We start from the raw sequence: 115,343 nt of genomic DNA, 5'->3' as shown, positions 1-115,343 counted from the left end.
GGAGAACCTACGACTTAGGACCTGGTACACGAGCTCCTGTTTTAGAATACAACATAGGTAGTTTAAAATTTTTAACCAGTTTCGAATACCGTTTTGATGTTTTTGGCTCTTTAAAGTCTGCTTTATTTATAGATGCAGGAAATATTTGGGATATAACCAATACAGAGTTTGTTGATGACCCGGCTAAATTTAACGGTTTTAAATCATTAAAAGATATAGCTGTTGGAGCTGGTTTTGGACTTCGTTATGACTTTAAATTCTTAATTGCAAGACTGGATTTAGGCTTCAAAGCACACGAACCATACTTAACAAATAGTAGATGGTTTAAAAACTTCAATTTCTCTAACTCAGTACTAAACATAGGTATTAATTACCCTTTTTAACAAAGTACTTTCTGCTAAAAATTTATCGCAACTTGTATAAAAAAGTGTAGATTTGTTCCATAATTTATGTAACACACTACTAAACAAATAAAAAATGATTAAACCTGGAGTTGCCACCGGAAAAGAAGTTCAAGAGATTTTTGAATTAGCAAAACAAAAAGGCTTTGCTTTACCAGCTGTTAATGTTGTAGGATCAAACACTATTAACGGTGTTTTAGAAACATCTAAAGAACTTAACTCGCCTGTAATAATCCAATTTTCTAATGGCGGTGCTCAATTCAATGCAGGTAAAGGCTTATCAAACGACAACGAAAAAGCCGCTATTGCTGGTGCAGTAGCAGGTGCTAAACATATACATTTATTAGCAGAAGCTTATGGAGTTCCTGTTATTTTACATACCGATCACGCAGCTAAAAAATTATTACCTTGGATTGATGGTTTATTAGATGCTAGTGAGCAATTTTATAAAGAAACAGGAAAACCTTTATACAGTTCTCACATGATTGATTTAAGTGAAGAACCAATAGAAGAAAATATTGAAATTTGTAAAGAATACCTTGCTCGTATGAGTAAAATGGGAATGACTTTAGAAATTGAATTAGGAATTACTGGTGGTGAAGAAGATGGTGTTGATAATTCTGATGTAGATGTATCTAAGTTATATACACAACCAGAAGAAGTTGCTTACGCCTATGAAGAATTAATGAAAGTAAGTCCTCAATTTACTATTGCTGCTGCTTTTGGAAATGTTCATGGAGTATACAAACCTGGAAATGTAAAATTAACTCCAAAAATTTTAAAGAACTCTCAAGAGTATATTTCAAAAAAATACAACGTTCCTCACAATACAATTGACTTTGTATTCCACGGAGGATCAGGTTCAACTTTAGAAGAAATTCGCGAAGCAATTAGCTACGGAGTTATTAAAATGAATATCGATACCGATTTACAATATGCATTTACCGAAGGAGTTCGTGATTATATGAAAGAAAAATCTGCATATTTGCAATCTCAAATTGGTAACCCTGAAGGAGATGATGTTCCTAATAAGAAGTATTATGATCCTCGTAAATGGTTGCGCGAAGGAGAACAAACTTTCAAAGCTCGATTAAAAAAAGCTTTTGAAGACCTAAATAATGTAAATACATTATAATATTCTTTGAAAAAGGAAAACCAAACAACTAAAGAATAAAAAACTAAATTATGGCTTGGTTTAAACGTACAGACAAAGGGATTCAAACCCCAACAGAAGAAAAAAAAGACACACCTAAAGGCTTGTGGTATAAAACCCCAAGTGGAAAAATAATTGATACCGACGAATTAAAAAAGAACTTATACGTAAGTCCAGAAGATGGATACCATGTACGTATAGGTAGTAAAGAGTACTTTGAAATCTTTTTTGATGACAATAAATTCAAAGAATTGGATCCAAAGTTATCAGCTAAAGACCCGTTAAAATTTGAAGACACTAAAAAGTATCCTGAAAAATTAAAAGCAGCTCAGAAAAAAACAGGATTAAAAGATGCTGTACGTACTGCCGTAGGTAAATCAATGGGAAAAGATTTAGTAGTTGCTTCTATGGATTTTGCTTTTATAGGAGGTTCTATGGGTAGTGTAGTTGGAGAAAAAATAGCACGAGCTATTGATTACTCAATCAAAAACAACATTCCTTTTTTAATGATTTCTAAATCAGGAGGAGCTCGTATGCAAGAAGCATCACTTTCTTTAATGCAATTAGCAAAAACATCTGCTAAACTTGCACAATTAGCAGATGCTGAAATCCCATATGTATCTTTATGTACCGATCCTACTACAGGAGGAACCACAGCTTCTTTTGCTATGTTAGGAGACATTAACATTGCAGAACCAAATGCGTTAATAGGTTTTGCTGGTCCACGTATTGTAAAAGACACTACTGGTAAAGATTTACCAGAAGGATTTCAACGTTCAGAATTTTTACTAGAACATGGTTTCTTAGATGCTATTTTCGAACGAAAAGACTTAAAAAAACAGATTAACTTATATATTGACTTAATACAGAATCAACCTGTAAGAGCATAACAAAAAAGCTAGCGTTTGCTAGCTTTTTTGCTTTCTATTTTTTTCGTTTTCAATCCAAAAAATAATCGTACATTTGCAACTTCAATGTGAATGCATTGAGTACATAATAATCATTTAAATAATATTGGCATGTATTTAACAAAAGAAGTTAAAGAACAAATCTTCGCAAAACACGGTAAAGGAGCAAATGATACTGGTACTGCAGAAGGTCAAATCGCGTTATTTACGCACAGAATTAACCACTTAACTGAGCACTTAAAGAAAAATCGTAAAGATTTTAACACAGAGCGCTCGTTAGTACGTATGGTAGGTAAGCGTAGAAGCTTATTAGATTATCTAAAGAAAAAAGAGATTAACAGATATCGTGCGATTATTAAAGAATTAGGAATTAGAAAATAATTCTACAAAAAAAGAGGCTCTATAAACGTGCCTCTTTTTTATTTTTACATGAAATTTATTTCTGACTAACAAACAGAAATTTATATATAAAAAGCTCAAAATTACTAACAACAATTTTGATTTTCCATTGGAGCAACAACAACACAACAACAACAAACAAAAACAAAACATTAGAATTAAAATTTATGATTCCAAAAGTATTTAGAGAGGTCATAGACCTTGGAGATGGAAGAACCATCTCATTAGAAACCGGTAAATTAGCAAAACAAGCACACGGTTCAGTTGTTGTTCAGATGGGAAAAGCAATGTTATTATGTACTGTAGTATCTAACTACAAGCAATCTGATGTTGATTTTTTACCATTAACAGTAGATTACCGAGAAAAGTTTGCCGCAGCAGGACGTTACCCTGGAGGCTTCTTTAAAAGAGAAGCAAGACCAAGTGATGGAGAAGTATTAACAATGCGTTTAGTAGACCGTGTTTTACGTCCTTTATTTCCAAAAGATTATCACGCTGAAACACAAGTTATGATTCAGTTAATGTCTCATGATGAAGAAGTAATGCCAGATGCTTTAGCTGGTTTAGCTGCTTCAGCTGTAATTCAATTATCAGATATTCCTTTCGAAACTCCAATTTCTGAAGCACGTGTTGCTAGAGTAAATGGAGAATTTGTGATCAATCCAAACAGATCACAATTAGCCGAATCTGATATCGATATGATGATTGGAGCTTCAGCAGATTCTGTAATGATGGTTGAAGGTGAAATGGATGAGATTTCTGAAGAAGAAATGGCAGATGCTATTAAATTCGCACACGAAGCTATTAAAGTACAATGTGCGGCTCAAGTTCGTTTAGCAGAAGCTTTTGGTAAAAAAGAAACTCGTGAATACGAGGCAGAAAGAGAAGATGAAGAGTTAGCTAAAAAAATTAACGATTTGGCCTATGCTAAATGTTATGACATTGCTAAAAAAGGAACTTCAAAAGCAGAAAGAGGCTTAGCTTTTTCTGAAGTAAAAGAAGAAATCATTGCTACTTTTTCTGAAGAAGAAATTGAAGACTACGGTAATTTAATTGGAAAATATTTTAACAAAGCACAAAAAAATGCTGTTAGAGAATTAACATTAGCTGAAGGACTACGTTTAGACGGGCGTACAACTACAGATATTAGACCTATTTGGTGTGAGGTTGATTACTTACCATCTACACACGGTTCTTCTATCTTTACTCGTGGAGAAACGCAAGCATTAGCAACTGTAACCTTAGGAACCTCTAGAGAGGCTAACCAAATAGACATGCCGTCTTACGAAGGTGAAGAAACTTTTTATTTACATTACAACTTCCCTCCTTTTTGTACTGGGGAGGCACGTCCTTTAAGAGGAACTTCACGTAGAGAAGTTGGTCATGGTAACTTAGCTCAAAGAGCCTTAAAAGGAATGATTCCTGCTGATTGCCCATACACCGTGAGAGTTGTATCTGAAGTGTTAGAATCTAACGGTTCTTCTTCTATGGCAACCGTTTGTTCTGGTACCATGGCATTGATGGATGCTGGTGTACAATTAAAGAAACCTGTTTCTGGTATCGCAATGGGGTTAATTTCTGATGGTGATCGTTATGCAGTTTTATCTGATATTTTAGGTGATGAAGACCACTTAGGAGATATGGACTTTAAAGTAACGGGAACCGCTGACGGTATTACAGCTTGTCAAATGGATATTAAAGTAAAAGGATTAAGTTACGAAATTTTAGTAAATGCATTAAAACAAGCTCGTGATGGTCGTTTACATATATTAGAAAAACTAACAGACACCATTGCTACTCCTAATGCAGAAGTGAAAGCTCATGCACCTAAAATGGTTACTAGAGTGATTCCTAACGATATGATTGGAGCATTTATTGGACCGGGTGGAAAACACATTCAAGAGTTACAAAAAGAAACTGAAACTACTATTGTTATCAACGAAGACCCTGTTACTGAAGAAGGAATCGTTGAGATATTAGGAACAAGTCCTGAAGGAATTGAAAAAGTTCTTGCGCGTATAGAATCAATGATGTTTAAACCTGAAAAAGGTTCTGTTTACGAAGTAAAAGTAATAAAGTTATTAGATTTTGGTGCCGTTGTAGAATATACTGAAGCTCCAGGAAATGAAGTTTTATTACACGTTAGCGAGTTAGCTTGGGAACGTACTAACAATGTTACAGATGTTGTTAATTTAGGAGATATTTTAGATGTAAAATATTTCGGAACTGATCCTAAAACTCGTAAAGAGAAAGTTTCTCGTAAAGCTTTGTTACCTAAACCTGAAGGTTATGTAGCTAGACCACCTAGAGATAACAATAGAGACAATAAAGGTCGTGATAATCGTAACCGCGATAATCGTCGTGACGATAGAAAACCTAGACAAGATAAAAAAGAATCATAAGATTCTATTTTTAGAAAGCAAAAAAACAACCAAATTTGGTTGTTTTTTTTGTTTTCTACACTTTACAGTAAAGAAAAAAGGCTGCTAAAATTAGCAACCTTTAACTTAGAGTTATTTCAGATCATTCCCCAATAATCATATAAAAATCTTACTCTATAAAGAAATCCAATACTATAACAGTTGAAAAACAAAATACCCTACCTTATTTTCAAAAATATATTTAAATAAAAAATCTTTTTTTAGCTTTTCTTTTTTTAGTTTTAGTTTTCTTTGCATCCCATTCATGAAAATACAACGAATTACATATATTTCTATAGGAACCAATCAAGGAGATAAGCTTGTAAACATTCAACAAGCAATCAACTCAATTGCAGATAAGGTAGGCGCTGTATTAAAAGTAGCATCTGTATATGAAACGGCTTCATGGGGATTTGATAGCAATAACTTTTTTAACACTTGCATTAAAGTTTCAACATATTTACCTCCTGAACAATTAATACTGAGACTACTTTCTATAGAAAAAGAACTTGGAAGAACTCGAAAAAATACTGAAGGATATTCTGATAGATTAATTGATTTAGATATTTTACTATTTGATGATGAAATTATCTTCTCTAAAACCTTAATCGTACCACATCCACGAATGTTAAAACGTAAGTTTGCATTAGTACCTTTGGTTGAAATTGCACGTAATGTTATCCATCCTATAAAGAAAAAACATTTGTATATCTGTCTGGAGAATTGTACTGATACTTCAGAAATCACAAAGCTTAATAAAAAACTAGAGCGACCTATTCCTATTACTGAAAAGTATAATTATATCGCTATTGAAGGTAATATTGGTGCTGGAAAAACTTCGTTAGCCAATATGATGTCTGACGAGTTTAATGCGAAAGTAGTGTTAGAACGTTTTGCTGATAATCCGTTTTTACCAAAGTTTTACAATGATAATGATCGTTATGCTTTTCCTTTAGAAATGAGTTTTTTAGCTGATCGTTATCAACAACTTTCTGATGATTTAGCACAATTCGATTTATTTAAAAACTTTATTGTTTCTGATTACTACATTTTTAAATCGCTCATTTTTGCACAAATTACTTTGCACAGTGATGAATATAAGTTGTATAGAAAAATGTTTGATTTAATGTACAAAGAAATCACTAAGCCTGATTTGTATGTATATTTATACCAGAACACTGAGCGCTTGTTAGAAAACATTAAAAAACGAGGACGTGATTACGAGCAAAATATAGAAGCTGGTTATTTACAAAAGATTCACGATGGTTATAGTAACTTTATCAAAACACAACCTGATTTAAACATTCTAATTGTTGATGTTTCGGATTTAGATTTTGTAAACAACCCTGATGATTATGAAACTATCATTAATAAGATAAAAAACTACAATACATAAAAAAGCAGCTTTAAAAGCTGCTTTTTTTTATTTCTGAATTAACTCTAGCTTTTCAGCAAAGTAGTCACAAAAATCACGCATAGTTGCGCTCATTTTTTCGTCGTTTGTTGCTCTTTCAAAAGAATTTGCCATAGACACCAAGGTTTGATGAAAAAACTGCTTCATTTCATCCACAGGCATATCCTTGGTCCATAAATCCATTCGTAAGGTATCTTTTTGTTTATGATCCCAAACAGATAGCATAATTGCTTTTGATGCTTCATCTTTTATACCTCCGTCTTCTGCATTCCAAGTAATTGCTTCAGGAACTTTGTTTTCGTCTAGTCCTACTTTAAATGTTATTTTTGATGTATGCTCTACCGCCATTATCTTTTTGGTTTATATCTTGAGTTTTTGAAGATTTCCTCTTCACTTGTTTGTAATAATTGATGCAAAGATACATCATTCTTTTGCATGTACGAACGTACAATTTGCCAACCAATCCACTCCCCTATTCTACCTGGTGATTGACTATCTTGTTCCATATAAAACTTAGAAAATGGAGCTAAATCTAAAAAACGCTTATCAACATCTTTGCTTGTACTATACAACAAATCTTTTTCTATAAAATACATCCATATTTGTTCTTCATTACTTTTTGCCCAATCTATTTTTGCTTGTGAATATCCTATTTTAGTAGCATCAGGTGTATTGGGTAAATAAGCATCAAGCAAATACATTTTTTTTCCGCGATAAATCATTTTATCAATAAAGCTTCTCGCCATACTTGGTAACATTTGTTTACCAACAATAGCTTTAGCAACATCTACCGCAATATGTTCTTTCGTATTATTTTGTTTTACATAAGCTGGATAATCATTATAAAATTCATGCTTTCCACCTAAATAAGCATCTAAAGAAATCAACAATAAACTATCGGTATATACAATTCTATTGTTGTAATCAATATTCGTTAGCATTATAATTACCTTTGGACTTACAAATCTTGGATTATAGTATTTTACATGCTTAAATAATGATGTTAATTGCTCTTTTTCTTCTACAACATCAGGAAAAACTTTTTGAGTTTCAACAAACAACTCCTGCTCATCTTTGTTATGAATTTTATTTATCCAAACACTATCTGGTTGTGAAGGAAAAAACATTGGATATTTTTCTTTTGTCTTAGTAAGTTCCTCTGGTTTAGTATTATAAAAATCAACATCAAAACGTTCTAAATCAACATTTACATTAATACTTGACACATCAACATCTAACTTATTACTTTCATCATTTTTACATGAAAGACTTACAAGAACTAAGACAACTAGTGCTAAAATTTTTCTCATGAACTTTAGTATATTTACATTCTAAATTACAACGTCGAAATTACTAAATTAGTTTTTACAACTTAACTGTAAACTATTAAAATATCACAAAAATGAATACTCCTAAGGTTGCTCAACACATTATAAACTGGTTAAAAGATTATGCTACTAATGCAAAAGTAAATGGTTTTGTTGTAGGAATTTCTGGTGGTATTGATAGTGCAGTTACCTCAACATTATGTGCTAAAACTGGTTTACCTACTTTATGTGTTGAGTTACCAATTCATCAAGCTAAAAGCCAAGTAAGTAGAGCTAACGAACACATTAAACTATTAAAAGATCGTTTTAATAATGTGAGTGAAGCTGAAGTAGATTTAACTTCTACTTTTGAAGATTTTAAAACTATTGTTCCTCAAGTTGAACCTTCTGCTAAAGTTGATTTAGCTTTAGCCAACACTAGAGCCCGTTTGCGCATGACAACCTTATACTATTTTGCTGGATTACATGGTTTGCTAGTTGCTGGGACAGGAAATAAAGTAGAAGATTTTGGTGTAGGTTTTTATACTAAATATGGTGATGGCGGTGTGGATTTAAGCCCAATTGCAGACTTAGTAAAATCAGAAGTGTATGAGTTAGCAGCTCATTTAGGCGTTCCTACTTCTATCCAAAAAGCACAACCTACTGATGGTTTATTTGGTGATAGCAGAACAGATGAAGACCAGATTGGAGCTTCATACGATGAGTTAGAATGGGCTATGCATATGCAAGACGCAGGAAAAACTGTAGATGATTTTTCTGGTAGAGAGTTAGAGATATATAAAATATATACGCGCCTTAACCGAATTAATCAGCATAAAATGATTCCTATTCCTATTTGTGAAATACCTAAAGAATTAAAGTAAGTTAACCGACATCATTTGTCGTTTAATCCTTTGGTAAGCACTCTTTTTTTGCCCGTTAGATATATTAAAAGGTAATATAATTAGCAATCTGAGCAGCTCTAGAATTTGCAGCAACTTTCTCATTTTTCTTTGGTTTCTTGTTCTTTTCGCGAGTAAAGTTACAAAAAAAATGTTAAGACCCTTAAAATCCTAAACATTCAGCAATTTATCAGCCTTAAATTACTCGGTTCAGTTTTTCGAAAAGACGCTTTTTTAACCCTGTATAGTTCCCTATTTCTTCTAGATTAGGTATTGTTTTTTGTTCTTGACTTTCTTGCATAATTTCTTTGATTTTTTCTTCAATTAAAACTCTACGCAAGTTTAAAATAGCATCAGTTACCAACTTTGGAAGAATTTTAACTGTTTCTGTTACAAAAACTTCCTTACGCTCCCAATCACTCAAGTTATATTTTTCTTCATCCATCAAAATATTAGTTACTAAACTAGATATTTGAGGGTTTTCATGCATTACCAAATGATCTACTTTAATTTTTTCTTCTTGATTTAATTGATGAATTAATTCATAATAGGTCAATCGAAATATTTCATTAGTAAACTCTATTTCGTCTTCTTGTAAGTTTAAGTACAACTCGTTTGAAACCGTATTTTGGTATTCTTCTTTTTCTAAAAAAGGACGACCTCTTTCGTCAACTGCATCTACCCAGTTCACAAAATCAACAATTTCGTTACCATATAACAACAATATTCTAATAATTTCTTTCTCTAGAATATTTAATTGATTAATGCTTTGCTGTAACTTTCCTTTTCCTCCTTTTATAGCTTCCATAGAAGCTTGCCCTTGTTCTTGGGAATAATCTAGAGGTGGTTGATTAGGGTCTTGTCCTACACTACTTTTTCTTACTGATGCCGCTCCTTTTTTTAGTAATTGTGCAAGCTCGCTAAATAGTACTCTCTCTGAAATATCCATGATACGTGCACACTCTTGTACATACACTTCTCGTTGGATACCGTCAGGAATTTTAGAAATACTTGTAACAATATCTCTAATCAATCCTGCTTTTTTCACAGGATCATTCGCCGCTTCTTTCATTAATAAAGAAACTTTGAACTCAATAAAGTCTTGTGACTTCTCCTCTAAATACTGTTTTAATTCAGCATTAGAGTGTGCTTTGGCAAAACTATCAGGGTCTTCTCCTTCAGGAAAAGCCACTACCCTAACATTCATTCCTTGTTCAAGAATTAAATCAATCCCACGAAGTGAAGCTCTAACACCAGCTGCATCACCATCAAAAAGCACTGTAATATTTTGTGTTAATCTATTCACCAAACGAATTTGATCAGGTGTTAACGCAGTACCAGAAGATGCTACCACATTTTCAATACCAGATTGGTGAAACGAAATTACATCAGTATACCCTTCTACTAAAAAACAGTTATCTTCTTTAGCTATTTCTTTTTTTGCTTGATATAACCCGTAAAGAATTTTACTTTTATGATAGATATCACTCTCGGGTGAATTCAGGTATTTTGCGGCCTTTTTATCATTTGTAAGTATTCTACCTCCAAAACCTAAAATACGTCCCGACATACTATGAATAGGAAACATCACACGCCCTTTAAATCGGTCGAACTTTCTATCTTCTGCTCCACCTTCTTTTACAATTGTTAAACCGGTAGATCTTAAGTATTTTAAATCGTAGCCTTTAGCTAGCGCAGCTTTGGTAAAATTATCCCACTCGTCTTTACAGTATCCTAAATCGAATTTTTCAATAGTATCTTCTCTAAATCCTCTTTCTTTAAAATAAGATAATCCAATAGCTCTTCCATTTTGAGTGTTCATCAACACATCGTGAAAGTATTCTTTGGCAAACTTAGAAACCAAAAACATGCTTTCACGCTCATTTACCTGCTGCTTTTCCTCGTCAGATTGTTCGGTTTCTTCAATTTCAATATTGTATTTTTTAGCTAACCAACGTATCGCTTCAGGATAGGTGTAATGCTCGTGTTCCATTAAAAAAGAAATCGCATTCCCTCCTTTTCCGGTACTAAAATCTTTCCAAATTTGTTTTACTGGTGATACCATAAACGAAGGTGTACGTTCGTCAGTAAACGGACTTAACCCTTTAAAGTTACTTCCTGACTTTTTTAACTGCACGAATTCTCCTATCACTTCCTCTACTCGGGCGCTCTCAAAAACTCTATCTATGGTTTGTTGGGTTATCATATACTATACAAATATACTACTAGTTTTAAAAGTTATCTTATTATAACAAAACTCTAGGCAAAATTAATTTGCTAAAAACATATATTTACATAATTTTGGCAAAAATTCCCCTTATTATGAAAACAATTACCCCTTTTTGTTTTGCAACATTATTTGCATTTAACATTTATTCTCAAGAAACAATTCGAATTCCTGATATTGGTTTAGAGGAATGCTTGATTAATTTAAAAATTGACTCTAATGGTTTAAACGGAAGTATTACTATTAGTGATGCCGAATATGTTACCAACTTAAATGTTAACGATCCTGTTACAAACAAAGACTTGCCTAATGTATATTCAAAAATTAAAGATTTAACTGGTTTAGAGAGTTTTCCTAATTTAAAACGTTTGGATTGCTTTGGTAATAATATCAAAAAGATTGATTTATCACAGAGTTCTTCTATAAGCTTTTTGAATTGTAGTGAAAATAAAATTGAACGTTTAGATGTAAGTAAAAATCATAATTTAACTTACATAAGTTGTGATTACAACAAGTTAACCTCGTTAATTCTTGGTGAAAATTCTAATATTCAAAGTTTATATGCTAGTTACAACCAACTTACTGCATTAGACGTTTCAAACTGTCCTAATTTGGAAAGTATGGATGTTACAGGAAATAAAATTAAAACTATCATAGTTAGTGATGATCAATTAGCTAATATCCCTCAAGGGTGGTATAAAGACGAAAAGACTATCTATGCAACGAGTAGCGGTGCTGTGGCTGACAAGAAGGTTGTAGAAGAAAAAATAGTTGTAGAAGAGGAAGCAGTAATTGAGTCAACTGAAGATGTTAAGCCTGAAACAGTTAAAAAACCTATAAAAAAATATGCTGACAGCTTTATACAAATAGTTGTTTCTGAATATGAGAAAAGTGTATTAAACGAAACATACTTAAAGCAAATAAAAAAAGAGCTTACACATAAGTACGACATTAAAGATGAAGAACTTACTGAATGGATACAACAACACAGTAAGCTTCATAAAACAGAGTAATAGCTTTATTAAAATAACATAAAAAAAGCCATCAATTTTTTGATGGCTTTTTTATTTCTTTCAGCTAAGTATACTTATGAAGCTGCTCTTAGTTTCTTTAATGCTGACTTTGTTAACTTAGACTCTGCATATTCTTTCGTTACTTTAAAGTCTTTTTCATCAGAACTTGGCATGTCGAACATTGCATCGGTTAAAATAGCTTCACATAATGAGCGTAATCCACGAGCACCTAATTTATACTCTACCGCTTTGCTAACAATAAACTGTAATGCCTCCTCAGTTATTTCAAACGTTACGTCATCCATTGAAAACAACTTAGTATACTGTTTTATAATTGAGTTTTTAGGCTCCGTTAAAATAGCTCTAAGCGTTTTTTCGTCTAACGGATTCATATAACTTAATACTGGTAAACGACCAATAATTTCTGGTATTAAACCAAACGATTTTAAATCTAAAGGTGTAATATATTGTAATAAGTTTTCGTGATCGATTTTATCTTCTTCAACTGAAGCACTATAACCAACCGCTTGCATATTTAAACGCTTGCTAATAAATCTATCTATTCCAGAAAATGCTCCTCCAGCAATAAATAAAATATCTTTAGTATTTACTTCAATAAACTTTTGTTCTGGATGTTTTCTTCCGCCTTTAGGGGCCACATTTACAACGGCTCCTTCTAATAATTTCAACAATGCTTGCTGCACTCCTTCACCAGAAACATCACGTGTAATTGATGGGTTATCACCTTTACGAGCAATTTTATCTATCTCATCAATAAATACAATACCTCTTTCAGCTTTTTCAACATCGTAATCAGCTGCTTGTAGCAAACGACTTAAAATACTTTCAACATCTTCTCCTACATAACCTGCTTGTGTTAACACGGTAGCATCTACAATAGAAAATGGTACATTTAGCATTCTTGCAATTGTACGAGCTACTAAGGTTTTTCCTGTTCCTGTTTCTCCTACTAAAACGATGTTTGATTTTTCAATCTCTACCTCATCTTCGTCATCTCTGGTTTGTAACAATCTTTTATAGTGATTGTATACTGCTACAGACATTGCTCTTTTAGTTTGATCTTGCCCTATGATATATTCATCTAAAAAAGCTTTAATTTCTTTTGGCTTTTTTAAAGTAAGATCTTTTGATAAATCACTTGTTTTAGCTTCAGCTATTTCCTCTTCTACAATTCCATGAGCTTGCTCAATACATTTATCACATATATGTGCATCTAAACCTGCGATTAATAAATCGGTTTCTGGTTTTTTACGCCCACAAAAGGAACATTGTAAATTTTCTTCTTTCGACATCTTATCAGCTTATTGCCAACAGCTCACTGCTATTAGCTGTTTATTATTTTCTAGTTAAAATTTCATCTACCATTCCGTAAGCTTTCGCTTCGTCGGCTTTCATCCAATAATCTCTATCAGAATCTTGGTTTACTTTTTCTACTGTTTGACCTGAGTGTTTAGATATTATTTGGTACAACTCATCTTTTAATTTTAAAATTTCACGAGCTGTAATTTCAATGTCAGATGCTTGCCCTTGTGCTCCACCTAATGGTTGGTGAATCATAATACGAGAGTGTGGTAACGCTGAACGCTTCCCTTTTTCTCCTGCACACATTAATACAGCTCCCATAGATGCTGCCATACCTGTACAAATTGTTGCAACGTCTGGTTTTATAAACTGCATGGTATCATAAATACCTAAACCAGCATATACTCCACCTCCTGGTGAATTGATATAAATTGAAATATCTTTATTAGCGTCTACACTCTCTAAGAATAATAATTGTGCTTGAATTACATTAGCTACTTGGTCATTAATTCCTGTACCTAAAAAGATAATTCTATCCATCATTAAACGAGAAAAAACGTCCATTTGAGTAATGTTCATTTGGCGTTCTTCCATGATGTATGGAGTTAAACTACTTGTTATTTTCCCTAAGTAACTACTATTTATTCCGTGGTGCTTTGTTGCGTATTTTTCGAACTCTTTTCCGTAATCCATTTTTAAAATGTTTTTGGGTTATAAAGATGTAAATATAAGAACTATTTCGTTAGTATTTTGTTACAGTTAATGGCTAAAAAAACCTGAATGTACATTCAGGTTTTTATTTATAACATCAGTAATTAACTGTTATTTGTACACTTCTTTAATGAAATCTTCGTAAGAAACTTCTTTAGTATCAAAGCTCATGTTTTCTTTATAAAAAGCTAATAATTTTTGGCTTATTAATTGAGATTGTAATTTTTGAGCTTCATCTTGGTTTTGTAAGATTCTTCCAGCGATATCATCTAACTCTTTTTCCTCTGGATTCATGTTTCCAAACTGAGCCATTTGGGCTCTAATAAATCCTTTTGCATAGTCTACTAACTCTGCATAGTCTAATTTAATATCGTTATCCTTCATAATCTTTCCTTCGATTAATTGGTAACGTAATCCTTTTTCAGACTTGTTGTATTCTTCAACAGCTTCTTCAGAAGTTAATTCTTTTTCTCCAGCAGTTTGTAACCACTTTTGTAAGAATTCAGCAGGTAAATCAAACTTTGTATTATCTACTAAGTTCTCAGTAATTGCGTTTAACAATTGTTGATCTGCTTGTTGTTGGAATTGCTTTTCTGCGTCTTCTTTAATTTTATCTTTTAATTCAGTTACAGTTTTTACACTTCCGTCAGAAAATAATTTATCAAATAATTCTTGATCTAATTCTGCTGGTTCTATTTCAGTAATTTCTTCAATAGTAAATGTTACAGGAATGTCTAAGTCGTGAACCTCATCGTGAGATACTCCTATAGCTCCCTGTAACTTGTGCTCATCTTCGAATAAGTTTTTAGTTTTTAATTCTAAAACGTCTCCTACTTTAGCACCTACAAACTTTTTTAAGTTTGTTTTTCCTTTAATATCTTTTACAGAAATTGTAGATTTTTTGTTGATTTCTTTCTCTTCGTTTACGAAAGTACCTGTTACGTTAGTTTCTTCGGCAGCTTCGTCTTTAGTAGACATTTTACCGTAACGAGATTGAATATTTTCAATTTCTTTCTCGATTAACTCGTCAGTAGCAACAATGTTATATTGAGTTACTTTACTTTTTGGCTTTAAGTTTACATCGAACTCAGGAGCTAATCCTAATTCAAACTCAAAAGAGAATTTATCAGCATCCCAATTGAAATCTTCTTGTACTCTTGGTAACGGGTTACCTAAAATATCTAATTTCTCTTCAACTAAGAATTTGTTTAACGATTCTTGTAAAAGCTTATTTACCTCATCAATCATTATTGATTTTCCGTATTGTTTCTTTACCATTCCCATTGGTACATTACCTTTTCTAAATCCTGGAATGTTTGCTGTTTTACGGTAATCGTTTAATACTTTTGTTACTTTATCTTGATAATCTTCTGCAACAATATCAACTTTTACAACTGCATTTAATGCGTCTACGTTTTCTTTTGTTATATTCATCTTAAAAATCTGTTTCTTAAAAAATCGGGTGCAAAATTACTACTTTATTTATTGATAACCAAGACTTTTAGCTACAAGAATATTATCTTTTTTACCTCCCTTATTTTCTAGTTTTTAATATTTTAGGTTACTTATTCGTCTCCTTCTTTTAATAGTGAAAACATTATTGACCTGAAAATTGACAGCAATACACTGAACAAGAGCGCTGTAAAAAATCCGCTAACAGCAAATCCTGACACTAGTTTATCTGCCAATAATATAATAACCGCATTAATTACAAACAAGAACAACCCTAGTGTAACGATGGTTGCTGGCAGTGTAAAAAACACTAGCAACGGACGTACAAATAGGTTTAACAAAGCAATTACTACCGCTACAATTACTGCGGTTGTATAACTTGCTACCGCTACCCCTGGTAAAATATTTGCCAATACAATTACTGCTAATGCAGTTAACAATACTTTTAAAAATGTTTTCATTTTTCTTTTTTATTTAATTGGTTATGAATTATAAATTTACTCTTTTTTCACTGAAACTATTAATTCGTAACACTTCATATACTTTACCACAACCATACCAAAAACAGAAACCTGCTGTTTTGGCAGTCAGAAAAGTTAACATTAAATTAGCCCCTAATTTTAACCAAAAAAACAAGAAACAATAACTTTACTACAAGAAGAAATATTAAAAAAGTACTTCGAAGGCTTAGACAATCATAAAAGCAAGATAGGTTTTGCTAATTCATATTTAATACAAGTATAAAAACTTAATGATTTATGTAGATTACAACAACAGCGAGAATAACACACAAGTACAAGCTGAAAGGGGATGTGCTCATACAGGATGTACGGATTGCTGCATGTATCGAAAAGCTCAACGCTTATCAAATTCTAATTTCTTTGATAAAGCTATCTTCATTCTGACTGCCGCCTCATCTACAGCTGAATGGTTTGGCTCTTGTGGTTGGGGTTGTATATAATTTATTAAACTATTCCAACAATGAAAAACAATTTAGCTCATATAGAAACGAAGAGAGATTATTTATTTGCAAGTGCTGCACCTGCTTTATTATTTATAACTATTAAAGGTGTAATACCTACTTTTATTTACGTTTTCCTAATCTTAATAGTAGCTTTTTATTTTTTCCCTTTTAGACTAATAGGTAAAACCATCAAAAACATGAGCTACTTTGATAAAGCAATATTGATAATAACTGGGGTTCTTTTTTCGACAATTTTATCTTTTTCTATATTAAATTTATACGTTCCTGATAGCTCTTTTTTTTCAAACACTATATTGGCTCTCAGTTTTGTTAACTTTTTGATTATGGCTTACTATTATTTAAAACTTAATAAATTCTTATTAGTAAATTTTATATTTTGTTTTGTAACATCTATGCTAATTTTCTAAGATATTACAACTGGTAGACCTAATTAAATACCAGCAGGCAATAACATATGTTACCACTTACTGGTATCATTTAATAAAGTAATACCTAAAATGCTCAAAAAACACCTAGAATCATATAACATTCTCACCAAAGAAGAAATAGACAACTTTGTAAAGTTAGTCAGGTATAAAAAACTTAACAAAGGGGATTTTTTTATTCAAGAAGGTAACACTTGTAAAGAAGTTGCTTTTATAGCTTCGGGTATTTTCAGGTCGTTTTATCATTCATCTGATGAAAAAGAGGTCACCTATTGTTTGTTATCAGAAAATTCATTTGTTACCGCTTACTCGTCTTTTATTTCTCAAACAAAAACCAACGAAAACATTCAAGCGTTAACCGACACTGAGTTGTATAGCGTAACCAAAGAACAGTTTGTAGCCCTAGAAAATTCAAGCACTAATTGGTTACGTCTTTTTAAAATATTTGCTGAGCAAGAATATATAAATCTTGAAAACAGAGTTTTTGTGTTACAAAATGAAAGTGCTGAAAACCGTTATAAAAAACTACTAGAAACACACCCTAGTTATTTACAAACCATACCTCTGCAATACCTTGCTTCATATTTAGGAATTACACAACGACATTTAAGCCGAATTAGAAAATCGGTTTTTTATTAGACAATTGTCCTTTTTAAACTTCTAAAACCACCCTTACTTTGCTTCATAATCTCAAAATATATTATGAAGAATATTTTATTAATAAACGGACACCCAGATAAAGAAAGTTTTAACCATGCACTAGCCGCTTCTTACAAAAAAGGTGCTTTGGAAACTAACGCTACAATTGAAGAAATTACTATTACTGATTTAAACTTTAATCCAACCCTTAAATATGGTTACCGAAAAAGAACTGAACTTGAACCTGATTTGCAAGAAGCTTTAGCTAAAATTAAAAAAGCAGATCATATTGCTTGGGTCTTTCCTGTTTGGTGGGCAGGATACCCTGCAATGATGAAAGGTTTTATTGACAGAGCTTTTTTACCAGGAATTACTTTTCAGCCTATTGAAGGAAAACCTTTTCCTGAAAAGCTTTTAAAAGGTAAAACCTCGCGACTCATTATAACTTCGGACACCCCTGGTTGGTATGATTATCTTTTCATGAAAAGACCTGCTATTAGACAATTTAAAAAAGGAACATTGGAATTTTGTGGTATTAAACCTGTTAAAACTACTTTCTTTTCAGTAATAAAAGATTCAACCTCAGAGCAAAGAAATTTGTGGTTAAATAAAGTATACACATTGGGTAAAGACCTACAGTAACAAATTCTACTCTACAAGCTGAAGAATGTTTTAGCTTGTAGAGATTCAAAACCTTCTTCTTTTTTGAATAACTTTGCTAGAACTCCAATTAAAAACACAAAATGGATACTAGCAAAATTGTAACCTCAATAAAAGTTACCGACTTTAATCAAAATGAAGTTGATTTACTTGAAAAGTATGCTAACAAAATTCTATTATTGTTGTTTTACAACAATGCTTGTTTAGGTTGTACTGGTAGAGCTATTCCACTTGCCTATAAATTCAAGCAAACCTATGAAGATATTGAAGTTATTGGTATTCATAGTAATTTTAACACCAACACTGTTTCTAAAGAAGACATTCTAAGTATTTTTACCGTTAACGAGCTTCCATTCCCTATTTATATAGATAACAACCACAAAATGTATGATTTTTTTAATTCTGAAGGAACGCCACAGTGGATATTATTAACTCCTAAAGGCGAAGTGTTTCGTTCTATTTTTGGTTCTCAAGATAATGCTCAAAACAGACTACACTATGCTTTAGAAAGCCTAACCAAAAACGAAGATTAAGTTATAAGTAAAATATTCAGTAGTTATTTTTTCAAAACTTCTGACACTTGTGTAGCTATTGCTTCTTTTACTTCTTTATCTTCTAACAACAAATGTATTAGGTTATCTTTCACCTTACTTTTTATATCCTGCAAGTTGTATTTAGCTGCCGGTTCGTTAGCTTTTGTTACACTGTTATTCGTTAAAAGCATTTCTTCTTTACCTGTAAGTAACCAAGTAGGATTTATCTCTGGAAAAGAATGTAGAATTTTGTTTAACACATTACTTTTAAATGACGATTTTCTTCTTATTGCAGTACCAATAGAATTGTTAGACACATCTATAATCTCTTCAAAAGACCTAATATTAAGCCTTTTATAATTAATCACTTCTTCTACTCTCTTGTATGTTTCATCTACAAAATCACCCATTCAAAAATAACTTTTTTCTAAAATTTATTTAATTTTGTTTTCTTTATTTAGATTTTTGTTTGTATTTTTACTTCGTAATAAGTACAGGATACGTACAAATATAAATTAAAAAGTGCTATCAACTTCTAAAAAACAATTTGAGTTTTTATGATAACTGCTATACAACGAAAAGAATTAGAAAAAATAAAACCTCCTAAATATCGTGAGAAGGTAAGAAACTACCTAAGTCAAATTGGACATGATTTCTCTTTAGAAACTATCCAAAAAGTATATTCAGGAAAAAGAAAAAACTTAATTATTGAAAAAGCCATCGTAGCTGTTTTTAATAATTACTTAAAAGACCAACAAACAACTGACAGCAATATAAATATCCTAATAGATAAGATAAACAGTGATTTCCCTTAATAGTTTTTTGTTTTTCGCCGGGGGGCGAGTATTTCAAGCGAGGGACTAGGGATTAATAAATTCCTCCTCGCTTTTTATTTTAGAAAAGTTATAGCTTCTTTATAAAAATCCTTTGGATTTTCAGCATGTAGCCAGTGCCCAGCATTGGCTATAGTTTTTACCTCTGCTTTTGGAAAGTGTGCTTGGATTAATGGTTCATCTTCTTTTGAGATATAGCCTGAATTTGCTCCGCGTAAAAACAACGTTTTTCCTTCAAAAACAGTAAAAGATGGTAAAGCTACCCCTACTTCACTATTATTTTCAGTCAGTGACTTTAAGTTAAACCGAAACGCTAGTTCGTCTTTTGTTTTTCTGTATACGTTTTTTGCTAAAAATTGACGAATTCCTTTCTCAGGAATTAGCTCTGCAAGTTTTTCATCTACTAACTTACGTGAGGTTTGTACTGAAAAATCTACAGAATTTAATGCTGCTAAAATTTCGTGATGATGTGGCGGATACGTTCTTGGAGAAATATCTGCAACAATTAGTTTATTTACCAACTCAGAGTACTCAGTTGCAAATAACATTGCTGTTTTCCCTCCCATGGAATGCCCCAACAAGTCAACTTTTTCAAGATTATGGTATTGAATATAATTATACAAGTCTCCAACCAACAATTCGTAATCAAAAGCGTCTGCATGAAAACTTCGCCCATGATTTCGTTGATCTATCAAATGCACTTCAAACCCTTCTTCAGCAAATTTATTAGCATGCGATTTCCAATTATCACCCATACCAAAATATCCATGCAAAATAAGTAACGGTTTTCCTTCTCCAATTATTTTTGAATGTAATACCTCCATAACTACTGTAAACGGTGTAAATACATATTCACAACATTCTCTAAGCCTAAATACAAACTTTCTGATATCAACGCATGTCCTATTGACACTTCAGCCAAATGAGGAATGTTTTGTTTAAAAAATTGAATATTATCTAAACTTAAATCATGACCAGCATTAACTCCCATCCCTAATTCATTTGACAAAATAGCAGCTTCTGCATACGGTTTTATCGCTTCTTTGTTCCCTTTTTCGTACTGAGTAGCAAACTCTTCAGTATACAATTCAATTCTATCAGTTCCAGTTTTTGCAGCAGCTTCAATCAATTTTAAATCAGCATCAATAAAAATTGACGTTCTAATTCCTGCATTGTTAAATTCAGCAATTACTTCTTGTAAATACGATTGATGCGTTATAGTGTCCCAACCAGCATTTGACGTAAGTTGATGTACACTATCTGGAACCAATGTTACTTGCGTTGGCTTAATTTGTAAGACCATTTGCTTAAACTTATCAATTGGATTACCTTCAATATTATATTCAGTAGTTACAATTGATTTTAAATCATAAGCATCTTGGTAACGAATATGACGCTCATCTGGTCTTGGGTGAATAGTAATTCCTTCCGCTCCAAAATCTTGTATATCGGTTGCTACTTTTAGTAAATTAGGTACGTTTCCACCTCTAGAATTACGAAGTGTAGCTATTTTATTAATATTAACACTTAACTTTGTCATGTTGTAAAATTAGACTACAAAGGTAACGCATTCCAACATTTTAAACTATATTCGTAGTAATGAAAATCAACGATTTTATATTAAAAGAAATTAAAGCACTCACGCTAAACAGCACTGTAAAAAGTGCTCAAAAGCTGTGTAATGATTTGCCTATAACTCATATTCCTGTTGTTGAAAATAACAGGTTAGTAGGTTGTTTGCCTGAAAGTGATATTCAGACTATTGAAAATAAAAATCGTATACTTCGTGAGTATTCTTATTTATTAGATCATTTTTACACAAATGAAAATGCAACTCTACTCGATTTAATTGCCTTATTTGCTGATAACGACTCGAATTTAATTCCTGTTTTAAACAAAGACATGCAATATGTTGGCTATTATGAATTGAGTGATATTTTAGATGCTTTTGCTAATAGCCCTTTCTTACACAACGAAAGTGATACTTTAATTATTGATAAGAATAAAACAGATTATTCTATGAGTCAAGTAGCGCAAATAGTTGAAGCTAGTAATGGCAAACTTTTAGGCGCATATATTTCTTCTGAAAATATAAATAGCGTTGAAGTTACTTTAAAAATTGTTTCTGAAGAAATAAATGAAATCATTCAAACATTTCGTAGATACGGTTATAACGTTATTACACAACACGAAGATGATTTTTATTTAGAAGAACTTAAAGATAGAGCCGCCTATTTAAGGAAGTACTTAGATATGTAATTTTTTCAATAACCAAACAAACAAAGATTTCAAAAGTGAAAAAAGTCGCTATTTACGGACAAGCTTATACTACGCTAGCTGAAAAAGAAGTGAAAATTCTTTTAACTGCTTTAGAAAAACATAACATTGTTGTTTTTTTCGAACAACAATTCTATAATTTATTTATTGAAAATAATTCACTAAATAAAAAATACCCTACCTACGCACATTTTAATGACCTATCAGATACTTTTGATGTGATGTTTACCATAGGTGGTGACGGTACTATTTTAAGGGCAGTAACTTATATTCGAGATTTAGATATTCCTATTATGGGAATAAATACAGGGCGTTTAGGTTTTTTAGCTACGATTCAAAAAGACCAGATTGAAGAAGCTATTAATTTAATACTAAAAAAAGAATATACACTTCAAGAACGATCTTTATTGCAAATAGAAACATCTCCTGCTACAGAAGATTTTTCTGAACTTAACTTTGCACTTAATGAAGTTACTATTGCTAGAAGGAATACAACTTCTATGATTGGTATTAAAACTTCTTTAAACACTGAATACTTAACTAATTATTGGGCAGATGGACTAATTATAGCTACACCAACAGGTTCTACAGGTTATTCACTTAGCTGTGATGGTCCTGTTATTTTACCAAACTCGAAGAGTTTTGTTATAACTCCTATTGCTCCACACAATTTAAATGCGCGCCCAATGGTGATTCCAGATGATACAAACATTTTCTTGGAAGTTAGCGCTAGAGAAAAAGATTTTTTAATATCTCTAGACTCACGTATTACCACTGTTCCCTTAGGAACTGAAATAAAAATACAGAAAGCTCCATTTACCATAAAAAGTATTTTACCTAAAAATCAATCATATTTAAATACCTTGCGAGGAAAACTTTTATGGGGAGAAGATATACGAAATGAATCGTTATAACGATAGTCATTACAATAAAACCGTGAAAAAAAAGTTAATCAAAAAGACGGATTATTAACTTTATAAAGCAAATTCAATTCCCTATATTTGCACGCTATTTTACAATGAGAGGACTTATTTTATTAATATTATTGGCTTGTGTAGTAACACCTTTACAATCACAAACACACGAAATTGGTTTCTTTGCCGGTGGCTCTAACTATGTTGGTGATATAGGTAGCACCAACTATATACACCCTAACGAGTTTGCTGGTGGCCTTGTATACAAATACAACCTAAACCCTAGAATTGCTTTAAGAGGTACCTACACTTATATACCTGTATCTGGTAATGACAAAGATGCTGGTAACACTTTTCGCCAAAACAGAGGAATAAGCTTCTCTAACACAATACATGAATTTGCAGCTGGTGTAGAATTTAATTTCTTTGATTATAATATTAATGATTACAGAACTACATTTACACCTTATATTTTAGCTGAAGTTGCCGCTTTTAATTACAAAAGCCCAGAACCAACCTCTTCTAGTAATACAATACTTTTAAAAAATAAATTTTCTTACACTGTACCAGTAGGTATAGGTCTTAAAGGAAGGTTAGCGGATAATTTAGCTATTGCATTTGAAACAGGTGTACGATTTACATTTGTAGATGATATAGACTTTACAACAGATAAAATAAACTCATTAGACTTTGGAGGTAACGGAAACGACTGGTATGTATTCTCAGGTGTTTCTATCGTGTACACCTTTGGAAGACCACCTTGTTTTGGTGGAATAGCAGAATAATATATGGAAGAAAAGCTACAGCGCATTGATTTACAAAACGTACCAAACCACATTGCTATTATTATGGATGGTAATGGTAGATGGGCAAAAGGTAAAGGAATGCAGCGTGTTTTTGGGCATAGAAATGCTCTAACTGCCATCAGAGAAACAGCCGACACAGCCTCTGAACTAGGTATAAAATTTTTAACTTTATATGCTTTTTCTACCGAAAACTGGAACCGCCCAAAGTTAGAAGTAGATGCTCTAATGAGCTTACTAGTAACTACTCTAAAAAAAGAACTCCCCGAATTTCAACGTAAAAATGTAAAAGTCAATGCTATTGGTAACTTAGCAAATTTACCAAGCAATGCTCAAAAAGTATTGAACAAAGTTATTGATGCAACTAAAAACAATACTAAAATCACTTTAACCTTTGCTTTAAGCTATGGTTCGAGAGAAGAAATTGTTAATGCAATCAAAAACATTTCAAAAAAAGTTGTTAATAACGAGATAGAAATTGAAAAAATTAACGAGAAAATTATAAATAATCATTTATATACGTTTAATTTGCCCGACGTTGATTTAATGATACGTACAAGTGGGGAACAAAGAATAAGCAATTATTTACTTTGGCAAATGGCCTATGCTGAGTTGTATTTTACAGATGTATTGTGGCCTGACTATAGGAAACAACATCTTTACGACGCAATAATTGATTATCAAAACAGAGAAAGAAGATTTGGAAAAACCAGCGAACAGATTGAAACCAATGAATAAATATTCGTATTTACTAGTATTTTTTATCACCTTATTTACGGTGAGTACTCAAGCACAAAACACAATTCCTAAAGACAGCACTGTCACAAATATTATTTCCTATAAAAAAGGGAAAGAATACTTTCTTGGAGGTATAACTGTAACTGGCTTACAAAAATTTAGCGAACAAACGGTAAGAATATATACTGGTTTAGTTGAAGGACAACCAATCAAATTACCCGGAGACAAACTTACAAGTGCTATTAAAAAGTTATATGAAAGTAAACAGTTTAGTGAAGTAGATGTATATTTATCTAAACGTGACGGTGAAACTGTATATCTACAATTTGATGTAACTGAATTACCTCAACTAACTAGTGTTACTATTTCAGGAGTAAAAAAATCACAAATTAAAGAGATAAAAAAAGAAACTGAATTAAAAAAAGGCTCAATGGTTACAGACAACCTCATTGTAACCACACGTAACTTTATTAAGAAGAAGTATACTGATAAAGGTTTCTTAAAAACAAAAGTATCATTAGATACCAAAAAAGACACCTCTGATGTTAACACAGTTAGCATGGCAATTTTTATTGATAGAGGTGATCGTATAAAAATTAAAGAAATTAACTTCACAGGTAATAAAGCCATGTCTAATTCAACTTTACGAGGCGCCATGAAAAACACTAAGCGTAAGGTTTTTGGTCGTTTCTGGAAAGCTTCGAAGTATATTTTAGATGATTATAAAGAAGATTTAAAAAGTATTCTTGAAAAATATAGCGAAAACGGATACCGTGATGCTAGAATTTTATCGGATAATGTTGTTTGGAATGATGACAACACTATAAACCTTGAAATTGAAGTTGAAGAAGGTCGTCAATATCGTTTTGATGAAATAATTTTTATTGGAAACAAAGAGTACACTGATGAGCAATTGAGTAACCTCTTACGAATTGATAAAGGAGATATTTATAACGGAAAAGTTTTAAAAGAACGTATTTCTGGTGATGGTACTCCTACATCTCAAGACATTCAAACATTATATCATAATAATGGTTTCTTATTTTCTCAAATAAACGCTGTAGAAACGAAAGTAAAAAACGACTCTATTACTGTCGAAGTTCGCATTAGAGAAGATGAGCCTGCAACTATAAAGAAAGTTACAGTAACAGGAAATGATAAAACAAACGACCATGTAATCTATAGAGAATTACGCGTTAAACCTGGAGATTTATTTAGTCGTGAAAACATTATTCGATCTATTCGTGAAATTGGACAATTAGGTTTCTTTGACACCAACGTAACTCCAGATGTTAAGCCCAATTACCAAAATAAAACAGCAGATATTGATTTTTCTGTTGTTGAAAAAGGAGGAAGTCAAATTGAACTACAAGGTGGTTATGGTGGAGGTTCTTTCATTGGTACTTTAGGTTTATCTTTTAATAATTTCTCTGTTAGAAATATTTTCAACAAAGAAGCCTACAAACCACTTCCTATGGGAGACGGACAAAAGCTATCTCTCCGTTTACAAGCCAGTAGAACATATAACACTTATAGTTTCTCTTTTACAGAGCCTTGGTTAGGAGGAAAAACACCACAATCATTATCTTTCTCTGTATATTTATCAAATCAGTATCGTTTTGATTACACTACTTATGATGTAAACAAGGATGAAAGCTTAAGTATTATTGGTGCCTCTATTGGACTAGGAAAGCGTTTAAAGTGGCCTGATGACTACTTTACACTTTCTCAAAACATAAGTTATCAAAGAATTGAACTACAAGATTATGGATACCGAGTAGGTTCTTCAAACAATATTCTTAGTCAAGGAGATTTAAACAACTTAGCTTATACTTTTGCGTTAAGTCGTAACTCTGCTGGTCCTAGTTTAATTTTCCCTACTTATGGTTCTGAGTTTACATTAAAAGCAAAAGCTACTTTCCCTTACTCGCTAGTTAACGGGAAAGACTATACAGAGCCTACAAACCCAACACCTGATGAGCGTCAAGCTTACTTAGCTGATAAATATAAGTGGTTAGAGTATTACAAGATATCTGCAAAAGGTAAATGGTATACATCTTTAGCTAATAAATTAGTATTAATGTCTAACTTTGAGATGGGTTATTTAGGTTCTTATAATGATGAATTAGGATTAACCCCTGTTGAAAGGTATTTTGTTGGTGGAGATGGTATTGCTCAAGGGCAATTAGACGGTCGTGAAACAATAGGTTTGAGAGGTTATGAAAATAATCGTATTTCTTCTCTTGATGGTGGGGCTATTTACAACAAATTTCAATTAGAATTACGTTACTCTATTACAGATAAACCTTCTGCATCTATTTACACAGTAGGATTTTTAGAGGCGGGTAACTCTTATGACAATTTTAGCGAATTTAATCCGTTTAAATTAAAACGTTCAGCTGGAGTAGGTGTTCGTATATTTATGCCTGCATTTGGATTATTAGGTATCGATTTCGCACATGGTTTCGATCCGTTACCTGGTTTAACTGAAAAGTCAGGTTGGCAAACGCATTTTATAATTGGAAGACAGTTCTAAAATCATGCATTTATAATGCGTCTAGGTTTTGGCACGGTTTTTTCTAAACACATTATACAAGATGAAAAAAAATATTTTATCAATCGTTCTTTTACTTATAACAAGTATAATCGTTGCCCAAAAAAATCAACGTATCGCTTATATCGATATGGAGTATATTCTTCAAAGTATCCCTGCATATTTAGAAGCTCAAAACTCCTTAGATGCTAAAGTTGAAAAATGGAAAACTCGATTAGACAAAGAAGCTCGTGCTATTGAAGTTTTAAAAACTGATTTAACTAACGAAAAAGCTATTTTAACTAAAGATTTAATCGAGGAACGTGAAGAAGATATAAGTATAAAGCAAGAATCTTTACGAAGATTGGAGTCTTTATACTTTGGTCCAAGTGGTGACATGTACAACTTAAGAAAGCGATTAGTAAAACCTGTGCAAGATCAGGTATACAACGCAGTACAAACAATTGCATCTAGAAAAAAGTACGATTTTGTTTTTGATAAATCTAGCGATTTAGTTATGCTATATTCAAACAAAAAACACGATATTAGCGACCTTGTTGTCCAAATGATTAATATTGATCAAAGAAAACAAGCTAAGAAAGATAAAATTGAGGCTAAAAAGTCATTACTTAAAAATGATAATTTAAGTGATGAACAAAAAGAAAAAATAGCTAAAAGAGCTGAATTAAAAGAGAAAAAAGAAGCTGACAGACTTGCTAAGATTAAACAAATTGAAGAAAAAAGAAAGCAGCGTTTAAAAGAGAGAGCTGATAAAAGAAAGCTTTTACAAGAAAAGAGAAAAGCCTTAATAAAAGCTCAAGAAGAGGCAAGAAAGAAAAAAGAAGAAGAAACAAAAGAGAACAAATAAATCAAGAATAAAATAACATTAATTAAATTAAACAAAGATGAAACATTTAAAAACGTTATTATTAGTTGCAATTTTTACGATTGGATTAGGTGGTGTGGCAAATGCACAAAAAACTGCACATATTAATACTGATAAATTATTAGCTGAAATGCCTGCTACAAAAGCTATGAAAGCAGAGTTAGAAAAGCTAAACAAAACATACCGTGACGACATTGAGACAATGTATAAAAAACTAGAGGCTAAAATGAAAAAATATGAAGCTGAAGGTAAAAGTCAAACACAAGAAGTAAACCAAAAAAGAGCTCAAGAAGTTCAGTTAGACAGACAAAGAATAGCTCAAGCTGAACAAGCTGCAGGTAAAGATATGCAAAAGAAATATCAAGAAAAAACTATTCCTATTTTAAAGAAAGCTGAAGACGCTATCAAAGCTGTTGCTTCTCAAAAAGGAATTATTTATGTTTTTGATGCTGCTCCTGGTAAAGGTTTAATCGTTTATGACAAAGGAGAAGACATTTACGATGCTGTAAAAGCTAAATTAGGATTCTAAAAAAGAATACATATAATTTTATATAAAAATCCTGCTGTTTAAACAGCAGGATTTTTATTTTTGCTATAAAGTATGAAAACTATTACACAACAACCTATTGGTATTTTTGATTCTGGTATTGGTGGCACTTCTATTTGGAAAGAAATTCATCAACTTTTACCAGAAGAAAACACTATTTACTTATCTGATAGTAAAAACGCCCCTTATGGTCAAAAATCAACACAAGAAATAGTTGATTTATCTATTAAAAATACAGAGTTTTTAATCAATAACGGAGCTAAAATCATAGTTGTTGCTTGTAATACAGCCACGACTAATGCAATCCAATATTTAAGACGTAACTATAATATTCCTTTTATTGGAATAGAGCCCGCTATTAAACCAGCTTCATTAAATACAAAAACAGGTACAATTGGCATACTTGCAACAAAAGGCACCTTAAATAGTATTTTGTTTGAAGAAACCACTTCTAATTTAAACGAAGAAATCAACATCATTGAACAAGTTGGTGAAGGTTTAGTTGAACTGATAGAGAATGGTAAGATATATTCTGAAGAGATGACTTTTTTATTGAAAAGGTACATAAACCCTATGCTAGAACAAAAGTGTGACTATATTGTTTTAGGGTGTACTCATTACCCATACTTACTCCCTCAAATACAAAAAATAACTGGAGATAACGTAAAAATAATAGACTCTGGTGAAGCTGTTGCTAAACAAGTTAAAAGTATTTTATTACAACGAGACCTTCTTAATAATAGTTCTAATAAACAGACCAATAACATATTTTATATCAATAAAGATACAAGCGTTTTAGAAGCTATGCTTAAAGATTATAAAAATAGTGAGATTAGCTATTTAGACTTTTAATATGTAAAGCTACCATTTATATTAGGACAAGCAGCTGCTCTTCTTTTTTTACAAAATAAGTTTATTCCTAAAGATAATTGATGAAACCCTCCATTTGAAAAAACTACATCACCTGTTTGTTGTGTATAGGTGTATGCAAACATCCATTTTTTATAATTAACTCCAACTATAGGCGTTATATATTGAGAGTCTCCAAAAACATTCCCTCCAAAACTTCTTCTATAAGATAGTGCCGCCCATAACTGAGTTTCATTTAATGTCTTGTAAACTTTAAAGTTTATGTCTGCTATTTTCTCTTCAGTTTGCTCTTTATATTGAAACATGGCAGATGGTTCAAATTGAAGCTTTTCTTTATCACCAAAAAAATAACCTCCTCCTAAAATATAATTCCTAAGATTATACGATTCAAAATCAGGATTTAAATTGTTTTTTGCTGATAAAAAAATGTTTTTAACCGTAAAATAAGATGATAATCCATTTTTATGATATGCCATACCAAAATCAGCATTAAAATAAAAATCACTTTCTATAACTTGACTGACTGTCGGATCATTTACAAAGGTTCTTTGGTCTCTTTCATTCTGAACTACGGAAAAAGACAACCCAAAAGATAACTGATTAAAAAGATTCTCATTCCCCATATCTATGTGATATGCATAAGTACCTTGAACACCTTTTTGAGAATGGTAACCATTTTTATCGTTAAAAAGAATTACTCCCAACCCTGTATTAGAATATTCTCCTAATTTTGTATGAAAACTCGCTGTTTGTAAGGATGGAGCATCATCTACTCCTAGCCATTGTTGTCGTGCCGTTAATCTTATTTTACCACAATCCCCTATACCTGCAGCAGCTGGATGTAATAAGTATACATTGTCTGACAGATAATCTGCATAAATTGGTAACGTTTCTTGTGCCGACAGTTTAGTAATGGTAAACAATACTAAAAATAACAAATAAGTAATTCTTTCCCCCATTAATTTTAAGTAGATAAATAGCCACCAAATATAATCAACTGATATTTAAATTCTGATGATATTTTTGCTTTCTTACTATATTACAACAAGCTAACTACTTAAAACCCGAATTTTTTCTATATTTTGATGGACTAATTGCTTTAATTTCTTTAAATTTTCGATTAAAATTAGACAAATTGTTAAAACCACATTGGTAGGCTATTTCACTTATCGATAATATATTTCCTGAGTTTAATAACTTACATGCATTTTCGATACGTAATTCATTTAAAAAAGTAAAATATGTCTTATTTGTTCGTTGTTTAAAATACCTACAAAAAGCATTAGGTGTCATATTTGCTTTTTCGGCTATTTCATACAAATCAATATTCTTCTCAAAATTGTTCATTGTGAAGTCCATTACATCACGCATTCGCTTCCCTTCATTATCGGTATACCTCCTTGGATAAACAAAAGTCGCTAGCTCAACTGTTTTTGAGTTTACTACTATTTTTAAAACTTGAAGTAACCCAATAAAGCGATTTAGATTGTTAGATTTTTGTAAATTTAAAAAGATATTCATCACTTCTCTCCTATTTTCAATAAGTCTAAATCCTGATGTAGACTTATCAAAAAAAGGAATTAATTCTTTAAAATCATCCAATAAAAAAAAATCCTTTCCAAAAGAATCTCTAGTAAAAAATAATGAAATCATAAAAGATTCTTTAATAATAGAAACATCACTTTTAAAAACATGTGGTAAGTTACTTCCTATAACTAAAACATCTCCCGATGAGTATTTATTGATAGTATCACCCACAACTAATGTTCCCTCACCTTTGACTATTACACATAACTGTATTTCCTCATGCTGATGAAATTTATCATAAAAATATTGCTCTTTATCTTCCTGATAAATCAATCCAATATTTTGAGTTTTGGGTATTTTAAAGGGTAAAACTTTCATTGGCTAAACTACTATTCTAACTCAAAAATATGCAAATACTATTAATATATACATACAAAATAAGCATATAAGTTAATATAGTATCATTATATGATAATTTGAAGTTAAATCCCACACTCTCTTCCATATAACTTTGCAAAAAAAAAATAGTATTACAATGAGTATAAATTGGAAAGGTGTAATGCCAGCGGTTACTACAAAGTTTACAAATGATGATACTTTAGACTTAAATATGTTTGAAGTAAACATTAAAGCACAATTGGAAGCAGGCGTGCATGGAATTGTTTTAGGAGGCACTCTAGGGGAAGCCAGTACATTATCTGATGATGAAAAAAGAACGCTAACTAGAACAACCGTTAACTTAGTTAACAATCAAGTTCCTGTTTTAATGAATATTGCTAAACAAACTACCAAAGGAGCTATTGAAGCTGCTCAAAAAGCGGAAGAAGATGGTGCTAAAGGTTTGATGATGCTTCCTCCTATGCGCTATAAAGCAGGAGATAGAGAAACTGTTGAATATTTTAAAGCAGTAGCTAACAATTCATCACTACCAATTATGGTATACAATAATCCTGTAGATTATAAGATTGAAGTTACATTAGATATGTTTGATGAGCTTTTAAAATGCAATAATATAGAAGCTGTTAAAGAATCAACCAGAGACATCTCTAACGTTACAAGAATTAAAAACCGTTTTGGAGATCGTTTAAAAATAATGACGGGTGTTGATACTTTGGCTTTAGAAAGCTTATTGATGGGTGCTGATGGTTGGATTGCTGGTTTGGTTTGTGCTTTTCCTAAAGAAACAGTTGCTATTTACGAATTGCAAAAAGTAGGTCGTATACAAGAAGCTTTAGAGGTTTACCGCTGGTTTTTACCGTTGTTAGAGTTAGATATAAACCCTAAATTAGTACAAAACATTAAATTAGCAGAAGTAGCTACAGGTATTGGAACTGAAAATGTGCGAGCTCCACGATTGCCTTTAATAGGTGAGGAACGTAAACATGTTTTAAATGTAATAGAAACTGGATTAAAAAACAGACCAACTTTACCCAATTATAAAACTTTAGCCACTTACTAATTAACTCTTTGTCCATTAAAATATGATTACAGGAAAAAACTATACAGGAAATCAATTAATTGCATCAGGAAATAAAACGTATAAAACATTCAACCCTGAATTAAATCAGGAAAATAAACATGTTTTTACAGAAGCAACTCAAGAAGAAATAAATAAAGCTGTCGATTTAGCTTCAAAAGCATTTAAAGAGTATAGAACTATTTCTGGCAAGAAAAAATCTGAGTTTTTAAACGCTATTGCTGATGAAATTTTAGCTTTAGACGATGAATTAATACAAACTTATTGTTCAGAATCTGGTTTACCAGAAGGACGCGCAAAAGGAGAACGAGGAAGAACTGTATTTCAATTACGCTCTTTCGCTGATTTAGTTGAAGAAGGTTCATGGGTAGAAGCTACTATTGACACCGCTATTCCTAATAGGGAGCCAAATCCAAAATCTGACCTGCGCAAAATGAATATTCCATTAGGACCTGTGGTTGTTTTTGGTGCTAGTAATTTTCCTCTTGCCTATTCTACAGCAGGTGGAGATACTGCTGCTGCATTAGCTGCTGGTTGTCCTGTAATAGTAAAATCACATCCAATGCATGCTGGTACTAGTGAACTTATAGCTTCAGCAATTATTAAAGCCGCAGAAAAAACTGGAATGCCTAATGGTGTTTTTTCTAACTTAAACTCTAGTGGTATTGAAGTGGGGCAACAGTTAGTTGCTCACCCAAAGGTAAAAGCAGTTGGATTTACAGGAAGTATTCGAGGTGGTAGAGCTTTATTAGACTTAGCTGCAAAACGTGAAGAGCCAATTCCTGTTTTTGCTGAAATGGGAAGTATAAACCCAGTAATTATGTTCCCTAAAGCATTAAAAAACAGAACAGAAAGTTTAGCGACTACTTATGCTGGCTCTATTACATTAGGTACAGGACAATTTTGTACAAATCCTGGTTTAATTTTAGGATTAAGAGGAGAAAACTTAACAAGTTTCATCAATTCACTAGCACATAAAATTGTAGAAATCAATCCAACTTGTATGCTACACCCAAATATTGTTGGAGCTTATGAGAGTAATAAAACTAAAGCTATCAATCAAGAAGGGTTGACTGTAGTTGCAAATTATGAAGAAAAAACACAGACTAACTATGCTTCACAAGTTGTTACAACTGTTGAAGGGAAAACATTTTTAAATAATCCAACCTTACATCAAGAGGTATTTGGACCATACTCTATAGTTGTTCAATGTGAAAACGAAGAACAATTAGAAAAAATCATTTCAAGTTTAGAAGGACAACTTACTGGAACAGTAATTTCTGATGCTAATGAAGTAGCAAATTATCCAACTGTAATTGCTGCCTTACAAAACAGAATTGGAAGAATTATTTTTAATGGAGTACCTACCGGAGTAGAAGTTTGTCCATCTATGGTTCATGGAGGCCCTTATCCTGCTTCAACAGATAGTCGATTCACTGCTGTAGGAATTAACTCTATTAAACGTTGGGTACGTCCTTTCAGTTATCAAGATTGGCCTAACGAAATATTACCTAAAGAACTAAAAAACGAAAACCCTTTACATATTTTACGTTCTCTTAACGGTACACTAACAAAAGGTGGAATAATATAACAAAATTTAATAATTTCTTTAGAAAATCTCTGAGTACAAAACCTTACTTTTGGAGCATCTAAAGAAATTGAAATAAAGCCAGCTTCGTCTTTCCTAAACAGAAAAATTTGAAGGGTTTTTTCTACTACAGAATACAAGCTGGCAATTCAATTTAAGATGAAAAAAACTTTTTTTTGCGTTGATGCACATACTTGTGGAAACCCTGTTAGGGTAATTACTGGTGGAGGTCCAAACTTAATAGGAGCCAACATGAGTGAAAAACGTCAGCACTTCCTAAAAGAATATGATTGGATTCGAAAAGGTTTGATGTTTGAGCCTCGTGGTCATGATATGATGAGTGGTTCTATCTTATTTCCGCCTCACAATCCAGAAAATGATTTTGCTATTTTATTTATTGAAACCTCTGGGTGTTTACCTATGTGTGGTCATGGAACTATTGGAACTATTACTATTGCTATTGAAGAAGGTTTAGTAACTCCTAAAATTCCAGGAAAAATTAAGATGGAAGCACCAGCTGGATTGGTTGAAATTGAGTATCAACAAACAGGCAAAAAAGTCGATTGGGTTAGACTAACTAATGTAAAAAGCTATTTAGCTGCTGAAAGCTTAACAATAGATTGTCCTGAATTAGGAGAAATTACTTTTGATGTTGCCTACGGCGGAAATTATTATGCAATTGTAGATCCTCAAAAAAACTTTTCAGGAATTCACGATTTTACTGCTTCTAAAATTATTCAATACTCACAAGTAGTTAGAGAACGAATCAATGAAAAATATCCTAATATGTTTATCCATCCAGAAAATGATACTATTAGAGATGTAACACATATGTTATGGACTGGTAACCCTATTGACCCAAGTTCCTCAGGAAGAAATGCTGTTTTTTATGGTGATAAAGCAATTGATAGAAGTCCGTGTGGTACAGGAACCTCAGCACGTTTAGCACAGTTATACGCTAAAGGGAAGCTACAACTTAATGAAAAGTTTATTCATGAAAGTTTTATTGGGAGTAAGTTTATTGGTAGAGTAGAAAAAGAAACTATCTTAGATGGTAAGTTAGCCATCATTCCAAGTATACAGGGATGGGCAAAAGTATACGGATACAATACCATAATTATTGATGATGAAGATGATCCTTATGCTCATGGCTTTCAAGTTATTTAATATTATATAATCAACAACACGCCATCTCGAGCATAGTCGAGAGATTCTTTTATGAATAAAGAAATTATCATTATCGGTAGTGGAATTATAGGCTTAAGTTCCGCATATTACCTTCAAAAGGAAGGGCACAAAGTAACTGTAGTTGAAAAATCAGATTTTTCATCAGGAGCTTCATTTGCTAATGCAGGTATTATTACTCCTAGCCATATAGTTTCTTTGGCAGCTCCAGGAATGATTACAAAAGGATTGAAATGGATGCTTAGTTCTACTAGTCCATTATCTATTAAACCTCGTTTAGATTATGACTTCTTACAATGGACTTGGTTTTTTAAAAAATCTGCAACACATACTAAAGTCAATGCTTCTATTCCTGTTATTAAAGACATTAATTTATTCAGCAGAGAATTATACGAAGAAATAAAGGCTTCAAAAGATTTTGACTTTTATTATCAGCATAAAGGGTTAATGATGTATTATAAAACTGATAAAATGGGTGAAGAAGAATGGAATGTTGGAAAACTCGGTATAAAAGAAGGGTTAAAGGTTGAACATTTAACTCAAGAAGAAACTCAAAAACTTGAGCCTAATATTCAATTGGATATTAAAGGGGCTGTATATTACCATTCTGATGCTCATATGACTCCTAGTGAATATATGAAACAATTGAAGTTGTATTTAGAACAAAATAATGTTACCTTTTTGTCTAATGAAGAAGTTCTAGATTTTCATATTTCTGACAATAAAGTAAAATCAATTAGTACAAAAAACAACACTATTGTTGCTGATGAATTTATTTTAACTACAGGCTCTTGGACACAAAAACTAGCTAAAAAATTAGGTATCAATATTCCTGTTCAAGCAGGTAAAGGTTATCGTATTAATGTAAAAAGTGATACAGGTATTACTATTCCAGCTATTTTAACGGAGGCTAAAGTTGCGGTAACTCCAATGAATGGCTTTACACGTTTTGGAGGCATGATGGAAATTGCTGGTATCAATAACAAAATAAATAAGAAGAGAGTACATGCTATAGTTAATGCTAGTAAAAATTATTACAGCAATTTAAACATCAGTCAAAAAGAAATAGATAAGGTTGAGAGTGGCTTACGCCCATGCTCTCCTGATGGCTTGCCTTACATTGGTAGAATTTCAAAGATTAAAAATGTAACTGTAGCCGCAGGACATGCCATGATGGGTTGGAGCTTAGGACCTGCTACTGGAAAATTAGTTTCTGAAATTATTACCAATAAAAAAACAAGTTTAGATATTACTCCTTTTAATGTTGAACGCTTTAACTAAATTAAAAACTCAAGAAACTAAAATAATAGCTCTTGAGTTTTTTTTAAAACAAACAATAAAAAACAGACTTTTAAATATCCTTTACGTAAACTTTATCTATAAATTTAGAAATCAAGAGTCTAGCAACTCCCATATAACTAAGCTTAAACTTAACCTTATCACCTACCTTATACTTTATTTTTCCTGATTCATCTTTGTTCAGTCCTACATCAATTACTAACATATCAGAAGTTATCCCAACAAAAGAAATGTCTTTATCTTCTACTTCAATATCATCTTTATCTACATCTAATAAACCGAAATCTAAAATAGCCTTATAAGATGTTTCTTGTATATCACTTTCATCGTATTCTGAAGTATGACCAATACTTGCTTCACTAATAATACCATCAGGCACTATTTTCTTCTTTTCTAACTCTATTACATTGGCATAAAACTCAAATGTTTCCGTATGTAGGTCTTGAAATCGTTTATTTTCTAACGGGCTTACACCAAAAAAGGCTGCTTCTCCTATTCTAAAATGATTAATATCTTTAGGAGCTACTCCATTTTCTACTAACGGTAATGTAATTGATGTACCTCCAGAAACATATCTTAAATCCTTGTTGAATTTGGCTGATATAAGCTCTTTATATAATGATAATTGTAATAGCTTATCATATGTAGGTTCTACTCCATACATACACCCTAAATTTGAACCTATACCTATTACTTCAATATTAGATAAGTTAAATACTTTTTCATAAAACCCTAAAATATTAACTCTCTTTACCCCTTCTCTTAATTCACCCATTTCAATCATAATAATGATTTTGTGAATTTTATTTTTCTTCTTAGCTGCTTTATTTAGCGACTCTATAGTGGATAAAGAACTATTTAAAGAAATATCTGCATATTCAACAACATCATCTGCATAAATGTTTGCGGGAGGTTTTATGTATATAGTTCGTAAATTTGGGTTCACCTCTCTTAAGTTTCGTAAACTTGTTAACCTAGAATCCCCAATAGAGTTAATTTTTTCAGTTACATCAGGAGTTAAAATTTCTCTTAAGAATGTTTTATCACCTGAGAACACTTTTGTCACCAAGCTCCATTCAATATGATTTTCTTCAAAAAAACCACTTAACTTCTTTATGTTGTCTTTTATTCTTTCAGAATGTATAATTAATTCTGCCATAATTATTTTGTTATTATTCTTGGTAAATTTTCAGGAAGTCTTGTTAATAGTTCATAATTGATGATTTGTATCGAGTCGTTGAACGATGAAACTGTTAGCTCTACATCTCCTTGGCTTCCTATTAATACAACTTCATCTCCTTTTTCAATAGTATCGGCATGTGTTATATCTACCGCCATCATGTTCATATTAATGGTTCCTACTATTTTATGTCTTTGTCCTCTTATTAAAACTTTTCCCTTATTACTCAAAGAACGACTATACCCTGAAGAATACCCCACAGGAATAATTGCTATCTTAGTTTCCTGATTTGTGAAATATGACGTACCATAACCAATAAACTGACCTGCTTTTATGGTTTTAACGTCCATTACTTCTGTTTTCCAAGATATAATTCTTTTTAACGGATTCTCTACTATTTTTTCTTTGGTTAAATAATGCACTAATATTTCTTTTGTTGGAAAAAATCCAAATTGTAAAATACCAACCCTTACCAAATCCAACCTTGTCGTCGGATATCTAATTGTAGCTGCTGAACTTGCTAAATGGTATGTTGGATTAAAAAAATCAAGTTCTTTTACTCTCTTTCTTACATTTTTAAATTTCTTCTTTTGGTCAGTTATTCTTTTATAGTTTGAAATGCTTTCTGCTCCTGCTAAATGAGAACAAATTCCTTTTACTTCAATAAATTCTTTATGTTTTTCAACGTAATTAAGAACTCTTATAACTTCTTTAGGAACAAATCCTGTTCTATTCATTCCTGTTTCAATTTCTAAATGAATTTTAGCTCTTCTTTTTACTTTTTTTGCCGCTTCAATTGCTTTTTGTAACCTATTTTCTTCAAAAACAAAAAACTCTATTCCGTTTTCTATAGCCCATGGTAACTGACTGTTTTCAATCATTCCCATTATCATAATCGTTACATCTTCAAAAGGTAGTGTTTTTTTTACATCAAAAGCCTCATTTGCGTCAGAAACACTAAAGTGTCTTACACCATACTTATAAGCCAACATACAGTAGGTTTTTATTCCATGACCGTAAGCATTTCCTTTTACTACAGATGAAAAAACAGTATTATCTCCTATTATTCCACGTATAAAGTTAATATTATTTTTTATAGCTGATTCAGATAATTCTAAATACGATGTATGAGTCATTATTGTTGAACTTCTTTTAAAATATTATAAAATAGTTGTGCTCCTGTTACTGTTACTTCATCAGGAAAATCATAATCTGGGTTATGTAGCGCTGGCGTATTCTTTCCTACTCCTAGCCCAAATATAGCTCCTTTATATTGTTGCGTAAACAACCCAAAGTCTTCTCCCCATTTAAACGGAGTATTTATTTCATTAATTGACAATCCTTGGTTTGTTGCTGCTTTTTTTATGTACTCAACGGCTTCTTTGTCATTTTTATTTGCATAAAACTCTTCAAACCAAGAAGTATTAATGCTCAAAGTTTCTTTCTCTTCAAGCTCACGAAGTAGTTGTTTAAGTTTTTTTTGTTTCTCTTCCATTAAATTTGTACTCCAACTTCGTAAAGTAAGATGTACTTCTCCATACCCAGCAGATACTCCGTAGGCTTTTTCTCCCATAATTATGTGCACTGGAGTAACTAAGAAAAAATCAGTGTCTTCAGGTATGTTTTTAGTTTCTTGTTTTACAAAATGAAGAATTTCAGCAATAGCATTAGCTGGGTTAAACCCTTTTTCTGGCTCTGCTGCATGTGCTGTTTTTCCCCTTAAACTAATTATAACACTTTTTACATTACTTGTAAACTCATTTTCTTTTACAACTATTTCTTGTTTGGTAAAACCTGGTAAATTGTGTAGTGCAAAGGCATAATTTATATTGAGTTCTTTAAAATAAATATCTTTTAAGACAGACTGTGCTCCTCTTCCATTTTCTTCCGAAGGTTGAAAAAGCAATACTACTTTTCCTTTAGGTAAAGGTTTTTCTGTAAGTAGTTTCGCTACTCCTAGTAAAATTGTTGTATGCCCATCATGCCCACATTTATGTGAAACTCCTTCATTTACAGATTTATGTTCAAAAGTATTTACTTCTTGAATAGGTAACGCATCAATATCTGCTCTTAACATAACTGTTTTACCCTCTTTATTTGTATTGAAGATTGCTAACAATCCTGTATTAGCTACTGGTAGTATCTCACAAGAAGTATGTTCCTCTAAAAAAGTTTGTATTCTTTTTTTTGTTTCATATTCTTCTTCAGAAACTTCAGGAAACTTATGTAATTCTTTTCTAATCTTCTCTAAAGTATCCTTTAGGCTTTCCATGTTTTTTGGCTGTTAATTAACTGAATTATTGAAAACACAATGGCTGACAATGTAATTCCAAAGAAATTTGCATCCAAACCAAAAGGTAATTTTACCTCTAAGATAATTAATAGTAAAGTGGTAAGTCCTCCTGAAATCATAGCGTAAAAGGCGGCAATTGGCGATGGTTTTTTCAGTAATAATGTTCCTAAAACAGGGACTAACAAACCTGATACCATAAAAGCATACGAATACAACATTAACTCTAATACATTTTGCATTTTTGTTGCCAATACAATCGCTAAACCTCCTATTAAAAAGGTTATCAATTGTGAATTTTTTATACTGATACTCTTTTTGAAATACCCAAAAATATCTGTTGTTAAATTTCCTGAAGCTGCCATTAAACAACTATCTGCTGTAGACATAATTGCTGAAAAATAAGCCGACATCATTAACCCCATTAAACCTACTGGTAAAATACTTCTTAATAACAACGGAAGTCCTAACTCAGCATCTAATTCTACTCCTGGTGCATATCCTATACTAGCAAACATTCCTTGTTCATAGGCTACTCTTGAAAACAGTCCTAAAGCAACTCCCATAAATGCCATTATTGGATATTCAAACAATCCTGCTATTCTCCAAGCTTTTTTTGCTGTTTTTTCATCTTTACAGGCATAAATTCGTTGATATAAAGTCATTCCAACAAACCAAATTGGTACTATGGTAATTATCCAATTAAACATATCAATAAACGTAACATTTGTTAGTGATAAAAAACTGGCAGGTAACACTTCTTGAATTCCATTCCACCCTCCTACTTCCGTATAGCCAATAGGAATTCCTATACCTATCAATCCTACCATTAGAATTATCCATTGAATAGTATCTGTATAAATCACTGCTTTTATTCCTCCAATAACTGTATACACCACTGCAATTACTCCCATAATTAAAACCGCATTGGTTATAGATATTGATGGAAATGTAGCTGATGCTAATTTTGCTCCTGCTAAAATTTGTGAACTGGTAAAACCAATGTAACCTATTAGCGAAATAATCCCCGCCATTAGTGCTACTTTAGCATTGTAGTGAAAAGCTAAAGATTCTGGAAAGGTTAAGAAATTATGTTTTTTTGCTATGGGGTATACTTTTGGAATTAAAAAAACGGCGCTTATCCAAGCACCTAATAACCCTGTAAAAAGCATCCAACTACCGGAGAGTCCCATTAAAAAACCAAGACCTCCTAAACCTATAGAAAATCCTCCTCCTACATCGGTCGCAACAACAGATAGCCCTATATGACCTGCTGACATATTTCTTCCCCCTACATAGTAATCGTCTTTTGATTTGTTTTTATTCATGAAGTAAACTCCTACTCCTAACATAAAAACTAGATATATTATAAAAATTAATAAATCAACAAAGTGTATATCCATATTTTATTTTTCCTTCTCTAATAAAAATAGCTCCTTATATCGAGCCTTTTTTAATTGCTTCCTTCTGATTACAGGTGGTTTTGTATATTCTTTTCTTTATCTTATTTCTTGTAATACTATCGTATTTCTGTACTTTCTTCTGTAACGTTTAATTGCTCTGTCGATATTCTCATCTTCTTTTATTTGTACTATTAACATGATTGTATCTTTTTGACTTATATTTTAAGGCAAAAAAAAAAAAACCGAAACTAACCCAAGTAAGTTTGTAGCACTTTAGTTCTTGATCTTTGTTTCAATCTTCTAATTCCTTTTTCTTTAATTTGACGTACTCGCTCTCTTGTTAAATCAAAAGTTTCACCTATTTCAGTTAAACTCATAGGTCGGTAGTTTTCTAAACCGTAAAATAGTTTTATGATATCCGACTCTCTTGGAGAAAGCGTTTCCAAACTTCTGCTAATTTCTAATCGTAATGATTCTTGCATTAAGTCTTTATCTGGTTTAGGTGCTTCTGAAGCTCTCATAACATCATATAAATTTGATGTTTCCCCCTCTTTTAAAGGTGCATCCATAGAAATATGCCTTCCTGAGTTTTTCATAGACTGTTTTACATCAGAAACTGTCATATCTAAAACTTTAGCTATTTCTTCTGGTGTAGGCATACGCTCATTGCTTTGCTCTAACTTAGATACTGCCTTGTTAATTTTACTAATGCTTCCTATTTTATTCAATGGCAAACGAACTACACGAGACTGTTCTGCCAAAGCTTGTAAAATAGACTGACGTATCCACCAAACAGCATACGATATAAATTTAAATCCACGTGTTTCATCAAAACGTTTTGCTGCTTTTACCAACCCTATATTACCTTCATTAATTAAATCTGAAAGTCGTAATCCTTGATTTTGATATTGCTTTGCTACAGATACAACAAAACGTAAGTTAGCATTTACCAAGGTTTCTAGTGCTCGTTGGTCACCTGCTTTGATTTTTTGAGCTAATTCAACCTCTTCATCTGCAGTAATCAAATCAATCTTACCTATTTCCTGTAAGTACTTCTCAATAGATTTTGACTCTCTATTGGTAACTTGTTTTATTATTTTTAACTGTCTCATATTATCTCTTTAGTCTCATTTCTAAATACGGAGTGGTAAACCCTAGCTTTTCGTACAAAAACTTAGCTGGATTGTCTTTTTCTACATGTAAGGCAATATCTCCTTTACAGTTTTCAATAGCATGTGTCATTATTTTTCTTCCAATTCCTTTCCCTCTATACTCATTGTGAGTCGCTATATAGACTAAAATATTTTCTGGAATATATTCATCCATTCCTGTTTTATTTATTATCACCGCTCCTACAATATCACCTTTATCTTCTATTGTAAAAACATATCCTCCTAGTCCTGTTCGCTCTTTAGCTGCATAGTCTATTGCTTTACGAATCGCTGTTTTTTCGTCTCCATATTTTTCAAGGTGTTTGTATAAAAAATTGGTTACTCTTTCTATTTCTAAAGGGGTTATACGATTAAATGCATCGTAAGTTTTTATTGTCATAATTTTTATTTTATAAAAAAGAATAGGTATGTAATAATTATAAGCTTCTTTAGTTCTTTCTCTATTGAAACTTAAATAGCAGTAATACAAAACCTATTTTTATTTGGTGTTTGTCTATTAATGCGGAATACTTTTTCGAAAAGTGTACGATTATCTATAAACCGATACTCGTAAGGTCAAAAAAAACATTTTATAAATCTATTTTTTACTGGCAAATAGCTCTACAAAGTGTTTTTAAATATATTAGAGAATCTTCCCTCAAAAAGAGAAAATTATTATAAACTTAATTTAGAACCCTGGTGGGATAAATTTGTCCGATTGATTACGGAACACAAGGTAGTTGAATGTAAAAACTCGTTGATTTTTTTTCTCGTGTGTAGTATCTACCATATCATACAAAGGTACAAATTTTATAGATAATTTCAAAACAGCTACTGTAAAAGAACCTCTTACATTATTTTATATAACTTTGATAAAACTTACTTCAACAAAAAAGCACTTTAGATTAATCTAAAGTGCTTTTCATTTATACGGTAATTTTTTAATTATTTTTTAAAACTGGTAACACCACTTTCAAGCCAATTATAATACTCATCTACATCTGGCGTATAAGCTATCGGATCAATTATATTTGATTCATCATGGTTCATTAACACATAAAATGGTTGTGAGTTTGCTCTGTATTTAATGGTTTGCATTTCACTCCATTTTTGGCCAATGTATTTTAATTTCTTACCAGGATTTAACTTTGACTCAACAACCTCATCTTCTTCTAATGGTCTTTTGTCATCTACATACAAAGAAATTAACACTACTTTGTTTTTTAACACGTCTAAAACTTTTGGTTTCACCCAAACATTTTGCTCCATTTTTCTACAGTTTACACAAGCATGCCCCGTAAAATCTAACATTACTGGCTTTCCTACTTTTTTAGCATAAGCTAAACCTTTATCATAATCATGAAACGACATAATATCATGAGGAGGCATTAAATGTGCTCCTTCAGGTAAATTTTCATGTCCATTTTCTTGATTTCCTGAACTTACAACTACTTGTTTGGTAAATCCTACACCGTAAGGTGATTCACTATAATGTTGTGGTGGTGGGAATGCACTAATTAGGTTTAATGGTGCTCCCCATAATCCTGGAACCATATAAATAGTAAATGATAACACTATTAGTCCTAAACTTAATCTTCCAACAGATATATGAGTGATTGGGCTATCGTGGGGTAGTTGTATTTTTCCGAATAAATAAAATGCTAATGCTCCAAAAATTGCAATCCAAATAGCAACAAACACTTCTCTTTCTAAGAAATGCAACTGTAAAACTAAATCAGCATTTGATAAAAATTTAAATGCTAAAGCTAATTCTAAAAACCCTAGTACTACTTTTACTGTGTTCAACCATCCTCCTGATTTTGGTAATGAATTTAACCACCCTGGAAAAGCTGCAAATAACGCGAATGGCAAAGCAATTGCTGAGGAGAAACCTAACATACCTACAATAGGCGCTGTTCCTCCTTTTGAAGCTGCCTCCACTAACAAAGTTCCTACAATTGGTCCAGTACATGAAAAAGAAACAATTGCTAAGGCTAACGCCATGAAAAAGATTCCAATTAACCCTCCTTTATCTGCCTGCGAATCTACTTTAGTTGCCCATGAACTAGGTAAAGTTATTTCAAAAGCCCCCAAGAAAGACACTGCAAAAATCACCAAGATTAAAAAGAAAATTATGTTAAACCAAATGTTAGTTGACAGTGCATTTAAAGCACTTGCTCCAAAAATAAAGGTAACTCCAGACCCTAACAATACGTAGATTACAACAATACATAATCCATAGATAATTGCATTTCTTATTCCCTGTGATTTACTTTTACTTTGTTTCGTGAAAAAACTTACTGTCATCGGTATCATTGGGAATACACACGGAGTTAATAGCGCTGCAAATCCTGATAAAAAAGCTATAAAGAAAATTCCTAAAAGACCTTTCTTTTCTTCTTTTTCAGAACCTTTTGAAGCTGCTACATCTGTTGTTTTTGTTTCTTTTGTTTTATCAGCGGAAGCTTTAATAGCTATAGCTTTAGATAAATCAAATACTAAGTCTATCTCTTTTGGAGGTAAACACATCTCATCAGTACAAGCAATAAACTCTACAAAAGCGTTAATTTGTTTTACACTAGCATCTACTAACTCTATTTCTTGTTTAAAAACGGCTTTCTGTGCAAAGGATTTAATATTCATTCCTTCTTCACCAAAAAGTGTTGTAAACTTAACTTCTCCTTTAGGCTCTGTTGTATTTCCTACAATTTTAATTTTCCCTCCGTCATCATCATAGGTAAAAGTTGTTGGAATTGGTCCTCCACTAGGAACTTCTTGTGCATACAAATGCCAACTTCCTTGAATTATTGCTGTACTAACTAGGTTATAATTTGTTTCAGAAATTTTCTCTACACTCGTTTTCCATTCTATTGGATTATGAATTTGGCTCATTGCCGAAAACCCAACAATAAAACAAAGCAAAAATGCTAGTATTTTTTTCATCATATTAAGGGGAAAAAGGATTAATTTACATTAAAAGTCAACTCTACTTCTTTTGGTGGCAAACAGTTCATTCCTGTACACACCATATACTCTACTGCTCCTTTAACAGTAAATTTCTCTGTGGTTTTTAAACGAATTCTCTGAGAAAAAGTAGCTTTAGTATCGAAATACTTTATTTTCATTTCAAAAACTGGATCATTCACTACATGTCCTGCTTCTTCTTTGGTATTTCCTTTTTTCAAGTATTTGGTATCTCCTTCAAAAGTAAATAAGGTTGGAATTGGTCCTCCTTGTGGAATCTCTTGAGAATACAAGTGCCAATCTTTTTGAATCGTTGCGGTAGCTACTAACTCAGCTTCTTTATCTGATATCTTTTTTACAGAAGTATTCCATTTTACTGGGTCATGTACTTGAGCAAATGAAGTACTAACAGTAGCCAGTAATAGGATTAAAAATAATTTTCTCATTGTTTTTATTTAGTTGCGTTATCTTAAACCTGTAAATGTAATGCCTTTATTAGCTAAAACACAAAAGATTAAAAAAAGTTTAACATTAAACAACTAGACACAAAACAAAAAAGGCTTTCAATAAAATTGAAAGCCTTTGCTTAGTAGCGGGAACTGGACTCGAACCAGTGACCTTCGGGTTATGAGCCCGACGAGCTACCTACTGCTCTATCCCGCGATTTGCGATTGCAAAGATACGTCTTTTTCTTTGTTCCACCCAAATAAAAAGCCAATAATTCTTACTTTGATTCTAAAAAAGGAATTCCTCCCTAACAAATAAAATAAAAAGAACAACATTGCCCCTAAAAAACACAGGGCACCAATCTAAGTATAAAGGAACATAGCCCTGAAACATCAGGAACTATAACTCTGGAATAAAAACAGTTCTCTTTTAAATATGATAAAAGATATTTATGACTAGGTTATACTCAAGCCACAGAAGAAGTCAATGCTAGTATTAATACAATTCAGCAGAATGTAACCAAATGGAGACAAAACAAAAATAAGATATCTATTTAGGTTTTTTAAAACTTGAAATAAAATTCATAGGAAGTATGTTTAAGCACTAAAACATATCTACAGCGGATTTCTAATTACAAAATAAATAGAATTTGTAATCCAAAAAAATATCAAATCGAAAACGCTATGATTCTATATCTATCACAAATAAAAAGCTTTCGATTTCTCGAAAGCTTTTGCTTAGTAGCGGGAACAGGACTCGAACCTGTGACCTTCGGGTTATGAGCCCGACGAGCTACCTACTGCTCTATCCCGCGATTTGCGGTTGCAAATATACATCCTTTTTCTTGTTCTACCCAAATAAAAAAGCATTTATTTTTCATATAAATATATTCACCTAAATAACAAGCGTATAAAAAATAAATACTTCTTACATAAAACAACCTATCTTTGCATCATGACACATAAAGCAGGATTTGTAAATATTATTGGGAACCCAAACGTTGGAAAGTCTACCTTGATGAATGCCCTAGTTGGAGAAAAGCTATCTATTATTACTTCGAAAGCTCAAACTACTAGACATCGTATTTTAGGTATTGTGAATAATGAAGATTATCAAATAGTTTTTTCTGATACTCCAGGAATCATAAAACCTGCTTATGAGTTACAAGAATCTATGATGGATTTTGTTAAATCTGCTTTTGAAGATGCCGATGTACTTATTTACATGGTAGAGGTGGGTGAAAAGGAATTAAAAAACGAAGCCTTCTTTAATAAAATTATTCATAGTAAAATTCCTGTAATTTTACTACTGAATAAAGTTGACAAATCCAACCAAGAAGAAGTTGAGGCTAAAATCGAGTATTGGAAAAAGAAAGTACCTAACTCTTTTGTCTATGTTATTTCTGCCTTAGAGAAATTCAATGTTGATAGCGTTTTTTACAAAATAATTGAACTTTTACCTGAGGCTCCTCCCTTTTACCCAAAAGATCAATTAACAGATAAACCCGAACGTTTTTTTGTGAATGAAAAAATTCGTGAAAAGATTCTTCAACACTATAAAAAGGAAATCCCTTATTCAGTAGAAGTAGAAACTGAAAGTTTTATTGAAGAAGACAACATCATAAAAATACGTTCTGTTATCATGGTAGAGCGTGAAACTCAAAAAGGAATTATTATTGGTCATAAAGGAAGTGCTATTAAACGTGTTGGAACTGAAGCCCGTAAAGATCTTCAACAATTTTTCGACAAGAAAGTTTTTTTAGACTTATATGTAAAAATCAATAAAAATTGGCGTTCTAACGACCGTCAATTAAAACGATTCGGATACAAAGATTAGTCTCTTTTAATCGTTCGTAACAACTTTTTGGTGTATTCTTTCAATTCATCCATTTGTTTTTTTCCTGTTGATTTACCTAAACTACCAACCAAGTATAACGCAACCCATACGACAGGTAAAACAACTAACATCACAACTGGTAGCATTGTTGTTTTTTTTAATGACCAGTTGCTGTAAGCTACGATGGCAAAAATTACAAAAGCTGTACCTACCAAAAAGTGAAGAAACATAAAAAAAGTCCATACCTGAGGTTTTGGACCAAACAATCCTTTTATGATTGACGAAGTATCTGATACCTCTTCTATTTCAATATGTAATTGAGGTGACCATAAATGAGCTTCTTTTTCCGGTACATCAATCACTACATGATTATCTACAACCTTCATTTTATACTTAGAAACATCACTTAAATGCTTCTTTATCTCTTCTAATAAAACCTGAGAATTTATTTCATATTCTAATTGAAAACGAGGTTTTAAAAAAATCTGATTGTACAATTTATCATCCATTAAAATAAAATATTAAGAGCCAACAATATAGCGAAAACTATATACTATCTAAAATTCATTACAAATCACCTACTAAATTGTATCTTTGCACAAATTTTTTGCAAAATGAGTATTATTGCGATTGTAGGAAGACCAAATGTAGGTAAATCCACTTTATTTAACCGACTAGTAAAGCGTCGTGAAGCCATTGTTGATTCTGTTAGCGGAGTTACAAGAGACCGCCATTATGGAAAATCTGAATGGAACGGAAAAGAATTTTCTGTAATCGACACAGGTGGTTATGTCATTGGTTCTGATGATATTTTTGAAGGAGAAATACGTAAACAAGTTCAGTTAGCTATTGACGAAGCTGATATTATTGTTTTTGTAGTTGATGTTGAGCAAGGTATTACACCGATGGATGCAGAAGTTGCTAAAATTTTACGTCAAGTTGAAAAACCGCTATTTATGGCAGTTAATAAGGTTGATAACGCAATGCGTGATGCCGATGCTGTAGAGTTTTACAACCTTGGTTTAGGAGATTACTATACTATCTCTTCCATCAATGGAAGTGGAACAGGAGAATTACTAGATGCCATAGCACTAGAAATCCCTAAGCCTGATGAAGATGAAAATAAAGAAGATGAACTACCTCGTTTTGCTGTAGTTGGTCGACCTAATGCAGGAAAATCATCATTTATCAATGCTCTAATTGGTGAAGACAGAAATATTGTAACCAATATTGCAGGAACTACTCGAGATTCTATTGATACAAAATACAATCGTTTTGGATTTGAATTCAATTTAGTTGATACGGCTGGAATTAGAAAAAAATCAAAAGTAAAAGAAGATTTAGAGTTCTACTCAGTAATGAGAGCTGTTCGTGCAGTTGAACATTGTGATGTAGCTATATTAGTTATTGATGCTACTCGTGATTTTGAAGGGCAAGACGAAAAAATATTTTGGTTAGCAGAGAAAAACCGAAAAGGTGTTGTTATTTTAGTAAATAAATGGGATTTGGTTGAAAAAGAAACCAATACTATGCGTGATTTTGAAGCCAAAGTTCGTCAAGCTATTGCCCCTTTTACTGATGTTCCAATCGTATTTATTTCTGCATTAACTAAACAACGTATTTTTAAAGCTATTGAAACTGCTGTTGAAGTTTTTGAAAACAGAAAACGTCGTATTCAAACAAGTAAGCTAAACGAAACGATGTTAGAGATTATGGAACACAATCCGCCTCCAGCAACCAAGGGTAAATTCATAAAGATAAAGTACTGTATGCAATTACCAACACATACACCTCAGTTTGCTTTCTTTGCTAATTTACCTCAATATATTAGAGATCCTTATAAGCGTTATATTGAAAATCAATTACGCGAACATTATAACTTTAACGGAGTTCCAATTAGTATTTATTTCAGACAGAAATAAGTTTAACAATATTTAACTATTAAAAAGTAGTTTTTTCTCTTTATTTGTAGCTCATTGAAAATCATATTGCTATAATATAATGAAAAAACTACTTTTTATTTTTATCCTATTACTTATCAATTCAATTTTTGCTCAATCATATCAGTTTAAAATCACAGGTACGATTAACTCAGAAAAAGATAAAACTGCTATAGATGCAGCAACAGTTCATCTAGAAAAAGCAAAAGACAGTTCTATTGTTACCTACACTATTTCTAACAACAAAGGAAGATTCTCCTTAGAAGGAAAATCTTTCAGTAAAGATGTAAAACTTTTTATTTCTTATGTTGGAATGGACAGCTACTCAAAACCAATACAACTAGACAAAACCTCTAATCTTGATTTAGGCACAATTTTATTGAAAGAAGAAAGCAACTTACTTAGCGAAGTAGTTATTCAGTCACGAGCTCCAATCACTGTTAAAAAAGACACCTTAGAATTTAATGTAAAGTCTTTTAAAACTAAAAAAGATGCTAACGTTGAAGATCTTTTAAAAAAGTTACCTGGTGTTGAAGTTGATGAAGATGGAAAAATTACTGTAAACGGAAAAGAGGTTAATAAAATATTGGTTAACGGTAAACCTTTCTTTGGTAACGATCCAAGTATTACTACTAAAAACTTAACAAAAGACATTATTGAAAAGGTTCAAATTACTGATACTAAATCCAAATCTGAAGCTTTTACTGGTGAAAATGGAGATGCCAATAACAAGACCATCAACTTAACTATAAAAAAAGAAAATAATAAAGGTTGGTTTGGTAGAGTATCTGGTGGCGCTGGGACTGACAAACGATTTGAAGGTGCCGCAATGGTGAATCGTTTTGATAACAACCAACGTTTTAGTGTGTTAGCCAGCACAAACAATATTAACTCGCCTGGGTTCAGTTTTGGAGAAATTCAAAAAATGTTTGGTGGCGGTGGTAATATTTGGATAGGTGGAAACGGCGGATTTAGCATTAATGGAAGGCGTTTTGGCGGCGGTAGTGGTATTATAAAATCAAAAACCGCAGGAGCGACCTATGCCGATGAGTTTGGCAAAGGTTTAGATGTAAATGCTAATTATTTTTACTCTGGAAGCAACTCTAACAATGAATCAAAAAGTAATAGAGAATATACGCTTCCTGATAGAAAGTATTTTTCTAACTCCACTACTACTTCAGATGATGAAAATCACAATCATAGTTTTGACACTGAGTTTGACATCGAAATAGATTCTACTCTTTTAATTAATATTAGACCTACCTTTGTTCTTAATAAACGTGAAGGCAGTAGCCATAGACAAGAAGAATCTTTAGATGAAAACAATACACTTACCAATAACTATACAAGTACAGCTTATGCTACATCTGAAGCCAACAACTTTGAAAACAGATTAGACATTACAAAAAAAATTGGAAGTAATGGTTCTTTCATAAAAGGTTCTATTACAAACCGCATTGATAAATCAGATACGGAAGAAATCAATAAATCTACTATTGAAGTTTTTGGTAGCTCTCCTAGTACAGAAATTAGAGACCAAAAAAGCTCTATTGAGAATGATTTAACTGGAATTACTACACAATTCACCTACCGTTTTCCTTTAGTTGCTAAAAAATTCTTTTTAGATGCAAAATACCGTTATCAACGTAATGAACGAGAAAACAAAGAAAATACCTTTGATTTTAACGACACAACACAACAGTACAGCGATTTCAATACTGACTTAAGTTCTGATTTTACCTATAATGATATTACCAAAACTCCTTCATTAGAATTAGTATACAGAACTAAAAAATGGCGTTTTAATTTCGGAACTGGCTTTATAAACAGAACACTAGAAAACAATGACAAGTTACGCCCTGAGTTAAGCTTACAAAAAGAGTACAACAACTTAGACCTTAACTCTAGTTTCAGGTATCGATTTGACTCTAAAGCATCTGTTTATTTTGACTATCGTTTAAATAACAATGCTCCTAGTATTAACCAAATTCAACCTTTTTCTGATGTAACTAATCCTTCTAATATTGTTACAGGTAATCCAAATTTAAAACCAGCTCAAAATCACAGAGCATATATTAACTTTAACAAATTTAACTGGCAGGCTCGTACTGGATTTTGGTTTTATATAAGTGGTACTCTTTATGAAAATCAAGTAATAACAAATACCTCTATTGACGACGATTTAGTTAGAAAAACCTCTTACGAAAACAATGATGGTGGTTATGATTTATGGGGTGGTGGTAATTATACAAAAAAAGTAAGGCTAGACTCCATTGCTAGTATTAAATTTAGAGCAGGTGGAAACATTAGTTCCAATAAAAACTTTAATATTTTAAATAACGTAAAGGAAGGCGCTAAAACAACTTCCTTAACCCCAAATTTTGGAATCACTTTAGAATGGGATAAACTGGCTTCTATAGAAACACAGTATCGTATTTCTTTTTCAAACACGAAGTATGATGTTAACCAAAATCAAAACCAAGACTTCACTAGACACTCTGTTAATATAAGAACTAAAACAAATATTCCTAAAAAGTTAGAATGGAGAAATGACATTCGTTATACATATAATCCCAATGTGATTGGGTTTAACAAAGCTGCTTGGTTTTGGAATGCTACTCTCGCCTACTCTATCTTAAAAGATCAAGGTACTATTAGCTTAAAAGCGTATGATTTACTGAATCAAAACACCAACGCTCAACGTAGAGCTACTTCAAACTATATAGAAGACTCTGAAAGTACTGTATTACAACAATATTTTATGCTTGGGTTTAGTTGGAAGTTTAATAGCTTAGGTAAAAAAGGAAAAGTTCGAGAGTACGGTTTAGCTTTCTAATAACACCAGTAGTTATAAACATCTTTCTTATTTCTTTATCTTTAAAAATGCAAGGAACACCTATAATAGCCTCAATTATGGTATTAGGAAATCTTTATTTGCTTATTTGGCATTATAAAAACTATAAAACATTATTTATAAAGCCTATATAATTAGCTTTTAATATTCCAAGAACTACTATTTTTTGAAAGGGAGTAGTAATAAAAACGACTGATTACTTACAATTTTGTAAATTTGTATTGATTCATTTTTTTTACTCTATGAACATAAGACGAACGAAAGACATTCAAAATATAGAGCTTCCTTTTAAACTTAAAATAAGTTTTGAAAAAATTGTTGCTCTATTTCAAAAATATGCCGCTAAAGAGTATGAGAGACATCCATACCATCAGTCTTCTATTAATATAGTTCGAGAAGCAAAAAAAGCTCCTGAGTTAATTGATGGTTTTTCGGATGAATCTGTATTAGAAAAGCACAAGGACACTATTGAATTATTACTAGAACCCTTATTTCCTGAATTATTATTAGAGAATGAAATTAAAGCGGTAAGTATCCCCTTTACTTTTACATCTTTCAAGTTCACAAGTCGATTTGAAAAAATTTTACAAAATGCAGGAGAAGACTACGAACTAAAAGTACGTAACTTTGAAAATGATTTAATGTATAAGTATGCTTGTAGCATCATATTAACCGATGTCTATAACTACTCTATTGACATAAAACGCCCCTTTTATTTTGATATTCCTGACAAAACAACCAACACTATAAAAAAATATCGTGCAGCTTTTAATGCTGACTTTATGGAAATTTATCCAACCGAAAATGCTCCAAAAATAACCGAAGAAGATATTAAATTTTTACTTGACAATTTTGATGACATAGATGTTTGGAAAGAAAAATTCCCTCCTGAGTCATATATTTTTAAGGGGTTTGGAATAATGAATTTATTTGATGTAACAACCGATGAAATTATTTCAGAAATAAGAACTAGTCTTATAAAAAAAGACGATGACTTAGTTCACACACTACAAGCAATATTTCGTAGATTCTTTGGAATAAATGATTTATCCTTAGGGTTTTCTATTTTTGAAACCGATTCAAATAACTTTAATTCTTCACATATAAATAAGGAAGAAAGCCTTGTTTTAAATTATGAAAAAGATGTTTCTTGCGATTGTATTTTTTGTAATTATATTTTAGAAAAACTTTTTATTAACAACGAAACTCTTGCTATTTCTGATGTAGAAAAATACGGTAACCAAACAGACAACAAAAGTTTTTACCAACGTTTAAAAGATAAAAAAATTGGTAGCATTATTTTAGTTCCAATACAAGCTTCAACTAAAGGAAGCTTAGCCATTATAGAATTCGCTTCACCAAGACCTTTTGAACTAAACTCTATCAATCAAAACAAATTACAAGACTTAATTCCACTATTTAAAATTGCGGTTGACCGTTTTTCGGAAGAGCATCAAAACATATTAGAAGCTACAATTCAAGAAAACTATACTTCGATACACCCAACTGTAAAGTGGCGTTTTTATGAAGCTGCTGAAAGATTTCACAGAGAATCATTTGAAGTGAAAGAAAATGTTAAGATTGAAAATATTATTTTTCCAGATGTACACCCCTTGTATGGTCAATCAGACATAAAAGGTTCATCCGTTGCTAGAAACACAGCTATTAAAGAAGATTTAACCACTCAACTCTCTTTAGCTATTTCCGTATTATTGGAGGCCTGTAAAATTGAAAGCCTTCCTATTTATAAAGAATTACGATTTAGAGTTGAAGAATATTTATCAGAAGTAAAAAAAGGATTAAAAGCTGGTGATGAAATAGCTATTTTAGACTTCTTAAAACGTGAAATCTACCCTGTTTTTAATCATATAAAAATGGTTAACAAGGATTTAAACTCCTTGGTGGAATCATATATTAATCGTTTAGACCCTAACTTACAAGTAGTATACGAAAAACGTAAAGCTTATGAAGATAGTGTTACTTTACTAAATGATAAATTGGCGTCTTTTATTGATGCCAGACAAGAAGAAGCACAACAAATGTTTCCTCATTATTTTGAACGCTATAAAACCGATGGTGTTGAGTATAACATGTACATAGGTCAGTCATTAACAAAAGAGAAAAAATATGACGACTTATACTTATATAATCTTAGATTATGGCAGCTACAAGTAATGTGTGAAATGGAAAATGTAGCTTTAAAAGCTGCTGAAAAAATGGAGCATAAACTTAGAGTAGCCTCATTGGTTTTAGTACACAGTAATCCATTGGCTATAAAGTTCAGAATGGATGAAAAACAGTTTGACGTTGATGGCGCCTACAATATTCGTTACGAAATAATTAAAAAACGTATTGACAAAGCTCATATAAAAGGAACCGAAGAACGATTGACTGTTCCTGGTAAAATAGCAATTGTATATTCTCAAGACAAAGATGCTGAAGAATATTACAAGTACATTAAATACTTACAATCTAAAAAATTACTAGGTGACGTAGAAAAGTTAGATATTGAAGATTTACAAGGGGTTTCAGGCTTAAAAGCATTACGTGCAGAAGTCATTTACCACAAAGATTTTGATACTCAAAAAACAATGACTATTGATGAGCTTATCCAAGAATTCAAGTAAATTACTATAACAACATTGAAACTACATCTACTACTTTAGATGCTTTTTCTTGCATATAAAATGCAAATGCAAAAGCTATTACGCTTACTAAAATACCAATCATAAAAACGGTATAGGTAATTCGTAATAACTTATATTTTCTGTTTAAAACCAATCCTAAGAAATATAAATCTTTGGTAAGTGATCCGTATAAATAATCACGATCTTGCATCATTTCACTCATTGCCCATTCAAAATCTGGTAACTTCATTTGATGAAAATTCCCAAAGAACAATAGATTTACTTTTTTGTTAGCCACATCTTCCTTTCTAAACTTTCCTTCTGTAACATTTGGTCTAGTTGCTAAAATCGATAGCACTATTGATACCACAGTAAAAAACACAAAAATTATGGTAGGTGTTATCAAATAATGATTTGACGGATTATCTAACTTTGGAATTAACGTTGACAATGTCATCGATATAATAATTGCGTTTACCGACAACAAAATATTTGCCTTCGTGTCTGCAATATCACTTAACGTAATATGATTACGAAGCGCTACACGAAACATAGTTTCAATACCTCTCTCAGGTAGTTCTATCTTATTTTTTTTGTACGCTAACTCTTCCTTTTTTTGTTTCAATTTAGCAGCTTCTTGTGCCTGTTTTTGTTTTCTCTTTAAAAGTTGAGCTATATTTTTACTTTTTTGTTTTTCCCAAAGCTTAGACGCCTTACTTGTATAAAAACGATGTTTCGTTAAAAACTCAATATTGGAATCATCCCACTCAACATCTTTGATTTTTTTCCTACATACTAACTCTCTTTCCTTACGCAATAATTCATTAAAATCAGCATAATTTTTGCTTCCTACGTGAGAACAATCAGCATCTCTCAAAACCTTTTCTAACTCAGTTACAGGTTTAGCTCCCATTTTAGTTGAAGCTATTAATTTAGACACTTCATCAATAACACCTTCTTTAACTTCTTTATTTTTTAAGAAATCAACAGCTATTTTTATACTCTCCTCTTCATGACTTTCAGGATTAACTGTATACCCAACATCATGAAACCACGCCGATAGCGTTAAAACTTGTTGTTGTTCTTCTGAAAAGCTTTCCCCTTCTATTAACTCAAGTGATTTTTCAACCACTCGTTGCGTGTGAGCTATATTATGATATACAAAGTTTTTATCTAATTTCTCACTTAGTAAATCAATTACAAACTGCTCTGTTTCTTGTATCAAACTATTCATGAAAAAGGTTTTTGCTAAAATAATAAATTATTAACCAGTATTAATTTTTAATAAAGTGATAAAAAAGTGTATTTTTAAAAGAGTTTTTTTACACAAAATGACACACGAACTTAAAGAAATCATAAGACAAGCCACCATAAATCAACAACAAGGCTTACAGAATGTTTTAGCAACGGTTGTAGGTTTAGACGGCTCTTCTTATAGAAAACCAGGAGTTAGAATGTTACTTTCTTCTGACGGAAAAATAATTGGAGCTATTAGTGGGGGCTGTGTTGAAAAAGAAGTACAACGTAGAGCTCAATCGGTTTTTGAAAATAACAAACCTAAGGTAATAACCTATGATGGGCGTTATCGTTTAGGTTGCGAAGGAATATTATATATTCTTTTAGAACCTTTTAATCTTTCAACTTATTTTATTGAAGCTTTCTCAGAAAACAATATTCAAAGAGAGTCGTATAACATTACATCATTCTTTCTAAAAGAAGATGAAGCATACGGGAATTTCGGTTCTATAATTCAATTTAACAACCAACAAAGATTTTCTTTCAACAAAGATTTTTATTCTGAAAAAACAGACCAGTTAACTACTTTTAAACAAACCTTACAACCACTATTTCGCCTGCTTATTATTGGTGGAGAGCATGATGCTGTGAAACTTTGTGCACAAGCTACTCAATTAGGGTGGGAAGTTGATGTAGTTACCTCCATAAAAGATCCAAAAGAGTTAGCCGATTTTCCAAGTGCTAAATCGGTAGTTGCGCAAACTCCAGAAGTAATTCAGCTTTCTCATGTAAATAACAATACTGCAGTTGTTATTATGAATCATAATTTTACATACGATTTACGTTGGTTGATTAAATTACAAGAGCAAAACCCTGTTTACATTGGTATTTTAGGTGCTGCTAAACGACGAGAAAAACTATTTAACGAACTATTTGAATTTTCACCCGATATTACTGATGATTTTTTAGATAAAATTCATACTCCTGCTGGTTTAAATATTGGAGCTGAAACTCCTGAAGAAATTGCATTATCAATCTTAGCAGAAATATTATCAGTTATTCGAAACAAGGAAGTATTTTCTCTAAAAAAGATTACTGGGCGAATCCATAATTAAATATGATGCAAAAAACAGCAATTCTCATATTAGCTGCAGGGAATGCTTCCCGAATGGGAAAAATAAAACAATTACTTCCTTACAAAAACACTACGCTACTGAAATGGACAATTAAGCAAGCACAAAAATCAGTTGTAGAAAATGTGTTTTGCGTATTAGGAGCTAATAAAGAAACTATTGAAAAGGAGCTTAAAACGAGTGCTGTTGAAACAATTTACAATCCAAATTATCAAAACGGTTTAAGCTCTAGTATAGTAATTGGAATTGATTTCTTACAAAAACATAACTTTGACTATGCTTTAATAATGCTCGCAGATCAACCTCACATTACTTTTCAGTGTTTAAATAGGTTGGTTAAAACTTCAAAAAACAATCCTTCTAAAATAATTGCTTCCAATTACCAAGGTAGCGTTGGAGTTCCTGCTGTTTTTCCAAAGGACTATTTTAATAATTTACTGAACTTACAAGGTGATAAAGGAGCTAAGAATTTTCTATTACAACATAACGATGATGTTATTAAAGTAAACTCATCTCAAAACTTGATAGACATTGATACTCCTGAAGACTATCAGCGCTTACTAAGGCAGTAATTTTAGCTTAAAAAGCCTTATTTTTACATAACCAAAAAAACTGAACATGAACTTAACCAAGTTTTGCATGTACCTAACTATAGCTTTTATAGTTAGTGGTTGCGCATCCTATAAAGCTAAGTACGCAGATAAGACTTCTCCAAAAACAATTCAAACAAATAAAGAATTGGTACACTCCTTTTATTTAATTGGAGATGCTGGTAATGCCGAAATGGGACAGACTACCCCTACTCTAAAATATTTTCAAGAAAAGTTAGCTAAAGCAACTAAAAATGCTACCACCATATTTTTAGGAGACAATATATACCCATACGGAATACCAAGTAAAAAACATAAAGATAGAGCCTTAGCTGAACATCGCTTACAAACACAAATTGATGCTTTGCAAGACTTTAAAGGAAAAACAATTTTTATCCCTGGAAATCACGACTGGTATAATGGTGTTGATGGTTTAAAGCGTCAAGAAAAAATGATAGAAAAAGCTTTAGGTAAGGACTCTTTTTTACCTGAAGGTGGGTGCGGGTTAGATAAAATAAAAATTAACGATGACCTTACTCTAATTCTTATTGATAGTCGTTGGTTTATTATGGACTGGGATAAAGAACCTAAAATGAACGATAACTGCGATATTAAAACTCGTGAGCATTTTATACAAGAAGTATCTAGTTTATTTAAAAAGAATAGATATAAAAATGTTGTAGTAGCTGTACATCATCCACTATATAGTAATGGTCCACATGGAGGAAGTTTTTCTGTAAAAGACCACATGAGTCCACTACCTGTTTTAGGTACTTTAAAAAATGTGTTACGTTCACATGTAGGTATACAAACCGATATTTTTAATAAAAGTTATAGTGACTTTGTTTCTCAAATACAAACAGTATCTGATGATTTTACAGACAATGTTGTATTCGTTTCTGGTCACGATCACAACTTACAATACATAGAACAAGACGGATTTAAACAAGTAATTAGCGGTTCGGGTTCAAAGCAATCAGCTGCTTTAGTTGGTTATGGAGGTCAATTTACCTATGGTAATCATGGATATGCTAAATTAAATTACTACAAAGATGGTTCAGCAATTATTGAATACTATGCTGCCAATACCAAAGATGGTCACAAACTTTTATTCAGTAAAGAAATTGTAAAACCAAAACAAACAAAAACCTATTCAAGTTTTCCTGAGTACGAAGAACACAAGAAATTTGTAGAAACCTCAATTTACCCTCCTGAAGCTACTGATGTTAGTGGTTTTCATAAATTTATGTGGGGAGATTTAAACAGAGACAAGTACGGAAAAACAGTAAAAGTTCCTGTACTAGAATTAGAAAATGTTTTTGGAGGATTAACTCCTATTCGACGAGGAGGTGGTAATCAAACAAATTCGTTACGATTAGAAAATCCTGAAGGTAAACAGTATGTTTTACGTTCAATGGTAAAAGACGGAAGCCGTATTATGGGAGGTATTTTAAAAGGAACGTTTTTAGTTGATGTGGTTCAAGATATTTTTACCATGTCGCATCCATATGCTGCTTTTGTACTTCCTGATATGGCAGAAGCCGTAAATATTTATCATACCAATCCAAAGCTATATTACATGCCTAAACAACCTGCTTTAGGAAAACATAACGACATCTTTGGAGGACAGTTATACTTATTAGAAGAACGACCTGCTGGAGACCGTAGTGAACTAGACAACTTTGGAAATTCAGATGATATTGTTAGCACATTTGATGTGTTAGAAAAAATTAGAAAAAATAGCAAACACTCAATTGATCAAGAGTGGGTAGTTCGCTCGCGTTTGTTTGATATGGTAATTGGTGACTGGGATAGACACGAAGACCAATGGCGTTGGGCTTCTTTTAAAACCAAAGACGGTAAAAAGTATTATCGTCCTATTCCTAGAGATAGAGATCAACCTTTTTCTAAGTTTGATGGAGTTATGATTCCACTTTTTCAGCAATTTGCCCCCTTAGTAAGAAATATGCAAACTTTTGATAACGACATCAAAAACATGAAATGGTACAACAATTACGCTCGCTTTTTTGATGCTGCTTTTTTAAATCAATTAACTTTAGATGATTGGAATAAACAAGTTGAATATATTCAACAACATTTAACCGATGAAGTAATTGAAAAATCAATTCAACAATTACCAAAGGCTATTTACGATATTGATGGAAAAGAAACCATTGCTAAAATTAAGGCTAGAAGAGATAAATTAAAAGAAATTGCTAAACGTTACTACACCAAACTAAATAAAGTTGTACATGTAGTTGGTACTGATAAAGATGATAAATTTATCATCAAACGTTTAAATGGTGAGGAAACTAGTGTTGTTGTTTTTAGAAAAGAAAATGAAATCTATAACCGTGTTTTCAAAACAAAAGAAACTAAAGAAATACAGATTTATGGTTTAAATGGAGATGATGAATTTTTAATTTCTGGTGATGTACATGATGGAATTTTGTTAAGAATTATTGGAGGTCAAAATCACGATGTGTACATCGACAAATCATCAGTTGCTGGTTGGGGCAAGAAAACTAAAATTTACGACTTTAAATCAAAGAAAAACACCATAAACCCAAGTTCTGAAACTGCAGATTTACGTTCTGATAGTTATTTAAAAAATACCTACGATGCACATGACATTAACAACAATACAACCATTATTTTTCCTAGCTTAGGTAGCAACCCAGATGACGGTTTCTTTTTTGGTGCTTCTGTAATTCACACTCAGCAAGGATTCAAAAAACATCCATTTGCAAGTCAACATATTTTAGCAGCAAACTATTACTCTGCAACTGGTGGATATGATTTAGAGTACAATGGTGAATTTACCGAGCTAATTGGTAATTGGAGCTTACATTTGCGTGCTAAAGCTACTAGTGATAATTATTCTTTTAATTTCTTTGGATGGGGTAACGAAAGTATTTACGATCATAGTTTTGATTTAGATTATTACCGTGTTAAAAAAGAAGAAATTAGTTTTTCTCCTTCGTTATTAAAAAGATTACGAGGTGGAAGCATTTTTAAAATTTCAGGAATTATTGAGTCGATAGAAGTTGAAGACACTCCTAATCGATTTATCAATAATTTTGATAACCAGCCTACAGCTATTTTTGATACTAATTATTTTTGGGGTGGTGAGTTTAACTTTAATCACAACCGTGTAGACAATAGAAGTTTCCCTACCAAAGGGATGAATTTCGATTTAGCGGTTGGAGCTAAAGCTAACGCAGAAAACTTTGACAGACGTTTTGGTTATATTAAAAGTTCTTTAGCTATGTACCAAAACCTAGTATTTAATCGTTCGTTAGTTTTTGCTTCTGAAGTGGGAACTCAAATTAATGTAGGAAACCGCTTTGAAATTTACCAATCGGCTACTTTAGGTGGTGATCGCAGTTTACGTGGTTTTAACAGAGAACGTTTTTCTGGAACCGAAAGCTTTTACCATAGTAATGACTTACGTTTGCGTTTTGGTCGCATTCGCACAGGAATTATCCCTATAAAAGTTGGTGTTACTGGCGGGTTTGATTACGGTCGTGTGTGGTCTCCTTATTCACCTAATTCAAAGAAATGGCATACTAGTTATGGTGGTTCTTTTTGGTTAAGCGGAATTGACTTATTCACTGCAAATATTTCATACTTCAAAGGAAACTCACAAGAAGATAGAGTTGCTTTAAGTATTGGTTTTAATTTTTAAAATATGACACAACAAATTGTATTAATTACAGGAGCTTTATTTGGTATGCTTGCTGTAATATTTGGTGCTTTTGGAGCACATGCTTTACAAAAAGTTTTATCTAACGAACAGCTAAAATCGTTTGAAACGGGTGTAAAATATCAAATGTATCATGCACTCGTTTTATTATTTATTGGAAGTTATTTTAAAGTACCTAATTCGGCAATATATTACGCTTTTGTAATTGGAATTATACTGTTTTCCTTTAGCATATATGGTTTAGTATTATCGGATGCAAAAGGTAAAAAAATGAAGTTTTTAGGCCCGATTACTCCTTTAGGTGGTTTACTACTAATTGTTGGATGGGCACTTTTAATCTATAAAATAAGCCAAACCATACACGGTTAATACGTATAGTTTGGCTAGCATGGTAAACAAAAATCATATTGTTAATCAACGCCTTGGGCATCACTGATTATTCTATCGATAAACTCAGTTTTTATATATAATTGTTTTGCTAAGTTGTATAGTACCTCAATTTCTGAAGTGTCTATGCTTCCATCAGCATAAGAAATAATAGATAAATCTCTTAGAATATTTAATTTTTGCATTACAGAAATTACAATATCCAACTCTTTAGCTAACGCCATGATTTCATCAATAATGTCTTGTTCTGTTAATCCTTTAATGGTTAACATACATTGAGCAAAAACCGATGGTGACACAACACTACTTAACGCTTGAATTTCAGAATCATCCACAACACCATCTGCCTTTGAAATCATATAACCACCTAAGAACATAAAGCGCTGAATTTTTTCTGAATGCTCAGTTTCGTTTCCTAAGTCTTCTGGTTCCATTAACGACATAATTCGTTGTATTTCCAGTTCCATTGCTTCTTCTGTTATTTCTCCATTAATCTCAGGATTAAATAATTCGTACGTTTTACTCTTATTAAACAACTCTAGCGCTTTAATTCGTAGCGGACTAAATGGATGGCTACTATACCAGTCTGACGGATCATGAGTATCATCATTTAATACTTCTTCTAAATCTGAGAATTGATTGATGTACTCAGTTAATTTAAAATCTAAAGAATCAGAAGTTACACCTGAAGATAGCTTGAAAAATGTTCTTGCTGCTGCTTCAAAGCTATTACAACATAACAATCCTGCTCTATCAGCACTAATTTCAGCATTACGATTCCACGCATATAATTTCATTGCATGAATTGGAGCTAAATCGTTTGCTCCTTCATCTAAAATATGTTTTACTGGATAGTTAAAATGCTCGAATAAAACATGTCCTATTTCATGACCAATAACAAAAGCTAACTCATCTTTTGTAAAACGCTCTAAAATTCCTGAAGTTAAAATGATATATAATTTATCTTCGTCTGGCGGGTAACATGATGCATTGAATTTATCGTTTTGGTACACGAAAAACTCAATATCAGCTTTCAGTTTTAAAACCTCTTTACAATGCTCTCCAATTTCATGAAGTACTGGTGCTAACATTTTTGTTAAACGTAAACTTGATTTTAACAAGTGTCTTCTAGACTTGAAAACTGGGTTGTTCTCTTTTATTCTTTCTAGCGTTTTTTGGATTAGTTCTTCTTCTTGAAACTCTAAAACATAATCACGATCTCCATCATACACCAGCGCATTTAAATCAATATCTGCTCTGGAATTGTCATATACCTCCTGAATGTTTTCTGTTACATTTTTAAGATTTAACTCGTTAATCTCTTCAATACGTTTTGTGTATTGTTCTGCTAATTCTTTAGCTATATTTTGAAAATGAACACTTGCTTGATGGATTAAATCGTTGTCGCCATTCTGTTGGGCAAGATTCAAATCTTCCATCATTTTATTTTGCGCCTGTGTTAAGGCTTCTTGATGCTCTTTTTCTAATTCTGATAATGTGGTAGATTGATACATACTATTTCTTTTTTAAGCTCCTACTGGAACTGTTGAGTTAGACAATTTTAATAATCTTCCTTTCAAGTCAAAAATTCCTAAAATTTGATCATCTCCTTTTTTAGCAACTATATTATTTCCTGAAACTTCAACCTCATATCCTTTTTGAACTAAATAACAGAATAATGCATGTTTATGTTCAAAATCCATTCGAGTAGTTGTTTTAGAGAAGTGTGAACAGATTAAAGCTGGAATGTTTATTTCCTTTTCATCTACCACATCAGTATACAACAATACATACACTGTAAGTCCTTTAAAAGTTAATGGTGCATAACAACTTGCCTGATTTATCCCAGTTGCTACAAATGAGAAATAATGACCAGGATCGTGTTCTGTTTCTATTTTTGATGATAGTAAATCTTCTATTCCATGTCGTTCACCAAGAGCTTTCATTTCTAACGAAGCTTCTAAAAATTGTTCTGGAATACCACTTTGTTTATTTGCCCAAGCCCATAGCCAAGATTGTTCATTATGAGAATACGTCCCCAATACCTGCATTTTAAAGGTAAGATCACCGTAAGTTACCGTACCTTGAAGCATATCACAATTCCAAGGTAAACCTTCAACAATATCAGCTAGGTTGTCTTGCTTTTCAAAAGCTAAGGCTACATATTGATTGTGTAACTGAGGTAAGCTTAACTTTACAGTATTATCTACCTTTCCTCCTACTATATTATTTGGGTTTTCTGTACTTTCAACACTAGCTTCACTTTCTGAAAATTCTTCTAAATGAGTTTCTAAAAGATGTACAATTCTTTCCGTTTTTTCTTCCACTTTGTCAGCATTCATAATTGGGCTGTGATTAATGGTTAATACCCCATCTACAAAAGTGATTGCTCTTTCTAAATTATGCTCGTTGTTTTCATTAACAATCTTTACTTCTTTTAATCCATTTTTTAGCAACTCCCCTCCAATTTCATCAATGTTAACTGCTTTGATAGCTTCTATTAACGGTTGAAAATATATTTTTGGAAACGTATCATTGTATAGGTGAGAAAACTTATCTTCTACCAATGTATCCCACGCTATGTTTAATGATACGTTAAATCCTGCTTTATTATTTATTTCCGATTCTAATGATGGAAATGATTCGCTTTTAAATGTTTGAACTGCTCTTTTTTCTTTAAGACCCATTTTTTAATAATTTTATTATTCTACAATATTTTTTCTATCTTTTCAACAAAAAGACTCTCTAACTCTTTTGGCAGTGCTTTAGTAATTTCAATACCAATTTTTAATACACTTCCTTCTTTGCTTACTAACAATTTTTCTGTGTTAGAAATAGCGACAGTTTTTATTTCTTTCCATGCTACTAACCCCATTTCATCCTCTACTATTAGTTGTTTTGCTTTTAATAAACTTGTAATAGCATCTTTACAATTTAATCGAGCATTAGCTTCTTGTAATTCTAACTTTTCGAATGATAAGTTGATGGTTGTTTCTAACAACGATTCTTGCTCAAGAGTCCATCTTCTTAATTGTAAAGTACTGATAGGCTCTTCTCCTAACGGACGACTAATGCTTCCTTTTGATAAAGAAACTGCCATTTTTTTAGGCTGTTTGATTCGTAAAGTAGATACATCTTGGAGGTCGAAAAACAACACTTCTTGTTCTTCGGTTCTCATACATACAAATGTTTGGTATTCTTCTTTTGTAATATCAATTACAAACCCTTCTAAGTAGATTCCATTCTTTAATGATAAAGCAACTTTTAACTGTTTCTTTTCACTAAACATGTTTTGAATTATAGCAGCTGGCGACTGTGCTTTAAATTGATTGATATAATCTGTTTCCATAGCAATTTTTTTGTTATAGATTACTAGACTATAAGTTGTTTTCTAATAAATCAACAAGTACATCTGTTCTATCTTCAACTTGATCTGCGTTTAAAATCGGGCTATGGTTTACTTGTAAAACTCCTTCTTCAAAGGTGTAAGCACGTGAAGGATTATGATGATCGTCTTTATTGGTAATCACTACCTTCTTTAACGATTCTGCTAATGCCTCTTTTCCCATATCATCAGTTGCAATGGCTGCAAAAGCATTGATAAGTGGTTGGAAGTAAATTTTAGGATAACTGTCTTCGTATAAATGCAAAAATTTATCTTCAAACATGGTATCCCACTCAACATCTATTGTTACGTCAAAACCAGCTGCATTGTTTATTTGTTCTTTTAATGCAGGATATTTTTCTTCTTGAAAAGTTTTCGTAAATCTTTTTTCTTTAAGTCCCATTTGATTGTTTTTTTTAAGGTTACTTTCAATTATTTACCTCAAATCTACATGGAACTCATATACACTTTTAATGAGTTTTGTATGTGTTACTTTTTATTTTGTATTCGTATTAAAATTCTCTAGAAACTGTTTTAAGTATGTTTTCTTTCTTGATGATAGCGGAATGTTTTCTCCACTAGATAACTTAACTGTGTTGGCACTTACAGAGGCTAAATATTTTATATTAATTAAATGAGATTGGTGTACCCTAGCAAAAGCATGTGTGCTTAAAATGTTTTCATAATACTTTAGGTTTCTAGCGCTCATTATTTTTTTATCTGTAGTGTAAAAAAGCGTATAACTTCCATCTGATTGGCAGCGTACAATATCATCTACATGTAAAAAATGTTGCTCTTCGGTAGTTTTAATAAGTAATGTTTTTTGAGCTTCTTTCTTATCTAACTCACTAATTTTACTTAGTGCTTGGGTATATTTTTTTTCCTTTTCAAAGTCAGTTCTAAAACGTTCAATGCAAGCGTTTAATTCGTCAGTATCTATAGGTTTTAGCAAATAATCTACCGTATCAAACTTAATTGCTTTTATCGCAAACTCATCATAAGCTGTGGTAAATATCATTTTAAAGTTTATGGTTTCTAAAGCTTCTAATATTTGAAAAGCATTTCCTCCAATCAACTCAATATCTATAAACACCAAGTCTAAGTTATTGTTGCTTAAAAAATCTATAGCTTCATCTACATTATCAATTTTAGCCACAATTTCTATATCTTTTTGCGTGTATTGCAACAGCTTTGTTAATGTGTTTAATGCATTAAACTCATCTTCTATTATAGCAGCTTTTATCATTTTATAACTTTAATTTAAATACAACTTTTGTTCCCGAAGGATTACCTTCATCATCCTGCAAATCTTCTATGGTAAAAGATTTTTCCTCTCCTTTGTTTCTTATCTGTAATCTTTCTATAAAAATATCAGTAGCGTGTAAATCTTTTGCTATTTTTTCTTGACTATTTTTTCGCTTTCTCCCAACCCCGTTATCTTTAATTTCAAAAAAGAGTTCTTGTGCCGTTTTATGGATGTTTAAGTTCAATGTTCCTCCTGATTTCTTTTCTTTCAAACCATATTCAATAGCGTTTTCAACAAAAGGTTGCAACAACATTGGTGGCACATTTAATTCTTTTGTATTACAGTTTTCAGAAATATTTATATGATAGCTAAAACTGTTATTGAATCGAAGTTGTTGTGTATCTATATAATTAGATATCATGGTTAGTTCTTTTTCTAAACTAATTTCTTCTTTTCTAACATAATCAAAATTTTGTCTAATCAGTTTTGAAAACTTAGCTATATAGTTTGAAGATTTTACTGGGTTTCCTTCTAAAGTTATATTTTGAATTGCCGCTAAGGTATTGAATATAAAATGAGGATTCATTTGAGCTCTTAGTAAACGTTGTTCTAATTTTGAAGCTTTATTAGCCGCCCTTAGCTTATTATTATATCCAAAAAACAATGCTATAATTAAAATAAGTACCAACGATACAATTACACTAATTCCCAACCACCAATTTTGTTTGTTTATTTCTTTTTGATGGGTTAATGCTATTTCTTTTTCTTTAATTTTATAGTTCACATTAGCAAAATGAAGCAGTTTTTGATTTTGCTTTTTACTCTTTACCACTTCTATACTGTCTCGTATTATTTGATGATTCAATGCTTTTTGATACTGCTTTTTAAGAATTGCTATTGAGATTAACTTATCTCGTATTTCTAATTCTTCTGAAAGGTTATTTTTACTTTTATAGATTGACATTGCTTTGTTGTAATTCACCTCTGCCGAATCTAGTTTATTGGTTACCAAAAAAAGGGTTCCTAAACCTTTGTATGGAGCTCCGTTAATTGTTTTAATTTTTTGGTTAAGCTTTGCTGCTCCTCTTAAAAACTTCTCCGACTCTTCAAAGCGTTTTACTTCTAAGTATGTATACCCAATGTTATTAAAGACGCTTACTATAGTTTTTGGATCTTTAGCAGATTTACCTAAAGCCAATGCTTCTGAAAATTGTTCTAAGGCTTTGTTATATTCTTTTAACTTTAAATAAACCCCTGCAATATTACTTTTAATTGCTATGATTGAGTTAGGATCGTTTGGATCAGTGAACAATTTCTCAGACCTTTTTATATAAAACAATGCTTTTTTGTAGTCTTTTAATATAAAATGAAGATTAAATAACTGGTTATTTGCCTTTCCTTGTAGTCTGCTATTCTCTATTTTCTCGCCTATTTCTAAAGCCTCTAGCGCATACTTTTGAGCATCTTCTAATTCGTTTAGCTTTATACAAGCAGCACTTAGTGTTATTAAGCTTCTTCCTTTATTATAATCGTCTTTTAGTTTTGTAAATAGCCTGTAGGTCTCTAAGTGTATATTTTTTGCCTCTATTAACTTATCATTCAAGTAAAATAGTTCTCCTTTACTAAACAATAACAAAGCCCTGTTTTTAGAGTTTTGTTTCTTCTCTAGTAAACTATCTATTTTTCTTAGCCCTTCTTTTGGTTTTTGTTGAGAAATACTATCAATAGTAAATAAATATTCTTGTAAGTCTTTATCTACATTATCTCTCGTACAGGCGGTAAAAATAAAATAAGTGCATACAATATATATAAAATAACTCTTCTTAAACAATGGCATTTTTCGTAATTAATTAGCCAACTAAAATAATTATATATTTTCATTTCACCTCCATATCCAGCACTTTAACAAAACGTTTATAAAATGATAGTATACGATTATAAAACACCAAAAAGCAAACACCTAATTTCTAAGATATTTGACTAAAAAATTAAATTATACTAATGAGTACAATTGAAACTATAGAAACAGTTATTACATCAGGATCTTGTGATTTAACGAGTTTTGAAAAAGTTGAAAAAATATCTAAACCAAAAGTTAGTATTGATGGAGCCTATCTTTTAATTTATAATTGGCCAGATGATCCTGAAGGGGCTAACACTACTATTCATGTTGATCTTACCTATTTGTTTGTACATAACGACCAAGAATACAAAGCCGTTACAAAAACCACATTTTATGACTTTGATGTTGCTAAGTTTGAAAACTTACCTAAAAAATACTTTATAACTGAATACCATCAATTAGTAGAACACGCATTGATACTATCTAAACAAACAATAGAAGAGAAGCTTGAAGAGCCTTTAAGCTCTGTTATTCCGTTTAGTTTTAGCAGAGAAGATTCTATATTATTAGCTATAAATGCAGGTTATTCTAGGCAAATAGATTACGTGTAAGTATTTAAAAATATACAATTCCCCTCCCCTTTTTCAGTTATCATTGCACATAGCTTTGGTAACTGATTTCTTTAATCTTTTATTACAAATTCATATAGCTTACTGTTTCCTCCTTTAGCGGCTTCATCTGTTATAAATAAGGTTGAATTGTCTTTAAAAGTAACACCTTCTTTTTGAGAAATATGGTTGAATGTATATTCTTTTACGTCTCCGCTAAAAAAATCGTCTCCGTTAAAATTAGTAAATACTAATACCGATTTGTGTGTCAATAAAACCACTTTTTGTTTATCAGGAGATATCGCTGCTGCTGTAATTGCGCAATGTATAGCATCGCAATTTGTATACTCAGAAATGTATTTCGCAGTATAATCACCTTTTGTTGCTGGGATTTTATACAGCATTGTTTTTCCTTGCTTATTCTTAACCCTACTTTTCGTAAAAATGTAGAGAAACCCATCTTTATAAATTAAAGACTCTGCATCAAAAAAACGGTCTTTCTTTTTAGGCGGAAACTTGGTTTGATTAGGATACGAAAACTGTATTTTTTCCACCTCAACATTATCTCCATTTAACAAATTTTCTTGTTTAACTTTAAGAATTACCAAGTTCTTTCTTTTGTTATTATTATTTCCAAAGTCGGCGATGTATATATTTCCCTCATTATCAGAAGTTATATCCTCCCAATCGTGATTTTTCACCTCAAGTATTCGTTTTTGTAAGATTTTTCCTTGTGTACTAATCCCAAACACTTCCGCTGCATTACCACTATCGTTATGCATCCATAACATATTTGAGTCTTGACTTTTCTCTACACCAGAAACTTCCTTTAAATCTTCTGATAGATAGGACACTAATTTCAATTGCCCGTAATTGGTACAACTGGTAATCAGCAAAGCACTTAATAAAGAGAATAATATCTTTTTCATATTAGAAATTTATAACAGTAAAAATAGCGAATTAATAACTCTTTTATAGTTTATCATTAAAAAGCTCCTGAATAACTCAGGAGCCTTTGATATGTTATTATAATATATAATTATAAGGTTACTGTTTTCCCTATACTATTTGAATAGGTTTTATTGGTAACAGTATCAACAAAGTTCCAATCGGTTTGTATACCTGCCGCTGTTACTGTAAGTTTCATATATCCTCTTTGAGATAAATTACCGTATTGTAAATCGTCTATTAACAAGCCTAATGCAGCTTCTAAATCTGTTGCAGACGCTCCTAAGTAAGTTTCTAATCCTGGTGACGATACTGAGCTTGTAGCTACCTCTACCGCTACTTTTTCTCCAGAATTATCTTTTAAATCGCTATACCACGCATTGTGAGTATCTCCTGCTAGTACTACTACATTTTTACTTTTAAAGCTCGCTAAAATACGTTCTCTTTCCATAAAATAACCATCCCAAGCATCTAAGTTATATGGTAATACTGTTTCTATTCTTGCTTTCTCTTCTGCTGTTAAAGTAGGATCGTTTTGTAAAGCTCTTGTTTTAATCGTTACCAACTCTGTAATAGAAGTTTTAAATAGATTAAACGTTTCTTCACTTGCTGATCCAGTAGCAGATACTTCTGCCAATAGTTTTGCTAAGAGTGTTAATAGTTCAGCAGGAATTAACATTTTTCCCATTAAAACTTGCTGTCCTATAATTTGCCATGTACTGTTACTAGCTGCTAGTTCACTTTCTAACCATCCTAATTGGGTAATTCCTAAAAGTGTACGTTGCGGATTTAACCATGCTTGTTGAAAAGCTGCTGAATCAAATGCTCCATTTTCACCGTAAAATGCTGAATACTCTAGCTGCTTATCTCTTCCAATAATACGCGTATCTAACATAATTAAATCTACCAAACTTCCAATTTTCAAGTTTCTGTAAATAATTGAATTATCTACAAGATTCGTCATGTTAGGTAAGTATTCGCTGTATGCTTTTAACGCACTTTGTTTTCTTGAAGTAAAGCTTCCTTCATCTTCTTGATGGTTTTCAGCTCCGTCTTTATACGTATCGTTTGCTACTTCATGATCGTCCCAAACACAGACAAAAGGTTTTCTTCTATGTAACTCTTTTAATTGCTCGTCTGAACGATATTGACGGTAACGAGTACGATAATCATCTAACGAAATAATTTCTCCTTTAGGCTCAGGTGTTCTAAACGAACCGTAAGTGTTCTCGCCATACTCATAGATATAATCTCCTAAATGGATGACAACATCTGCATCAGATTTTTTTATCTCTTCATACACGTTAAAGTAACCGTAAGCAAAGTTTGCACAAGATGCTACTGCTAATTTTACTTCGTTTATTGATTCGCTAAACGTTAGGGTTTCTCCTACTGGTGATGTTGCTTTATCGTCAGCACTTACAAAACGGTAGTATAATTTTTGTCCTGCGTCTAAATCTTTAATTTCAACAGCTACAGTAAAGTCTCTTGAAGCATCAGTAGTTACTTCTGCTTGACGAACAACATCTTTAAAATTTTTGTCTTTTGCTATTTGCCAAATTAAGGTTGCCGAAGTTTGTTTGGTGTTATAACGAGTCCAAATAATAACTTGTGAGTTTGTAGGATCAAAACTAGCAACGCCTTGCTCAAAATTTTTCTCTGCTAAGTTATCTGGAATTGGTAATTCATCAATATCATCATCTTTACAACTAATAAAATTAGGGACTAAAAGTAGTCCTCCAGTTGCTAATAATGAGTTTCTTAAAAAGCTTCTTCTTTTAATGTTAGTCTTCATACGTAAGGGTCATTTAATTTCCCTGCATAAGTACTATTTCAACATTGCTTTAACGTTAACTAACCTTTACTAAATAAATGGAGTTACTACCAACCTCCAGTAGCACCACCACCGCCAAAGCCGCCGCCGCCGAAACCTCCTCCGAAGCCACCGCCGCCGCCAAAACCTCCTGACGATCCTCCACCGAAGCTTCCTCCGCCAAAACCGCCTCTTCCTGCGTTGCTTAAAATAATGGTTTCTAAAATACCTCTTGCAACATCTGATTTCCTGTAGCCTCTTCCACCACCACGGTTTCCTTTACTACCGCTTGAAATAATGATAAAAAATACTACCAGAATGATGATAAAGATAATAAACCCAAAGTTGGTTCCTTTAGATTCTTTTCTACTTCCCTTATACTCACCACTCATTACCTTAAAAACAGCATCTACTCCACTGTTTAACCCAGCGTAATAGTCACCTTGCTTAAAATAAGGAATAATATCATACTCTATAATTTGTCGAGAAACATAATCGGTCAATAGGTGTTCGGTTCCATAACCTGTTCGGATGGTTATTTTATGATCGTCTTTTGCCAACAACATAAATACTCCGTTGTCTTCCTTTTCTTGTCCTATCTTCCATTTATGAGCCCAATTCGTAGCTAAATACCCTATTTCTTCTCCTTGTGTAGAGCTTATAATTGCTACCACTACTTGTGTTGAAGTGGTATCAGCATATTTAATTAGCTTATTTTCTAAACTTGCTTTTTGACTTGGTGATAAAAGGTTTACATAATCGTAAACACTTGTTTGCTCTTTAGGTGTTTCTGGAATTTCAAATCCTTGTGAAAAAAGAGTCTGTCCACATAAAAGTGCAACAAAAAAAAGAACAACTTTTACGTTCTGTAACTTGTTTGTTCTTTTATGTAATGACATTATATTTTTTATCATATTTCTTCCTTCTCTGAAGGTTTTACCCTTTTGATATTTCGTTGCTTAACTCATTTTCATCATCTGTAGTCCATGGGAAGTGAGCTTGTAATTCTTTTCCTGCTTTTAGCACACCATCTATAATTCCTTGTTTAAAATCTCCTTGTTTAAATTGGTTTTGGATGGCTTCTTTGGTTGTTTCCCAAAAGTTATCGGGAACCACGTTGTTAATACCTTCATCGCCGAAAATCACAAATGTATGATCGTCAACAGCGATGTACAACAACACACCGTTTCGTTGCTGGGTATTAAACATTTTAAGCGTTTGAAATACTTCTAGTGCTCGGTCATAGTGAGAACCTTCAGTAGTTCTCTCTATATGTACACGAATTTCACCAGAAGTATTTCGTTCTGCTTGCCTAATAGCTTGAACGATTTCCTCTTCTTCTTTGGCAGTAAGAAAATCTTCTACGTTAGACATATATTGTTAGAATTTAAAATCTACATCAGGAGCATTCTCTGAACCTGCATCTGATTTGTAACGCGTCATTTCTGTTAAATTAAACATACCTGCAAGCATATTCCCAGGGAACATTTTAATGTGCTTGTTGTATAAATTTACAGCTTCGTTGTAACGGTCACGTGCTACGTTAATTCTGTTTTCTGTTCCTTCTAACTGACTTTGTAATTCTAAGAAGTTTTTGTTTGCTTTGATATCTGGATAACGCTCTACAGACACTAATAATTTAGATAAAGCTCCGCTTAACCCTGTTTGTGCTTGTTGAAATTGTGCCATTTTCTCTGGCGTTAAATCTCCTGCATTTATATTTACTGAGGTTGCTTTTGCTCTTGCATTAATTACGTCTGTTAACGTGCTTTTTTCAAAATCGGCTGCTCCTTGTACAGTTTTAACTAAGTTACCAATTAAGTCGTTTCTTCGTTGGTAAGAACTCTCTACATTAGACCATGTAGTTTTAGCATCTTCTTGGTATGTTACTGCTGTATTATAAAATCCTTTTGCCCATGAATAAATTCCAAATACTAGAACTCCTATAATAATTAAAGGCACTAACCATTTTTTCATAATTTTTGATTTTTTGTAATTATAATTGATTTTTGATTTTTATTAATTCTGCTTTTACAGTTTCTAATCTACTAATAATTTCCTGATTATTTAAGACTCCTTCTGGGTTTTTCTTTAGCTTTTGTTTTGCTCCATCTAAAGTAAATCCCCTTTCTTTTACTAGGTTGTAAATAATTTTAAAATTTTTTACATCTTCTTGTGTAAACAACCGATCTCCTTTGGCGTTTTTTTTAGGATTAATTATTTCAAATTCTTTATCCCAAAATCTGATGAGTGAACTATTTACCCCAAAAGCTTTAGCGACTTCACCTATTCTATAATATCGTTTATCGGGTAAGTCTACATACATTTTTCACAGCTTATTATGTGTTTAGTCATACGACTGACCTTTTTGTTGTGAAGCTTTTTGCATTGCAGCAAACTCTTCTGGAGTTAAATCTCCATAATAATAGTAAATAGGGTTTACAGGTCTACCATTTTTATGTACTTCATAATGTAAATGTGGTGCTGCAGAACGCCCTGTGTTTCCAACATAACCTATTAAATCACCACGTTTTATTTTCTGTCCTCTTTTAGCAAGGATTTTACTCATGTGAGCATAAATAGTTTCGTAACCATATCCATGATTTATATAAACCACTTTACCAAAAGTAGAACTTCTATGTGCTTTTTTAACAATACCGTTTCCTGACGCAAAAATAGGAGTCCCGGTTGGCGCTGTAAAGTCCATACCGTTATGCATACGCCATGACTTTAATATAGGATGTAAACGCATACCATAACCCGATGCCATTCTTTTTAAATCTTGATTTTTTACAGGCTGAACAGCTGGTATTGAAGCCAACATTTTCTCTTTTTCTTTTGCTAAATCAACAATCTCATCTAACGACTTTGATTGCACTACCATTTGTTTTGATAAAATATCTAACTCTTTGGTTACCTTTTTCACCATAGAACTGTTATCAAAACCATCTAAATGTTTATATCTATTTACACCACCAAAACCTGCTTTTCTTTGCTCCTCTGGTATTGGGCTTGCCTCAAAATAAGTTCGGTAAATATTATTATCTCTTTTTTGTAAATCGGTTAAGATTTCAGCACTTTCTTCCATCTTTTTTGAAAGTAACTCATAATGTAATTTTAAGTTTTCTAATTCTCTCTTTTGAGCTCGCTCTTTTGGAGACATTAAAAACTGACTAAAGCCTATAAAACCAAAAAAAGCAATCAATAAAAAACTAAGTAATCCAAAAAAAGTTTTTTTATACTTTTCACTTCTCCTAACCTCTATCTTTCTATATGATAAAGTGTCTGGGTCATAATAATATTTTACTTTTGCCATAATCCTAAATGTACTATTTTTGTGCTTTTTAAATTAAGCATCCTTTGAGGGGATGTACAATTTGAAAACTCACAAATTTACAAAATCTTTTAAAACTTCTTTTTAGAAGTAGTTTTTTAAATATTTTTTAACAAAATCCAGATACCCAGAGTTGTATGAAATCTCAAGATATTAGAGCTAAATTTTTAGATTATTTTAAATCAAAACAACACGAAATAGTTCCTTCAGCACCTATGGTGTTAAAGAATGACCCAACTTTAATGTTTACCAACGCTGGTATGGTTCCATTTAAAGAATTTTTCTTAGGAAACTCTACTCCTAAAAATAATAGGATTTCTGATAGTCAAAAATGTTTACGTGTTTCTGGTAAACACAACGATTTAGAAGAAGTTGGTTACGATACTTACCACCATACCATGTTTGAGATGCTAGGTAATTGGAGTTTTGGTGATTATTTTAAGAAAGAAGCTATTGCTTGGGCTTGGGAATTACTGACTGAAGTTTATAAAGTAGACAAAGACATTTTGTACGTAACTGTATTTGAAGGTGATGAAAGTGATGGTACAAAAATGGATCAAGAAGCATATGATATTTGGAAGCAGTACATTTCTGAAGACCGTATCTTAATGGGTAACAAAAAAGATAACTTTTGGGAAATGGGTGAACAAGGTCCATGTGGTCCGTGTTCCGAAATTCATGTTGATATTCGTTCTGCAGAAGAAAAAGCTAAGATTGATGGAAAATCATTAGTGAATGAAGACCATCCTCAGGTTGTAGAGATTTGGAACTTAGTTTTTATGCAGTACAACCGCAAAGCTAATGGTACTTTAGTAGATCTTCCTGCAAAACATATTGATACTGGTATGGGGTTTGAACGTTTATGTATGGTTTTACAAGGTGTTCAATCTAATTACGACACTGATGTTTTTACTCCTTTAATTCGTGAGATAGGAACAATTACTGGATCTAAATACGGTAAAGATGAAAAAATTGACATTGCTATTCGTGTAATTGCCGACCACGTTCGTGCTGTTGCTTTTGCTATTGCAGACGGTCAATTACCAAGTAATAATGGTGCAGGTTATGTAATACGTAGAATTTTACGTCGTGCTATTCGTTATGGTTTTACTTTCTTAAACCAGAAAGAGCCTTTTATTTATAAGTTAGTAGAGACTTTAGCATACCAAATGGGAAGTGCATTCCCTGAAATTAGAAAACAAAATACTTTAGTACATAATGTAATTAAAGAAGAAGAAACTTCTTTCTTACGCACATTAGATCAAGGGTTATTATTATTAGACCAAGTTATTGCGACTACTAATGGTAAAACTGTATCTGGTAAACGTGCTTTTGAATTATATGACACCTATGGATTCCCTTTAGATTTAACGCAGTTAATTGCTCGTGAAAAGGGGTATGAAATTAATGAAGAAGAATTTAATGCGGGCATGAAAGCTCAAAAAGAGCGTTCACGTGCAGCTTCTGCAAGTGAAACGGGTGATTGGGTTACTTTATTAGACGACGATGTTGAAGAGTTTATCGGATACGATATATTAACTACTAATGTAAGATTAACTCGCTACAGAAAAGTTAGTACTAAAAAAGGTGGCGACCAATATCAACTGGTATTCAACATGACTCCTTTTTATCCAGAAGGTGGTGGACAGATTGGTGACAAAGGATATATTGAATCTCCTAATGGTGATATTATTTATGTGCTTGACACCAAAAAAGAGAACAATGTTATCATTCATTTTGCTAAGAATTTACCTAAAAACTTAAACGAAACTTTTAAGGCTGTTGTAAATAAAGAACATAGAAGTTTAGCGGCTAGTAATCACTCGGCTACTCACTTATTACACCAAGCTTTACGTACTATTTTAGGAGATCATGTAGAACAAAAAGGTTCGTTGGTTAGTCCTGATTATTTACGTTTTGACTTTTCTCACTTCTCTAAAGTAGACAATGATCAATTAGAGGCTGTTGAGGAATTCGTAAATGCTCGTATTCGTGAAAATCTTCCATTACAAGAGCAAAGAAATATACCGATGCAACAAGCTATTGACGAAGGAGCCGTAGCTTTATTTGGTGAAAAGTATGGTGATAGTGTTCGTACTATCCGCTTTGGACAATCAATGGAGTTATGTGGTGGAACACATGTACAACAGACAGGTGATATTTGGTATTTCAAAATAAAATCAGAAGGTGCTGTTGCTGCTGGAATCAGAAGAATTGAAGCTATTACGAATGTAGCTGTTGGTGATTATTTTGAAGATGTTGAGCGTAACTACGATGCAGTAAAACAATTATTAAAAAACCCTAAAGATGTTGCTAAATCGGTAAGTAGTTTACAAGATGAAAATACAGCTTTAAAAAAGCAAGTTGAGCAACTATTAAAAGACAAAGCTAAAAACATGAAAGGCGAACTTAAAAACCAATTACAAGAGGTAAATGGAGTTCAGTTTTTAGCAACTAAAGTAGATTTAGATCCTAACAGCATTAAAAACTTATTATTTGAGTTAGGAGGAGAAGTTAACAATTTATTTGTGGTATTTGCTACGGCTCCTTCTGCTGAAAAGGCAATGTTAACGTGTTATATTTCTAAAGAATTAGCTAATGAAAAAGGCTACGATGCTGGTAAAGTAGTTAGAGAGTTAGGGAAACTAATCCACGGTGGTGGTGGTGGACAAAATTTCTTTGCAACCGCTGGTGGTAAAAATCCTGGTGGAATTCCAAAAGCATTAGAAAGAGCAAAAGACTATATCTCTTAATACATACTAAAAAGGTTCAGAAAATTCTGAACCTTTTTTTATTTCAGTCCATTTTTATATGTACTTATCGCTCTTTCTCTCGCAAACTTGTGTTCTATCATAGGTTGTGGGTAAGTTAGCTCATCAAAATCTTTCACCCATTTTCTAACATATTGTAAGTCTTTATCGAACTTTTTTAATTGAGACTCTGGGTTGAATACTCTAAAATACGGAGCTGCATCGCAACCCGTACCTGCTGCCCATTGCCAATTTCCGTTATTTGCTGACAGGTCATAATCCAGCAGCTTTTCTGCAAAATACGCTTCTCCCCAACGCCAATCTATTAATAAATGTTTGCATAAAAACCCAGCAGTAATCATTCGTACTCTGTTGTGCATGTATCCCGTTTTGTTTAGCTCTCGCATGCCTGCATCTACCATAGGATACCCTGTTTTACCTTCACACCATTTTTTAAACTCTTCTTTGTTGTTCCTCCAAGGAACTGCATCGTATTTTTGTTTGAAGTTCTGGGTAACTACTTTTGGAAAGTGATATAAAATCTGCATAAAAAACTCACGCCAAATCAGCTCACTTAAAAAAGTTTGGTTGGTTTTTAAAGCAAAACGAACCATTTTTCGAGTACTTACCAGTCCAAAACGTAAATAAGGTGACAAGTATGAAGTTTTATCTTCAGCAGGAAAATCCCTCACCTCATCATACGAATCTAAATTAGATAAGTTATATGGTTTTACTTTAATCGTACTTTCTTCAAAACCTATGAAAGCTAATGATGGAAATTCAGATGAAAACTGATAAAAGTTAGCAAAGTCTATCGTAAAGTCTTGCGTATCTTTCTTTTCAGAGAAGTTTTGCAACCATTTATTCTTATACGGAGTAAAAACTGTATACGGAGTTCCGTCGTTTTTTAAAACTTCGTTTTCTTCAAAGATTACTTGATCTTTAAAAGCATTAAATCTTATTCCTTTTGATGTTAAAAAACCGGCTACTTCCTTGTCTCTTTTAGTTGCGTAAGGTTCGTAATCTTTATTTGTATAAACTCCCTGAATCGTATATTCTTCTACAAGTTTTCTCCAAACTTCTAGAGGTTTCCCTTTTTTAATTATAATAGATGATTGATACTTTTTTAACTCCTCATCAAGCTTTTGCAACGTTTGGTAAATAAACGTTACGCGTGCATCATTTTTAGGAAGACTTTCTAAAATATTTTCATCAAAAATAAATAACGGAACTACTTTATTCCCTGATTGTAGCGCTTCATGCAATCCTTTGTTATCTTCTAAACGTAAATCTCGACGAAACCAAAAAACAGATACTTTATTTCCCATTAAATAGCTTTTCTAACGTACTATAACGATGTTTAAAAATTTCTTTTAACTGCTTCTTTATAAAGATTGACTGAGCTATGTGTCCTAAAAAACCAAAAGGTATTCTGTACGATATTTTATCTTTCATTACTGTTTTTCCGTTCGGTAACTCTTCGAACCTGTGTTCGTGATGCCACATTTTATAAGGGCCAAATCGTTGTTCATCAATAAAAAATTGCTGCTCTTTCACTTGGGTAATTTCAGTTACCCAGTTTGACTTTACCCCTGGAAGAACTCCCACTTTATAGGTGATAATTTGTCCTGCATAGGCTTTTTTATCAACCCCAGAAGTTATTTGAAACCCCATGTGAGACGGGGTAATTTTTTGTAAGTTTTCTGGAGAACTGAAAAAATCCCACGCCTGCTGCAACGGAACATTTAAAACTTGCTCTGTTGATAAAGTATAGATACCCGAGTGCTTTTTGAAATGAATCATTATAACAGTTTGGTGATTTTCTTACTCATTGGCTTGGTAATTGAATAAAAAACATCAATTAGCCTTCCTTCTTCATCTACCAAATATTTTTGAAAATTCCATTTTACTGAAGAACTCATTTTTCCATTTTTCTCTTTTTGTGTTAACCATTGGTACAATGGGTGTTGGTTTTCTCCTTTAACCTCAATTTTCTCTGTCATAGGAAAACCTACTCCATAATTGACACTACAAAATGACTGTATTTCTTTTATTGTTCCTGGTTCTTGCCCTCCAAATTGATTACATGGTAAACCTACAATTACTAACTTATCTTTGTGTTTTGAGTACAGTTCTTGTAAACCTTCATACTGATTTGTAAATCCACATTTTGATGCTACATTTACAAATAGTATTTTCTTTCCTTTAAATTGATTAAGGTCTAAATTTTCACCGTTGATTCCCTCAATTTTTATATCGTATAACGATTCTTTAGGGGTTACTGTTTGTGCTTTTCCTGAAAAACTAAATAATGCCATAATTAAGAATATTTTTATTGTGTTCATTTTGTTGAATTTCTATTTTTATTATTACGCTTTTATTAAATGATTAATCATTCCTTTAAATACAAATGTGTGAAAAGGTAAAACGGCATACCAGTACATTCTTCCCCAAACTCCTTTAGGTCTAAAAACTGCTCTTTGATATAATTTGTCTTTTACTATTTTAAACTCTAACCATGCTTCTCCAGGTAATTTCATTTCAGCAAATAAAATCAACCGTTTATTCTTTTTATCTGCCAATAATACTCTCCAAAAATCAAGTGAATCTCCTGGTTCTAATTCTGTGGGATGTCTTCTACCTCTTCGCAATCCAACACCTCCAAAAAGTTTATCCACGTACCCTCTTATCTTCCAAAGAGAATTAAACTTGTACCACCCTGTTTCCCCTCCGATGCTCCAAATTTTGTGTAATGTATTCCCCTCGTTTTGTATTTCTCTAACTCTTATGTCTTTAAAACAGCCGTATTGAGGTATTTGTATATGTTTTGCCAATTGATCGTGAAAAACTCCACTACTCATGGCATCTTTCCAGCTAGAAATTACTTCGTTTTGCTCTATTTTTTGAAATGCTAATGCAACGGCTTCTTTATAGGTTATGGGCTCCACATTAAGTAACGTATTAATCATACTTGGTTTTGCGATTACTTCAACCTTCATACTATCCACTAAGGCTTGTGCTAGGTTAAAGGATGTAGATGTTACAAAATATAACCAATAGGAAGATAGTTTTGGTGTTAATACTGGAAGTGTATAAATGTATCTTTTAAACCCTCTTACCTTAGCAAACTGTAACAACATTTCCTTATAGGTTAGTATCTCAGGACCGCAAATGTCAAAAGATTTATTGTAGACCTCTTTAACTTGTAAACTATTTTCTAAAAAGGCTAATACATCTCTAACTGCAATAGGCTGTGTTTTCGTTTTTAACCATTTTGGTGTTACCATTACAGGAAGCTTTTCTACGATATCTCTTATAATTTCAAAAGAAGCACTTCCACTTCCTACAATAATTCCTGCTCTAAAGGTCGTTAAGGCATAATTGTTTGATTGTAACTCTTTTTCTACTTCGTATCTTGATTTTAGGTGCTTGGACAGCGAATTGTCATTAACTATTCCGCTTAAATACACCACTTGCTTACAATTAGTAGATTCTAATAGTTTTTTAAAGTTCTGTGCACAGGTTAATTCTAAGTTTTCAAAATTTTCTGATGTCGTCGCCATCGAATGAATTAAATAGCACGCAGCATCAATATCTTTAGGAAAAACTGTATTTTCTGTATTTAAAAAATCTACTTTTATAAAAGTAACGTTCGGATTGTTTTCAAACTCATCTGGTATTCTATCTAAATCACGAACACAACAGACTAATTGATGGCTATTTTCCAGCAACCTAACAATTAATCGTTTTCCTATATAACCTGTTGTGCCTGTAACTAAGATTTTCATGCCTTTGGTTTTTGATATGATAATCTTATATAGTTTTCTGCAACCATATAGGTATCTAATCCATTAATTGCAGCTACTTTTTCTTTGGAAAGGTTTAAAAAACCATCTTCTGAAAGCATATTGTCATTAAAATATAAATCAGTAACTTCTCCCAGAACTAAAATAGTTCCGTTAGCTTTTATATGATGTTCTTCTAAAAACTTCATCCCTATTTGTAAGGGTGACTCTGCTACAAATGGAGCATGGAAGTTATTTTTAAATTCTTCCGAAAGTGCTGTTTTATCAAATTCTGAAATTTCTGACGGATATTTAGCCGAGGTGTGATGCGCCTCCTCTATTATTGCTTCATTAATAGCATTAATTGTGTAGTAACCCGTTTCTTTGATATTATTATATGTATTCCTCACAACGGTTGTGGGACGCAGTACAAACCCTAGTATTGCTGGACTTGAACCATAATGCACTACAGAGCTAAACACCGCTACGTTGGTAATATCGTCATTAGATTTTGTCGCAATAAGATTTGCTGGTTTATAACCAGAAATACTATTCATCAAATTTATTTTATAAAGATGAGAAAACTCGTCTATTTCTTGACGCGTAATATGCATTATATTGTATTAAAATTATTGATTTTTACCTTGTTAGCCTTTAAATCGTGCATTAGGTTATACAAACCAAAAAATGTTCTATTAATATAAATAAAGTGTTTTGACCCTCTATTCCCATTCATCTTTTTTAGTTCTGTACTCTTGGCATATTTTTGACCTAAATCAGCTATTTTTCCGAAGAAAATGGCATCAGAAAAATCAAATTCTTCTTGCTGAAAAGGTTGTGTAAAAAGTGATAACATCTCATAAAAAAGCGACTTAAAAAAGGTTATTTCTTCTGGAGTATCGTCTTTTCTTAAAATTTCTAACTCATACAGTTTGCTTTCAAAGAAGGCTGGATTATCTATATTCTCTCGTTTTGCTAATTCAAAATAAGGCACATAAAAACTTTCAGGAACTTCTTTCATACATCCAAAATCAATTACAATAAGTTCGTTTGATTTGGATACTAAAAAGTTTCCTGGATGCGGGTCTGCATGCACTTTTTTTAGTTTGTGCATTTGGTACATGTAAAAGTCCCACAGAGCTTGCCCTAGTTTGTTTGAAACATCTTCATATTGTTCTTCTTTAGTAAATTCTGACAGGTGAACCCCATCCATCCAGTCCATCGTTAAAATTCTATCTGATGACAAGTCTGGATAGTAGCTTGGGAATTTTAAATTTGGAATATGTTTACATGCATCAGCAATTTCATTACTCTGAGCTAGCTCTAATTCATAATTAGTTTCCTCTAAAAGCTTGTCTTCAACTTCTTTAAAATATTCGTCAGAGCCTTCACCTTTGATGTTAAACATTTTCATTGCAATGGGTTTTACCATCGCTAAATCGGTTGAAATACTATCCGCTACTCCAGGATACTGAATTTTTACAGCTAGCTTTTTTCCATCTTTCGTCGCTTTATGAACTTGTCCTATACTTGCTGCATTTACTGATTCTGCCGTAAACGTATCAAAAACTTCATTAGGTGTTTTGCTGAAGTATTTTTTAAATGTTTTGGTTACCAAAGGCCCTGATAATGGCGGTACTGAAAACTGGGATAATGAAAATTTTTCTACATAAGCATTGGGTAAAATATTCTTTTCCATGCTTAGCATTTGCGCTACTTTTAATGCTGATCCTTTTAGTTCTTTTAACCCATCATAAATATCGGTAGCATTATCTTCATTAAGCTGCTTTTTAGCTTCTTCTTCTGATTTGGTTATTTTATTACCATAATACTTAGCATAGTTTACACCTACTTTTACTCCTGTTGAAACTAGCTTTGTAGCTCGTTCTATTTTTGACGTCGGTATTTTGTTTAACGTTTTCATACTATTGGTGATTTTTCTTTCCATAAAAACTTAGCCAAATCAATCACACTTTTTACAGATGCTATTTGCTGAATAGCAAAACTTGCTTTGACTGATTTTTCTATAAAAAGATCTGTTTTTTCAAAATTAGGTGATTCATCATCTATCCAAAATTTTAAGATCATTAGTAACTGCATCCAATATCCTTCTGCAACAGTTTTATCTTGAATTTTATTTACTTTTTCATTTTTAAAGTCAATTTTTTCAAGATCTAATCCGTTTACAAAATCAATAAATTCTACTCGCAACACTTTCAATACAGATAATCTTGAAAAGTCGGTTTTCATTTCCTTGAATTGTAACAACACATACGATCTGTTAGCTGTTAACAGTTCAAAAAAAGTAAAGTAAAAACTTAATAGTTTGTCTTTTGATGAATAGTCTTTGTATGCTTCTGTTTTATGCAATAAGTGAATAGTTTCTTTTGCAAAAACTCCGAAAATAGCTTTTTCTAAACTTTCAAAACTTGAAAAATGTTTGTAAAAGTCTGCCTCTTCAAAGTTGTTTTCTTGCGCGAAAGAAAATATTGAATTCGGTTGACCTGATGATAGTACGGTATTCATGTACCATTCTATTATTTTTTCTTGTGTTATGTTCTTTTTTTTTGCCATAGTTTAATTATTTAATACAATATATGCGTTGAGACTGGTTGCAATCGTCATCCATATTAAATACGGAAGTATAAATAGGGTATACCATTTTACTTTTTTTAAATACTCAAAAGTGAAATAACCTACGAGTATCCACAATAAAGCAATTACTACTAAACCTAGTTTTGTTAAATGTTGATTGAAGAAAATATAATTCCAGCTTACATTTAAAACCCATTGGTCTATATATAAAATGAGTACTTTTTTGTTTAAAAATTCATGTTGAAAACTCACTTTAGTCATATATACAGAAAACAATACCATAATGGTTGTCCATGCTGCTCCAAAAACCCAACCTACCGGTGTCCATGGAGCTTTGCTTAAAGATAAGTACCAATCTGTTCTTGGTCCTTCGTTCATTAACCAAGCTCCAATAGCTAAAGCTGAAAAATTAGCTATTAGGAATATTAAAAATCGTATGTATTTATTTTCTTTCAAGTTTTTTTCTTTTTAAAGAATTGAAGATTAATTGTACTGAAAACAACATTGTAAATGCATAAAAAATGTCTTCAAAGGGTATGGTAAAAATTCTAAACCCTAAGTTTTCTGAGTTGTTATACCAAACAACTGGTTCTTCTATAAAGCTTCCTGTTAAAATTCCGTTGACGATTAAAAAAGGAACTAATATTACCAAGAAGCTTGGATAATATTCTTGTAACGTATTCAAATGGTATTTTAACGCATAGCCCAACAGCAATAAGAATAGCATAAAGTTAACTGTTGTATACCATTTTCCGAAGTTAAAAATCAATAATAAACTCACTAAAACTATGAGTAAAAAGCTTATGATTACTGTCATTGACTTTGACATTTTAAACTTTGGAAATAAAAATTTTAATGCTTCATGTGTAAATAAACATGCATAGGGTATACAAAAGAAGAACATCCATTCTTCTATTGGCATGTGCAGTAATTTTAAGGATAAATGGTAATCAGGGTTAAAACCCCACACTCCTATTTGCGTAAACCAACTGTCCCAAATCAAAAAAAACAAGGCAACTAACAAAATACTAAGCGCTGCTTGTTTGAAATATTGTATAAAGTGTAGTTTTTTTTCAAAAACACTATACAATAGCGGAATACTTAAACTGCCTAGATTTAATATTAGATATAAATACTGACTCACTGTCTTTTATTAAAATATTTAAAGGGCACAAACAACATACCGAAACATTCTCCGTCGTGTTTTCCCAAATGTTTGTGATGAATTTTATGTGCTTTTCGTAATCCTTTTAAGTATTGATTATTTGTTTTGTCAAACCACTTAAACCTTCTGTGAATTAACACATCATGCACCAAGAAATAGGCAATACCATAAAATAATATTCCTAGGCCTAGGAAAAACAAAACATTTAATTCTGGATGAATTCCAAAGTAAAAAAGCAACATACTAGGAATAGCAAAAACCACGAAAAAGGCATCGTTTTTTTCAAACACATGTGGATAGCCTGGTTGATGATGGTCTTCATGTAAATACCAACCAAAACCGTGCATCACATATTTATGTGTGCACCAAGTAACACCTTCCATAACAATAAACGTTAATGTAGTTACTGCTATGTAAATTGCTATATTCATAATGATGTATTATTAATTATATATGTGTGTAAATAACTTACACTGTCTTTTTTTTGGAGTGCTTCTTTTAAAAACTGTTTATCTTTTTTTATAGAAGATTTATATCCTAAAATACTTGGTGTATTTTCTTGTATTACTAAGCGAACATATCTTAAATGAATATTGTTAGGATTCTTTGAAATTAGTGTTTCTAGTTTATTCTTTTCTGTATTAAAAACTTTCAATTTACTCCACGGCATCATTTTATATTTTGCCTGCTTCATTTGTAAAGAAACTACATAGGCTTGTATACTTACTTCTTTACTGTTTTTATATTTTTTTATGTAAGATAATTCTGCTTCTTTAGTAGCTAATTCATGGTATTTTATAACAAAATTAGGTGCATTATTGAAGCCTATAATCGACATAAAGAACAGTACTCCTAAGATACCACTTTTTATCATATTAAGTTCAATTTATACTTTACATAACTTCTTGCCAATAGATTAATTTTCATCGGATTTGAAATTCGAATTCTAGTATCCATGATTTTTGTTGAAGGTGTATCTTTTAGCTTTTTTAATAGTTTTTTATAATACCTGTATGCCATATACACTCCAAATTTTGCTTCAACTGGTAACTTTAAAATTCCGTTTTTATAAGCAAAGTCAAAATCGTCTTCTATTTCTTTAATAATTGTATTTTTCCCTTCCGCACTTAAATCTCCAAAATTGATATTTGGAAAATAAGATCTATTCAACTCGTTAAAATCTTCTTTTAGATCTCTTAGAAAATTTACTTTTTGAAACGCTGATCCTAAACGCATTGCAGGCTCTTTTAGCTCCTCGTATTTTTGCTGATTTCCATTTACAAAAACCTTTAAACACATTAATCCGACAACATCTGCAGAACCATATATATATTCATTATACTCTTCTGTAGTTGTATATTCTGTTTTGTACAAATCAGCTTTCATACTTTTTAAAAACGATTGTACTAAGTCATCAGAAATTTTATACTTATTTACAGTATGTATGAAAGAGTTTAGAATAGGATTTAAACTAATTCCTCTATTCTTAGATTCATAATAATCTCTTTCAAATTTTAATAGTAATTGCTCTTTATCATATTTATGAAAAGAGTCTACTATTTCATCCGCAAAGCGTACAAAACCATAAATATTATAAATATCAGCACGTATTTTGGGTGATAACATCTTCGTGGCTAACGAAAACGAGGTGCTATACTTTTGAGTTACTAACTTACTACATGCATAAGAAACCTCATCAAATAATTGTTTCATCTTTGTACGTTTTTAAAATTAAATCTGAAGCTATTTTTCCTGAAATTAAAGACGGAGGAACCCCTGGTCCTGGTACTGTTAACTGTCCTGTAAAAAATAAATTCTTTACTTTTTTACTTTTTATCTTGGGTCTTAAAAATGCTGTTTGCGTTAAAATATTTGCTAAACCATAGGCGTTCCCTTTATACGAGTTATACTCTTTTATAAAATCATTTACACAAAAACTTTCTTTAAACAACATATGTTCTTTGACTGCTTGGTTTGTTAGCTTTTCTAATCTTTCAATTATAATATTAAAATAGCGCGCTCTCAACTCAGGAGTATCCTCTACACCCGGTGCTAACGGAATTAAAAAAGTGGCAACTTCTTTTCCTTGAGGCGCAAGAGAACCATCTGTAATCGAGGGAAAGCTCGCATAGAATAAAGGTTCTTTTGGCCAACTAGGAACATCATATATTGTTTTAGCGTGTACATCAAAATCTGTATCAAAAAACAGTGTATGATGACATACGTTTTTTAATTTTTTATCGAACCCCACATAAAAGAGTAATGATGAAGGTGCGAATGTTTTTTTATTCCAATAACTTTCTGAATACTGCCTAAGGTATTTAGGAAGTAGCGTTTCGGTATGATGGTAATCTGCCCCACTTAACACTAGATCAGACTCCATTAATTTCCCATCTACTGCAACACCAACTGCTTCCCCTTTATCATTCACTACAATTTCCTCAACACTTGCATTGGTTTTAAATTCCACGCCTAAGCTAGTAGCTAGAGTAATCATAGCCTCAATTACTTTGTACATTCCTCCTTTTGGATGCCATGTGCCTAAGCCGAAATCAGCATAATTCATAAAATTATAAAACGCTGGGGTATTGCTTGGTTTTGCTCCTAAAAACAACACTGGAAATTCTAAAATTTGAATTAGTTTTTTACTTTTAATCTTCTTTCTTACTTCTTGTCTAATAGTAGAAAAAAACTGAAATATTTTACCCATAGTAACTGGGGTTACCAATTCTAAAGGAGAAATTCCTGGTTTATACACCAAATCGTTTATAGAAACATCGTAATTATATTTTGCTGACTTTAAAAAAGACTGAAGATGTTTTGAGCTTCCTTTTTCTTCTTTTTCAAAAACTTCATAAATCTCTTCTAGTGTTCCTGGAATTACAATTGAATCTTTTTCTCCAAAGTAGACTTCATAAGCAGGATTCAACCTTTCCAATTCGTAATAATCTGATGGTTTCTTACTAAAGTCAGCGAAAAACTTCTCAAAAACATCTGGCATCCAATACCATGTAGGACCTATATCAAAAGTAAATCCTTCTCTCAATAATTGTCTTGCTCTCCCACCAATGGTAGCATTCTTTTCTAACACAATTACTTCATATCCAGCCTTGGCTAAATAACATGATGCCGACAAAGAAGAAAACCCTGAACCTATTATGTATACTTTTTTTTTCAAATTATTTCTTATAAATATAATTAAATTAATTACGAGTGAAGCTTAAACCCCCACTCGTAATCACAAGCTTACCTTAACTAAGGTAAAAGAACACTATCTACCACATGAATTACCCCATTGGTTCCTTGTACATCTGTTAATGAGATTACAACAGACTGCCCTGAACTTGTATCTAATTTTGCTCCGCTAGATAAATCAACTGTAATTATGTTACCACCAAACATTATAATTTCTTGGTTATCATTTAATTCACCTGACTGTACATTTCCTCCCGCAAATACATGATATTTTAACACTGCTTCTAATGTTGCAATTGGAACATCGGCTAATGAGTTCCAAGAATCATTACTATCTAACAATGCTTGAAATGCATCATTTGTTGGTGCAAAGATTGTATATGGTCCATCCTCTTTTAATAAAGAAACAAAATCTGTAGTATGACGATCATCTGTCAAAGCTGCAACCAAAGAGGTAAAACCACTGTTATTTAATGCTAAAGTCACTACATTAGCAGGCAACATCACCTTATCTATCGTGTGTATAACTCCATTTGAAGCCATAATATCTGTACTTATTGGTTTTGAATCTCCGTTAAACTCTACAGTTCCATCAACTTCTACTTGTAATGACAACATTTCATCATTAGGTCCTGTTGATAGTGTGTTTACATAAGTATTAGATAAATCAGCTGCTTTTACCTCACCACTTACAACATGAAACAACAATACAGCTTTTAATGTTTCTGTGGGAATATCATCTAATGAATTCCATGAGTCATTACTATCCAGCAACACCTGAAATGCTGCGTCTGTAGGTGCAAAAACAGTAAAAGGTCCATCTGCTTGTAACGCAGATGCTAAATCAGCCTTTTGTAAAGCAGATACCAAGACTCTTAAATTAGAGTCTGCAACTGCTATATCAACTATATTCTTCGGTTCTTCTATTACTGGGTCATCATCACTACATGATGTTAATAAACCAAAACTTAAAAACAAACCCAAAAACAATACCGAGCTCAAATTCTTTACTTTCATAATTTCACACTTTAAATTAATGCTTACTCTTATTTTTTATAGTCTATTTTTCAGCTTCGGTAGACTTTGTTTATTTTATGCTAAAAAACATTAAACAAAATTAGTTTCGTTAAAAAAATATGCCTTGAAAATCAAAACATTAGTCAAAACTACATATTTTGTTTAATAAAAACAAATAAAACATAAACAAAACTAAGTTGTTCAAAAAAAATTAGAATTGATTTAAGAATATTTTAAGTGAAGAATACACTGTTATTTTTGCTTTAAAATCAATATTATCAACTGCCATAGCTTTATTTCCTATTGCTATTAATTCATGATCAGTATTTTCAAGTACCTTTTCAATTTCTAAAAAATATTCTTCTACTTTATCATCGTAAGGCTGGACAGTCATTGAAGTAATGAAACAAACTTTTGTTTTGCTTTTAAAAAAGTAATCTAAATTATCTAAAGGTAAACTTTGCCCTAAGTATATCGTATTATAGCCTCTTAATATAAGTTCATAATTTAAATACATTAACCCTAACTCATGAATTTCATTCTCAGGCAAAAACAACACATAACTCACTTCTGAGTTACCATTAGAATATTCTAGTTTTTCTATATTGATTTGTATTTTCTGAACAATCAAATTCGAAATAAAATGCTCATGTGCAGGCAATAGGGTATCTGTTTGCCAAAGCAAACCTATATGATTTAAAAAAGGAACAAAAACGTCTTTAAAAATTTCTCTAAACGTTTTTCTTTTAAGTAATCTGCTATAAGCATTATTGAACAATGTTTTATCAAACTGAAACATTGCCAACTTTAAAGAGTTTATTGCTTCATCGTTTACAGCCATTTTAAAAGCCAATTCTCTAGCTTTTAAAACAATTGTATCATCAGACATTTCCGCTATTTTAGAAATCTTGATATTATTTTTGTTTAACAAGACTACATTCAATAATTTTTGTAAATTTTCAGAAGAGTAATAACGAATATTTGTATCCGTCCTATCAGGAGACAATAAGTTATAACGTTTTTCCCAAATTCGTATGGTGTGCGCTTTTATACCTGAAATATTTTCCAGATCTTTTATTGTGAATGTCGATTTTATATTGTTCAATTTATTTTGTTTTCGATTAAACAAAGATACAAATTTTAACAAACTACAAACTTATACCGCTTTTTCTGAAGATTTTATCCTTATTTTTGATTGTTATTTTTCTCAAAACTCATGAATTTTCAGACGCAAATACCACTTACAAAACAAAAACACAATCAAATTAGCTACCAATCAAAGCTATTATTATTAGGTTCTTGTTTTTCTGAAAACATTGGTGATAAACTAGACTATTATAAATTTCAATCAAAACAAAACCCATTGGGTATTTTATTCCACCCAAAAGCGATTGAAAGTTTAATAACAAAAGCTATAAACGAAGAAAAATATACCGGTAAGGATATTTTCTTTCACAATGAACGTTGGCATTCTTTTGAAGCACATTCTAACTTAAGCACTTCTGACAAGGATGAGTTATTAAACAACTTAAATTCATCAATACAACAAACTTTTCAGCAGCTGAGAAACGCCACGCATCTTATTATCACTATAGGTACTGCTTGGGTTTATCGAGAAATCACTTCAGATACTTTGGTTGCCAATTGTCATAAAGTTCCGCAAAAAAGATTTTCAAAAGAATTATTAACTGTTGAAGAAATTTCAGAGAGCTTAGAAGCTATCGATTCTTTAGTTATATCAATAAATAAAGATATTTCAATTATTTATACGGTGTCTCCTGTGCGACATATAAAAGATGGTTTTATAGAAAATCAGCGTAGTAAAGCACATTTACTTTCTGCCATACATCAAGTAGTAGAACCTAGAAACAATTTTTATTATTTCCCTTCATATGAGATTATGATGGATGAGTTACGTGACTATCGTTTTTATAATGAAGACATGATCCACCCAAACAAAACCGCTATAAATTATATCTGGGAAAAATTTAAAGAGGTTTGGATTACAGAAAAATCTAACCAAACTATGCAAGAAGTTGAAACCATTCAAAGAGGCCTAAATCATAAGCCTTTTAATCCTAGTTCAGAAGCACATCAATCATTTTTAAAAAAGCTGCAACAAAAAAAGGAAACACTTTTACAAGCATTTCCTTTTATAAACTTTTAATCTTTATGTATTTATTTTACTAAAAATTGATCTACATTTTGCCAAGGGCCTCCATTAATTACATCTATTCCATGATTTTGTAAAAACTCGGCTGCTTGTCCGCTTCTACCACCACTTCTACATACTGCAATTACTGGTTTGTTCCACGATTTAATCTCATCTACATTTGTAGGAATCGTAGCTAACACAATATGCTTAGCCCCTTCGCTATGCCCTTCATTCCATTCTGCTAAAGTTCTTACATCTAATACAACCGCTCCTTTAGCTAAATATTCCTGTATTTCGTTACTCATATTTTTCTTTCTAAATAAATTAAATAATCCCATTTTATACTTCTTGGTAATTTTCCAACAAAAGTAAACCGTTTTCAATTAACGTAGTGTAACTCTTGTTACTTTTCATGTTTTCAATGTATTCACGTAACGTTTCTTTTATTGAAAAATTGTTTAGCACGGCTAATTCTAACAACTCTAATGGCAATAACCAATCGTTTTTAAACTGCGAGTTTACTTCTTTAAAAATTTCCTGAATTTTTTCCTCAGAAACCATGCCATTTTCTCTTACCTCTCTTACTTTGTCATACAAACTATATAACCTTTTATCTGATTCAGAGTACTGAATTTTATGTGTTTTAGTTTCCGATACTTTTCCTACATCTCCAAAAGAAACCACATCTGCTGACCCAGCAAAAGCTGATACTACCTCAACACCAACTGCCATATCATACACTCCCCAATCTGGGTGAAATAACAATGTATCACCATGAGTTACAATACAGTTTTTAAAAGAAATTAGTAAAATCCTACCTCGTAAATCTCTTGTTCCAGTAATAACTTCTCCTACTACTTTTATTCCTCCTTCAAACTCTAACGTAACTTGCTCTCCTTCATAAATTCCATAAGCCTTCAAATCACGTGGACTCATATTTTCTATCGGAATATTAATTCCTTTTAATTTCCCTATCGGACTTCCAAAACCTTCTGCATGATAAGTAATTCCGTGACCTATTAATTCTTTATCTCTATTTGCTAACGCAGTAGGACCTGTCGTTTGCACATAAATAGCTTTGTTATTTTCATCGGTAATTACATTGATAAAAACTCCTGATATTTGAACACCAGTACTTAACTCAATAGTTCCTACATTTTTGGAATTTATTAGCTTTTCTACACCTTTCAATCCTCCTGTTCGTATTGCCATCTTATTCGCAAACTGCTCCAACACCAAACTTAAGTGAGCAAAATCTGGTGTAACAAATAATTGAGGTTGTGGCTTTGTAATATCAAAACTTACGTTAGCAGCATCCAATGTATACGGAACTTTTTCTACCTCATTTTTCATACACCATTTACTTTCTCCTATGGAAGATAGCAATCCTGCTCCATAAATTTTGGGGTTTTCAAGAGTTCCAATCAATCCATACTCAACCGTCCACCAATGTAGGTTTCTTATTTGAGCCATTTCAGAAAGCTCACCCATATTATCTTGTAACCACTCCACTTTTTCTTGTGCTTCATCAATATCTTTTTGAGTAGAGTTAGGATCTTCTTTTAAAATAGATAACAAACGAATAGCTTCATACATTTCGTAATCTTTTGCAGAAGAAATCGCTTTTGCTCCTATTTCGCCAAAACGTCTTAAATATTCAGCGTACTCTGGATTTGCGATAATTGGCGCGTGACCTGCTGCCTCATGAATAATATCTGGTGCAGGCGTATATTCAATATGATCTATTGTACGCATATCGGATGCAATTACTAACACATTATATGCTTGAAACTCCATAAAAGCATTTGGCGGTATAAATCCATCTACAGACACTGCTGCCCAACCAATCTCTTTCAAAATACGGTTCATCCCTTGCATATAAGGAATTTTTTCTACTGAAATACCTGTTTTTTTTAGCCCATCTAAATACGAATCATGTGCTACTTTTCCTAAATAATCTACATTCATACGCATCACATAGCGCCATACAGCTTGATTTTGAGCCGTATATTCATCATATGGCTGCTTTACCACAAATTTATGTAAGTGCTTGGGTAACTTCTTAGTAACTTCGTTTAACTCAAAGTGAGGCTCCATAATATTGTTTGTTTTGCTGTGTAAATTTAAGTTTTTTATAGTTCACAAAAAATTGATATCCGTTAAATTATATATTTTGTATTTTTACTTTCGGGACTAATAAAACAACATATTGATGAAAATTAAAGGAGGTTTTAAAACTCGTTTACTTATAGGAATAGCTATTGTAGCTTTTGCTTATTTACGTAAATGCAGTCAACAAGAGACAAACCCTTATACAGGAAAAACACAAGCCGTAAGCTTATCTCCAGAACAAGAAATTGCTATCGGACTACAACAAGCTCCTATAATGACTCAGCAACATGGAGGCTTGTATCCTAACGAAAATGCTCAAGTATTAGTAGACAAAATAGGTGCTAAGCTTGTAAACAACACCGTAGCAAAAAAATCTGGCTACCAATTCGACTTTCACCTTTTAAGAGATGAAAAAACAATTAACGCTTTTGCCTTACCTGGCGGACAAGTTTTTATTACTCATGCTTTATTTTCTCAATTAAAAAATGAAGATCAATTAGCAGGAGTTTTAGGACATGAAATAGGCCATGTATTAGGAAAACACTCTAATGAACGAATTACTGATGCTAACTTCTGGAAATTACTAACCATGGGGGCTTCTGTAGGTGCTGATTTGGGACAATTAGCCAATAACATCGGACAACAAACTTTATTAAAAAATGGTCGTGGTGATGAATTAGAGAGTGATGAATTAGGTGTAAAATTAATGATTGATGCTGGTTATAATCCTGAAAGCTTAATTGGGGTCATGGAAATTTTAAAAGCAGCAGCTGGCCCTAATAGAGTCCCTGAATTTCAGAGTACACACCCTGATCCTGAAAACAGAATTGAGAAAATTAAAGAAGCTATTCGTAAGTATAGAAAATAATTATTTGTTTTATAAAACAAACAGAAATGAGAAAAATACTTTATGAAACTGAAAAATTAAAAATTGAACATGAATGGGAAGATACATTCCTGATAAATAAGTCAACAAATCAAATACTTTTAAAAGATGATTTTTATGGAGATCCCGACTGTGGACTCATAGACAAGAATAATAAATGGGCAGTCATTGGAGGAGACCACTTAACTATTTGGTCCCAAAAATCATGGAAAAGAATTGAGAATAAAGATTTAAAGTGGATACATTCGTTAAAATATGTAAATGATAATATTTTTAGAATTTTAATCGATCCTTGGAGTGAAAAACCAGCAATTTGGGAATTTAACTTAAAGACTTTTGATTACAATAAAATTCGAGATTTTAACGACTATAATGGAAGATTGTATCAAGACCAAGTAACCTGGTAAGACATAAAGTTGAAAAAAGAAACAAAACCCAACTGATTAAGGAGAGTATTCTCTACTTTTTATTCTTGGGGATATTAATTTACATTGCATTTACTTTTGTTTTTGTGAATTCCTAAAATATTCCCCAAAAATCTTTCTTATTTTTGCAGTGCAACACACAACAAATGAACAAGAAAGTAATTTTAATGATTTTGGATGGATGGGGAATTACCCAAGATCCAAAAGTATCGGCCATATACAACGCTAAAACCCCATTTATAAATTCGTTATACGATAAATTCCCTCATGCACAGTTAAGAACTGATGGCGAACATGTTGGTTTACCTGAAGGGCAAATGGGAAATTCGGAAGTTGGACACATGAATTTAGGTGCTGGTAGAATTGTATATCAAAACCTAGCTAAAATTAACAAGACTCTAAAAGAAGGAACTTTAGCTCAAGAAAAAGAACTTCTAAATGCTTTTGAATACGCAAAGGCAAACAATAAAAATGTTCATTTTTTAGGATTAGTTTCTAATGGAGGAATTCACTCTCATATTGACCACCTAAAAGGGTTACTATCTGCAGCTAACAATGTTGGTTTAGATAATGTATACCTACATGCTTTTACTGACGGACGTGACTGTGATCCAAAATCAGGAAAGTACTTTATCAACGACATTCAAGAACACATGCAAAAAACAACTGGTGAGCTAGCAACAGTTACCGGTCGTTACTATGCCATGGATCGTGATAACCGCTGGGAACGTGTACAACTTGCTTACGAAGCTTTGGTAAACGGAAAAGGAGCTTTTTCTTCGGATGCTCTAGCTAGTATTCAACAAAGTTATGATGCAGATGTTACCGATGAATTCATTAAACCAATAGTGATGGTTGACGAAAATCAACAACCAAAAACCACAATTAAAGAAGACGACGTTGTTATTTTCTTCAACTTTAGAACAGACAGAGGGCGTCAATTAACAGAAGCTTTGAGTCAAAAAGATTTTCCTGAATTTAATATAAAAAAACTCCCGTTATATTTTGTTACCATGACAAGCTATGATGACACTTTTAAAAACATTCATGTTATTTACGACGGAAAAAATATTGAAAACACCTTAGGTGAAGTGTTAGAATCAGCTGGAAAAAGTCAAATTAGGATTGCTGAGACAGAAAAATATCCACACGTTACTTTCTTTTTCTCTGGTGGAAGAGAAGATGAATTTACAGGAGAAAAACGTTTGCTATGTCCATCTCCAAAAGTAGCTACCTATGATTTAAAACCTGAAATGAGTGCTTATGAAATTCGCGATGCTATTGTTCCTGAACTACAAAGCGGTAATGTTGATTTTGTATGTTTAAACTTTGCAAATGGAGATATGGTAGGCCATACTGGAGTTTTTGAAGCAGCTGTTAAAGCTTGTGAAGCTGTTGATAGTTGTGTAAAAGATGTAATAACTACGGCACTGGATAACGATTACACCACTATTTTAATCGCTGATCACGGAAACTGTGAAACAATGATTAACCCAGACGGAACACCACACACAGCACACACCACCAATCCTGTTCCTATGATTTTAATTGACAAGGAGTTAAAATCAATAAAAAGTGGTATTTTAGGCGACGTTGCTCCAACCATTTTAAAATTAATGGGGGTTGAACAACCTAAAGAAATGACACAACATTCGCTTATTTAAAAAATATATCTTATGAAAAAAATCGTATACCTTTTTGTAGCCTTACTTATTATTTCTTGTGCATCGACACCAAAGAACCTAGCAACAAAAAATGAAAATGGAAATTTAGTTGGTATTGCCACTAAAAAAGACTTCCAACAAGAACCATACGGAAGTGATTGGTTCAACGATTTTTATTCATATTACGAAACAGATAAAGTTACCGTAAAAAAGCTAAAACCATATCTAAAAGACATAAAGATAAAAGGCTTTATGGGAACTTGGTGTGGAGATAGTAAAAGAGAAATTCCTAATTTTTATAAAATTTTAGACGAAGCCAAATTCGACTATAAAAACCTTGAATTAGTCACAGTAAACCGTCAGAAAAAAGCCAATGGTTTAGAAGAAGGTTTCAATGTAATTCGAGTTCCAACTTTCATTTTTTATAAAGACGGAAAAGAAGTTGGCCGTTTTGTAGAACACGCTATTGAAGATAGCTCAGTTGAAGAAGATTTCTTAAAAATACTTTCTGGTCAAGAATACAAACATCCATATCAAAAATAACTGTAAATTTGCGCCTCAATATTTTTACCATGATTAAACCAAAAACTAGAGAAGAAATTGAATTAATGCGCGAAAGTGCTTTAGTAGTATCAAAAACCTTAGGTATGCTTGCCAAAGAAGTAAAACCTGGAGTAACTACGTTGTATCTTGATAAACTTGCTGAAGATTTCATTCGTGAGCAAGGAGCAATTCCTGGTTTTTTAGGTTTGTACGATTTCCCAAACTCTCTTTGTATGAGTCCAAACTCACAAGTGGTTCATGGAATTCCAAACAACACACCTTTACAAGAAGGTGATATTATTTCTATTGATTGTGGTGCTATAAAAAATGATTTCTATGGAGACCACGCTTATACGTTTGCTGTAGGTGAAATTGCTCCCGAAACTCAAAAACTACTTGACGTTACTAAAGAAAGTTTATATGTTGGTATTCGTGAACTTAAAGTAGGAAATCGTGTAGGTGATGTAGGATTTGCAATTCAAAACTTTACCGAAAAGCATGGCTATGGTGTTGTTCGTGAATTAGTAGGTCACGGATTAGGACGTAAAATGCACGAAGATCCAGAAATGCCTAACTACGGACGTAGAGGTCGTGGTAAAAAGTTCATAGAAGGTATGGTAGTTGCCATTGAACCTATGACTAATATGGGTACACAAAAAATTCGTCAACACAGTGATGGATGGACCATCACTACTTTAGACAATAAACCTTCTGCCCACTTTGAGCATGATGTAGCCATAGTTGATGGTAAACCTGAGTTACTATCTACCTTTAAGTATATATACGATGCTTTAGGTATTGAAAGTAATGAAGAGGACGAATTTAGACAACAACCTTTAGTTATATAATTTGTGTCTTTATTTAAAGTAATACTTAATACTATACCTAGACCATTATTAATCAAAGCCAGTTATTGGGCTCGTCCTATTATTACTTGGTGGTTAAAAGGAGATAATTTTACGGATCCTATCGACGGAAAATCATTCAAGAAGTTTTTACCTTACGGGTATGGAGTTCAACGTGAAAATGCACTTTCTCCTTCAACACTGTCGTTAGAGAGACATCGTTTGATGTGGCTTTTTTTACAGCGAGAAAGCAACTTTTTTTCTTCTAATAAAAGGTTAAAAGTATTACATATTGCTCCTGAACAGTGTTTTTTAGACCTTTTTAGAAAGCAACAAAACTTAGAATACACTACTTCTGATTTAGAGTCACCTATTGCAGATGTAAAAGCAGATATTTGTGATCTTCCTTTTGAAGACAACTCTTTCGATGTTGTTTTTTGCAACCATGTATTAGAACATATTTCTGATGATACGAAAGCGATGCAAGAATTGTATCGTGTAATGAAAGTTGGTGGGTTTGGTATTTTTCAAATCCCGCAAGATTTATCTAGAGAAACTACTTTTGAAGACGATTCTATTACCGACCCTAAAGAGCGCGCAAAAATATTCGGTCAGTATGATCATGTACGTGTGTATGGTCGTGATTACTTCAACAAGCTTCGTTCTATCGGGTTTAGAGTTGATGAAATTGACTACACAAAAAAAATCACTCCAGAAAAACTAGAACGATTTGCTTTAATGAAAGGCGAGATTTTGCCTGTATGTTATAAAAACTAGTTAGTATACTCCGCTAGCTCATCCGTATCACTATGATATAGTAATACTACTTTTAACTCTGGATGCTCTTGTAAGAATGCTTTGGTTTTTTCTAATCCCATAGCTAAAAAAGCAGTTGCATACGCATCTACATCAGCACAGTCTCCTTTTAGTCGAACTGACACACTTAGTAAATTACTCTCTTCGGCCAATCCTGTTTTTGCATTTATAGTATGTACAATCTTTTTTCCTTCGCTATTCACTTTAAATTTTCTATAGTTACCTGAAGTTGCCATAGATTCATTATCCAACTCTATTATTTTTTGAACCGATCGAGTTCCGTCAACATTTGGTTTTTCAATGGCAACTTTCCATAGCTCGCCTTTCTTCGTTCCCCTTGCTCTAATCTCTCCTCCTATTTCTACTAGATAATTATGAACATTTTTTGACTCTAAAAATCTCCCAACTACATCTACTCCATATCCTTTTGCAAAAGCATTTACATTAAACTCAATATTTTCACTTTCTCTGTAAACCTTTCCATCTTTTAAAACAACTTTATCAAAACCTACATTTTCCATCAACCCTTTAATCTCTTCTGAAGTTAAGCTCTTCTTTTCTTTACCAGAGCCAAAACCATAAGCATCAATTAATCTCCCAATCGTTGGATCAAAATAACCATCTGTTTCTTTATAAATTCTCTTTGCCTTTTCAAACACTTCTACAAACATATCATCAACCACTACGGTCGTATCTCCTTGGTTAATTTTTGAAATATCAGAAGTAGGCATGTATGTTGATAAGGATTTATTTACCAAGCTAAACAAACTATCAATAGGTTTCTGGTAATCAACTTTATCCAAATAAGTTATGTGATATGTAGTACCGAAAACAGCTCCCTGCAACTTAACTGTATTCTCTTTTTTTTCTTCCTTACAAGCTATTACCAACAATAATGAAACCACTAAAAGCGTTATCCTTTTAATCATCTTTAAAAATTTAGTCACAAAAATAATATATTCACACTTCATAAAAGATTGTTAATTCTCTTTTTTGTGTCTTCATTTTTATAAATTTGCTTAACTATTAATAAATACATCTAAAAAAAATCAGAATAAAATGAGAAAAGTATTTTTATTCCTTACCGCTTCTATTTTACTAGCATCTTGTGCTTCTACAAAAGAATTAGAAGCAATAAAAGCTAAACACGAACAAACAAAAGAAGAATTATTAGCTGTAAAAGCTAACTTAACAAAATGTTTAGTTGAAAAAGAAAACTGTGAAGACAAAGCTTTTTCTTTAGAATCTAGAGTTACAGAACTTAAAAGAGATAAAGAAAACTCTTTACAACAAGTTGAAAACTTAACAGTGCTAACTAAGGGTGCTAATGACAACATTAAAGAAACACTATCTCAATTAAGCAAAAAAGACAAGTACATCAACAAAATTAGAGAAGCTGCTTCTAAAAAAGATTCATTAAACCTAGTTGTTGCTTTCCATTTAAAGAGAGAGCTACAAGATGGTATTGATGATGAAGACATTGAAGTAAATGTTGAAAAAACTGTAGTATTTATTTCAATTTCTGATAAGTTATTATTTAAAAGCGGAAGTTATACTATTAACGACAAAGCTTCTAAAGTGTTAGAGAAAGTTGCAACTGTAGTTAACGGACAACCTCAAATGGACGTTATGGTTGAAGGACATACTGATAACACTCCTGTAAGTGCTGGTTCAGCATTAAAAGATAACTGGGGATTAAGTGTATTACGTTCTACAGCTATTGTTCGTGAATTACAAGGAAAATACAATGTAGCTCCAAGCAGATTAATTGCTGCTGGTAGAAGTAGTTATGTTCCATTAGTAGAGAACAACAGCCCTACTAACAAAGCTAAAAACAGACGTACAAAAATTATAATCTTACCAAGGTTAAATCAATTCTTTGATTTATTAGACCAAAAGGTAGAATAATTTTAAAACATATAATTTCAAAAAAGCGTGCTTAAAGCACGCTTTTTTTTATGAAGTTCATTTAACTAAAGTAAACAGCTTAAAAATTAAACTAACACGCTATTTGTCAATCAAATAATTAATCGTACATTTGCAGACCTTTTTAAAGGACAAAAATTATTATTAATAGACAAAAACTAATCGTGTAATTATGAACACATTAAGTTACAAAACAGTATCAGCTAATAAAGCTACCGTAAACAAAGAGTGGGTTTTAGTTGATGCGGACGGGCAAACATTGGGTCGTCTAGCTTCTAAAGTTGCAAAACTTATTAGAGGTAAGTACAAGACTAATTATACTCCTCACGTAGATTGTGGAGACAACGTTGTTATTATCAACGCTGAAAAAATCAACCTAACAGGTAAAAAGTGGACTGATAAATCTTACATCCGTCACACAGGATACCCAGGAGGTCAAAGATCATTAACTGCTACAGAAATGTTCGAAAAAGATCCTACAAGATTAATCGAAAAAGCAGTAAAAGGAATGTTACCTAAAAACAAATTAGGTAGTGCGTTATTCAGAAATTTATATGTTTACGCAGGTACAGAGCATGATCAAGAAGCTCAAAAACCTAGAACTATTAACCTTAACGATCTTAAATAATTATGGAAACTGTACACAAAATAGGTAGAAGAAAAACAGCTGTTGCTCGTGTTTATGTTTCTCAAGGAAGTGGAAACATCACTGTCAACAAAAGAGAGTTTAAAAACTATTTCACTACACCAACTTTACAATACAAAGTTCAACAACCTTTAATGTTAACTGAAAACTTAGAGGCTTACGACGTTAAAGTAAACGTATATGGTGGTGGTGTTACTGGTCAAGCTGAAGCTATTCGTTTAGCAATTACTAGAGCATTAGTAGCTATTAACGAAGAAAACAAAGCTGTATTAAAACCAGAAGGGTTATTAACTCGTGATCCAAGAATGGTTGAACGTAAGAAATTCGGTCAGAAGAAAGCACGTAAGAAATTCCAGTTCTCTAAACGTTAATATTTTTACTGGACTTGTTTCAGTATTTAAATGTTTTGAGACTGTTATTTATAAATCAATTTTTAACAGTTTAGTATCTAAATATTTCAGACTTAATAACTACTGAAATATTGCGAAAACAGAACGTAAACACATTTATTAAAATGGCAAACATTCAAGAATTATTAGAAAGTGGCGTACACTTTGGTCACTTAACAAGAAAATGGAACCCTAACATGGCTCCATACATTTATACAGAGCGTAATGGTGTTCACATCATCGATTTGTACAAAACTTCAGCTAAAATTGACGAAGCTTCTGCTGCGTTACAAAAAATAGCTAACTCGGGACGTAAAATCTTATTCGTTGCAACTAAAAAGCAAGCTAAAGATATCGTTGCTGAAAAAGCTGAAGCTGTAAACATGCCTTACATTACTGAGCGTTGGCCAGGTGGTATGTTAACAAACTTCGTTACTATTCGTAAAGCCGTTAAGAAAATGACTTCTATCGATAGAATGAAGACTGATGGTTCTTTTGATGCATTATCTAAAAGAGAAAAATTACAAATCACTCGTCAACGTGAAAAATTAGAAAAGAATTTAGGTTCAATTTCTGATATGACTCGTTTACCAGGAGCTTTATTTGTAATTGATGTAAAGAAAGAGCACATAGCTGTTGCTGAAGCACAAAAATTAAACATTCCAATCTTTGCAATGGTTGATACAAACTCTGATCCTAGACCGATTGATTTTGTAATTCCTGCAAATGATGATGCTTCTAAATCTATCGATAAAGTATTATCGTATGTAACAGATTCAATTGCTGAAGGCTTAACTGAAAGAAAAGCTGACAAAGAAAAAGCTAAAGCTGATAAAGAAAAAACAGCTGAAGCTCCAACAAAAGAAGAAGCAAAATAATTTTTAATTTAAAGGTTTCATTACATTGAAACCTTTAAATTTTTACAACTTTGTACAACAATATATTTACAACTAAAAAATAACGATAGAAATGTCAGTAAAAATTAGCGCTGCAGACGTAAAAAAATTAAGAGAAACTACCGGAGCTGGTATGATGGATTGTAAAAATGCATTAGTAGAAGCTGAAGGTAATTTTGATAAAGCTATTGAAATTTTACGTAAAAAAGGACAAAAAATCGCTGCTAAAAGAGCCGATAGAGAGTCTACTGAAGGTGTAGCTATTACAAAAATTAGCGATGATAACACTTACGGTGTTGCTATCGTATTAGCATGTGAAACAGATTTCGTATCAAAAAACGATTCTTTCAAAGAATTAGCGCAAGAATTTGTAAACATCGCTTTTAACTACAACACAAAAGAAGAGTTTTTAGCTGCTGATTTTGGTGGAGTAACCGTTGCTGAAAAATTAATCGAGCAAACAGGAGTTATCGGTGAGAAAATCGATATTACTGCTTTCGAAAAAATCGAAGCACCATATGTAGGAGCTTATACTCACGTTGGTAAAATTGCTGCTATAGTTGGTTTAACTGCTGTTGTAGATAATGCTGCTGAGTTAACTAAAGACTTAGCTATGCAAGCTGCTTCAATGGGGGCAACTTCTTTATCTTACAAAGACTTTGATCCTGCTTATGTAGCTTCTGAAACTGAAGCTAGAATTGCTGCAATTATAAAAGATAACGAAGAATTAGTACGTTTAGGTAAAACTTTAAAGAACGTTCCTCAGTTTGTTTCTCGTTTACAATTAACTGATGAAGCTATCGCTAAAGCTGAAGAAGAAGCTAAAGAGCAATTAAAAGCTGAAGGTAAACCAGAACAAATTTGGGATAAAATCTTACCAGGTAAAATGGAAAGATTTATCTCTGACAATACTACTTTAGATCAAGAACAATGTTTATTAGATCAAAAGTTTATTAAAGACGAAAAGAAAACTGTTGCAGAATACGTTTCTTCTTACGGTGATGTTGAAGTTAAAAACTTCGTAAGAGTTACTTTAGGATAATTCTCAACAACTATATTATAGAAAACCATCCATTTTTGGGTGGTTTTTTTTTATGTGTTAAAATTAGAATAAAAAAAATATGTAGCTTTGCACAACTTTCAACAAAACAAATGCAATACAAAAGAATCCTTTTAAAATTAAGTGGTGAGGCACTAATGGGAGAGCGTCAATATGGAATTGACCCAAACAGACTTAAAGAGTATGCCCAAGAAATAAAACAAGTTATAAATAAAGGCGTAGAAGTAGCCATTGTAATTGGTGGTGGAAATATTTTTAGAGGAGTTGCTGGTGCTAGCCAAGGTATGGATCGTGTACAAGGTGACCACATGGGGATGTTAGCTACTTGTATTAACGGATTAGCATTACAAAGTGCTTTAGAAGACGAAGGAATCCATACACGTTTACAGACCGCTATTGAAATTAAAGAAATTGCAGAACCTTATATAAAACGTCGTGCAAATCGTCATTTAGAAAAAGGGCGTGTTGTAATTTTTGGTGGAGGAACAGGAAATCCATATTTTACAACCGATACAGCAGCTGTATTAAGAGCTATTGAAGTTAATGCTGATGCTATTTTAAAAGGTACACGTGTTGATGGTATTTATACAGCAGATCCTGAAAAAGATAAAGATGCTGTTAAGTATGAAAATATTACCTTTAAAGACGTCATTGAAAAAGGCTTAAAAGTAATGGATATGACAGCTTTTACCTTAAGTGAAGAAAACAAATTACCAATTATTGTTTTTGATATGAACAAACAAGGAAACCTATTAAAATTAGTTTCTGGAGAAAATATTGGAACAATAGTTGACAACGAATAAATTGAAAAATTATCCTCAAACTGTTTGAGGTTTTTAAATACGAACAAAATGAACGAAGAGATTGATTTTATTTTAGATTCGACGAAAGAGGCAATGGATAAAGCTATTAGCCACTTAGAAAAAGAATTAGCAGGAATTAGAGCTGGTAGAGCCACTCCTGCTATGTTAAGTACAATTATGGTAGATTACTACGGTTCTCAAACACCATTATCACAAGTAGCAAACGTAAATACTCCTGATGCTAGAACCATAGCAATTCAGCCTTGGGAAAAGAACATGTTACAAGAAATCGAAAAAGCTATTATGCTTGCAAACATCGGTTTCAACCCAATGAATAATGGAGAGAATATTATAATCAATGTTCCTCCATTGACAGAAGAGCGTCGTAAAGGATTAGCAAAACAAGCAAAAGCTGAAGCAGAACATGCCAAAGTAGGAATTCGTAATGCACGTAAAGATGCTAATAACGAAATTAAAAAAGTGGATATTTCTGATGACATGAAGAAAAATACTGAAGCTCAAGTTCAAACATTAACTGACGATTACGTAAAAATAATCGATGAAAAATATACTGTTAAAGAAAAAGAGATTATGACTGTATAATTTCATTTTAAAAAATAGTTAAAAAAGAGCGTCATATGACGCTCTTTTTTTCGTTTAATTAATTCATTTAGCATAACTTTGCTGAAATTTTTTTTGGATGACTTTTTGGACCAAAATCGCAGGCTTCTTGTTGCGAAATCGTTACTTAGTTTTAATTACTATTGCTATAATTACAGGGCTTTTAGTCACTCAGATGAAATATATGCGCTTCTCATATGCAGAAGCCAATTTACTTCCTACCGATCATGAGGTTAACCTTGAATATAATAAGTTTTTAGAAATCTTTGGAGAAGAAGGTAACCTTATTATTTTAGGTGTAAAAGATTCTACAATATTTACACCTGCTAAATTTAACGCATGGAATAAGCTTGTTAAAGATTTAGATACTTTACCACAAGTAGATTTTACCGTTTCTGTTGCAGATGTTCAACAGTTAAAGGCAGATAGAAAGAAACGAAAGTTTGTTGTTGAACCACTATTTGAAGAAGCTCCTTCTACTGATGAGGAAATTAAAAATATAAAGAAACAACTTTTTGAAAAGCTTCCTTTTTACAATAATTTACTATACAACGATAAAGGTACTTTACAAACAGCTATTTATTTAAATAAAGATATTGTAAACACTCCTATTCGTAAAGATTTTGTTTATGATGTATTAATCCCTACCATAAAGTCTTTTGAAAAAGATCATAAAATAGATGTTCGTGTTTCTGGTATGCCTTATATAAGAACCTTGAATTCTCAGAACATCACAGATGAAATGGGAATTTTTGTTATAGGTGCCTTACTCATAACTGCTATCATCTTTTTCTTCTTTTTCCGTTCATTTAGAGCTACATTTATTACTTTACTAGTAGTAAGCGTTGGAGTAACTTGGGCTTTTGGTTTTATGGGGTTATTCCGTTATGAAATTACTGTATTATCAGCTTTAATTCCGCCTTTAATTATTGTAATTGGAGTACCTAACGCAGTTTTTCTGATTAATAAATATCAACAAGAAGTAAAAAAACACGGAAATCAAGCAAAATCATTACAACGTGTAATTTCAAAGGTTGGAAATGCAACATTGATGACCAACATTACTACTGCTTCAGGTTTTGCTACTTTTATATTTGTTAAAAGTAGACTAATGCGTGAATTTGGTGTTTTAGCATCTGTAAACATCATTAGTATTTTTATTTTGGCGTTATTAATCATTCCGATTATATACAGTTTTATGCCTCTTCCAGAGAAAAAACACTTAAATCATTTAGAAAAAAAGTGGATGGGCAATGTTGTTTCTTGGATGGAACGCATGGTGAAAAAGCAACGAATTGCCATTTATATCACTACCGTTTCTATAATCATATTAAGTATGATTGGACTATACATGATTCGTGTATCAGGTAGTTTGATTGAAGACATGCCTAAAGGAAAACAGTTTTATAAAGATATAAAGTTTTTTGAATATGAGTTTGGAGGAATTATGCCTCTAGAAATTTTAATTGACACCAAAAGAGAAAAAGGTGTTATGAAACTTTCTACACTGAAAAAGATGGAAAAGCTCAATGAAACCATTGAAACTTTTCCTGAATTATCTAAGCCTATTTCTATTACCAACTTAGTAAAATACTCTAAACAAGCTTACTACAACGGAAACCCAAAATACTATCAACTACCGACAAGTCAAGAAAAAACTTATATTTTTTCGTATACTAAAAACTCAGATAGTAACTCCGGAATGCTGAAAAACTTTGTGGATAGTACCGGACGTTACGCACGTATCACTACCTTTATGAAGGATATTGGCACTGATAAAATGGATATTATCCAAGAGCGACTACAGGCTGTAATTAATAAGCAATTTCCAGGTGAAAAATTTGACGTTTCTCTAACAGGTAAAGCGTTAGTTTTCTTGAAAGGAACCAATTACCTAATTAAAAACTTAGTTATCTCACTATCCTTAGCAATAATATTAATTTCAATATTTATGGCGTGGATGTTCCGTTCTCCTCAAATGATATTAATCTCACTGATTCCTAATATGCTCCCTCTATTAATTACTGGCGGGTTAATGGGGTTCTTTGGCATCCCTATAAAACCTTCAACAATTTTAGTATTTAGTATTGCCTTTGGTATTTCGGTAGATGATACAATTCACTTCCTTGCTAAATATCGACAAGAACTGCTAGCTAACAATTGGAAAATAAAACCTGCTGTATACTCAGCTTTAAGAGAAACAGGAGTAAGTATGTTCTATACTTCTATTGTACTTTTCTTTGGGTTTTTAGTATTTACTGTTTCAAGTTTCGGTGGTACTATAGCCTTAGGAGGTTTAGTTTCTGTTACATTATTGTTAGCCATGGTTTCAAACTTATTATTATTGCCTTCTCTCCTACTTTCGTTTGAGAAGAAGATAGCAAACAAGAAAGTTTTAAAAGAAACTAAGTTTAAAATATTACCTCCAAAGGAAGACAAATAAGGTTAGCATCAAGGAGTCATATTTTACTCATAAATACTTATTTTTTCTATTGAACTTAACGAGTAAAAGTTAACTCTTTATTCTTTGGTCTCTTTATTGCTAATTAACAGCAAAAAAGTATCTTTGCTTGATTTTATTGAAGATATAAAGACATGAAAAGAAGTAGCGTTAAAGATTTATTACAATCTGACAAATTTTTACAGGAAGTACACGTAAAAGGATGGGTAAGAACTTTTAGAAGCAATCGTTTTATTGCTTTAAATGATGGTTCTACTATTAATAATATTCAGTGCGTTGTAGATTTTGAAAATACAGACGAAACTTTATTAAAAAGAATAAATACCGGAGCTGCTGTTAGTATACAAGGTACTTTAGTTGAAAGTCAAGGTAAAGGACAAACAGTAGAAGTTAAAGTAACTAATTTAGAAATTTTAGGAGATTCAAATCCTGATGAGTATCCAATTCAGCCTAAAAAACATAGCTTAGAGTTCTTACGTGAAAATGCTCATTTACGTGTAAGAACTAACACTTTTAGTGCTGTAATGCGTTTACGTTCTGCATTATCTTTTGCAGTACATCAATATTTCCAACAAAACGGATTTTACTATGTAAACACTCCAATTATTACAGGTTCTGATGCTGAAGGTGCTGGTGAAATGTTTAAAGTAACTCAATTTGAAGCAAACAAGGCTCCTGTAAATGAAGAAGGTGGGATTGATTATTCTCAAGATTTCTTTGGAAAAGAGACCAATTTAACTGTTTCTGGTCAATTAGAAGGAGAAACCTATGCCATGGCATTAGGTAAAATATATACTTTCGGACCTACTTTTAGAGCTGAAAACTCAAATACAACACGTCACTTAGCAGAGTTTTGGATGATTGAACCAGAAGTAGCTTTTAATGATTTAGATGCTAACATGGACCTTTCTGAAGACTTCATCAAATATGTGTTACAATATGTATTAGATAATTGTAAAGACGATTTAGCTTTCTTAGATAATCGCTTAGCACAAGAAGAAAAAACGAAGCCTCAAGCACAACGTAGCGAAATGGGCTTAATTGAAAAATTAAAGTTTGTTGTAGACAATAACTTTAAGCGTGTAAGCTATACAGAAGCTATTGATATTTTAAGAAATTCTAAACCTAACAAAAAGAAAAAATTTCAATTTCCAGTTAACGAATGGGGTGTTGATTTACAATCTGAACACGAGCGCTATTTAGTTGAAAAACATTTTAAATGTCCAGTAATCTTATTTGATTATCCAGCTAACATAAAAGCATTTTACATGCGTTTAAATGAAGATGGTAAAACTGTTCGTGCCATGGATGTTTTATTCCCTGGAATCGGAGAAATTGTAGGAGGTTCAGAAAGAGAAGAACGTTTAGATGTTTTAAAAGAAAAAATGGCGGAGTTAAACATTCCTGAAGAAGAATTATGGTGGTATTTAGACACTCGTAAGTTTGGTACAGCTGTACACTCTGGTTTTGGTTTAGGTTTTGAACGTTTAGTTTTATTTGCTACTGGAATGAGCAATATTCGTGATGTAATTCCATTTCCAAGAACGCCACAAAACGCTGATTTCTAAAAAAATCATAAAACTTATAAATAACAATCGTCATTCCTTTACGAATGGCGATTTTTTTTGTCCTATTTCATATCTTTGTATATATGCTAAAACAAAGTTTACATCAAAAATTACTTCAAAAATTATCTCCACAACAAATACAGTTGATGAAGTTAATTCAATTGCCTACGCAAGCTTTTGAAGAACGTTTGAAACAAGAAATTGAAGAGAACCCTGCATTAGACACGGGTAAAGATGAGCCTGAAAATTTTGAAGATACTATAGCCAATGATGTTGATTATGATGATTCTGGCAATGAAAAGATAGATGCTGACGATATAAATATTGACGAGTATTTAAGTGATGACGAATACCCTAGTTATAAAACACAGACTAATAATTACTCATCAGACGATGAGGATAAACAAATACCTTATGCAGCTGGTACTAGCTTTCATCAATCATTAAAAAACCAATTAAATACCTTTCGAATTAACGAAGAAGAACGTGCTATTGCCGAGTTTTTAGTAGGTAGCATTGATGATAGCGGCTATATTCGTAGAGATATTATAGATTTGGTGGATGACTTAGCTTTTACTCAAAATGTTTTTACTACTGAAGAAAAGGTACAAGATGTTTTGCTTAATGTAGTCCAAAACTTAGATCCTACAGGAGTTGGTGCTTTAAACTTAAAAGAATGCTTAATTATTCAATTAAAAGCAAAGTCAGAAAATGAAAGTAGAGCTTTAGCTGTAAGAGTTCTAGAAGAAGCTTTTGATCATTTTGTTAAAAAACACTACAATAAACTTCAAGAAAAGTTTAATATTTCTGAAGAACAGCTAAAAGATGTTATTAATGAAATAAGTAGATTAAACCCTAAACCTGGTAGCTCTTACGCTGGAAACAATAAAATTGCAGAGCAAATAGTTCCTGATTTTTCAATTAAAATTATTGATGGTAATTTAGACTTAACTTTAAATTCCCGTAACGCCCCTGAATTACATGTTTCGAGAGAATATAATAACATGTTAAAAGGGTATCAGGACGCTAAAGAGAAGACTAAATCTCAAAAAGATGCAGTACTTTTTATAAAACAAAAATTAGATGCTGCAAAGTGGTTTATAGACGCTATAAAACAACGTCAGCAGACACTTTTAATAACTATGAGTGCAATTATGCATCGTCAGTCAACATATTTTTTAACAGGTGATGAGCGCAAATTAAAGCCTATGATTTTAAAAGATATTGCTGATGAAATTAGCATGGATGTATCTACTGTTTCTCGTGTTGCAAGTAGCAAATATGTTTCTACACCCTATGGTACAAAATTGATAAAGGATTTCTTTTCTGAATCGATGAAAAACGACCAAGGTGAAGATGTGTCTACTAAAGAAATTAAGAAGATTTTGGAGACTGTAATTAAAGAGGAAGACAAACGTAAACCTCTTACTGATGAAAAACTATCAAAAATTTTAAAAGAAAAAGGATATCCTATTGCAAGAAGAACAGTTGCCAAGTATCGTGAACAATTAGACATTTCTGTCGCAAGATTGCGTAAAGAAATTTAATGCGTTGGTATAAATTCATATCAACAATTCTACACCCTATTGTAATGCCTACTATAGGGATTATTTTATATTTCTTACTTTCACCAATAAGCTTAAACAAACAACAGCAATATACTATATTAGCAATAGTTTTTGTTGCTACCTATCTTATACCAATGCTTTTATTAGTTTTTTTAAAATCTATTGGTTATATAAAATCCTTTCGCGTACACAGTATTAATGAACGAAAGTTCCCTATTTTCTTTATGATGACTTTGTTTTTAATTCTAGGAAAAATGTTCGCTAGTATGAGCATTATAAAAGATATTAGCTACCTATTTTACGGAACTGTATTTGGTTTAGGCTTTATTTACTTACTATTTCCTTTTAAAATTAAAGGAAGCCTTCATTTGTTATCTATGGGAGTAGCTGTTGGATATTTCTTATTATTTCAGCAGATACAAGCTGTTTACGTACTACCTATAATTATAACATTTATTTTCTTGTCTGGTCTTCTAGCAAGCTCTAGGTTACATTTAAAAGCTCACAGTGTAAGAGAAGTGTACCTTGGTTTTTTTATTGGTTTAATAGCTCCTTTTTTAGTTTTTTATTTATTATAAACATTTTTACTTAAAAAGTAAGGGAAACCCATACTTTTTCTATTGTTTTTTTCACTTTTTGTCTTTAATTATAAATTACATTTGGATTCACTTTAGAATTGAATCCAAATGTAAAACTAAGATATACAAATAATTAGATTACGATGGTTAAAATACTCTCGTACGGAGGACAGACTTAAAGGTGAGAGTCTTGAAAATGTTCATCAAAGATAATTTTAAAAAACTTTAATTATGAAAAAACAAATTTTGAATTTAGGAAACAAATTAAGTAAGATGGAAAAGAAGTCTATCAGTGGAGGTTATGACTCAGTTAACTCTGATGATAAAGGAAAACTATGTTACTCTAATTCAGAATGCTCTTCAGGAGCTTGTAAAAAAAAGGGATTAAGACCCATTCTAGGTATTTGCTCTTAACTAAAAATGTTTCAAGAGGCTTTTTGAAGCCTCTTGATTTTTAAAGACACTATCCTAAAAAACTAATAGTCAATTACAAAAGATAAAAACTTAAACCAAGTTTAACTATTTTACTATCTATTGGTTTTCCATTAAGACTAACATCTTTAAACATTGGAGACAGTCCATAATACACATGGAAGTTAAATGTACCATAACCTGCAGATAAAGTTAAACCGGTTTGCCATTTATTATACTTTTCAGCATTTGAAAAACTAACTTGTCCTGATGGTAAATCGTATCGGAAGTTATTACTTAAGTTGTAAGAAACTTTAAACCCTGCATAAAAACGCCAAAATGAGTAAGTGTTTGCATCAGAAGATCGCCATCTAAACTGAATAGGAAGTTCTAAATTATGAAGTTTTATTTTATTAGATCTAATATCTGCATCTGTTTCAAATTCTTTAACACTACCTTCTAACACTTTTAATTCATGACTAAATGAGTCATAGCTATAACCTAAGCCAAAAGCAATAGCTGTTTTTCCTTTTCTATTGAAGGGTATATCTTTCATATATCCAGCTCCTAACCCATATGAAAAACCTGTTTTACCTAATTCATCTGGCTGATCTTGTAGTAAATTATAAGTAATATCAATATATAACTGGTCTTCCCAATACTTATCCCCCAACTGTAGAGAATCTTTCTGACAAAAAGCGTTTAATGACAGAAAAAACATTAAAAAAATTACAACGTGCTTCATAAATAATTATCTAACGATAAATATACCTTTTTTTGTATAAAAAAAGAGCAATCTAATGATTGCTCTTTTTGTTTTATTTAAAAGTAATTACTTCTTAATAACATCTCCTTTGTGAGTAGATAGACTTAATTTAAGAGCATTAACATCTCTTAATTTCTCACGAATATCGGCTAACGTACCTACACTCGATTCTTTATCTGCCTTTATTGAAGTTGTCATAAAAGGTACTTCAGCTTCAGAAACATTATCTCTTTCAAGATAGATAAACGAAGGCACATCATCTGGCGTGGCTATCTTATCGTTTAATTGTATTCTGTTATACCCTGTACCATACTTAGCATCTTTTGCTTTACCAACATAAATTGTACTCACCAAACTTTTACGCTCAAGCTTTTTTACTTCACTTGCACTAGGTAAACGAGGAGAGTCTATTAATAAGTCTGTTTCTCTCATGGTAGTAGTTACCATAAAAAAGAATAATAACATAAAAACAATATCTGGTAAAGATGCCGTAGATACTGCTGGCAATCCTTTTTTCTTCTTTCTAAACTTAGACATATTCTATTGTTTTACTATTATTGAACGTTTGTTGGTTCAGAATCAGATATAATTTGAGGATAACTCGCTTTAATATCTTCAACTTTTCTTCTTAATGACTCATCTTTTCTTGCGCTGTCTTTAAAAGCTTGTTCTAATTCAGTAAAGCTCATACCATATTTCTCTTGGCACAATCTGTTACGTAATTCAGTATAAGCTCTTAACAACTCATTCTGTACAGCTACATAAGTACCGAATTCAGTACCTCTATCACTTTCAACTGAGATTACTGCTTTGTTTGGGTGATCTGATGACCCTGAGTCTTTTTCACCTTTACAGTAATCACAAGCAGCTCCTGCTTCTTTCCCTGGCATTGGATTACCAATACCTCCACCATTATCTATAAATTTTATAGCAGCATCTTTTAAGTCTTTCAACTCCATAATTTCCTCTTCAACTAAAAGTTGATTATTACGGTTGATGCTAACTTGAAAAATGTTTTTTTCTTTAATAATTGGTGGCTCTACATCAGTTTTTTCAGCTAACTTTTTTGGGATACCTGAATCAACATCCATTGTAGTTGTTACAAGGAAAAAGATAAGTAGCAAGAAGGCAATATCTGCCATCGAACCTGCATTAATTTCTGGGTTTTCTCTTCTTGCCATATTAACTTATGATTTAACGATTCCTTTTAATAAATCCCAAACAAAGAAACCTCCTGCGATTACTATTAATATAATACTTAACCAAATACCTGTACTTGTATTTTTTGAAACACTACCTCCCGCAACTGCTATTACTTTTTCATTTGCATCAACAACTTGTCCATCACTTGAAAGAATGTATGAAATCACTAATAATACTCCAATACCCAATAAACCAAACAATGCTTTTTTCAAAGCAGCTGGATTTTTGAATAAACTAAAAACTGAAGCTAAAATTGTAACTCCTGCTGTTAATATTAATAATACTAAAGAATAAGTTACTAACGGAGAAACTGCGTCCGATATTGCTACTCTATCTTCACTGTCTACACCCATGGTCATAAGAAATAAGACTATGCCGACAAGAGAAAGTAAAGCAACAACGATTGTTATTAATCTATTGTTCTTCATGCTTTTATTATTTTTTATACTTAGCTAATAAATCGATTAAAGAAATAGATGCATCTTCCATATTGTTAACAATACTATCTACTTTAGAGATAATGTAGTTATAGAAAATTTGTAAGATAATTGCTACTACTAAACCAAATACCGTAGTTAAAAGCGCTACTTTAATACCAACTGCTACTACCGCCGGAGAAATATCATTAGCCACAGCAATCGCATCAAATGATTTAATCATACCAATTACAGTCCCCATGAACCCTAACATTGGTGCTAATGCAATAAATAATGAAATCCATGAAATGTTTTTCTCTAATAATCCCATTTGTACTCCACCGTATCCTACTACAGCTTTTTCAGCAGCTTCTAATCCTTCATCAGCTCTCTCTAAACCTTGGTAGAAGATAGAGGCAACAGGACCTTTTGTATTTCTACAAACTTCTTTCGCAGCTTCTACACCACCTGAACTTAATGCTTCGTCAACGCTAGCTACTAATTTTTTAGTATTTGTTGTAGCCATGTTTAAATAAATAATTCTTTCAATTGCAATAGCTAAACCTAAAATTAAGGCTACCAATACAATTCCCATAAAACCTGGGCCTCCCTCAATAAAATATCTTTTTAAGATTTGATGGAAAGTTTCTGATCCTTCTGCTGCTGCGTCTTGAGCATAAGTTGATTGAATAGCTCCTAAAAACATAAATCCTGTAACAGTTAGGATATTTACTACTTTTTTCATTTTGTTATAATTAATTTTAAATAGTTAACGGGTTAAAAATACAAATTTTACTATGAATAACTT

The 115,343-nt window shown here is 32.0% G+C and carries 113 protein-coding genes and 2 tRNA genes (1 of these 115 running past the window's edge); 54 read left to right on the top strand and 61 right to left on the bottom strand.

Going from position 1 to position 115,343, the window contains the following annotated elements; genetic code table 11:
- From ACQYZ7_RS05390 to folK, 6 genes are all read left to right on the top strand, one after another.
- On the top strand, positions 1-383 hold the 3' end of the coding sequence (locus tag ACQYZ7_RS05390) for a BamA/TamA family outer membrane protein (protein ID WP_430728742.1). It extends 2,071 nt beyond the left edge of the window; 383 of the gene's 2,454 nt are visible here — the last part of the coding sequence; its start codon lies beyond the left edge, outside the window; it ends in the stop codon at positions 381-383.
- Positions 384-477: 94 nt separating this feature from the next.
- Positions 478-1,536, top strand: a complete 1,059-nt coding sequence (fbaA, locus tag ACQYZ7_RS05385; RefSeq protein WP_430728741.1) for a class II fructose-bisphosphate aldolase — start codon at positions 478-480, stop codon at positions 1,534-1,536.
- A 50-nt stretch (positions 1,537-1,586) separates the two neighbouring features.
- Positions 1,587-2,444, top strand: a complete 858-nt coding sequence (accD, locus tag ACQYZ7_RS05380; protein ID WP_430728740.1) for an acetyl-CoA carboxylase, carboxyltransferase subunit beta — start codon at positions 1,587-1,589, stop codon at positions 2,442-2,444.
- Between the two features lie 129 nt (positions 2,445-2,573).
- Positions 2,574-2,843, top strand: a complete 270-nt coding sequence (gene rpsO, locus ACQYZ7_RS05375; RefSeq protein ID WP_047788611.1) for a 30S ribosomal protein S15 — start codon at positions 2,574-2,576, stop codon at positions 2,841-2,843.
- 185 nt (positions 2,844-3,028) lie between these two features.
- Positions 3,029-5,263, top strand: coding sequence for a polyribonucleotide nucleotidyltransferase (locus ACQYZ7_RS05370; protein WP_430728739.1), 2,235 nt, complete (start codon positions 3,029-3,031; stop codon positions 5,261-5,263).
- A gap of 283 nt (positions 5,264-5,546) precedes the next feature.
- Entirely contained in the window at positions 5,547-6,677 is a 1,131-nt protein-coding gene (gene folK / locus ACQYZ7_RS05365; protein WP_430728738.1) for a 2-amino-4-hydroxy-6-hydroxymethyldihydropteridine diphosphokinase, read from the top strand.
- 27 nt (positions 6,678-6,704) lie between these two features.
- Here folK and gldC read toward each other — a convergent pair whose 3' ends face one another.
- On the bottom strand, positions 6,705-7,043 hold the full coding sequence (gldC, locus tag ACQYZ7_RS05360; protein ID WP_430728737.1) for a gliding motility protein GldC: 339 nt from the start codon (positions 7,041-7,043) through the stop codon (positions 6,705-6,707).
- Complete coding sequence (gldB, locus tag ACQYZ7_RS05355) at positions 7,043-8,005, bottom strand: gliding motility lipoprotein GldB (RefSeq protein WP_430728736.1); 963 nt, start codon at positions 8,003-8,005, stop codon at positions 7,043-7,045. The genes gldC and gldB overlap by 1 nt, the downstream gene beginning before the upstream one ends.
- Positions 8,006-8,097: 92 nt before the next feature.
- Between gldB and nadE the strand changes: the two genes are divergently transcribed.
- Positions 8,098-8,886 (top strand): NAD(+) synthase, encoded by a 789-nt coding sequence (gene nadE, locus ACQYZ7_RS05350; protein ID WP_430728735.1) that lies wholly within the window; start codon positions 8,098-8,100, stop codon positions 8,884-8,886.
- A 214-nt stretch (positions 8,887-9,100) separates the two neighbouring features.
- On the opposite strand, the gene dnaG is transcribed toward nadE, so the two are convergent.
- Positions 9,101-11,110: a DNA primase gene (dnaG, locus tag ACQYZ7_RS05345; protein ID WP_430728734.1), complete on the bottom strand. Its 2,010-nt coding sequence runs from the start codon at positions 11,108-11,110 to the stop codon at positions 9,101-9,103.
- A gap of 116 nt (positions 11,111-11,226) precedes the next feature.
- Here dnaG and ACQYZ7_RS05340 point away from each other — a divergent pair, with 116 nt between their 5' ends.
- A complete protein-coding gene (locus ACQYZ7_RS05340; protein WP_430728733.1) occupies positions 11,227-12,144 on the top strand; it encodes a leucine-rich repeat domain-containing protein in 918 nt (305 codons plus the stop codon).
- Positions 12,145-12,218: 74 nt separating this feature from the next.
- On the opposite strand, the gene clpX is transcribed toward ACQYZ7_RS05340, so the two are convergent.
- From clpX to ACQYZ7_RS05320, 4 genes are all read right to left on the bottom strand, one after another.
- A complete protein-coding gene (gene clpX / locus ACQYZ7_RS05335) occupies positions 12,219-13,457 on the bottom strand; it encodes an ATP-dependent Clp protease ATP-binding subunit ClpX (RefSeq protein WP_430728732.1) in 1,239 nt (412 codons plus the stop codon).
- Between the two features lie 43 nt (positions 13,458-13,500).
- Entirely contained in the window at positions 13,501-14,160 is a 660-nt protein-coding gene (clpP, locus tag ACQYZ7_RS05330) for an ATP-dependent Clp endopeptidase proteolytic subunit ClpP (protein WP_430728731.1), read from the bottom strand.
- A 129-nt stretch (positions 14,161-14,289) separates the two neighbouring features.
- Positions 14,290-15,612, bottom strand: coding sequence for a trigger factor (gene tig, locus ACQYZ7_RS05325; protein WP_430728730.1), 1,323 nt, complete (start codon positions 15,610-15,612; stop codon positions 14,290-14,292).
- A gap of 131 nt (positions 15,613-15,743) precedes the next feature.
- Positions 15,744-16,091, bottom strand: coding sequence for a phage holin family protein (locus ACQYZ7_RS05320; RefSeq protein WP_115900072.1), 348 nt, complete (start codon positions 16,089-16,091; stop codon positions 15,744-15,746).
- A 520-nt stretch (positions 16,092-16,611) separates the two neighbouring features.
- Here ACQYZ7_RS05320 and ACQYZ7_RS05315 point away from each other — a divergent pair.
- The 4 genes from ACQYZ7_RS05315 (at position 16,612) to ACQYZ7_RS05300 (ending at position 18,872) form a co-directional block, all read left to right on the top strand.
- A complete protein-coding gene (locus ACQYZ7_RS05315; protein WP_430728729.1) occupies positions 16,612-17,022 on the top strand; it encodes a hypothetical protein in 411 nt (136 codons plus the stop codon).
- A gap of 90 nt (positions 17,023-17,112) precedes the next feature.
- The gene (locus ACQYZ7_RS05310; RefSeq protein ID WP_430728728.1) at positions 17,113-17,679 is read left to right on the top strand and encodes a Crp/Fnr family transcriptional regulator; all 567 of its coding nucleotides are present in this window, start codon (positions 17,113-17,115) and stop codon (positions 17,677-17,679) included.
- 63 nt (positions 17,680-17,742) lie between these two features.
- Entirely contained in the window at positions 17,743-18,321 is a 579-nt protein-coding gene (locus ACQYZ7_RS05305; RefSeq protein WP_430728727.1) for an NAD(P)H-dependent oxidoreductase, read from the top strand.
- 101 nt (positions 18,322-18,422) lie between these two features.
- Positions 18,423-18,872 (top strand): TlpA family protein disulfide reductase, encoded by a 450-nt coding sequence (locus ACQYZ7_RS05300; protein ID WP_430728726.1) that lies wholly within the window; start codon positions 18,423-18,425, stop codon positions 18,870-18,872.
- A gap of 23 nt (positions 18,873-18,895) precedes the next feature.
- Here the strand turns inward: ACQYZ7_RS05300 and ACQYZ7_RS05295 are convergent, their stop codons facing one another.
- Positions 18,896-19,282, bottom strand: a complete 387-nt coding sequence (locus ACQYZ7_RS05295) for a hypothetical protein (protein ID WP_430728725.1) — start codon at positions 19,280-19,282, stop codon at positions 18,896-18,898.
- Between the two features lie 147 nt (positions 19,283-19,429).
- On the opposite strand from ACQYZ7_RS05295, the gene ACQYZ7_RS05290 reads away from it, so the two are divergent.
- Positions 19,430-19,687: a hypothetical protein gene (locus ACQYZ7_RS05290; protein WP_430728724.1), complete on the top strand. Its 258-nt coding sequence runs from the start codon at positions 19,430-19,432 to the stop codon at positions 19,685-19,687.
- A 74-nt stretch (positions 19,688-19,761) separates the two neighbouring features.
- Here ACQYZ7_RS05290 and ACQYZ7_RS05285 read toward each other — a convergent pair whose 3' ends face one another.
- Together ACQYZ7_RS05285 and ACQYZ7_RS05280 are read right to left on the bottom strand one after the other, a co-directional pair.
- Positions 19,762-20,529 (bottom strand): alpha/beta fold hydrolase, encoded by a 768-nt coding sequence (locus ACQYZ7_RS05285; protein WP_430728723.1) that lies wholly within the window; start codon positions 20,527-20,529, stop codon positions 19,762-19,764.
- A gap of 2 nt (positions 20,530-20,531) precedes the next feature.
- Positions 20,532-21,245: a pyridoxine 5'-phosphate synthase gene (locus ACQYZ7_RS05280; RefSeq protein WP_430728722.1), complete on the bottom strand. Its 714-nt coding sequence runs from the start codon at positions 21,243-21,245 to the stop codon at positions 20,532-20,534.
- 59 nt (positions 21,246-21,304) lie between these two features.
- Here ACQYZ7_RS05280 and ACQYZ7_RS05275 point away from each other — a divergent pair, with 59 nt between their 5' ends.
- The 8 genes from ACQYZ7_RS05275 to murI all read left to right on the top strand — a co-directional run bounded on the left by ACQYZ7_RS05275 (position 21,305) and on the right by murI (position 29,255).
- The gene (locus tag ACQYZ7_RS05275) at positions 21,305-21,964 is read left to right on the top strand and encodes a CBS domain-containing protein (protein ID WP_430728721.1); all 660 of its coding nucleotides are present in this window, start codon (positions 21,305-21,307) and stop codon (positions 21,962-21,964) included.
- A gap of 35 nt (positions 21,965-21,999) precedes the next feature.
- Entirely contained in the window at positions 22,000-22,896 is an 897-nt protein-coding gene (locus ACQYZ7_RS05270) for an NAD kinase (RefSeq protein ID WP_430728720.1), read from the top strand.
- A gap of 104 nt (positions 22,897-23,000) precedes the next feature.
- Positions 23,001-23,681, top strand: coding sequence for a DUF6089 family protein (locus tag ACQYZ7_RS05265; protein WP_430728719.1), 681 nt, complete (start codon positions 23,001-23,003; stop codon positions 23,679-23,681).
- Between the two features lie 3 nt (positions 23,682-23,684).
- Positions 23,685-24,437 (top strand): isoprenyl transferase, encoded by a 753-nt coding sequence (locus ACQYZ7_RS05260; RefSeq protein ID WP_430728718.1) that lies wholly within the window; start codon positions 23,685-23,687, stop codon positions 24,435-24,437.
- Positions 24,430-26,973 (top strand): outer membrane protein assembly factor BamA, encoded by a 2,544-nt coding sequence (bamA, locus tag ACQYZ7_RS05255; RefSeq protein WP_430728717.1) that lies wholly within the window; start codon positions 24,430-24,432, stop codon positions 26,971-26,973. Before ACQYZ7_RS05260 ends, bamA begins: the two co-directional genes overlap by 8 nt.
- Before the next feature lie 61 nt (positions 26,974-27,034).
- Positions 27,035-27,838: an OmpH family outer membrane protein gene (locus tag ACQYZ7_RS05250; protein ID WP_430728716.1), complete on the top strand. Its 804-nt coding sequence runs from the start codon at positions 27,035-27,037 to the stop codon at positions 27,836-27,838.
- 37 nt (positions 27,839-27,875) lie between these two features.
- Positions 27,876-28,385, top strand: coding sequence for an OmpH family outer membrane protein (locus tag ACQYZ7_RS05245; protein ID WP_430728715.1), 510 nt, complete (start codon positions 27,876-27,878; stop codon positions 28,383-28,385).
- A gap of 72 nt (positions 28,386-28,457) precedes the next feature.
- Positions 28,458-29,255, top strand: coding sequence for a glutamate racemase (murI, locus tag ACQYZ7_RS05240; RefSeq protein ID WP_430728714.1), 798 nt, complete (start codon positions 28,458-28,460; stop codon positions 29,253-29,255).
- Here the strand turns inward: murI and ACQYZ7_RS05235 are convergent.
- The gene (locus tag ACQYZ7_RS05235) at positions 29,252-30,232 is read right to left on the bottom strand and encodes a PorP/SprF family type IX secretion system membrane protein (RefSeq protein WP_430728713.1); all 981 of its coding nucleotides are present in this window, start codon (positions 30,230-30,232) and stop codon (positions 29,252-29,254) included. The two genes, murI and ACQYZ7_RS05235, sit on opposite strands and share 4 nt — an antisense overlap.
- 94 nt (positions 30,233-30,326) lie before the next feature.
- Positions 30,327-31,178, bottom strand: coding sequence for an AraC family transcriptional regulator (locus ACQYZ7_RS05230; protein ID WP_430728712.1), 852 nt, complete (start codon positions 31,176-31,178; stop codon positions 30,327-30,329).
- A 157-nt stretch (positions 31,179-31,335) separates the two neighbouring features.
- Here ACQYZ7_RS05230 and ACQYZ7_RS05225 point away from each other — a divergent pair, with 157 nt between their 5' ends.
- The 4 genes from ACQYZ7_RS05225 (at position 31,336) to ACQYZ7_RS05210 (ending at position 36,331) form a co-directional block, all read left to right on the top strand.
- The gene (locus tag ACQYZ7_RS05225; RefSeq protein ID WP_430728711.1) at positions 31,336-32,259 is read left to right on the top strand and encodes a dihydrodipicolinate synthase family protein; all 924 of its coding nucleotides are present in this window, start codon (positions 31,336-31,338) and stop codon (positions 32,257-32,259) included.
- Positions 32,260-32,281: 22 nt separating this feature from the next.
- Positions 32,282-33,868, top strand: coding sequence for an aldehyde dehydrogenase (NADP(+)) (locus tag ACQYZ7_RS05220; RefSeq protein WP_430728710.1), 1,587 nt, complete (start codon positions 32,282-32,284; stop codon positions 33,866-33,868).
- 156 nt (positions 33,869-34,024) lie between these two features.
- The gene (locus ACQYZ7_RS05215; RefSeq protein ID WP_430728709.1) at positions 34,025-35,032 is read left to right on the top strand and encodes a 4-hydroxyproline epimerase; all 1,008 of its coding nucleotides are present in this window, start codon (positions 34,025-34,027) and stop codon (positions 35,030-35,032) included.
- 51 nt (positions 35,033-35,083) lie between these two features.
- A complete protein-coding gene (locus tag ACQYZ7_RS05210) occupies positions 35,084-36,331 on the top strand; it encodes an NAD(P)/FAD-dependent oxidoreductase (RefSeq protein WP_430728708.1) in 1,248 nt (415 codons plus the stop codon).
- A 70-nt stretch (positions 36,332-36,401) separates the two neighbouring features.
- On the opposite strand, the gene ACQYZ7_RS05205 is transcribed toward ACQYZ7_RS05210, so the two are convergent.
- From ACQYZ7_RS05205 to ACQYZ7_RS05155, 11 genes are all read right to left on the bottom strand, one after another.
- Positions 36,402-37,508, bottom strand: coding sequence for an alanine racemase (locus ACQYZ7_RS05205; RefSeq protein WP_430728707.1), 1,107 nt, complete (start codon positions 37,506-37,508; stop codon positions 36,402-36,404).
- 2 nt (positions 37,509-37,510) lie between these two features.
- On the bottom strand, positions 37,511-38,665 hold the full coding sequence (gene alr / locus ACQYZ7_RS05200; protein WP_430728706.1) for an alanine racemase: 1,155 nt from the start codon (positions 38,663-38,665) through the stop codon (positions 37,511-37,513).
- Positions 38,665-39,801 carry an amidohydrolase gene (locus ACQYZ7_RS05195; protein WP_430728705.1) on the bottom strand — a complete coding sequence of 379 codons (1,137 nt, stop codon included), beginning with the start codon at positions 39,799-39,801 and terminating at the stop codon, positions 38,665-38,667. Before ACQYZ7_RS05195 ends, alr begins: the two co-directional genes overlap by 1 nt.
- Positions 39,789-41,222, bottom strand: coding sequence for a sodium:solute symporter family protein (locus ACQYZ7_RS05190; protein ID WP_430728704.1), 1,434 nt, complete (start codon positions 41,220-41,222; stop codon positions 39,789-39,791). The genes ACQYZ7_RS05195 and ACQYZ7_RS05190 overlap by 13 nt, the downstream gene beginning before the upstream one ends.
- A 96-nt stretch (positions 41,223-41,318) precedes the next feature.
- Positions 41,319-41,420, bottom strand: a complete 102-nt coding sequence (locus ACQYZ7_RS05185) for a small ribosomal subunit protein bS21 (RefSeq protein ID WP_430728703.1) — start codon at positions 41,418-41,420, stop codon at positions 41,319-41,321.
- 50 nt (positions 41,421-41,470) lie between these two features.
- Positions 41,471-42,334, bottom strand: coding sequence for a sigma-70 family RNA polymerase sigma factor (locus tag ACQYZ7_RS05180; RefSeq protein ID WP_430728702.1), 864 nt, complete (start codon positions 42,332-42,334; stop codon positions 41,471-41,473).
- Position 42,335: 1 nt separating this feature from the next.
- On the bottom strand, positions 42,336-42,773 hold the full coding sequence (locus tag ACQYZ7_RS05175; protein ID WP_430728701.1) for a GNAT family N-acetyltransferase: 438 nt from the start codon (positions 42,771-42,773) through the stop codon (positions 42,336-42,338).
- 545 nt (positions 42,774-43,318) lie between these two features.
- Complete coding sequence (locus tag ACQYZ7_RS05170) at positions 43,319-45,316, bottom strand: protein-disulfide reductase DsbD family protein (protein ID WP_430728700.1); 1,998 nt, start codon at positions 45,314-45,316, stop codon at positions 43,319-43,321.
- A 20-nt stretch (positions 45,317-45,336) separates the two neighbouring features.
- The gene (locus ACQYZ7_RS05165; protein ID WP_430728699.1) at positions 45,337-45,783 is read right to left on the bottom strand and encodes a protein-disulfide reductase DsbD domain-containing protein; all 447 of its coding nucleotides are present in this window, start codon (positions 45,781-45,783) and stop codon (positions 45,337-45,339) included.
- Between the two features lie 144 nt (positions 45,784-45,927).
- Positions 45,928-46,000, bottom strand: a tRNA-Met gene (locus ACQYZ7_RS05160).
- Between the two features lie 525 nt (positions 46,001-46,525).
- A tRNA-Met gene (locus ACQYZ7_RS05155) sits at positions 46,526-46,598 on the bottom strand.
- 140 nt (positions 46,599-46,738) lie between these two features.
- On the opposite strand from ACQYZ7_RS05155, the gene era reads away from it, so the two are divergent.
- Positions 46,739-47,620 (top strand): GTPase Era, encoded by an 882-nt coding sequence (gene era / locus ACQYZ7_RS05150; RefSeq protein WP_430728698.1) that lies wholly within the window; start codon positions 46,739-46,741, stop codon positions 47,618-47,620.
- On the opposite strand, the gene ACQYZ7_RS05145 is transcribed toward era, so the two are convergent.
- A complete protein-coding gene (locus ACQYZ7_RS05145; RefSeq protein ID WP_430728697.1) occupies positions 47,617-48,129 on the bottom strand; it encodes a GTP-binding protein in 513 nt (170 codons plus the stop codon). The genes era and ACQYZ7_RS05145 overlap by 4 nt on opposite strands.
- Positions 48,130-48,234: 105 nt before the next feature.
- Between ACQYZ7_RS05145 and der the strand changes: the two genes are divergently transcribed.
- The 3 genes from der (at position 48,235) to ACQYZ7_RS05130 (ending at position 55,041) form a co-directional block, all read left to right on the top strand.
- On the top strand, positions 48,235-49,542 hold the full coding sequence (gene der / locus ACQYZ7_RS05140) for a ribosome biogenesis GTPase Der (protein WP_430728696.1): 1,308 nt from the start codon (positions 48,235-48,237) through the stop codon (positions 49,540-49,542).
- Between the two features lie 79 nt (positions 49,543-49,621).
- Positions 49,622-52,396, top strand: a complete 2,775-nt coding sequence (locus tag ACQYZ7_RS05135; protein ID WP_430728695.1) for an outer membrane beta-barrel protein — start codon at positions 49,622-49,624, stop codon at positions 52,394-52,396.
- A 260-nt stretch (positions 52,397-52,656) separates the two neighbouring features.
- Positions 52,657-55,041, top strand: a complete 2,385-nt coding sequence (locus tag ACQYZ7_RS05130) for a GAF domain-containing protein (RefSeq protein WP_430728694.1) — start codon at positions 52,657-52,659, stop codon at positions 55,039-55,041.
- 4 nt (positions 55,042-55,045) lie between these two features.
- On the opposite strand, the gene ACQYZ7_RS05125 is transcribed toward ACQYZ7_RS05130, so the two are convergent.
- Positions 55,046-56,275 carry a Pycsar system effector family protein gene (locus tag ACQYZ7_RS05125; RefSeq protein WP_430728693.1) on the bottom strand — a complete coding sequence of 410 codons (1,230 nt, stop codon included), beginning with the start codon at positions 56,273-56,275 and terminating at the stop codon, positions 55,046-55,048.
- A gap of 97 nt (positions 56,276-56,372) precedes the next feature.
- Here ACQYZ7_RS05125 and ACQYZ7_RS05120 point away from each other — a divergent pair, with 97 nt between their 5' ends.
- Genes ACQYZ7_RS05120 through ACQYZ7_RS05105 form a run of 4 tightly spaced genes read left to right on the top strand, consistent with a single transcriptional unit; the run spans position 56,373 to position 62,075 of the window.
- Entirely contained in the window at positions 56,373-57,392 is a 1,020-nt protein-coding gene (locus tag ACQYZ7_RS05120; RefSeq protein WP_430728692.1) for an XdhC family protein, read from the top strand.
- Between the two features lie 2 nt (positions 57,393-57,394).
- Entirely contained in the window at positions 57,395-57,982 is a 588-nt protein-coding gene (locus tag ACQYZ7_RS05115; RefSeq protein ID WP_430728691.1) for a nucleotidyltransferase family protein, read from the top strand.
- A gap of 46 nt (positions 57,983-58,028) precedes the next feature.
- Positions 58,029-61,688 carry a ShlB/FhaC/HecB family hemolysin secretion/activation protein gene (locus ACQYZ7_RS05110; RefSeq protein ID WP_430728690.1) on the top strand — a complete coding sequence of 1,220 codons (3,660 nt, stop codon included), beginning with the start codon at positions 58,029-58,031 and terminating at the stop codon, positions 61,686-61,688.
- A gap of 3 nt (positions 61,689-61,691) precedes the next feature.
- Positions 61,692-62,075, top strand: a complete 384-nt coding sequence (locus tag ACQYZ7_RS05105; protein ID WP_430728689.1) for a DUF423 domain-containing protein — start codon at positions 61,692-61,694, stop codon at positions 62,073-62,075.
- A gap of 41 nt (positions 62,076-62,116) precedes the next feature.
- On the opposite strand, the gene ACQYZ7_RS05100 is transcribed toward ACQYZ7_RS05105, so the two are convergent.
- From ACQYZ7_RS05100 to ACQYZ7_RS05075, 6 genes are all read right to left on the bottom strand, one after another.
- Complete coding sequence (locus ACQYZ7_RS05100; RefSeq protein WP_430728688.1) at positions 62,117-63,607, bottom strand: M48 family metallopeptidase; 1,491 nt, start codon at positions 63,605-63,607, stop codon at positions 62,117-62,119.
- A gap of 12 nt (positions 63,608-63,619) precedes the next feature.
- Positions 63,620-64,780, bottom strand: coding sequence for a DUF6882 domain-containing protein (locus ACQYZ7_RS05095; protein ID WP_430728687.1), 1,161 nt, complete (start codon positions 64,778-64,780; stop codon positions 63,620-63,622).
- A 20-nt stretch (positions 64,781-64,800) separates the two neighbouring features.
- Entirely contained in the window at positions 64,801-65,442 is a 642-nt protein-coding gene (locus tag ACQYZ7_RS05090; RefSeq protein WP_430728686.1) for a hypothetical protein, read from the bottom strand.
- A 28-nt stretch (positions 65,443-65,470) separates the two neighbouring features.
- A complete protein-coding gene (locus tag ACQYZ7_RS05085; RefSeq protein ID WP_430728685.1) occupies positions 65,471-65,881 on the bottom strand; it encodes a hypothetical protein in 411 nt (136 codons plus the stop codon).
- 93 nt (positions 65,882-65,974) lie between these two features.
- Entirely contained in the window at positions 65,975-66,724 is a 750-nt protein-coding gene (locus ACQYZ7_RS05080; RefSeq protein ID WP_430728684.1) for a LytR/AlgR family response regulator transcription factor, read from the bottom strand.
- 1 nt (position 66,725) lies between these two features.
- The gene (locus tag ACQYZ7_RS05075) at positions 66,726-68,561 is read right to left on the bottom strand and encodes a tetratricopeptide repeat-containing sensor histidine kinase (protein WP_430728683.1); all 1,836 of its coding nucleotides are present in this window, start codon (positions 68,559-68,561) and stop codon (positions 66,726-66,728) included.
- Between the two features lie 164 nt (positions 68,562-68,725).
- Between ACQYZ7_RS05075 and ACQYZ7_RS05070 the strand changes: the two genes are divergently transcribed.
- Positions 68,726-69,178, top strand: a complete 453-nt coding sequence (locus ACQYZ7_RS05070; protein ID WP_430728682.1) for a hypothetical protein — start codon at positions 68,726-68,728, stop codon at positions 69,176-69,178.
- A 71-nt stretch (positions 69,179-69,249) separates the two neighbouring features.
- On the opposite strand, the gene ACQYZ7_RS05065 is transcribed toward ACQYZ7_RS05070, so the two are convergent.
- From ACQYZ7_RS05065 to ACQYZ7_RS05035, 7 genes are all read right to left on the bottom strand, one after another.
- Positions 69,250-70,104, bottom strand: coding sequence for a hypothetical protein (locus tag ACQYZ7_RS05065; protein ID WP_430728681.1), 855 nt, complete (start codon positions 70,102-70,104; stop codon positions 69,250-69,252).
- Positions 70,105-70,214: 110 nt separating this feature from the next.
- Complete coding sequence (locus ACQYZ7_RS05060; protein ID WP_430728680.1) at positions 70,215-71,918, bottom strand: alkaline phosphatase D family protein; 1,704 nt, start codon at positions 71,916-71,918, stop codon at positions 70,215-70,217.
- A gap of 86 nt (positions 71,919-72,004) precedes the next feature.
- Positions 72,005-72,835, bottom strand: a complete 831-nt coding sequence (locus tag ACQYZ7_RS05055; RefSeq protein WP_430728679.1) for a TPM domain-containing protein — start codon at positions 72,833-72,835, stop codon at positions 72,005-72,007.
- 37 nt (positions 72,836-72,872) lie between these two features.
- On the bottom strand, positions 72,873-73,310 hold the full coding sequence (locus tag ACQYZ7_RS05050; protein WP_430728678.1) for a TPM domain-containing protein: 438 nt from the start codon (positions 73,308-73,310) through the stop codon (positions 72,873-72,875).
- 6 nt (positions 73,311-73,316) lie between these two features.
- Entirely contained in the window at positions 73,317-73,913 is a 597-nt protein-coding gene (locus tag ACQYZ7_RS05045; RefSeq protein ID WP_430728677.1) for a LemA family protein, read from the bottom strand.
- A 19-nt stretch (positions 73,914-73,932) separates the two neighbouring features.
- Complete coding sequence (locus tag ACQYZ7_RS05040) at positions 73,933-74,262, bottom strand: MerR family transcriptional regulator (RefSeq protein ID WP_430728676.1); 330 nt, start codon at positions 74,260-74,262, stop codon at positions 73,933-73,935.
- 21 nt (positions 74,263-74,283) lie between these two features.
- Complete coding sequence (locus ACQYZ7_RS05035) at positions 74,284-75,252, bottom strand: M23 family metallopeptidase (protein WP_430728675.1); 969 nt, start codon at positions 75,250-75,252, stop codon at positions 74,284-74,286.
- A 155-nt stretch (positions 75,253-75,407) separates the two neighbouring features.
- On the opposite strand from ACQYZ7_RS05035, the gene alaS reads away from it, so the two are divergent.
- On the top strand, positions 75,408-78,023 hold the full coding sequence (gene alaS / locus ACQYZ7_RS05030; RefSeq protein WP_430728674.1) for an alanine--tRNA ligase: 2,616 nt from the start codon (positions 75,408-75,410) through the stop codon (positions 78,021-78,023).
- Between the two features lie 38 nt (positions 78,024-78,061).
- On the opposite strand, the gene ACQYZ7_RS05025 is transcribed toward alaS, so the two are convergent.
- The 15 genes from ACQYZ7_RS05025 to ACQYZ7_RS04955 all read right to left on the bottom strand — a co-directional run bounded on the left by ACQYZ7_RS05025 (position 78,062) and on the right by ACQYZ7_RS04955 (position 90,882).
- Positions 78,062-79,348: a cryptochrome/photolyase family protein gene (locus ACQYZ7_RS05025; protein WP_430728673.1), complete on the bottom strand. Its 1,287-nt coding sequence runs from the start codon at positions 79,346-79,348 to the stop codon at positions 78,062-78,064.
- Positions 79,338-79,823 carry an SRPBCC family protein gene (locus ACQYZ7_RS05020; protein ID WP_430728672.1) on the bottom strand — a complete coding sequence of 162 codons (486 nt, stop codon included), beginning with the start codon at positions 79,821-79,823 and terminating at the stop codon, positions 79,338-79,340. The genes ACQYZ7_RS05025 and ACQYZ7_RS05020 overlap by 11 nt, the downstream gene beginning before the upstream one ends.
- Positions 79,823-80,365: a glutathione peroxidase gene (locus ACQYZ7_RS05015; protein ID WP_430728671.1), complete on the bottom strand. Its 543-nt coding sequence runs from the start codon at positions 80,363-80,365 to the stop codon at positions 79,823-79,825. The genes ACQYZ7_RS05020 and ACQYZ7_RS05015 overlap by 1 nt, the downstream gene beginning before the upstream one ends.
- Before the next feature lie 24 nt (positions 80,366-80,389).
- On the bottom strand, positions 80,390-81,808 hold the full coding sequence (locus ACQYZ7_RS05010; RefSeq protein WP_430728670.1) for an SDR family oxidoreductase: 1,419 nt from the start codon (positions 81,806-81,808) through the stop codon (positions 80,390-80,392).
- Complete coding sequence (locus ACQYZ7_RS05005; protein ID WP_430728669.1) at positions 81,805-82,362, bottom strand: flavin reductase family protein; 558 nt, start codon at positions 82,360-82,362, stop codon at positions 81,805-81,807. The genes ACQYZ7_RS05010 and ACQYZ7_RS05005 overlap by 4 nt, the downstream gene beginning before the upstream one ends.
- Positions 82,363-82,418: 56 nt before the next feature.
- Positions 82,419-83,729, bottom strand: a complete 1,311-nt coding sequence (locus tag ACQYZ7_RS05000; RefSeq protein ID WP_430728668.1) for an ABC1 kinase family protein — start codon at positions 83,727-83,729, stop codon at positions 82,419-82,421.
- Positions 83,726-84,379, bottom strand: a complete 654-nt coding sequence (locus ACQYZ7_RS04995; protein WP_430728667.1) for a TetR family transcriptional regulator C-terminal domain-containing protein — start codon at positions 84,377-84,379, stop codon at positions 83,726-83,728. The genes ACQYZ7_RS05000 and ACQYZ7_RS04995 overlap by 4 nt, the downstream gene beginning before the upstream one ends.
- A gap of 3 nt (positions 84,380-84,382) precedes the next feature.
- The gene (locus ACQYZ7_RS04990) at positions 84,383-84,856 is read right to left on the bottom strand and encodes a TspO/MBR family protein (RefSeq protein ID WP_430728666.1); all 474 of its coding nucleotides are present in this window, start codon (positions 84,854-84,856) and stop codon (positions 84,383-84,385) included.
- Positions 84,843-85,544 carry a lycopene cyclase domain-containing protein gene (locus ACQYZ7_RS04985; RefSeq protein ID WP_167444715.1) on the bottom strand — a complete coding sequence of 234 codons (702 nt, stop codon included), beginning with the start codon at positions 85,542-85,544 and terminating at the stop codon, positions 84,843-84,845. The genes ACQYZ7_RS04990 and ACQYZ7_RS04985 overlap by 14 nt, the downstream gene beginning before the upstream one ends.
- Positions 85,541-85,996, bottom strand: a complete 456-nt coding sequence (locus tag ACQYZ7_RS04980) for a beta-carotene hydroxylase (protein WP_430728665.1) — start codon at positions 85,994-85,996, stop codon at positions 85,541-85,543. The genes ACQYZ7_RS04985 and ACQYZ7_RS04980 overlap by 4 nt, the downstream gene beginning before the upstream one ends.
- The gene (locus ACQYZ7_RS04975) at positions 85,993-86,439 is read right to left on the bottom strand and encodes a hypothetical protein (RefSeq protein WP_430728664.1); all 447 of its coding nucleotides are present in this window, start codon (positions 86,437-86,439) and stop codon (positions 85,993-85,995) included. The genes ACQYZ7_RS04980 and ACQYZ7_RS04975 overlap by 4 nt, the downstream gene beginning before the upstream one ends.
- On the bottom strand, positions 86,436-87,278 hold the full coding sequence (locus ACQYZ7_RS04970) for a phytoene/squalene synthase family protein (RefSeq protein WP_430728663.1): 843 nt from the start codon (positions 87,276-87,278) through the stop codon (positions 86,436-86,438). The genes ACQYZ7_RS04975 and ACQYZ7_RS04970 overlap by 4 nt, the downstream gene beginning before the upstream one ends.
- Positions 87,262-88,743 carry a phytoene desaturase family protein gene (locus tag ACQYZ7_RS04965; RefSeq protein ID WP_430728662.1) on the bottom strand — a complete coding sequence of 494 codons (1,482 nt, stop codon included), beginning with the start codon at positions 88,741-88,743 and terminating at the stop codon, positions 87,262-87,264. Before ACQYZ7_RS04965 ends, ACQYZ7_RS04970 begins: the two co-directional genes overlap by 17 nt.
- Before the next feature lie 77 nt (positions 88,744-88,820).
- Positions 88,821-89,777 (bottom strand): fasciclin domain-containing protein, encoded by a 957-nt coding sequence (locus tag ACQYZ7_RS04960; protein WP_430728661.1) that lies wholly within the window; start codon positions 89,775-89,777, stop codon positions 88,821-88,823.
- Positions 89,778-89,988: 211 nt separating this feature from the next.
- A complete protein-coding gene (locus ACQYZ7_RS04955; RefSeq protein WP_430728660.1) occupies positions 89,989-90,882 on the bottom strand; it encodes a MerR family transcriptional regulator in 894 nt (297 codons plus the stop codon).
- A 111-nt stretch (positions 90,883-90,993) separates the two neighbouring features.
- On the opposite strand from ACQYZ7_RS04955, the gene ACQYZ7_RS04950 reads away from it, so the two are divergent.
- Positions 90,994-91,944 carry a GSCFA domain-containing protein gene (locus tag ACQYZ7_RS04950; RefSeq protein ID WP_430728659.1) on the top strand — a complete coding sequence of 317 codons (951 nt, stop codon included), beginning with the start codon at positions 90,994-90,996 and terminating at the stop codon, positions 91,942-91,944.
- 11 nt (positions 91,945-91,955) lie between these two features.
- Here the strand turns inward: ACQYZ7_RS04950 and ACQYZ7_RS04945 are convergent, their stop codons facing one another.
- Positions 91,956-92,237 (bottom strand): rhodanese-like domain-containing protein, encoded by a 282-nt coding sequence (locus tag ACQYZ7_RS04945; protein ID WP_115900133.1) that lies wholly within the window; start codon positions 92,235-92,237, stop codon positions 91,956-91,958.
- A gap of 34 nt (positions 92,238-92,271) precedes the next feature.
- Complete coding sequence (locus ACQYZ7_RS04940) at positions 92,272-94,029, bottom strand: aromatic amino acid hydroxylase (RefSeq protein WP_430728658.1); 1,758 nt, start codon at positions 94,027-94,029, stop codon at positions 92,272-92,274.
- 115 nt (positions 94,030-94,144) lie between these two features.
- On the opposite strand from ACQYZ7_RS04940, the gene ACQYZ7_RS04935 reads away from it, so the two are divergent.
- From ACQYZ7_RS04935 to ACQYZ7_RS04910, 6 genes are all read left to right on the top strand, one after another.
- Positions 94,145-94,912, top strand: coding sequence for a M48 family metalloprotease (locus ACQYZ7_RS04935; RefSeq protein ID WP_430728657.1), 768 nt, complete (start codon positions 94,145-94,147; stop codon positions 94,910-94,912).
- Positions 94,913-94,938: 26 nt separating this feature from the next.
- Positions 94,939-95,337, top strand: coding sequence for a hypothetical protein (locus ACQYZ7_RS04930; RefSeq protein ID WP_430728656.1), 399 nt, complete (start codon positions 94,939-94,941; stop codon positions 95,335-95,337).
- A 164-nt stretch (positions 95,338-95,501) separates the two neighbouring features.
- Complete coding sequence (gene gpmI / locus ACQYZ7_RS04925) at positions 95,502-97,019, top strand: 2,3-bisphosphoglycerate-independent phosphoglycerate mutase (RefSeq protein WP_430728655.1); 1,518 nt, start codon at positions 95,502-95,504, stop codon at positions 97,017-97,019.
- Positions 97,020-97,031: 12 nt separating this feature from the next.
- Positions 97,032-97,562, top strand: coding sequence for a thioredoxin family protein (locus ACQYZ7_RS04920; protein WP_430728654.1), 531 nt, complete (start codon positions 97,032-97,034; stop codon positions 97,560-97,562).
- A gap of 29 nt (positions 97,563-97,591) precedes the next feature.
- Positions 97,592-98,410 (top strand): type I methionyl aminopeptidase, encoded by an 819-nt coding sequence (gene map, locus ACQYZ7_RS04915; protein ID WP_430728653.1) that lies wholly within the window; start codon positions 97,592-97,594, stop codon positions 98,408-98,410.
- A 3-nt stretch (positions 98,411-98,413) separates the two neighbouring features.
- On the top strand, positions 98,414-99,184 hold the full coding sequence (locus ACQYZ7_RS04910) for a class I SAM-dependent methyltransferase (protein ID WP_430728652.1): 771 nt from the start codon (positions 98,414-98,416) through the stop codon (positions 99,182-99,184).
- On the opposite strand, the gene ACQYZ7_RS04905 is transcribed toward ACQYZ7_RS04910, so the two are convergent.
- The gene (locus ACQYZ7_RS04905) at positions 99,181-100,152 is read right to left on the bottom strand and encodes an FAD:protein FMN transferase (RefSeq protein ID WP_430728651.1); all 972 of its coding nucleotides are present in this window, start codon (positions 100,150-100,152) and stop codon (positions 99,181-99,183) included. The two genes, ACQYZ7_RS04910 and ACQYZ7_RS04905, sit on opposite strands and share 4 nt — an antisense overlap.
- Before the next feature lie 130 nt (positions 100,153-100,282).
- On the opposite strand from ACQYZ7_RS04905, the gene ACQYZ7_RS04900 reads away from it, so the two are divergent.
- The 12 genes from ACQYZ7_RS04900 (at position 100,283) to ACQYZ7_RS04845 (ending at position 112,153) form a co-directional block, all read left to right on the top strand.
- Positions 100,283-101,131 (top strand): OmpA/MotB family protein, encoded by an 849-nt coding sequence (locus ACQYZ7_RS04900; protein ID WP_430728650.1) that lies wholly within the window; start codon positions 100,283-100,285, stop codon positions 101,129-101,131.
- Positions 101,132-101,321: 190 nt separating this feature from the next.
- Positions 101,322-101,777 carry a 50S ribosomal protein L13 gene (rplM, locus tag ACQYZ7_RS04895; RefSeq protein ID WP_430728649.1) on the top strand — a complete coding sequence of 152 codons (456 nt, stop codon included), beginning with the start codon at positions 101,322-101,324 and terminating at the stop codon, positions 101,775-101,777.
- 2 nt (positions 101,778-101,779) lie between these two features.
- Positions 101,780-102,166 carry a 30S ribosomal protein S9 gene (gene rpsI / locus ACQYZ7_RS04890; RefSeq protein ID WP_115899978.1) on the top strand — a complete coding sequence of 129 codons (387 nt, stop codon included), beginning with the start codon at positions 101,780-101,782 and terminating at the stop codon, positions 102,164-102,166.
- Between the two features lie 143 nt (positions 102,167-102,309).
- Positions 102,310-103,062 carry a 30S ribosomal protein S2 gene (gene rpsB, locus ACQYZ7_RS04885; protein ID WP_430728648.1) on the top strand — a complete coding sequence of 251 codons (753 nt, stop codon included), beginning with the start codon at positions 102,310-102,312 and terminating at the stop codon, positions 103,060-103,062.
- 91 nt (positions 103,063-103,153) lie between these two features.
- Positions 103,154-104,122 (top strand): translation elongation factor Ts, encoded by a 969-nt coding sequence (gene tsf / locus ACQYZ7_RS04880; RefSeq protein WP_430728647.1) that lies wholly within the window; start codon positions 103,154-103,156, stop codon positions 104,120-104,122.
- Positions 104,123-104,232: 110 nt separating this feature from the next.
- Positions 104,233-104,943 carry a UMP kinase gene (pyrH, locus tag ACQYZ7_RS04875; RefSeq protein ID WP_115899975.1) on the top strand — a complete coding sequence of 237 codons (711 nt, stop codon included), beginning with the start codon at positions 104,233-104,235 and terminating at the stop codon, positions 104,941-104,943.
- Positions 104,944-104,991: 48 nt separating this feature from the next.
- Positions 104,992-105,546 (top strand): ribosome recycling factor, encoded by a 555-nt coding sequence (gene frr / locus ACQYZ7_RS04870; RefSeq protein WP_430728646.1) that lies wholly within the window; start codon positions 104,992-104,994, stop codon positions 105,544-105,546.
- Positions 105,547-105,643: 97 nt separating this feature from the next.
- On the top strand, positions 105,644-108,007 hold the full coding sequence (locus ACQYZ7_RS04865; RefSeq protein ID WP_430728645.1) for an efflux RND transporter permease subunit: 2,364 nt from the start codon (positions 105,644-105,646) through the stop codon (positions 108,005-108,007).
- Positions 108,008-108,159: 152 nt separating this feature from the next.
- Positions 108,160-109,593, top strand: a complete 1,434-nt coding sequence (gene asnS / locus ACQYZ7_RS04860) for an asparagine--tRNA ligase (RefSeq protein ID WP_430728644.1) — start codon at positions 108,160-108,162, stop codon at positions 109,591-109,593.
- 83 nt (positions 109,594-109,676) lie between these two features.
- Positions 109,677-111,140 carry an RNA polymerase factor sigma-54 gene (gene rpoN / locus ACQYZ7_RS04855; protein WP_430728643.1) on the top strand — a complete coding sequence of 488 codons (1,464 nt, stop codon included), beginning with the start codon at positions 109,677-109,679 and terminating at the stop codon, positions 111,138-111,140.
- Positions 111,140-111,739 (top strand): hypothetical protein, encoded by a 600-nt coding sequence (locus ACQYZ7_RS04850; protein WP_430728642.1) that lies wholly within the window; start codon positions 111,140-111,142, stop codon positions 111,737-111,739. Before rpoN ends, ACQYZ7_RS04850 begins: the two co-directional genes overlap by 1 nt.
- A 231-nt stretch (positions 111,740-111,970) precedes the next feature.
- Entirely contained in the window at positions 111,971-112,153 is a 183-nt protein-coding gene (locus ACQYZ7_RS04845) for a hypothetical protein (protein WP_430728641.1), read from the top strand.
- A gap of 73 nt (positions 112,154-112,226) precedes the next feature.
- On the opposite strand, the gene ACQYZ7_RS04840 is transcribed toward ACQYZ7_RS04845, so the two are convergent.
- From ACQYZ7_RS04840 to ACQYZ7_RS04820, 5 genes are all read right to left on the bottom strand, one after another.
- On the bottom strand, positions 112,227-112,895 hold the full coding sequence (locus ACQYZ7_RS04840) for a porin family protein (protein WP_430728640.1): 669 nt from the start codon (positions 112,893-112,895) through the stop codon (positions 112,227-112,229).
- 87 nt (positions 112,896-112,982) lie between these two features.
- Entirely contained in the window at positions 112,983-113,453 is a 471-nt protein-coding gene (locus ACQYZ7_RS04835; protein ID WP_430728639.1) for an ExbD/TolR family protein, read from the bottom strand.
- Between the two features lie 17 nt (positions 113,454-113,470).
- Complete coding sequence (locus ACQYZ7_RS04830; protein ID WP_430728638.1) at positions 113,471-114,097, bottom strand: ExbD/TolR family protein; 627 nt, start codon at positions 114,095-114,097, stop codon at positions 113,471-113,473.
- 6 nt (positions 114,098-114,103) lie between these two features.
- On the bottom strand, positions 114,104-114,547 hold the full coding sequence (locus tag ACQYZ7_RS04825) for a hypothetical protein (protein ID WP_430728637.1): 444 nt from the start codon (positions 114,545-114,547) through the stop codon (positions 114,104-114,106).
- Between the two features lie 7 nt (positions 114,548-114,554).
- A complete protein-coding gene (locus ACQYZ7_RS04820) occupies positions 114,555-115,280 on the bottom strand; it encodes a MotA/TolQ/ExbB proton channel family protein (RefSeq protein WP_430728636.1) in 726 nt (241 codons plus the stop codon).
- Positions 115,281-115,343 lie beyond the last annotated feature (63 nt).

The sequence above is a fragment of the Tenacibaculum sp. SDUM215027 genome (genome assembly GCF_050566205.1).
In the GTDB taxonomy this organism is placed as follows: Bacteria; Bacteroidota; Bacteroidia; order Flavobacteriales; family Flavobacteriaceae; genus Polaribacter.
Note: the sequence above shows the minus strand (reverse complement) of the source record. Positions and strands in the feature narration are given on the sequence as shown.

Bases quoted from the DNA above. Each gene is read 5' to 3' on its own strand.
- ACQYZ7_RS05310 (WP_430728728.1), top strand. From the start codon at position 17,113: ATGCTCAAAAAACACCTAGAATCATATAACATTCTCACCAAAGAAGAA.
- ACQYZ7_RS04995 (WP_430728667.1), bottom strand. From the start codon at position 84,379: ATGGCAAAAAAAAAGAACATAACACAAGAAAAAATAATAGAATGGTAC.
- ACQYZ7_RS05290 (WP_430728724.1), top strand. From the start codon at position 19,430: ATGATAACTGCTATACAACGAAAAGAATTAGAAAAAATAAAACCTCCT.
- ACQYZ7_RS04865 (WP_430728645.1), top strand. From the start codon at position 105,644: ATGACTTTTTGGACCAAAATCGCAGGCTTCTTGTTGCGAAATCGTTAC.
- gldC (WP_430728737.1), bottom strand. From the start codon at position 7,043: ATGGCGGTAGAGCATACATCAAAAATAACATTTAAAGTAGGACTAGAC.
- ACQYZ7_RS05040 (WP_430728676.1), bottom strand. From the start codon at position 74,262: ATGTATGTAGACTTACCCGATAAACGATATTATAGAATAGGTGAAGTC.
- era (WP_430728698.1), top strand. From the start codon at position 46,739: ATGACACATAAAGCAGGATTTGTAAATATTATTGGGAACCCAAACGTT.
- ACQYZ7_RS05095 (WP_430728687.1), bottom strand. From the start codon at position 64,780: ATGGGTCTTAAAGAAAAAAGAGCAGTTCAAACATTTAAAAGCGAATCA.
- ACQYZ7_RS05340 (WP_430728733.1), top strand. From the start codon at position 11,227: ATGAAAACAATTACCCCTTTTTGTTTTGCAACATTATTTGCATTTAAC.
- ACQYZ7_RS05165 (WP_430728699.1), bottom strand. From the start codon at position 45,783: ATGAGAAAATTATTTTTAATCCTATTACTGGCTACTGTTAGTACTTCA.
- ACQYZ7_RS05070 (WP_430728682.1), top strand. From the start codon at position 68,726: ATGAGTACAATTGAAACTATAGAAACAGTTATTACATCAGGATCTTGT.
- ACQYZ7_RS05135 (WP_430728695.1), top strand. From the start codon at position 49,622: ATGAAAAAACTACTTTTTATTTTTATCCTATTACTTATCAATTCAATT.
- ACQYZ7_RS04970 (WP_430728663.1), bottom strand. From the start codon at position 87,278: ATGAAACAATTATTTGATGAGGTTTCTTATGCATGTAGTAAGTTAGTA.
- ACQYZ7_RS04940 (WP_430728658.1), bottom strand. From the start codon at position 94,029: ATGGAGCCTCACTTTGAGTTAAACGAAGTTACTAAGAAGTTACCCAAG.
- ACQYZ7_RS05050 (WP_430728678.1), bottom strand. From the start codon at position 73,310: ATGTCTAACGTAGAAGATTTTCTTACTGCCAAAGAAGAAGAGGAAATC.
- ACQYZ7_RS04905 (WP_430728651.1), bottom strand. From the start codon at position 100,152: ATGATTAAAAGGATAACGCTTTTAGTGGTTTCATTATTGTTGGTAATA.
- bamA (WP_430728717.1), top strand. From the start codon at position 24,430: ATGAATAAATATTCGTATTTACTAGTATTTTTTATCACCTTATTTACG.
- ACQYZ7_RS05250 (WP_430728716.1), top strand. From the start codon at position 27,035: ATGAAAAAAAATATTTTATCAATCGTTCTTTTACTTATAACAAGTATA.
- rpsI (WP_115899978.1), top strand. From the start codon at position 101,780: ATGGAAACTGTACACAAAATAGGTAGAAGAAAAACAGCTGTTGCTCGT.
- ACQYZ7_RS05100 (WP_430728688.1), bottom strand. From the start codon at position 63,607: ATGTATCAATCTACCACATTATCAGAATTAGAAAAAGAGCATCAAGAA.
- ACQYZ7_RS05120 (WP_430728692.1), top strand. From the start codon at position 56,373: ATGACACACGAACTTAAAGAAATCATAAGACAAGCCACCATAAATCAA.
- ACQYZ7_RS04935 (WP_430728657.1), top strand. From the start codon at position 94,145: ATGAAAATTAAAGGAGGTTTTAAAACTCGTTTACTTATAGGAATAGCT.
- ACQYZ7_RS05055 (WP_430728679.1), bottom strand. From the start codon at position 72,835: ATGTCATTACATAAAAGAACAAACAAGTTACAGAACGTAAAAGTTGTT.
- fbaA (WP_430728741.1), top strand. From the start codon at position 478: ATGATTAAACCTGGAGTTGCCACCGGAAAAGAAGTTCAAGAGATTTTT.
- ACQYZ7_RS04845 (WP_430728641.1), top strand. From the start codon at position 111,971: ATGAAAAAACAAATTTTGAATTTAGGAAACAAATTAAGTAAGATGGAA.
- ACQYZ7_RS05080 (WP_430728684.1), bottom strand. From the start codon at position 66,724: ATGATAAAAGCTGCTATAATAGAAGATGAGTTTAATGCATTAAACACA.
- rpoN (WP_430728643.1), top strand. From the start codon at position 109,677: ATGCTAAAACAAAGTTTACATCAAAAATTACTTCAAAAATTATCTCCA.
- ACQYZ7_RS05280 (WP_430728722.1), bottom strand. From the start codon at position 21,245: ATGACAAAGTTAAGTGTTAATATTAATAAAATAGCTACACTTCGTAAT.
- ACQYZ7_RS05025 (WP_430728673.1), bottom strand. From the start codon at position 79,348: ATGGGAAATAAAGTATCTGTTTTTTGGTTTCGTCGAGATTTACGTTTA.
- alr (WP_430728706.1), bottom strand. From the start codon at position 38,665: ATGACTCATACATCGTATTTAGAATTATCTGAATCAGCTATAAAAAAT.
- rpsB (WP_430728648.1), top strand. From the start codon at position 102,310: ATGGCAAACATTCAAGAATTATTAGAAAGTGGCGTACACTTTGGTCAC.
- gldB (WP_430728736.1), bottom strand. From the start codon at position 8,005: ATGAGAAAAATTTTAGCACTAGTTGTCTTAGTTCTTGTAAGTCTTTCA.
- ACQYZ7_RS05145 (WP_430728697.1), bottom strand. From the start codon at position 48,129: ATGGATGATAAATTGTACAATCAGATTTTTTTAAAACCTCGTTTTCAA.
- gpmI (WP_430728655.1), top strand. From the start codon at position 95,502: ATGAACAAGAAAGTAATTTTAATGATTTTGGATGGATGGGGAATTACC.
- ACQYZ7_RS05090 (WP_430728686.1), bottom strand. From the start codon at position 65,442: ATGGAAACAGATTATATCAATCAATTTAAAGCACAGTCGCCAGCTGCT.
- ACQYZ7_RS05060 (WP_430728680.1), bottom strand. From the start codon at position 71,918: ATGAAGACTAACATTAAAAGAAGAAGCTTTTTAAGAAACTCATTATTA.
- ACQYZ7_RS05305 (WP_430728727.1), top strand. From the start codon at position 17,743: ATGAAGAATATTTTATTAATAAACGGACACCCAGATAAAGAAAGTTTT.
- ACQYZ7_RS04820 (WP_430728636.1), bottom strand. From the start codon at position 115,280: ATGAAAAAAGTAGTAAATATCCTAACTGTTACAGGATTTATGTTTTTA.
- ACQYZ7_RS04850 (WP_430728642.1), top strand. From the start codon at position 111,140: ATGCGTTGGTATAAATTCATATCAACAATTCTACACCCTATTGTAATG.
- map (WP_430728653.1), top strand. From the start codon at position 97,592: ATGATTAAACCAAAAACTAGAGAAGAAATTGAATTAATGCGCGAAAGT.
- ACQYZ7_RS04945 (WP_115900133.1), bottom strand. From the start codon at position 92,237: ATGAGTAACGAAATACAGGAATATTTAGCTAAAGGAGCGGTTGTATTA.
- ACQYZ7_RS04930 (WP_430728656.1), top strand. From the start codon at position 94,939: ATGAGAAAAATACTTTATGAAACTGAAAAATTAAAAATTGAACATGAA.
- rpsO (WP_047788611.1), top strand. From the start codon at position 2,574: ATGTATTTAACAAAAGAAGTTAAAGAACAAATCTTCGCAAAACACGGT.
- ACQYZ7_RS05215 (WP_430728709.1), top strand. From the start codon at position 34,025: ATGAAAAAAACTTTTTTTTGCGTTGATGCACATACTTGTGGAAACCCT.
- ACQYZ7_RS05065 (WP_430728681.1), bottom strand. From the start codon at position 70,104: ATGAAAAAGATATTATTCTCTTTATTAAGTGCTTTGCTGATTACCAGT.
- dnaG (WP_430728734.1), bottom strand. From the start codon at position 11,110: ATGATAACCCAACAAACCATAGATAGAGTTTTTGAGAGCGCCCGAGTA.
- ACQYZ7_RS04830 (WP_430728638.1), bottom strand. From the start codon at position 114,097: ATGGCAAGAAGAGAAAACCCAGAAATTAATGCAGGTTCGATGGCAGAT.
- frr (WP_430728646.1), top strand. From the start codon at position 104,992: ATGAACGAAGAGATTGATTTTATTTTAGATTCGACGAAAGAGGCAATG.
- ACQYZ7_RS05220 (WP_430728710.1), top strand. From the start codon at position 32,282: ATGATTACAGGAAAAAACTATACAGGAAATCAATTAATTGCATCAGGA.
- ACQYZ7_RS04950 (WP_430728659.1), top strand. From the start codon at position 90,994: ATGAATTTTCAGACGCAAATACCACTTACAAAACAAAAACACAATCAA.
- ACQYZ7_RS05130 (WP_430728694.1), top strand. From the start codon at position 52,657: ATGAACATAAGACGAACGAAAGACATTCAAAATATAGAGCTTCCTTTT.
- ACQYZ7_RS05005 (WP_430728669.1), bottom strand. From the start codon at position 82,362: ATGAATAGTATTTCTGGTTATAAACCAGCAAATCTTATTGCGACAAAA.
- nadE (WP_430728735.1), top strand. From the start codon at position 8,098: ATGAATACTCCTAAGGTTGCTCAACACATTATAAACTGGTTAAAAGAT.
- ACQYZ7_RS05075 (WP_430728683.1), bottom strand. From the start codon at position 68,561: ATGCCATTGTTTAAGAAGAGTTATTTTATATATATTGTATGCACTTAT.
- ACQYZ7_RS05125 (WP_430728693.1), bottom strand. From the start codon at position 56,275: ATGAATAGTTTGATACAAGAAACAGAGCAGTTTGTAATTGATTTACTA.
- ACQYZ7_RS05115 (WP_430728691.1), top strand. From the start codon at position 57,395: ATGATGCAAAAAACAGCAATTCTCATATTAGCTGCAGGGAATGCTTCC.
- ACQYZ7_RS05205 (WP_430728707.1), bottom strand. From the start codon at position 37,508: ATGGCAGAATTAATTATACATTCTGAAAGAATAAAAGACAACATAAAG.
- alaS (WP_430728674.1), top strand. From the start codon at position 75,408: ATGAAATCTCAAGATATTAGAGCTAAATTTTTAGATTATTTTAAATCA.
- der (WP_430728696.1), top strand. From the start codon at position 48,235: ATGAGTATTATTGCGATTGTAGGAAGACCAAATGTAGGTAAATCCACT.
- ACQYZ7_RS04960 (WP_430728661.1), bottom strand. From the start codon at position 89,777: ATGAAAGTAAAGAATTTGAGCTCGGTATTGTTTTTGGGTTTGTTTTTA.
- ACQYZ7_RS05035 (WP_430728675.1), bottom strand. From the start codon at position 75,252: ATGGCAAAAGTAAAATATTATTATGACCCAGACACTTTATCATATAGA.
- ACQYZ7_RS05225 (WP_430728711.1), top strand. From the start codon at position 31,336: ATGAGTATAAATTGGAAAGGTGTAATGCCAGCGGTTACTACAAAGTTT.
- ACQYZ7_RS05295 (WP_430728725.1), bottom strand. From the start codon at position 19,282: ATGGGTGATTTTGTAGATGAAACATACAAGAGAGTAGAAGAAGTGATT.
- ACQYZ7_RS05180 (WP_430728702.1), bottom strand. From the start codon at position 42,334: ATGAGACAGTTAAAAATAATAAAACAAGTTACCAATAGAGAGTCAAAA.
- ACQYZ7_RS04920 (WP_430728654.1), top strand. From the start codon at position 97,032: ATGAAAAAAATCGTATACCTTTTTGTAGCCTTACTTATTATTTCTTGT.
- rplM (WP_430728649.1), top strand. From the start codon at position 101,322: ATGAACACATTAAGTTACAAAACAGTATCAGCTAATAAAGCTACCGTA.
- ACQYZ7_RS05110 (WP_430728690.1), top strand. From the start codon at position 58,029: ATGAACTTAACCAAGTTTTGCATGTACCTAACTATAGCTTTTATAGTT.
- ACQYZ7_RS05015 (WP_430728671.1), bottom strand. From the start codon at position 80,365: ATGAACACAATAAAAATATTCTTAATTATGGCATTATTTAGTTTTTCA.
- ACQYZ7_RS05260 (WP_430728718.1), top strand. From the start codon at position 23,685: ATGGAAGAAAAGCTACAGCGCATTGATTTACAAAACGTACCAAACCAC.
- folK (WP_430728738.1), top strand. From the start codon at position 5,547: ATGAAAATACAACGAATTACATATATTTCTATAGGAACCAATCAAGGA.
- ACQYZ7_RS05190 (WP_430728704.1), bottom strand. From the start codon at position 41,222: ATGGATATACACTTTGTTGATTTATTAATTTTTATAATATATCTAGTT.
- clpX (WP_430728732.1), bottom strand. From the start codon at position 13,457: ATGTCGAAAGAAGAAAATTTACAATGTTCCTTTTGTGGGCGTAAAAAA.
- ACQYZ7_RS05195 (WP_430728705.1), bottom strand. From the start codon at position 39,801: ATGGAAAGCCTAAAGGATACTTTAGAGAAGATTAGAAAAGAATTACAT.
- ACQYZ7_RS04835 (WP_430728639.1), bottom strand. From the start codon at position 113,453: ATGTCTAAGTTTAGAAAGAAGAAAAAAGGATTGCCAGCAGTATCTACG.
- ACQYZ7_RS05210 (WP_430728708.1), top strand. From the start codon at position 35,084: ATGAATAAAGAAATTATCATTATCGGTAGTGGAATTATAGGCTTAAGT.
- ACQYZ7_RS05315 (WP_430728729.1), top strand. From the start codon at position 16,612: ATGAAAAACAATTTAGCTCATATAGAAACGAAGAGAGATTATTTATTT.
- tsf (WP_430728647.1), top strand. From the start codon at position 103,154: ATGTCAGTAAAAATTAGCGCTGCAGACGTAAAAAAATTAAGAGAAACT.
- ACQYZ7_RS04980 (WP_430728665.1), bottom strand. From the start codon at position 85,996: ATGAATATAGCAATTTACATAGCAGTAACTACATTAACGTTTATTGTT.
- ACQYZ7_RS05175 (WP_430728701.1), bottom strand. From the start codon at position 42,773: ATGACAATAAAAACTTACGATGCATTTAATCGTATAACCCCTTTAGAA.
- pyrH (WP_115899975.1), top strand. From the start codon at position 104,233: ATGCAATACAAAAGAATCCTTTTAAAATTAAGTGGTGAGGCACTAATG.
- ACQYZ7_RS04840 (WP_430728640.1), bottom strand. From the start codon at position 112,895: ATGAAGCACGTTGTAATTTTTTTAATGTTTTTTCTGTCATTAAACGCT.
- murI (WP_430728714.1), top strand. From the start codon at position 28,458: ATGAAAACTATTACACAACAACCTATTGGTATTTTTGATTCTGGTATT.
- ACQYZ7_RS05010 (WP_430728670.1), bottom strand. From the start codon at position 81,808: ATGAAAATCTTAGTTACAGGCACAACAGGTTATATAGGAAAACGATTA.
- ACQYZ7_RS05185 (WP_430728703.1), bottom strand. From the start codon at position 41,420: ATGTTAATAGTACAAATAAAAGAAGATGAGAATATCGACAGAGCAATT.
- ACQYZ7_RS05020 (WP_430728672.1), bottom strand. From the start codon at position 79,823: ATGATTCATTTCAAAAAGCACTCGGGTATCTATACTTTATCAACAGAG.
- ACQYZ7_RS05300 (WP_430728726.1), top strand. From the start codon at position 18,423: ATGGATACTAGCAAAATTGTAACCTCAATAAAAGTTACCGACTTTAAT.
- ACQYZ7_RS05235 (WP_430728713.1), bottom strand. From the start codon at position 30,232: ATGGGGGAAAGAATTACTTATTTGTTATTTTTAGTATTGTTTACCATT.
- tig (WP_430728730.1), bottom strand. From the start codon at position 15,612: ATGAATATAACAAAAGAAAACGTAGACGCATTAAATGCAGTTGTAAAA.
- ACQYZ7_RS05105 (WP_430728689.1), top strand. From the start codon at position 61,692: ATGACACAACAAATTGTATTAATTACAGGAGCTTTATTTGGTATGCTT.
- ACQYZ7_RS05045 (WP_430728677.1), bottom strand. From the start codon at position 73,913: ATGAAAAAATGGTTAGTGCCTTTAATTATTATAGGAGTTCTAGTATTT.
- ACQYZ7_RS04975 (WP_430728664.1), bottom strand. From the start codon at position 86,439: ATGATAAAAAGTGGTATCTTAGGAGTACTGTTCTTTATGTCGATTATA.
- accD (WP_430728740.1), top strand. From the start codon at position 1,587: ATGGCTTGGTTTAAACGTACAGACAAAGGGATTCAAACCCCAACAGAA.
- asnS (WP_430728644.1), top strand. From the start codon at position 108,160: ATGAAAAGAAGTAGCGTTAAAGATTTATTACAATCTGACAAATTTTTA.
- ACQYZ7_RS04825 (WP_430728637.1), bottom strand. From the start codon at position 114,547: ATGAAGAACAATAGATTAATAACAATCGTTGTTGCTTTACTTTCTCTT.
- ACQYZ7_RS05285 (WP_430728723.1), bottom strand. From the start codon at position 20,529: ATGGAGGTATTACATTCAAAAATAATTGGAGAAGGAAAACCGTTACTT.
- ACQYZ7_RS05265 (WP_430728719.1), top strand. From the start codon at position 23,001: ATGAGAGGACTTATTTTATTAATATTATTGGCTTGTGTAGTAACACCT.
- ACQYZ7_RS05000 (WP_430728668.1), bottom strand. From the start codon at position 83,729: ATGAAAACGTTAAACAAAATACCGACGTCAAAAATAGAACGAGCTACA.
- clpP (WP_430728731.1), bottom strand. From the start codon at position 14,160: ATGGATTACGGAAAAGAGTTCGAAAAATACGCAACAAAGCACCACGGA.
- ACQYZ7_RS05275 (WP_430728721.1), top strand. From the start codon at position 21,305: ATGAAAATCAACGATTTTATATTAAAAGAAATTAAAGCACTCACGCTA.
- ACQYZ7_RS04900 (WP_430728650.1), top strand. From the start codon at position 100,283: ATGAGAAAAGTATTTTTATTCCTTACCGCTTCTATTTTACTAGCATCT.
- ACQYZ7_RS05230 (WP_430728712.1), bottom strand. From the start codon at position 31,178: ATGAAAGTTTTACCCTTTAAAATACCCAAAACTCAAAATATTGGATTG.
- ACQYZ7_RS05170 (WP_430728700.1), bottom strand. From the start codon at position 45,316: ATGAAAAAAATACTAGCATTTTTGCTTTGTTTTATTGTTGGGTTTTCG.
- ACQYZ7_RS05085 (WP_430728685.1), bottom strand. From the start codon at position 65,881: ATGGGACTTAAAGAAAAAAGATTTACGAAAACTTTTCAAGAAGAAAAA.
- ACQYZ7_RS05245 (WP_430728715.1), top strand. From the start codon at position 27,876: ATGAAACATTTAAAAACGTTATTATTAGTTGCAATTTTTACGATTGGA.
- ACQYZ7_RS05320 (WP_115900072.1), bottom strand. From the start codon at position 16,091: ATGAAAACATTTTTAAAAGTATTGTTAACTGCATTAGCAGTAATTGTA.
- ACQYZ7_RS05370 (WP_430728739.1), top strand. From the start codon at position 3,029: ATGATTCCAAAAGTATTTAGAGAGGTCATAGACCTTGGAGATGGAAGA.